The 82,296-nt window shown below is 71.5% G+C and carries 66 protein-coding genes and 3 pseudogenes (1 of these 69 cut by a window edge); 29 read left to right on the forward strand and 40 right to left on the reverse strand.

Features of this window, described 5'->3' with window-relative positions:
- From AC3EQ1_RS07245 to AC3EQ1_RS07275, 7 genes are all read right to left on the reverse strand, one after another.
- Nucleotides 1-471, reverse strand: the 5' portion of a protein-coding gene (locus AC3EQ1_RS07245) for a citrate lyase holo-[acyl-carrier protein] synthase (RefSeq protein ID WP_432093449.1). Its footprint begins 285 nt before the window's first position; the window shows 471 of its 756 coding nt (coding positions 1-471); its start codon is at nucleotides 469-471; its stop codon lies beyond the left edge, outside the window.
- Nucleotides 446-1,156 (reverse strand): HpcH/HpaI aldolase/citrate lyase family protein, encoded by a 711-nt coding sequence (locus tag AC3EQ1_RS07250; RefSeq protein WP_432093450.1) that lies wholly within the window; start codon nucleotides 1,154-1,156, stop codon nucleotides 446-448. The genes AC3EQ1_RS07245 and AC3EQ1_RS07250 overlap by 26 nt, the downstream gene beginning before the upstream one ends.
- Nucleotides 1,153-1,491 (reverse strand): hypothetical protein, encoded by a 339-nt coding sequence (locus AC3EQ1_RS07255; RefSeq protein ID WP_432093451.1) that lies wholly within the window; start codon nucleotides 1,489-1,491, stop codon nucleotides 1,153-1,155. The genes AC3EQ1_RS07250 and AC3EQ1_RS07255 overlap by 4 nt, the downstream gene beginning before the upstream one ends.
- Nucleotides 1,492-1,501: 10 nt before the next feature.
- A complete protein-coding gene (locus tag AC3EQ1_RS07260) occupies nucleotides 1,502-2,692 on the reverse strand; it encodes a class-II aminoacyl-tRNA synthetase family protein (RefSeq protein ID WP_432093452.1) in 1,191 nt (396 codons plus the stop codon).
- 755 nt (nucleotides 2,693-3,447) lie between these two features.
- Nucleotides 3,448-4,065, reverse strand: a complete 618-nt coding sequence (locus AC3EQ1_RS07265) for a hypothetical protein (RefSeq protein WP_432093453.1) — start codon at nucleotides 4,063-4,065, stop codon at nucleotides 3,448-3,450.
- Between the two features lie 197 nt (nucleotides 4,066-4,262).
- A complete protein-coding gene (locus AC3EQ1_RS07270) occupies nucleotides 4,263-5,387 on the reverse strand; it encodes a hypothetical protein (protein WP_432093454.1) in 1,125 nt (374 codons plus the stop codon).
- A 229-nt stretch (nucleotides 5,388-5,616) separates the two neighbouring features.
- Nucleotides 5,617-6,564: a LysR family transcriptional regulator gene (locus AC3EQ1_RS07275; protein ID WP_488187147.1), complete on the reverse strand. Its 948-nt coding sequence runs from the start codon at nucleotides 6,562-6,564 to the stop codon at nucleotides 5,617-5,619.
- Nucleotides 6,565-6,707: 143 nt separating this feature from the next.
- Between AC3EQ1_RS07275 and AC3EQ1_RS07280 the strand changes: the two genes are divergently transcribed.
- Nucleotides 6,708-7,394 carry a LysE family transporter gene (locus AC3EQ1_RS07280; protein ID WP_432093456.1) on the forward strand — a complete coding sequence of 229 codons (687 nt, stop codon included), beginning with the start codon at nucleotides 6,708-6,710 and terminating at the stop codon, nucleotides 7,392-7,394.
- Between the two features lie 238 nt (nucleotides 7,395-7,632).
- On the opposite strand, the gene AC3EQ1_RS07285 is transcribed toward AC3EQ1_RS07280, so the two are convergent.
- Complete coding sequence (locus AC3EQ1_RS07285) at nucleotides 7,633-7,911, reverse strand: antibiotic biosynthesis monooxygenase family protein (RefSeq protein WP_432093457.1); 279 nt, start codon at nucleotides 7,909-7,911, stop codon at nucleotides 7,633-7,635.
- 184 nt (nucleotides 7,912-8,095) lie between these two features.
- Nucleotides 8,096-8,560 (reverse strand): hypothetical protein, encoded by a 465-nt coding sequence (locus AC3EQ1_RS07290; RefSeq protein WP_432093458.1) that lies wholly within the window; start codon nucleotides 8,558-8,560, stop codon nucleotides 8,096-8,098.
- A gap of 379 nt (nucleotides 8,561-8,939) precedes the next feature.
- Here AC3EQ1_RS07290 and AC3EQ1_RS07295 point away from each other — a divergent pair, with 379 nt between their 5' ends.
- The gene (locus AC3EQ1_RS07295) at nucleotides 8,940-11,039 is read left to right on the forward strand and encodes an FUSC family protein (RefSeq protein ID WP_432093459.1); all 2,100 of its coding nucleotides are present in this window, start codon (nucleotides 8,940-8,942) and stop codon (nucleotides 11,037-11,039) included.
- A gap of 52 nt (nucleotides 11,040-11,091) precedes the next feature.
- Here AC3EQ1_RS07295 and murJ read toward each other — a convergent pair whose 3' ends face one another.
- From murJ to AC3EQ1_RS07310, 3 genes are all read right to left on the reverse strand, one after another.
- Nucleotides 11,092-12,774, reverse strand: a complete 1,683-nt coding sequence (murJ, locus tag AC3EQ1_RS07300; RefSeq protein ID WP_432093460.1) for a murein biosynthesis integral membrane protein MurJ — start codon at nucleotides 12,772-12,774, stop codon at nucleotides 11,092-11,094.
- 167 nt (nucleotides 12,775-12,941) lie between these two features.
- A complete protein-coding gene (locus AC3EQ1_RS07305; RefSeq protein WP_432093461.1) occupies nucleotides 12,942-13,439 on the reverse strand; it encodes a hypothetical protein in 498 nt (165 codons plus the stop codon).
- Nucleotides 13,440-13,864: 425 nt separating this feature from the next.
- A complete protein-coding gene (locus tag AC3EQ1_RS07310; protein WP_432093462.1) occupies nucleotides 13,865-15,052 on the reverse strand; it encodes a DUF418 domain-containing protein in 1,188 nt (395 codons plus the stop codon).
- A gap of 287 nt (nucleotides 15,053-15,339) precedes the next feature.
- Between AC3EQ1_RS07310 and AC3EQ1_RS07315 the strand changes: the two genes are divergently transcribed.
- Nucleotides 15,340-16,455 carry a UDP-N-acetylmuramate dehydrogenase gene (locus AC3EQ1_RS07315; protein WP_432093463.1) on the forward strand — a complete coding sequence of 372 codons (1,116 nt, stop codon included), beginning with the start codon at nucleotides 15,340-15,342 and terminating at the stop codon, nucleotides 16,453-16,455.
- A 278-nt stretch (nucleotides 16,456-16,733) separates the two neighbouring features.
- Here the strand turns inward: AC3EQ1_RS07315 and AC3EQ1_RS07320 are convergent, their stop codons facing one another.
- The 3 genes from AC3EQ1_RS07320 to AC3EQ1_RS07330 form a co-directional block, all read right to left on the reverse strand.
- Nucleotides 16,734-17,450, reverse strand: coding sequence for a GAP family protein (locus AC3EQ1_RS07320; protein ID WP_432093464.1), 717 nt, complete (start codon nucleotides 17,448-17,450; stop codon nucleotides 16,734-16,736).
- Nucleotides 17,447-18,052, reverse strand: coding sequence for a TetR/AcrR family transcriptional regulator (locus tag AC3EQ1_RS07325; RefSeq protein ID WP_432093465.1), 606 nt, complete (start codon nucleotides 18,050-18,052; stop codon nucleotides 17,447-17,449). The genes AC3EQ1_RS07320 and AC3EQ1_RS07325 overlap by 4 nt, the downstream gene beginning before the upstream one ends.
- Nucleotides 18,053-18,222: 170 nt before the next feature.
- A complete protein-coding gene (locus tag AC3EQ1_RS07330) occupies nucleotides 18,223-18,831 on the reverse strand; it encodes a hypothetical protein (RefSeq protein WP_432093466.1) in 609 nt (202 codons plus the stop codon).
- Between the two features lie 189 nt (nucleotides 18,832-19,020).
- Between AC3EQ1_RS07330 and AC3EQ1_RS07335 the strand changes: the two genes are divergently transcribed.
- Nucleotides 19,021-19,677 (forward strand): maleylpyruvate isomerase N-terminal domain-containing protein, encoded by a 657-nt coding sequence (locus tag AC3EQ1_RS07335; protein WP_432093467.1) that lies wholly within the window; start codon nucleotides 19,021-19,023, stop codon nucleotides 19,675-19,677.
- A 72-nt stretch (nucleotides 19,678-19,749) separates the two neighbouring features.
- On the opposite strand, the gene AC3EQ1_RS07340 is transcribed toward AC3EQ1_RS07335, so the two are convergent.
- A complete protein-coding gene (locus tag AC3EQ1_RS07340) occupies nucleotides 19,750-20,682 on the reverse strand; it encodes a LysR family transcriptional regulator (RefSeq protein ID WP_432093468.1) in 933 nt (310 codons plus the stop codon).
- Between the two features lie 76 nt (nucleotides 20,683-20,758).
- On the opposite strand from AC3EQ1_RS07340, the gene AC3EQ1_RS07345 reads away from it, so the two are divergent.
- Nucleotides 20,759-21,475 (forward strand): CTP synthase C-terminal region-related (seleno)protein, encoded by a 717-nt coding sequence (locus AC3EQ1_RS07345; RefSeq protein WP_432093469.1) that lies wholly within the window; start codon nucleotides 20,759-20,761, stop codon nucleotides 21,473-21,475.
- A gap of 123 nt (nucleotides 21,476-21,598) precedes the next feature.
- Nucleotides 21,599-22,363, forward strand: a complete 765-nt coding sequence (locus tag AC3EQ1_RS07350; protein ID WP_432093470.1) for a YqjF family protein — start codon at nucleotides 21,599-21,601, stop codon at nucleotides 22,361-22,363.
- Nucleotides 22,364-22,679: 316 nt separating this feature from the next.
- Here the strand turns inward: AC3EQ1_RS07350 and AC3EQ1_RS07355 are convergent, their stop codons facing one another.
- Nucleotides 22,680-23,294: a hypothetical protein gene (locus AC3EQ1_RS07355; RefSeq protein WP_432093471.1), complete on the reverse strand. Its 615-nt coding sequence runs from the start codon at nucleotides 23,292-23,294 to the stop codon at nucleotides 22,680-22,682.
- A gap of 273 nt (nucleotides 23,295-23,567) precedes the next feature.
- On the opposite strand from AC3EQ1_RS07355, the gene AC3EQ1_RS07360 reads away from it, so the two are divergent.
- The gene (locus AC3EQ1_RS07360) at nucleotides 23,568-24,812 is read left to right on the forward strand and encodes an MFS transporter (RefSeq protein WP_432093472.1); all 1,245 of its coding nucleotides are present in this window, start codon (nucleotides 23,568-23,570) and stop codon (nucleotides 24,810-24,812) included.
- A gap of 93 nt (nucleotides 24,813-24,905) precedes the next feature.
- Here AC3EQ1_RS07360 and AC3EQ1_RS07365 read toward each other — a convergent pair whose 3' ends face one another.
- Nucleotides 24,906-25,643, reverse strand: coding sequence for an SDR family oxidoreductase (locus AC3EQ1_RS07365; RefSeq protein ID WP_432093473.1), 738 nt, complete (start codon nucleotides 25,641-25,643; stop codon nucleotides 24,906-24,908).
- A 93-nt stretch (nucleotides 25,644-25,736) separates the two neighbouring features.
- Between AC3EQ1_RS07365 and AC3EQ1_RS07370 the strand changes: the two genes are divergently transcribed.
- Nucleotides 25,737-26,585: a LysR family transcriptional regulator gene (locus AC3EQ1_RS07370; protein ID WP_432093474.1), complete on the forward strand. Its 849-nt coding sequence runs from the start codon at nucleotides 25,737-25,739 to the stop codon at nucleotides 26,583-26,585.
- Nucleotides 26,586-26,820: 235 nt separating this feature from the next.
- Here AC3EQ1_RS07370 and AC3EQ1_RS07375 read toward each other — a convergent pair whose 3' ends face one another.
- The 6 genes from AC3EQ1_RS07375 to AC3EQ1_RS07400 form a co-directional block, all read right to left on the reverse strand.
- Entirely contained in the window at nucleotides 26,821-27,141 is a 321-nt protein-coding gene (locus tag AC3EQ1_RS07375) for a hypothetical protein (RefSeq protein WP_432093475.1), read from the reverse strand.
- 423 nt (nucleotides 27,142-27,564) lie between these two features.
- On the reverse strand, nucleotides 27,565-28,137 hold the full coding sequence (locus tag AC3EQ1_RS07380) for a GNAT family N-acetyltransferase (RefSeq protein ID WP_432093476.1): 573 nt from the start codon (nucleotides 28,135-28,137) through the stop codon (nucleotides 27,565-27,567).
- Nucleotides 28,138-28,249: 112 nt separating this feature from the next.
- The gene (gene tpg, locus AC3EQ1_RS07385) at nucleotides 28,250-28,804 is read right to left on the reverse strand and encodes a telomere-protecting terminal protein Tpg (RefSeq protein WP_432093477.1); all 555 of its coding nucleotides are present in this window, start codon (nucleotides 28,802-28,804) and stop codon (nucleotides 28,250-28,252) included.
- A 9-nt stretch (nucleotides 28,805-28,813) separates the two neighbouring features.
- Nucleotides 28,814-31,219 (reverse strand): telomere-associated protein Tap, encoded by a 2,406-nt coding sequence (gene tap, locus AC3EQ1_RS07390; RefSeq protein WP_432093478.1) that lies wholly within the window; start codon nucleotides 31,217-31,219, stop codon nucleotides 28,814-28,816.
- Nucleotides 31,220-31,412: 193 nt separating this feature from the next.
- Nucleotides 31,413-31,667: a hypothetical protein gene (locus AC3EQ1_RS07395; RefSeq protein ID WP_432093479.1), complete on the reverse strand. Its 255-nt coding sequence runs from the start codon at nucleotides 31,665-31,667 to the stop codon at nucleotides 31,413-31,415.
- A gap of 371 nt (nucleotides 31,668-32,038) precedes the next feature.
- Nucleotides 32,039-32,386 carry a winged helix-turn-helix transcriptional regulator gene (locus AC3EQ1_RS07400; RefSeq protein WP_432093480.1) on the reverse strand — a complete coding sequence of 116 codons (348 nt, stop codon included), beginning with the start codon at nucleotides 32,384-32,386 and terminating at the stop codon, nucleotides 32,039-32,041.
- 76 nt (nucleotides 32,387-32,462) lie between these two features.
- On the opposite strand from AC3EQ1_RS07400, the gene AC3EQ1_RS07405 reads away from it, so the two are divergent.
- The gene (locus AC3EQ1_RS07405; RefSeq protein WP_432093481.1) at nucleotides 32,463-33,353 is read left to right on the forward strand and encodes an NAD(P)-dependent oxidoreductase; all 891 of its coding nucleotides are present in this window, start codon (nucleotides 32,463-32,465) and stop codon (nucleotides 33,351-33,353) included.
- A gap of 200 nt (nucleotides 33,354-33,553) precedes the next feature.
- Here AC3EQ1_RS07405 and AC3EQ1_RS07410 read toward each other — a convergent pair.
- Nucleotides 33,554-33,694 (reverse strand): annotated as a pseudogene (locus AC3EQ1_RS07410) (Tn3 family transposase); the annotation flags it as partial.
- A gap of 167 nt (nucleotides 33,695-33,861) precedes the next feature.
- On the opposite strand from AC3EQ1_RS07410, the gene AC3EQ1_RS07415 reads away from it, so the two are divergent.
- Entirely contained in the window at nucleotides 33,862-34,722 is an 861-nt protein-coding gene (locus tag AC3EQ1_RS07415) for an LLM class flavin-dependent oxidoreductase (RefSeq protein ID WP_432093482.1), read from the forward strand.
- Nucleotides 34,723-34,986: 264 nt separating this feature from the next.
- Here AC3EQ1_RS07415 and AC3EQ1_RS07420 read toward each other — a convergent pair whose 3' ends face one another.
- On the reverse strand, nucleotides 34,987-36,222 hold the full coding sequence (locus AC3EQ1_RS07420; RefSeq protein WP_432093483.1) for a dienelactone hydrolase family protein: 1,236 nt from the start codon (nucleotides 36,220-36,222) through the stop codon (nucleotides 34,987-34,989).
- 472 nt (nucleotides 36,223-36,694) lie between these two features.
- Here AC3EQ1_RS07420 and AC3EQ1_RS07425 point away from each other — a divergent pair, with 472 nt between their 5' ends.
- Complete coding sequence (locus AC3EQ1_RS07425) at nucleotides 36,695-37,051, forward strand: peptidase inhibitor family I36 protein (protein ID WP_432093484.1); 357 nt, start codon at nucleotides 36,695-36,697, stop codon at nucleotides 37,049-37,051.
- A 91-nt stretch (nucleotides 37,052-37,142) separates the two neighbouring features.
- Here the strand turns inward: AC3EQ1_RS07425 and AC3EQ1_RS07430 are convergent, their stop codons facing one another.
- On the reverse strand, nucleotides 37,143-38,762 hold the full coding sequence (locus tag AC3EQ1_RS07430; RefSeq protein WP_432093515.1) for an alkaline phosphatase family protein: 1,620 nt from the start codon (nucleotides 38,760-38,762) through the stop codon (nucleotides 37,143-37,145).
- A gap of 1,511 nt (nucleotides 38,763-40,273) precedes the next feature.
- On the opposite strand from AC3EQ1_RS07430, the gene AC3EQ1_RS07435 reads away from it, so the two are divergent.
- Both AC3EQ1_RS07435 and AC3EQ1_RS07440 read left to right on the forward strand, forming a co-directional pair.
- Nucleotides 40,274-41,395 (forward strand): amidase domain-containing protein, encoded by a 1,122-nt coding sequence (locus AC3EQ1_RS07435; RefSeq protein WP_432093485.1) that lies wholly within the window; start codon nucleotides 40,274-40,276, stop codon nucleotides 41,393-41,395.
- Between the two features lie 190 nt (nucleotides 41,396-41,585).
- Nucleotides 41,586-41,999, forward strand: coding sequence for a VOC family protein (locus AC3EQ1_RS07440; RefSeq protein WP_432093486.1), 414 nt, complete (start codon nucleotides 41,586-41,588; stop codon nucleotides 41,997-41,999).
- A gap of 1,062 nt (nucleotides 42,000-43,061) precedes the next feature.
- Here the strand turns inward: AC3EQ1_RS07440 and AC3EQ1_RS07445 are convergent.
- Entirely contained in the window at nucleotides 43,062-44,030 is a 969-nt protein-coding gene (locus AC3EQ1_RS07445; RefSeq protein WP_432093516.1) for an ArsR/SmtB family transcription factor, read from the reverse strand.
- Between the two features lie 158 nt (nucleotides 44,031-44,188).
- Here AC3EQ1_RS07445 and AC3EQ1_RS07450 point away from each other — a divergent pair, with 158 nt between their 5' ends.
- Complete coding sequence (locus AC3EQ1_RS07450) at nucleotides 44,189-45,514, forward strand: alpha/beta hydrolase family protein (protein ID WP_432093487.1); 1,326 nt, start codon at nucleotides 44,189-44,191, stop codon at nucleotides 45,512-45,514.
- A 176-nt stretch (nucleotides 45,515-45,690) separates the two neighbouring features.
- On the opposite strand, the gene AC3EQ1_RS07455 is transcribed toward AC3EQ1_RS07450, so the two are convergent.
- From AC3EQ1_RS07455 to AC3EQ1_RS07465, 3 genes are all read right to left on the reverse strand, one after another.
- Nucleotides 45,691-46,200, reverse strand: a complete 510-nt coding sequence (locus AC3EQ1_RS07455) for a DUF6624 domain-containing protein (protein ID WP_432093488.1) — start codon at nucleotides 46,198-46,200, stop codon at nucleotides 45,691-45,693.
- Nucleotides 46,201-46,452: 252 nt separating this feature from the next.
- A complete protein-coding gene (locus AC3EQ1_RS07460) occupies nucleotides 46,453-48,867 on the reverse strand; it encodes a SpoIIE family protein phosphatase (protein ID WP_432093489.1) in 2,415 nt (804 codons plus the stop codon).
- Complete coding sequence (locus tag AC3EQ1_RS07465; RefSeq protein ID WP_432093490.1) at nucleotides 48,864-49,652, reverse strand: winged helix-turn-helix transcriptional regulator; 789 nt, start codon at nucleotides 49,650-49,652, stop codon at nucleotides 48,864-48,866. Before AC3EQ1_RS07465 ends, AC3EQ1_RS07460 begins: the two co-directional genes overlap by 4 nt.
- Nucleotides 49,653-49,837: 185 nt before the next feature.
- Here AC3EQ1_RS07465 and AC3EQ1_RS07470 point away from each other — a divergent pair.
- Together AC3EQ1_RS07470 and AC3EQ1_RS07475 are read left to right on the forward strand one after the other, a co-directional pair.
- Nucleotides 49,838-50,044 (forward strand): annotated as a pseudogene (locus tag AC3EQ1_RS07470) (NADP-dependent oxidoreductase); the annotation flags it as partial.
- 148 nt (nucleotides 50,045-50,192) lie between these two features.
- On the forward strand, nucleotides 50,193-51,323 hold the full coding sequence (locus AC3EQ1_RS07475) for an alpha/beta fold hydrolase (protein WP_432093491.1): 1,131 nt from the start codon (nucleotides 50,193-50,195) through the stop codon (nucleotides 51,321-51,323).
- A gap of 302 nt (nucleotides 51,324-51,625) precedes the next feature.
- Here AC3EQ1_RS07475 and AC3EQ1_RS07480 read toward each other — a convergent pair whose 3' ends face one another.
- Together AC3EQ1_RS07480 and AC3EQ1_RS07485 are read right to left on the reverse strand one after the other, a co-directional pair.
- Entirely contained in the window at nucleotides 51,626-53,029 is a 1,404-nt protein-coding gene (locus AC3EQ1_RS07480) for a hypothetical protein (RefSeq protein ID WP_432093492.1), read from the reverse strand.
- 331 nt (nucleotides 53,030-53,360) lie between these two features.
- On the reverse strand, nucleotides 53,361-56,096 hold the full coding sequence (locus tag AC3EQ1_RS07485; RefSeq protein ID WP_432093493.1) for a hypothetical protein: 2,736 nt from the start codon (nucleotides 56,094-56,096) through the stop codon (nucleotides 53,361-53,363).
- Between the two features lie 190 nt (nucleotides 56,097-56,286).
- Here AC3EQ1_RS07485 and AC3EQ1_RS07490 point away from each other — a divergent pair, with 190 nt between their 5' ends.
- The 7 genes and pseudogenes from AC3EQ1_RS07490 (at nucleotide 56,287) to AC3EQ1_RS07520 (ending at nucleotide 61,876) form a co-directional block, all read left to right on the forward strand.
- The gene (locus AC3EQ1_RS07490) at nucleotides 56,287-56,481 is read left to right on the forward strand and encodes a hypothetical protein (RefSeq protein ID WP_388858111.1); all 195 of its coding nucleotides are present in this window, start codon (nucleotides 56,287-56,289) and stop codon (nucleotides 56,479-56,481) included.
- Nucleotides 56,482-56,916: 435 nt separating this feature from the next.
- A pseudogene (locus AC3EQ1_RS07495) lies at nucleotides 56,917-57,138 on the forward strand (NADP-dependent oxidoreductase); the annotation flags it as partial.
- A 162-nt stretch (nucleotides 57,139-57,300) separates the two neighbouring features.
- The gene (locus AC3EQ1_RS07500) at nucleotides 57,301-57,786 is read left to right on the forward strand and encodes a peroxiredoxin (protein ID WP_432093517.1); all 486 of its coding nucleotides are present in this window, start codon (nucleotides 57,301-57,303) and stop codon (nucleotides 57,784-57,786) included.
- A gap of 177 nt (nucleotides 57,787-57,963) precedes the next feature.
- The gene (locus AC3EQ1_RS07505) at nucleotides 57,964-59,235 is read left to right on the forward strand and encodes a VWA domain-containing protein (protein WP_432093494.1); all 1,272 of its coding nucleotides are present in this window, start codon (nucleotides 57,964-57,966) and stop codon (nucleotides 59,233-59,235) included.
- Nucleotides 59,235-60,050, forward strand: coding sequence for a hypothetical protein (locus tag AC3EQ1_RS07510; protein WP_432093495.1), 816 nt, complete (start codon nucleotides 59,235-59,237; stop codon nucleotides 60,048-60,050). Before AC3EQ1_RS07505 ends, AC3EQ1_RS07510 begins: the two co-directional genes overlap by 1 nt.
- A gap of 380 nt (nucleotides 60,051-60,430) precedes the next feature.
- Nucleotides 60,431-61,324: a D-alanyl-D-alanine carboxypeptidase family protein gene (locus AC3EQ1_RS07515; protein WP_432093496.1), complete on the forward strand. Its 894-nt coding sequence runs from the start codon at nucleotides 60,431-60,433 to the stop codon at nucleotides 61,322-61,324.
- Nucleotides 61,325-61,444: 120 nt separating this feature from the next.
- Nucleotides 61,445-61,876, forward strand: coding sequence for a phosphatase domain-containing protein (locus AC3EQ1_RS07520; protein WP_432093497.1), 432 nt, complete (start codon nucleotides 61,445-61,447; stop codon nucleotides 61,874-61,876).
- Between the two features lie 353 nt (nucleotides 61,877-62,229).
- Here AC3EQ1_RS07520 and AC3EQ1_RS07525 read toward each other — a convergent pair whose 3' ends face one another.
- The gene (locus AC3EQ1_RS07525; protein WP_370443954.1) at nucleotides 62,230-62,307 is read right to left on the reverse strand and encodes a 50S ribosomal protein bL37; all 78 of its coding nucleotides are present in this window, start codon (nucleotides 62,305-62,307) and stop codon (nucleotides 62,230-62,232) included.
- Nucleotides 62,308-62,738: 431 nt separating this feature from the next.
- Between AC3EQ1_RS07525 and AC3EQ1_RS07530 the strand changes: the two genes are divergently transcribed.
- Nucleotides 62,739-64,334: a GMC family oxidoreductase gene (locus tag AC3EQ1_RS07530; RefSeq protein WP_432093498.1), complete on the forward strand. Its 1,596-nt coding sequence runs from the start codon at nucleotides 62,739-62,741 to the stop codon at nucleotides 64,332-64,334.
- Between the two features lie 222 nt (nucleotides 64,335-64,556).
- On the opposite strand, the gene AC3EQ1_RS07535 is transcribed toward AC3EQ1_RS07530, so the two are convergent.
- Nucleotides 64,557-65,000: an NUDIX hydrolase gene (locus AC3EQ1_RS07535; protein ID WP_432093499.1), complete on the reverse strand. Its 444-nt coding sequence runs from the start codon at nucleotides 64,998-65,000 to the stop codon at nucleotides 64,557-64,559.
- Between the two features lie 444 nt (nucleotides 65,001-65,444).
- Between AC3EQ1_RS07535 and AC3EQ1_RS07540 the strand changes: the two genes are divergently transcribed.
- Complete coding sequence (locus AC3EQ1_RS07540; protein WP_432093500.1) at nucleotides 65,445-66,323, forward strand: LysR family transcriptional regulator; 879 nt, start codon at nucleotides 65,445-65,447, stop codon at nucleotides 66,321-66,323.
- 244 nt (nucleotides 66,324-66,567) lie between these two features.
- On the opposite strand, the gene AC3EQ1_RS07545 is transcribed toward AC3EQ1_RS07540, so the two are convergent.
- Complete coding sequence (locus AC3EQ1_RS07545) at nucleotides 66,568-66,930, reverse strand: PRC-barrel domain containing protein (protein ID WP_432093501.1); 363 nt, start codon at nucleotides 66,928-66,930, stop codon at nucleotides 66,568-66,570.
- Between the two features lie 136 nt (nucleotides 66,931-67,066).
- Nucleotides 67,067-67,843, reverse strand: a complete 777-nt coding sequence (locus tag AC3EQ1_RS07550) for a restriction endonuclease (protein ID WP_432093502.1) — start codon at nucleotides 67,841-67,843, stop codon at nucleotides 67,067-67,069.
- A gap of 235 nt (nucleotides 67,844-68,078) precedes the next feature.
- Between AC3EQ1_RS07550 and AC3EQ1_RS07555 the strand changes: the two genes are divergently transcribed.
- The gene (locus AC3EQ1_RS07555) at nucleotides 68,079-69,296 is read left to right on the forward strand and encodes a phospholipase D-like domain-containing protein (RefSeq protein ID WP_432093503.1); all 1,218 of its coding nucleotides are present in this window, start codon (nucleotides 68,079-68,081) and stop codon (nucleotides 69,294-69,296) included.
- Nucleotides 69,297-69,464: 168 nt separating this feature from the next.
- On the opposite strand, the gene AC3EQ1_RS07560 is transcribed toward AC3EQ1_RS07555, so the two are convergent.
- Nucleotides 69,465-69,701, reverse strand: a complete 237-nt coding sequence (locus tag AC3EQ1_RS07560; protein WP_432093504.1) for a chaplin — start codon at nucleotides 69,699-69,701, stop codon at nucleotides 69,465-69,467.
- 263 nt (nucleotides 69,702-69,964) lie between these two features.
- Nucleotides 69,965-71,071, reverse strand: a complete 1,107-nt coding sequence (locus AC3EQ1_RS07565) for a response regulator (protein ID WP_432093505.1) — start codon at nucleotides 71,069-71,071, stop codon at nucleotides 69,965-69,967.
- A 647-nt stretch (nucleotides 71,072-71,718) separates the two neighbouring features.
- Between AC3EQ1_RS07565 and AC3EQ1_RS07570 the strand changes: the two genes are divergently transcribed.
- Complete coding sequence (locus AC3EQ1_RS07570) at nucleotides 71,719-72,372, forward strand: hypothetical protein (RefSeq protein WP_432093506.1); 654 nt, start codon at nucleotides 71,719-71,721, stop codon at nucleotides 72,370-72,372.
- A gap of 242 nt (nucleotides 72,373-72,614) precedes the next feature.
- Here the strand turns inward: AC3EQ1_RS07570 and AC3EQ1_RS07575 are convergent, their stop codons facing one another.
- Complete coding sequence (locus AC3EQ1_RS07575) at nucleotides 72,615-73,145, reverse strand: transglycosylase SLT domain-containing protein (protein WP_432093507.1); 531 nt, start codon at nucleotides 73,143-73,145, stop codon at nucleotides 72,615-72,617.
- An 854-nt stretch (nucleotides 73,146-73,999) separates the two neighbouring features.
- Between AC3EQ1_RS07575 and AC3EQ1_RS07580 the strand changes: the two genes are divergently transcribed.
- The gene (locus AC3EQ1_RS07580) at nucleotides 74,000-76,057 is read left to right on the forward strand and encodes an ATP-binding cassette domain-containing protein (protein ID WP_432093508.1); all 2,058 of its coding nucleotides are present in this window, start codon (nucleotides 74,000-74,002) and stop codon (nucleotides 76,055-76,057) included.
- Between the two features lie 550 nt (nucleotides 76,058-76,607).
- Nucleotides 76,608-82,296: Ig-like domain repeat protein (locus tag AC3EQ1_RS07585; protein WP_432093509.1), on the forward strand; the 5,689-nt coding region annotated here is incomplete at its 3' end.

Here is an 82,296-nt window from a genome sequence, read left to right on the forward strand (position 1 = left end):
GCCCAGCACGATGCAGCGCTTGGCCGGTTCGTCGCACACCAGGCAGGCGCGGGGCGGCAGACCGAGGTCGGCGCGGCCGAGGGGGCGGGGCAGCACCACATCGGCGTCGGTGAGTTCGCCGACCGTGTCGTGCTGCTCCATGCGCAGGCAGCCGAGCTTGGCCCGGTGGGCGCCGCCCACCACCACCAGGAGGGTGACCGGGCCGGCCGGTGCCGGGTACGTCCGCTGTACCGGGACCGGTGGCAGGAGGGGGCGAAGCCGGTCCAGTGCCGCCCGGTGCAGCCGTTCGGCCTCGGCCGGGGTGAAGCTCCCGGCCGGGGCGCGCTGCGACACCGCGACGGTGGTGTGCCCGGGCCGGTGCGCGGCCCGGGCTTCCGCGTCGAGCCGGTCGCGCCAGGCGAGCACGGTGCCGGCGAGGTCCGCCGGCACCGTGCCCGGCCACGGGTCACCGGCCCGCGTCGGCGAAGGCATTCCTGGTCACCGGTGACTGCGCGGGATGGATGATGCTCTTGCCGGCGAAGCCCAGCCGCGCGGCCCGGTGGGCGTCCTGCCAGACCGCGTCGCGGTCGTGCAGGTTCCCGTAGACGGTGTCGTAGGCGGGCAGGCCGGCTGCCGCGGCCTTCCGCACCAGCTCGCGTTTGGCCTCCCACAGGTCCTGCGGCGCGCCGGTGGCCCGGCTGTCCCGGAGGTAGTCCTCGCCGCCGAAGGTGAGCGCGGTGACCTCGGGACGGCCGGTGACGATCTCCTCCAGGTCGCGCAGGGCGCCGACGGTTTCGATCATGAGCTCCACCCGGGGCGGTCCGGCGGTGCTCCCGTCCCGGCCTGCGAGGGTGCCGATGCGGGCGAGGACGTCCTCCAGGTCCTGCCGGGTCCGGACTCGGGGCAGGCGCAGCCTGTCGAGCCCCAGCGGGACGAGTTCGGCGAGGTCGGCGTCGAGGTGGGCGCTGCCCGGGGCGTTCACCCGCACCAGCATCCGGTCGGGCAGGCCGCCGCAGGAGCGCAGCAGTTCGGCGGCGACGTCGCGGGCGGCGTCCTTGTCGCGGTCGTCCACCGAGTCCTCCAGGTCCAGCACGACGGCGTCGACCCCGGAGACGGTGAGCGCGTGGTCGACGTATCCGGGGCGGCCTGCGGAGACGTAGAGGGAGAGGACGGTCACGGCCGCTCCTCCGTTCCGGTGGTGGACAGGTCGTGGGCCGCGGTGGCCGGCGCGCCGTCCGCGGGCGCGGCCGTGACGGCCTGCCAGCGGCGGACGGCGGTCCGCAGCCGGGCCAGGACGACCCACTCGGAGGCGGCGTTGTCGTGGATCTCGACGCTCGCCGCGGTGATCCCGGCGGCGTGCAGCGTCTCCAGGCCGAGGGCGCGCAGCCGGTCCCCGACCAGGTCGGCGACCGGGCTCTGCACCCGCACCACCAGCCGGGGGAAGGCACGCAGGGCCACGAGCACGTCCCCGGACTGGCGGGTGCCGGCGACGACGGTGTCAGTGGTGTTCATGCCGGTCACCTCACGCCGCCTGCTTGTGCCGACGCCGCAGGTCCGCGGGCCAGGCGTCCGGGTCCAGGCCGTGCTGGGCGATGACCGCCCAGGCCCACCGCTCCAGCCCGAAGGCCGTGCAGCCGGTCCATGCGGTCTCCCCGGACGCGGTGACGATGTCGCCGGTGCTGCCGAAGAACGTGCCGTGCACATTGAACGAGGCGCAGGCGAAGTCCGCGTCCTTGTAGGGCAGATCGAGCCGGAGCTCGAACTTGGGCTCCGGGTCGACCACCGCGTCGGGCCGGTCGCCGCGGAGGAAGAACGGGTCGTGGCCCGGGACGAGGCTGCCTCCCAGCTGCCATTTCTCGGCCAGTTCCAGCACGCGCCGACGGCTCTCGTCCCGGCAGGAGCGCACATAGTCCGGCGACCCGACGAAGACCACCTCGCGCATCGAGAAGTCCCACAGCCGCTCGATCAGTACGGCGTTGCGGCTCTCGTACCGGTAGCACCGGCCGAGGGTGGTGATGGCGGTGTCCGTGGGCAGCCGCCTGCCCTCCAGGCCCTGGTAGACGTGGAAGCAGGCCGCGGGGGCGAGCACCCGGTCGCGCGGGGCGAAGCCGGCGAAGTCGTCCCGGGGCGGCCTGCCCTGGTCCTCCAGGGTCCGGCTGACGTACTGCTGGGCGGCGTCGATGTCGGTGCTGAGGTGCACCGGGAACAGGACGTTCTGCGGGAAGGCGTCGAAGTACCGCAGCCGCTCCAGGTAGTCCACGGACAGCAGCGTCGAATAGGCCGCCTCGCCCGCGTCGAAACCGGTGGCGAGCTCGCGGAAGGCGTCGTCGAGGGCGCGGATGAGGGTCACCAGCGGTTCACCGATGACCACATCGGCCATCCCGAGCGGGGTGAGCGCCCCGGCGGTGACGGCGTCGTCCGGAGTGAGGGTCGACGGGCTGCGGGGCGGGCCGACCCGGACGGGGCGCGGCTCGTCGTGCCCGTCCGCGTCACCCTGCTGTCCGGCGACGAACCAGTCGACGGTGGTCCGCACCTTGCGGCCGATCTCGTCGGAGTCGGCCTCGTCCGGCACCCAGACGCGGATGCTCGCCCGGCCGACCGGGTCGATGTGGAACTTCACCACCTGGGAGCTGGCGAAGTTGATCCAGTAGGCGAGTTCCGGGACCAGTGAGGCGGCTATGGCCCGGTTCAAAGGCACGTCGAATTGACGCATGATCGAATTCCCCCGTCGGAATTGCGCGAACCGGCCCCGGGCGGCGGAGAACACGTCGTGTTCAACAGATTCGGCGCACCCCGGGATACCGGTGAGAAGATCGAAATCGGTCAGTCCGTGACCGCAACGCACCGCAGCGACACAGCAGATCGCTGCGGCATGATGAATACCCCCGTACTGTCACACCGCTTGACCGTGCGGAAGACCAGGAGGCGAGAAGGGCACGCGCGTCGAGGACGGCGGGACTTCGCATTCCCGGTGACCGACGGATCAGGCAAGCACTGCAGCGTTCCTGATGAGCTGGACAACCATGTCCTTCGCGGTCCGGCGGCGCAAGCAATGGGGTCCGTTATCGGCCATCGGACTTTCGCGTTCTGCACATGATTTCCGGCCCTTCCCTGAAGGAAGGGAACGGCAGTACGGAATCTCCCTGTTCCCCGAACACAGAGCGATCGAGCGATGAAGAAGCCCGACCTTTTCCGTTCCCTCTGAGGTGGCGGGCGGCGTGCGTACCCACCGGGGCGCCGGCCGCGGCGCCGGAAGTCGGCCCCGTTCGGCCGGCGGTGGCGGCAGCGCGTGTCCCGGCAGTCGAAAAGCCGCGCGACGGGGCCCGTCGGCCCTCACGTGGCGGACCGCGGCAGCATGTCCACAATCCGCACCCCGGGCGCTCCGACCGCCTCCGCTCACGCCCCCGACCGCGCCGTCAATGCACTCGGGACGCGCCGGACTGCGCCGGGGCAGGAGGCGGGGCCGCCCTACTCGCTCAGCCCCACGACACCCCAGTCCCACCGAGCCGCTTCAGCGAGGACGCGGCCCCAGTCCTCCAGCAGACGGGCGAAAGCGTCGAAGTCGCCCACCCAGCCGTCGGGAACGGCGGCATGCTCCTCGAACGCCGCGCGCAGTCCGCTGAGAAGGGGCCTCACCCACTGCCACACCGCGGCCAGTTCCCGGACACCACTCGGCGACCGCGCGACCAGCAGACCGCGAGAGACACCGGCGTCGTCGCCGAAGAAGCCCTGATCCCGGTACCGCACGTCGCCGTCCGGCCCGTCCAGGATCAGCCCGAGCAGCAGAGCGTCCAGTCCGGTCCGCATCTGCGGCCCGACCTGGTGACGAATGGACTCCCACCGCTGCCCGGCCCAGAAGTGCGCCTTGTACGAGCCGCAGGTCCGGCGGAACTCGTAGCAAGCGAAGCGGTGGGCGGCCGGTCCGCGCGGTCTCTGCCACTCCCCCTCGGTCTCCGGCGCGTCATGGCCCCAGAGCCCGGTCGCATCGTCGTACCAGGCTTCGCGCAACCGTGACAGGCGCTCCCGTTGGGGCGACTCCCCCAGCCACGTCCAGTCGACGATCAGCACATGGATATCCAGCCCCATGACAGGTGACACTACTGACCCGGCCGGGCCACACCGGTGAGTTCCGCCGCGCCTGGAGGCGGCCGGACGCCGCACCCCGGAAAAGGACGCACCTTGCCGCACCGACCGACGCTCGCGGCCGGTCGGTGCGGCAAGGTGTCATGGGGTGCGGTCTCCCCCGGCGCACCTCGCTTCGCCGGCCGCCGGGGCGGACGGGCTCAGGGCTGGTACGCCTGCGCGAGAGCACACGTCCAGATCACGGGCCGGGATGTTCCGTAGGCGTCGGCCGCCCAGCCGCCGACACGGCCGTCGTCGCTGACGGCGTACGCCTCGGAGGCGCCGTCGCGCGCGAGTCTCGGCAGCGCCAGCAGCGGACCGGAGCCCGGCCAGATCTGGGCCTGCACGGGCGGGGCGGACTCGGGCGGGAAGGGCCCGTCGAAGCTGCTGTCCTGGGCCGTTCCCACACTGACGTTCGTGGTGGGGCTGACGGCCTCGAACGTGCCGCTGGTGCGGCCCCCGAGGAGCCCCGGCCGGGTCTCGTTCTCGTAGGGCGGCAGCCAGTGGACGGGGCTCTGGATGTCCAGCCGTGAGTAGTCGTGGGTTCCCACGATCCGTCCGCTGTCGTCGATGTCCTCGGGCGACCAGAAATCGTACGGGACTCCGGCCGGCCAGTAGGGCTTGAGCGGCACGGCCGGGGCGTTGCCGCGGGCGGGCCAGAGAAGACCGGCCGTCCAGGACTCGTCGCCCGCGACGGCTTCGCCGGAGCCGACGATCCGGCCCGCCTCGTTGATGCCGGTCACCTCGGTGAGCGTGTAGCCGGCCGGCAGGGCCAGCCTGCGCAGGACGCGGGTGCCGGTCCATTCGACACCGGTGAGCGCGCCGCCCTTCGGCCCCTCGCCGACGATGAGGCCGCGGTCGTTGACGTCCGTGGCCCGGGAGCCGCCGGGCAGCAGGGCGACCGACCGCGCCCCGGCGCGGTAGCTGAACGCGGCTGACCCGCCGGGCTTCCGGAGGGTGCCGGCCATCAGTCCCCCGCTGTTGACCGCCTCGACCACGCCACCGGTGTACCCGGCGGGAAGCGGCACCCGGTGCACGCGGGTGCCGGTCCAGTACACCGGCAGGCCGCGCGAGGTGCCGACGGCGGTACCACCGGGCCCGAGCCTCTTGACCCGGTCGGCCTCGCTGCTTGCGGTACCGGGCAGCGTGCCCAGGACCTGGATGGCGGGCCGGCATGTCCCGGCGGCCCGTTCCGTCTCCCGCGCCTGCGCCGGAACGGCCGTCAGCAGCGGGGCGAGAAGTGCCGTCACGGCTGCCGCGCCCCAGGCTCGGACAGGTCTTCGCATGGTGGTCCCCTTCCTGCGGAGCACCGAAGAGGTGCTCCGTCCGCTGGCATACTCCTCGCGAACACACCGGAAGGACACAGGAACCACACATTCCCCGGCCGCCTCGTCGGCCGATGAGCCACATTCGGCCACATCGGCCGGCCCTCGGACGGAGCTGGGGGGGAACTGCCGATCGTCATCGATGAGTTCCCCGTCCGGGACGGAGCGGCCGCCGTGACCGACCGCGGGGTCAGCCGTCGTGACCGGCGGACCAGGCTCCGGCCGCCGAGCGCAGTGCGGTGAGGCAGCGGTTCACCGTCCGGCGCTCATGGCTGCCGCGCCGGATGAAGGCGACGACCCGGCGGGTGGGCCGGACGTCTCCGGTCAGCGGCACACGGACGACGTCATGGCCGGCCGGCACCGGCACCAGACGGGGAATCAGGCAGATCCCGAGGCCGTGGGAGACGAGGGCCGACACCGCGAACCAGTCGACCGCGTTGTGCGTGATCCGGGGCACGAACCCGGCAGCGGAACACGCCGAGAGCAGCAACGGGTGCTGGTCCCGGGGGTCGCCCGCCCGCAGCCAGCTTTCTTCGGCGAACGCGCCCAGCTCGACGGCTTCCTCTCCGGCGGCGGGGTGCTTGGCCGGGACCAGCAGGTCCTGCGGTTCCTCGAGCAAGGCGTGCTGTTCGACCGCTTCGTCGTCGGGGGAGGGCGCGTCGGCGGCCGGAATGGTGACGACGATGTCCGCGCGCCCGGTGAGCAGCAGCCGGATCCGGTCCTCGTCCGGATCCTCGCCGATCTCCACGGTGAAGGCCGGGTACTGCTGGCCCAGCAGCGCGGCGGCCGGCGCCACGAGCCTGGACAACGCACTGGCCACAGCCGAGATCCTGATGCTTCCGGCCCGCTCCTCACGGTGCGCCTCCAGGTCGGCTTCCGCTTGTTCCCAGTGGGCGAAGAGGACATCGCTGTGGCGGAGCAGGGTGTGTGCGGCGGCGGTGAGTCGCACCCTGCGCCCGTCGGGCTCCAGCAGCGTCACTCCGAGGTCGGCCTGCAACTGGCGGAGTTGCTGCGAGACCGTGGACGGAGTGAGGTGCAGCGTCTCTGCCGCGGCAGTGACGGTGCCCGTCGCGCTGAGGGCGCGCAAGGTCTTCAACCGGCCGTCGATCATGTGGGACCCCCGAACAATGTCGTGCAAAAAGCTTCGATGGACTGAAAGAATGTGGCTGCTGACACTGGCAGCATGACGATCTCTCGCCGCGTCGACCAGACGTATACCGTCCCTCGCTTGCCCGGCGCCGTCGGCACGGAGGCCGTCGCCCGCGGTGTGGCCCCACGCGGGTGTACGGCTCACTGCCGGAGGACCATGTGCACGTCCTGGGCATCGATGTGACCGGTTCGCTGCTCGCGGGCCTCTGGGCGGGCTTCGGACTCGCCGTTCCGGTGGGCGCTGTGGCGGTGCTGATGGTCTCCATGACGGCCCGGACCTCCTTCCGTCACGGCGCCGCCGCGGCGATGGGCACGGCCGCCGCCGACGCCTGCTACGCCCTGGCCGCGGTGATCGGCGGCCGAGCGCTCGCGTCGGCGGTGGCCCCGGTCGCCGCTCCGTTGCGCCTGCTCGCCTCGGCCGTCCTCATCGCTCTCGCGGCGCGCATCGTGATGCGCGCCCTGGCAGCGCGACGGCAGGGTGCGGCAGCGAACCACCGGACGCCGGCGCGCGCTGGAGCCCTGACGCCCTGGCGTGCTGGCCTCCTCTTTCTCGGCCTGACCGCGCTCAATCCTTGGCCGGCCGTCTACTTCGTCGCCCTGGTGCTCGGCCGGCAGACCCCGGGCATCGGGGACCCCGGGCAGACCGTCGTCTATCTGACCGGCGTGGTCCTCGCCTCCGCCGGCTGGCAGTTGCTCCTCGCAGGAAGTGGCAGGCTGCTGGGCGGGTTCCTGACGGACGACCGTGGCCGCTTCGTGACGGCCATGGTGTCCGGGCTGCTGATCGCCGGGCTGTCCGTGAGTGTCGCGTTCAGCGGATGAGGCCTCGGCGGATGAGGCGCCGGCGCCTCTCGAGCCGGGGTGCCCGCGCCCCGGTGCGGTGCATCCCACGGCTCCCGGTGCGGTGAGAGTTGCCCCGCCTGGCCGACGGGAGCGCGGACGCCGGAGCCCGTTCGTCCGAAGTCGCCATGGTGTCATGGCCCTTCGGGCGAGCGGGCTCCGGCCAGGGGCCACGGGGGTGGGAACGGACGCACCCGCGGCCGGTACGGGGAGTGCCCGGTCAGGCCGCGGCGAGCCGCACGATCTCCCGGGGGCGGGCCTCGCGCTCGTCGAAGCCGATGTCGAGCCCTGCCGCCACCACAGCGGCGAACGACGCGGCGTAGTCCTCCTCGGACTCCCACTGCACGATCGAGATCACCGCTTCGTCGGACACCCAGCAGTCCGCCGACAGGCATCCCGGTGTCCGGCGGAATTCCTCGGCGACCCGGTGGACGCGGGCGAGGAACTCCTCGCGGTGAGCGGCGTGCGGGTAGTGGCTCGCCACCATGCCGACCTTCATCTGTTTCTCCTGGTGTTTCCCAAGGGTGATTCCCCATGGTGTGTTTCTCGCCGAGCCGGTGCGCCGCCGTTGTACGGACCGGCGGTCGGCCCGGTCGGCCGTTGCGGCAACTCGTTGCGCTGCCGCACGCTCCTGCCGTGGAGCACGGAGCCCGGCCCCCCGTGGGTCGGGCTCCGGCATCCGGTCACATGTCGGTGCAGATGGTCTTCAGGCGATCGCCCTTGTACGTGGCGACCTGGACTCCCGCCTCGAAGATGCCGCGATCGGACTTGGCACTCGTCCACCACGTCTTGTAGACCCCGTCCCCGACGGCCTTGCGCCAGCGGCCGTAGGTGCGTCGCCCGTTGACGTCCTCGATCACGAACCGGACCCTCGCGTGACGTCCGTCCGCCTGGATGTCCGCCACGTCCAGACGGACGGAAAGGGTCTGGCCGGGATCGCTCCAGTTGTGGATGACCGCGCCGCCCGACGCGCCCGACGGACTCTCCGGTGTCGCGCAGCCCCGGTACTCGGGTTCCGGATCGACCACGGCCCGCGCCGCGGTCCTTCCGTCGTGCGGTGTCGCGGCCTGCGCGGGAACTCCCGCCAGGACAGCTGTTCCCGTCGCGGCGACGGCCACCAGCCGGGCGGCCCTCGTGGTGATCTGCATTGCCGGTTCCTCCCGTTCATCCTCCGGAGGACGGCCGTGTGGCGGCGGCCCGGTGGAACCGGCCGCTTGCCCGCACCGTCTCCCGGAGGAAGGTGTGCATCCCCTCCCGAACAATGATGGCGCCCGGCCCCGGGCAGGGAATCCGCCCTCCGGCGGAGCCCGGGCCCTCCTCCTCCACCAAATGGGCGAGGTGCTTTTGCGGAGTCCGGGAGCAGCCGTCCGGGTCGACGCCCCGGACGGCGTTCCCCGGTCCGGCGCCCCGGGCGCCGCGCGTCCGGCAGGCCCCGCCTCGGCATCCGCCGCCGTCGGTGACCTCGGGCTCCGGGTCCGCGGTGCGGCTGCCGCCGGCCGGTGCGGTCCTCCGCCTAGTCTCTGCTCCGTGACGTGGTTGCGAGCGCTGCGGGAGGTCGTGCGTTCCGGGCTGACGGTCGAGCGGACGCGGCTGGAGCCGCTGATCGCCCTGCGTGCGGCGGCGGGCGTGGCGATCGTGATCGGGCTCGCGCTGTGGCTCGACTCCCCGGCGTACGCCGCGTCCGCCGCGTTCGGCGCGTTCTCCGCGGGCTCCTCGACATTCCAGCGCAGCTGGCGCCCGCGCAAAGTGATCGCGCTGGCCGCGGGCGCCGGTCTGGGGATCAGCACGTTCGTCGGCTACGTCGCGTCGGGGCATACGGCGACGTTTCTGCTGCTGCTCGCCGCATGGGCGTTTCTCGCCGGGATGGCCTGGGCGGTCGGCTCGACCGCCGGGATCGTCGCCACCACGACGGTCGGCATCATGATGGTGACCGTCACCCTGCCCACCAGCGTTCAGGGGGCACTGGAGCACGCCGGGGTCATCGCCTTCGGCGGCCTGGTGCAGGCGACACTGATTCTGCTGTTCCCCATCCGGCGGTGGGGCGCGCACCGTGACGCGCTCGCCGACGCGCTCGCCGCGATGGCGGACTACGCCCGGCGGCTGCGCCACGACCCCACGGCAGCGTTCGGTCCCGAACCGATGATGACGGCGCGCAGCGCGGCCGCCGTCACGCCGTCCCAGGCACGCACCCGGCCGTCCGTTCTGCACGGGCCCCGCGGCCTGGCGGAACACATCCGTCCGGCGGTCGCCGCCGTCGCCGACCCACGCGTCGGGGCCGCGGCGGAGGGCCCGGAACGGGACCGGGCGCGGGAACTGCTGAACGCCGCCGCGGACGTCCTGGACGCCGCAGCCCGTTCCATCCGGCACGGCACCCCGGTCGAGGCACCGGCCGAGGCCATGGAAGCGCTGCTGATCGACGAGGGCGACGAAGTGCTGACGGGGCCGGCGCGGCAGGCCGCGATCACGCTGGCGGACCTGCTCATCGAGGTCCTGGACACCGCCGACAGCGGCATGTCGCACCACGAATCCGCTTTCGCCGGGGAAGCACAGCTGATCCGTCCGACCATGTTCCGTCTGGTGCCGGTCGTGCTCGGCGCGATGCGCCGGGAACTGCACCGTGACTCGCGGGTACTGCGGCACGCGGTGCGTCTCGCGGCGGTGGCCGCGCTCGGCTATCTGCTCGGCACGGCGCTGCCGCTCGGCCACGGCTACTGGGTACCGGTCACCTCGGTGATGGTCATGCGGCCGGACTTCCACCAGACGTACGCCCGTGCCGTGGCCCGGTTCACCGGGACCCTGGTGGGTGTCGGGCTCGCCACGGCTGTGGTGCAGGTGGCCCACCCGGGCGCCTATGTGTCCGGCGGACTGGCCGTGGTGTCGGCCGCGTTGATGTACCTGCTGATGCGCACCGGATACGTGGCCTCGCAGTCCTTCGCCGCGGCGTATGTGGTCCTGCTGCTCGGCATGGCGGGCGAGGCGTTGCAGCAGACGGTGCGGGACCGGCTGCTGCTGACCCTGCTCGGCGGGGTGCTGGCGATGCTGGCGTATGTGTTGCTGCCGGCCTGGGAGACACCGCAGTTGCTGGACCGGCTGGCGGACTATCTCACCGCGAACGGCCGCTATGCGGCGGCGGTCGTCCGCAGCTTCGCCGAGCCCGACGACCGGCGCCTCGCGGACGTGCGCCACACGCTGCTGGCGAGCCGCGACGCCAACGCCACCTGGGACGAGTCGCTGCGCCGGGCCAAGCAGGAGCCGGTCCGGCACCGGGGCCTTAACCGCAGGGAGGCGGAGGAGGCACAGGCGGCACTCGAATCGCTGGGGCGGGCCGCGATGCTGCTGGAGACCCATCTGCCGGAACACGGGGCGCGCCCGGTCCGCGAGGCCGCGCGCTTCGCCGATGCCCTGGAGGCGGACACCGCCCAGGCGGCGCGGGCCGTTCGGGAGCGCCGCAACCCCGACTGGCGCCGGGTCGAGGACGCACTCGACGCCTGGGAAGGCGCCGGCGACGGCGGCGATCCGGTGGTGCGGCGCGGGGCGGAACTCCTGCTGGGCGCCCTGGAGGAACTGGCGGCCGCGGTCGCCAGAACGCCGCTGGAACGGGATGTCGAGTCGTCCCGGGAGCAGTGAGCGGTGAGACGGAAGTGACACCCGGGTCGGGTCCGGCGGGGGCGCCCGGTGGTCAACGCATCCCGGGCAGGTGACGCAGTTCGCCGACCTTCATCAGCCGAGCGAGAAGCAGATACGCCACCGTCGTGGTGAGCAGTCCGGCGGCCAGCGCGGCCACGGTCGGGCCCGTGCCGGTTCCCAGCCCGGTGCACCCACGCGCCGCGGCCCAGCCCAGCGCCGCGGCCGGTCCGGCGGCGCACAGGAGCTTGCCGTAGGTGCGCCGCAGCGCTCCGTCGTCGATGCGACCGTCGAGTCTCCTGCGCAGCAGGCGGGCGGTGAGGACGAGTCCGGCGAGCTGGGAGAGCGTGTAGGCGCCGGCCATCCCGACCACGGCCCAGCGTGCCGGCAGCAGGAGGTGGCATGCCGTGGCCAGCGCGATGTCGACCACGGCGATCCAGGCGGCCATCAGGAACGGCGTGCGCGTGTCCTCGAAGGCGTAGAAGCCGCGCAGCATCAGGTACTGGGCGGAGAACGGGATGAGTCCGAGCCCGAACGCCTGGAGCATCTGGCCCAGCGGACGGGCCGATGCGGTATCCGCCGCCCCATGGGCGAACAGCAGCGCCGATATCAGTGGTCCCAGGGTGAGGAAGAGGAAGGCGGCCGGCACGATGACGACGCCGCTGATCCGCAGCGCCCGGGAGAGGTCGGCGCGCAGGTCCGCGATGCGTCCTTCGGCGGCGGCCCGGCTCATACGGGGCAGCAGCGCCGTCACCAGGGAAACGGTCACGATCGACTGCGGCAGCATCCAGATGGTCTGCGCGTAGGTGTAGGCCGTGTAGCCCGCGCCGGCCCGGGGCAGCTCCTGGTCGGCGGTGTTGGCATAGTTCGTGACCACGGTCAGCGCGACCTGACTGGCCAGGACGAACAGCAAGGTCCACTTGGCCGCGTGGACGCTCTTCCCCAGGCCGGTGCCCCGCCAGTCGAACCGTGGCCGGAACCGGAAACCCGCCGCCCGCGCGAAGGGGATGAGCGCGAGGGCCTGCACGGCGATGCCCGCGGTCGTCCCGATCCCGAGCAGCCGTACGTGGGTGCCGGTGATGTCCTCCACCCGGTCGGGGACCGTCATCAGCCCCAGATAGGCGGCGAACATGCCGACCAGCACGACATTGTTCAGCACCGGCGTCCACATCATCGCGCCGAACTTTTCGCGGGCGTTCAGAATCTGTCCGTAGATACTGAACAGGCCGTAGAAGAAGATCTGCGGCAGCAGGAACCGGGCGAAGGTCACCGTCAGTTCGAAGGCCTCGTGCCGTTCCGGGCTGTCCCGCATGTACAGGCCCACGATCTGCGGCGCCGCCCAGACGGCAAGTGCCGTCCCCACCGCCAGGACACACACCACGAGCGTCACCAGACGCTGTTCGTAGGCCCGCCCGCCATCGGGCTGAGTCGTCCGGGCACGCACCAGCTGCGGCACCAGCACGGCGTTGAGCGCGCCACCGATCAGCAGCGTGTACAGGCTCGTGGGCACCGTGTTCGCCGTGTTGTACGTGCTGGCGAGCAGTCCTGTGCCCAGCGCCGCAGCCTGCAGTACTTGGCGGATCATCCCCGTCGCCCGTGACACCACCGTGCCCAGGGCCATCAGGAGGGACGAGCGCGCCGGCCCTCCGTTGCCCTTGTTCCCCAGGGCGGCGTCCCGCCCCTTTGTCCGGTGCTCCAACGGAGCGGTCTGCGCTGCGGTGTTCGCCCCCTCGACCATGCCGCCAACCTACGTCCCCGCGGTTCCCCGGCAGTCATGCACCCTGTGGTTCTCCGCGGTCGTGCGGCAGACGCCTCGGCCGGGGCCCTTTCCAGGGCCCCGGCCGAGGCGTCGGACACGTCTGCCCCGTGCCTTGCTGCGGGACGAGCGGTTCAGGAAGTCGGACCTCAGCCGGCCATGCCCTCGTCGACCTTCAGGGCCGCCGCCAGTCCCGCGAGGTTGGTCCGGACGTCCTCGGCCGACTGGGAGCACTCGGTGCTCGGCTCGCGGGTCTTGGCGCACTTGGCGACCCGGTAGGTGACGCGTGCGCCGTCCATGGCCTCGGCCTTCGCCGTGGCGGTCGGGTAGACCTCGGCCCCGCCGAGCGTCTGGAGCTGGCCGGAGAGCTTTCCGACGACGGCCATGGTGGTGTCGATCGTCCGGGCACAGCCCTGTGTGGTGGGGGTGCTGCAGGTCTTCCAGTCCAGCGTGCCGCTCAGGCTGCGGATCTTCTTGCCCCAGGCGTCGGCCATGTGGCCGGCCTTCGGCGTGGGTACGGCCGCCTCCTTGCCGACGGCGGGCTTGGCGTGCGAGCCGCCGTCCCCGTTGTCGCCGGATCCGCCGCTGCATGCGGTGACGGATCCGGCGGCGAGCAGGAGCAGCAGGGCTGCTGCGGTAGAACGCATGGGTGTCCCCCAGAGTGCTGTGGATGCGGTGAGCGTACGCCACTCGGGGGCTCCGGTATCCCGGTACCCACCGGACACACCGAACCGCCCGGGCCTCCCCCGCCCCGGCCTCGCACACGCCCCACGGGTGGGGAACAACGGTTCGCGGGTGGGGCGGAGGGAGTTGGAGGGGGCGCGCTCGTCGCAGGCCTTCGGGCGCGGTGGGTTCCGTCGCCGCATCCCGTGACCGCCGAACCCGTTACCGTCGGGCCGCCCCATGACCTTCCCGCCCATGACTGCATCGCCCCGCGACCGTCCCGCCCCGAGGCTGTCGCGCCCCGTGCCCCGTCACCGCGGTATGTCGTCACCGCCGACCGCCCCGTCCCGGAGAGCTCCCGGGACGGAGGCTCCCGGGCGGAGGGGATCCGGTTCGGGCGCGGGGCGGCTCAGCGCCGCAGTGCCCACTTCTGCACGGACTCCAGCGGACCGGTGGAGAACCGGCGCAGCCACAGTGTGGAGCCGATCATGAGGAAGGCGCACACCCCGGCCCACAGCCCCATCACCCACCAGGGGCGGCCGGCGTCTCCCCAGCGGGCGGCGAGGCCGAGTCCGATGCCGTAGCAGAGGAGCATGCACAGCAGGTTCTGGAGCACGTAAGAGGAGAGGGCCGCCCGGCCGACGGAGGTCAGACCCGTGGTGAGCAGGCCCGGGCGCCGCACCCGGCCCACCACCGCACCGATCAGACCGATGTAACCGACGGCCATCAGCGGAGCGGCGCAGTACCGACCCAGCAGGAAGAAGTCCTGGCCGCCCAGGGCGGTTGCCACGGTGAGCGGTGCCCCGAGGCCCAGACCCCAGCCGAGCATCCGGGCGCGGATCCGCCGGCCCGTTTCGTCCATCCCGAACGCGCCCGCCCGGAACAGCCGCACGCCGAGCAGGAACAGAAGGACCAGGAGCCCGAAGGAGACCACCGGCTCCAGGCGCAGCGCGAGGGCGTTCTCCAGCCGGAAGGCGATCTGGTCGGGGTAGCTCCCGTGCGCGTACAGGTCGACGACCCGCTGGGACACGCCGCCTCCGCTGCCGCCTTCCTCCTGACCGGCCCCGACCAGCAGCGCGGTGAACGCTCCCATCAAGGCCAGGTGCAGCCCTCCCGCCCACCACATGACGCGGCGTCGGGTCCGTTCCGACCGGGCCAGCAGCCGGGCGACGAGGAGCGCGGTGACCGCGTAACCCATCAGAACGTCCCAGGCGAAGACGAGCACGAAGTGCACGGTGCCCTCGGCGAACAGGAACAGCGCCCGCCACCGGTAGCGGCCCGGCCAGGGTTGTCCGCGCCGGGCGGCGGAGTCGAACTGGATCGCGAGGCCGACGCCGAACAGAATCGTCAGCATCGAGAGGAACTTCCCGTTCGCCACGAGCTGGAACAGGCTCTCGGCCGCCGCCGGTACGGACCCGTAGCCGGCGTTCCCGGCGCCGTTCTGCAGGATCCCCCACTCGGCGCCGGGACCGGCGAAGATCCATACATTGGTCATCAGCGTGCCGAGAATCGCGGTCCCGCGCAGCACGTCGAGCAGAGGAAGCCGGCCACCACCGGTGCCGGGAGAACGGGTCGGTGAGCGCAGGGTCTGGGTCATGCCCTCATCGTCGGTGCGCCCCGGCCGGCATTCCTCGTGAGCACAGACGAACTGCACTACATCGAAAGATGCATCCGGCGGGAGAGGAGGTTCCTTCTGCGGTCGGAGGGGGTGGGCTTCGCATGAGTTCGCATTGCATGACCCGCCAGGCCCCGTTAGCGTGACCACACCCTTAATGCGCTTGGCGGGGCGTTAACGAAGGAACCCGCCACCCGCACGGCACGAACACCCCCTCTTCCCGAGAAGGCCCGCCTCTTCCGACCCGAGACACAGGAGCCGCCGTTTCCATGCGCATCGTTCACGGAGCGGAACTCGCTCCCCTGACGACCCTGGGGATCGGCGGCCCGGCCGCCAGCCTCGTCGAACTGCGGGACCTCGCGGACCTGCCCGACGTCGTGACGTACGCGCGGCAGGAGATGGACCGCCACGGCCCGCCGGTCGCCCTCGGGCACGGCAGCAACGTCCTGGTGCACGACGCCGGATGCTCCGCTCCCGTCCTGCGGATGACCAACCGGGGCATCCGCTGGTCCGGGGCGCGGGACGAGGACCGGGTGCAGGTCGAGGTCCAGGCAGGGCATCCGCTGGCGGACCTGGTCGCCGCCACGGTCGCCGAGGGCCTCACCGGCATGGAGATGCTCACCGGCATCCCCGGTACGGTCGGCGCCGCTCCGGTCCAGAACGTCGGCGCCTATGGCCAGGAGGTGTCCGACACCCTCGTCGAGGTGCGGGCGTGGGACTGGCGGCTGAACCGGCACGTCACCCTGCCGGCGGCACAGTGCGAACTGGGCCACCGCACCAGCGTGTTCAAACGCTCCCGGCGCCGGCTCCTGTTGAGCCTGGTGTTCTCGCTGCGGCGCTCCGCGCGGAGCGCGCCCGTCCGGTACCGGCAGGTGACCGACGCGCTCGGCGTTCCGCCGGGCAGCCGCGTCCCCCTGGCCGAGGCGGCTCGCGCGGTGCTCGCGGTGCGTCGCGCCAAGGGCATGGTGCTGGGCTCGTCGTTACACGACGAACGTTCGGTCGGCAGCGTGTTCCTCAGTCCGGCGATCCCGCCGTCCCGCGTCGGCGAACTGCGCGCGGCCGGCGCCCCGGTGAACCGCTTCCCCGACGGCTCGACCCGGGTGAGTGCGAGCCGGCTCATCCGGGACGCGGGCTTCGGGCTCGGCAGTCCGGTCGTCCGCGGCGTGCAGATCTCCGCACTGCACCCCACGCTGGTCGCCGGGGACGGCGCCACGGCCGCCGACTTCGCCAGGGCCGTCGACATCGTGCGGCGCCGCGTCCTGGACCGCACCGGAGTGCTCCTCTCCCCCGAGATCGACTATCTCGGGGACTGGGAGTCCCCTTCCCGGATCCGACGACTCCCCCGGCGGGGCCGGGGTCCGGCTCCCGCCGTTGGTGAGAGCTGACGGCCCAGCCCCAGGAGGCACCGAGCACACGGCGGGGGACCGGGCACGGCCGGCATGCGGTGATTTCCGTCGGGGGGGGGCCGACCGCCACGGCCGCACTGCGCTCCCGGATCCGGGCGGGTGTCGGCGCCCTCGGCGGCGAGCGAGCGGGACAGGGGACGGCTCCAACCGCCCAGGGGCGGTTGGAGCCTGCCGGGCATGTCGCCGGACGGATCAGCCGTCCGGCGCGTCGTGCGGGCGGAACGGACTCCGGCGCCCGCCGGGCGGAACGAACCGCGTCACGGCTGGTCGAACAGCAACGAGACGACGGCGTTGAGCGTGACCCCGATGCCGATGCCGCCGACGGTCCAGCCCAGGGCGCGGGCACTGTTCCTCGTCAGCCAGTCATTGACCCGGCGCAGCACCGGATCGGCCCGGTGGTGGGCGGCGAACCGTGCCACGGCCAGCACGATCGCCGGGAGTGTCATCACGACGCAGTAGCCGGCGAGGACGGCGCCGGTGAGGGGTACGGTGATGTCCGCTTCGGCGATCAGCCCCACCGCCGCGAGGTAGGGCAGCATCGTGGCGGCCTCCAGCCCAACGGCCGTCATGGCCAGGCCCATCAGCCCACCGACACCCCCGTCTCCAGACATGGCCCGGGCCCGCCAGCGGCGCACTCGGCCCGGGTTGTCGTCCTGGCGCCGGGCCCTGGCCTCCAGCCAGTAGCTCCAGGCGATGATGAGGACGCCGCAGACGAGCTGGCCGAGCCGCAGGTGGGTCGCCGGTATCCCGTCGAGAACGCGCCGTACGGCCTCGAGAGCGGCGTCGGCACCGAGCGTCAGCAGCACCCCGATGCAGAAGTACGCCCCGGCCACGGTGGCCAGATAGGCCACGATGCGGCCCGGGCGCAGCCTGCCGGGCGTCAGCAATAACCAGACGGGTATGAGAAGCGTCCCGAAACTGGCGCTGTCCAGCAGGGCGAGGCCCACCAGCGCCGCGGTCAGTGCCCCGCTCATCGGGCCGCACCCCCGTCGAAGAGCCGGTCGACGTACTGCGTCAGCGCTGCCCGCAGGGCCGTCGGTTCGAACCTCGTGCCGGTGGCCGCATGATGCAGACACAGTCCGTCCACGAACGCGACCAGCGCGGCCGCTTCGGTCGCGGTATCGGCGGCGTCCGTGAGCTCTCCGGCTCGTTGCGCGCCCGCCAGCGCTTCGGCGACGCCGTCCACCATCGCCAGTGTCGCGTTCTGATGGACGGCGGCCATCCGCGGATCGGTGAGCGAGGCCTGAATGAGGCTCAGCCAGACCCGCAGCTCATCGCGGCGTTCCGGGTCCAGCGGGAGGAAGGTCTCCATCAGCCGCACGACGGTCCCCCGCACCGGGAGGCTGACGGCAACCTGCCGCACCCGCTCCTCGGCACGCCGGTAGACGTACTCGACGCCGAACCTCAACAACTCGTCCTTGGTGCGGAAGTAGCGCTGCACCAGCCCCACCGACACCCCCGCCTCCTCCGCCACATCCGCCAACGTGGCCCTCGCCAGCCCACGCTCGGCCACGACGCGCACCAGCGCGGCGGCGACCTGATTCCGGCGGACGTCGGCATCTGCATGTCTCGTCATGAAAAAATAGTGCCACATTATTTCTCTGGGAGTCCATTTGGCCACGGGTGGAGGGACACACCATCGGGACGAAGCGCCGTCAGCGTTCGCGAAGCGGCAGCCCTGATGGAGCGGCGAGTGCTGACACAGACCGGTCAGCGGCGATGGACCGTGGAGTGTTGATGGACCGATCAACGTTGATGGAGCTGCCACATCGCCAGTGCGTCGTCGTGTCCGCTCAGGCGGCGCACGGCATCGGCGAGAGAGCGCCGCTCGGTGAGCTCGTAGAAGAGGAACAGCGGGGCGAACACGCCCGCATAGCCCTCCGGGTACCCGCTGGGTGCAATGAAGGCACGTGCGCCGACGTCGAGGAAGGCATCGGCCAGGTCCCGACGGCCGGTCCCGCATCCGGTGGTGAGTACGACGCTGCCGGACAGTCGGAGGTGTCGGCGTACCTCGCCGGGGCCGATGGAGCCGTGGAACGGCTGGGCTCCGGCGAGGGCGTCGGGGACCTCAGCCATGAGGATCCGCCCGTTGTCCCCATGGCAGGCGATGACGACATACGGCGCGACCGGCCGGCCTCCGCCGAGCGCGGCCACCACATGGCGGGGCTGGCAGACCGGCACATAGTTCACCCGGACGCCGAAGACTTCCAGCCCGTCGCGTAACGGGCGCGCCGTGTCGTCCCCGATGTCGATCAGATCGATCTCCGTCCAGGCCAGGTGTCCCGCCTGGATGTCCCGCAACCGCGAGGCGGTCTGCTCCGCGAGCCATCGGCCCTCTTCATCATCGGTCGTCACCCGGCCAGCGTGCCACCGACTTCGCCGCACCGTCGAGGTGAGGCCCTGATCCGGCCATGCCACCATCGGCACACCCGTGGCCCACAGGCAGGACTCAGGGGTCCACACCTCTCCTGGCGGTGGCTGCTGCGCCCGCAGGAGTCCGGAATCCGCTTGTCCGCCCTTCCCGCGCCGCACTACCGTGCCGGCGTGGATCTCTTCTCGCGCTCGTGGGCGGCGTTGCGCACTGCGGTCGCCGAACTCCCGGACCAGGCCTTCGAGCAGCCGTCCGGCTGCGCCGGCTGGCTCGTGCGGGACCTCGTGTGCCACTTGATCATCGACGCCCAGGACGTCCTCATCACCCTCGCCACCCCCGCCGAAGCGGAACCGACCGTCGACGCGGTGACGTACTGGCGCGTGGCCGACCGTCCGCCGACCGGCGAGGATCCGCTCGACGCGCTGACCGTCCGGCTCGCCGCCGCCTACGAGGACCCGGGCCTGCTCACGTTCCACCTCGACGACGTCGGCTCCGCGGCAGGGCGCGCCGCCGGACTCGCCGACCCCGGCCTCCGGGTGAGCACTCGCGACGACGTCCTCACCGTGGACGACTACCTCACCGCGTACGTCCTGGAATGGACCCTGCACCACCTCGACCTGATCGCGCGCCTCCCGGACGCGGCCGAACCGCCCGCGGAGGCTCTGGCCCGGTCACGGGCGCTGCTGGAGGAGATCGCCGGCGCCGCGTTCCCCACGTCGTTCACCGACAAGGACGCCCTCTTGGCCGGCACCGGCCGCCGCGCTCCGACCGAAGCGGAACGGGCGCAACTCGGCGAGCTCAGCTTGAAGTTGCCGCTCGTCCTCGGCTGATACGTCTGCAGGACCGTCCGGGTGGGTGACGCGGCACTTGTTCAGAGGGACACACACCACCGCCGTGATCGCTCAGCCACGCTCGACCTGGATCCGGGCCGCGGTGCCGACGGCTGTGCGGGCCGAGGGCCGCAGCATGTCCGCGAGTTCGGCGGCCGGGCCGGTGGTGCCGCGGGGATGGAGGACCTCCACGCGATGCACGATCCGGGGCGCGGAGATCGGCACAGCGGTGATGCCCGGCAGGCCGGCGGCCACGGGCGAGGGCAGTACGGCGAGCCCGCCTCCGGCGGCCACCAGAGCACCCAGGCCGCTGATGTCGACCCCGGTGTAGAGGAGTTGATGCCCGAAGCCGTCGGTCCGGGCTGCGGCCCGTAGGTGGCTCAGCGGCACGGCGGCGTCCGGGGCGTCGATCCAGCGGGCGTCCACGAGGTCGCTGAGCCTCAGTGCGGAACGGTCCGCGAGTGGGTGGGCCGTGGGCAGCAGAACCGCCAGGGGCTCCTGGGCGACGGCGCAAGCCGTCAGGGGCCCGGCGCCGGGGAGCGGCAGGGGATCGCTGGGGGCCGCCGCGCCGTCGACCAGGGCGAGATCGGCCGCTCCGGTCAGCACCTCCCGCAGTGCCTCGTCGCGCCCGCACACCCGTACCGAGGCGGTGAGTCGCGGGGCGGCCGTGCGGATGCGGACCACCGCGTCCGCGGCAGCGGGCGTCAGGGCACCGGGGGTGCAGGCCACGGCGAGCCGTCCGGGGCGCAGTTGTCGCAGTCGTGCGATGTCGGTGCGGGCCGCGTCCAGCCGGAGCAGCAGTGAGCGGGCGTGCTCCAGCAGACGTGCGCCCGCCTCGGTCGGCACCACCGGACGACGGGTGACCAGGGCGGTCTCCAGGTCGGTTTCGAGGGCGGCGATGTGCTGCGAGACGGCGGACTGGGTGTAGCCCAGCGCCCCGGCCGCGGCGGAGAACGAACGGTGGTCGACCACGGCGACGAAGGTGCGGAGCTGCTGTGGATCCATGAGTATCAGTGTTGCTGATGGTCGATGCGCAGATCATCGTTGGACGCGATGCCGCGGACCGGCTCAGGATGCCCGCATGGCCCACACCGCTCGCGTCGCCCTCGTCGGCGACCGCTCCCCGCACGTCCGTTCCCACACGCGCATTCCGGGACTGCTCGACGCCCTGCGCGAGCACGACGGCCTGGATCTGGACGCCTACTGGATTCCCACCGAGGATGCGGCCGATACCACGGCAATGGCCTCCTTCGACGCGGTCTGGGTGCTGCCCGGCAGCCCCTACCGCAGTGAGGCCGGGGCGCTCGCGGCCATCCGAACCGCCCGTGAGCGGCGCATTCCGTTGCTCGGCACCTGCGGCGGTTTCCAGCACGTGCTGCTCGAGTACGCCCGCACCGTGTGCGGGCTGGAAACGGCGGGGCACGCCGAGACCGCGCCGGGCACGGAAGCGGGGGACGCAGTGGTGGTGCCGCTGGCCTGCTCCCTGGTCGGCCACGAGGGCACGGTCGCGCTGACCGCGGGCTCCCGGGCCGAACAACTCCTCGGCACCGAGTCCGTGGAGCGCTACCACTGCGCCTACGGTGCCAACCCGGACCACGTGGACCTGCTCGGCGCGCACGGGCTGTGCTTCACCGGGACCGACGCGGACGGCGACGTTCGCATCGCGGAGCTGCCGGACCACCCGTTCTTCCTCGCCACCCTGTTCCAGCCGGAACTCGCCGGCGACGGCGGCCGCGCACATCCCCTGATCCGCGGCCTCGCGGCCGCGGCCGTCAGGCACGCGGGGGTGACGGCATGACCGCTGTCCGTACCCACTGATCACCTGCGGCCGCCCCCGCGCGGTCCACGGCGCCCGCCGACCGGCCGGTACTCCCTCCCCGGCCCCGCGGCACGTGACCGGTCCTCCTGAGACACTGTCCGGGTGACGCTCACTCCTCGCGCGCCGGAAGCCATCACCCCGGGCCCGCCCGGCGACACCCCCTGGCCCCTGCTCACCCAGTCCTGGCTGGATCTCGCGTTCCTCCACTGGGCGGCCGATCGGGACGAGGTGGCGAGGCTCCTGCCGGCCGGGACGGTGCCCGACACGCTGAACGGCGTCACCTATGTCGGGCTCGTGGCCTTCCGGATGCACCGGGTGGGCTGGTTCCGTCTCCCCGGCGTCCCCTATCTGGGCACCTTTCCCGAGACCAACGTCCGGCTGTACTCGGTCGACGGGCACGGCCGCCGCGGTGTGGTCTTCCGCTCGCTCGACGCCTCCCGGCTGATCCCGGTGGCGGTGGCCCGCGCGGCCTTCCGGCTGCCCTACCTGTGGTCCCGGATGAGCGTCGAGCGGGACGGTGACACCCTCACGTACACCAGTACGCGGCGCTGGCCGGGTCCCCGCGGGGCACACAGCCGGATCGCGGTACGCGTGGGCGAGCCGGTGGCCGAACCGACTGAGCTGGAGCACTTCCTGACGGCGCGCTGGGGCATGCACAACGCCTTCTTCGGGCGCTCGGTGTACTTGCCGAACACCCACCCGCGCTGGCCCCTGCACCGCGCCGAACTCCTCACGTGCGACGAGGACTTGATAGCGGCGGCGGGACTTCCGGCCCCCACCGGGGCGCCGGTGAGCGTGCTGTACTCGCCGGGGGTGCCCGTGCGCTTCGGCCGCCCCGCACGGCCGGGCGGGGTCCCCACACCCTGACACCGGGTGGCCACCCGAAGTGTTCGGCAACCCGTGGGGGGACCGAACACTTCGGGCGTTCGAGCGGCCCGGGCCGACCTGGCCGGGCCCGTACTCGTCCAGGCAGATGAGCGACTGCGATGCCGGATCGGCGTCTTCCAGCAGCAGCCACCCGCCCGGCCGCAGGGCTCCGGTCGGCCCTCGGTGACGGCAGGCCCCAGTACGTTCGGGACTGGGCCGGATCGCCGCCGACGTGCCAGTACGCCCAGGCGGCGAGCTCCACGTCCGCTCCGCCGACAAAGGGTTTCCACTCCGCGAGCGGCCCGGAACCACCTGCTCAGCCCTGGTGAGGAGGTTTCCCGCCAACAGCGGCCGCCTCGTTCGGCACCCGGACTCGTTCCATGGACCACGCCCCCAGGCCCACCAGTACGGCCGCTCCGGCCGCGTAGACCGGCAACCACAGGGTCGTCGTGGCGGACAGGCAGTCGGCAACGGCCTCATGGGCCTGGACGTCCTGTGTATGCGAGAGGGCGGCACCGTCGCGGCCGGCGAGGTTCGCGAGGGCTGCCTCCGTCCGGATGCTCTCGTAGGTGCCCAGCGCAACACACCTGTCACGGGTGCCCGGCATCGGGAACAGCCACGCCCAGCGCTGCAGCATGGGCGCCAGTGCGATCGCTGCACACAGGCCGACGACCAGCGAATACGCCACCAGATTCCGCCCGTACGCGGACCGGAGGCCCGGCGTCCAAGTCGGCAGCCGGTAGAAGGAGAAGATCACCGCGAGGAGCGTCACCCCGATGTACGTGGCGAACCACTGCCAGGATCCCTGCGCGAGGGTGGCCGTCAGCACGGCGGCGAGTGCGATGCCGATGACCCCCGGCTGCCCTGGAGCGTCGGGGCCCGCCCCGGTGGTTGCCGCATTCCGGGCCGCTCGAGTGCTGTGATCGTCCACGGTCCTCCCGCCTGGTTCGGCATCAGCATCCAGGTCCGTCGTGCCCTCGGCCCGAAGCCATGCCGGACCGAAGCGAAAGCCTGGCCCGGTTGGCGGGATTTCCGCCGTCCCGGCAGACTCGTGCCGAGCTCGCCCGGGCTCGGGCCGTCAGCGTCGGGTGTGTTCGGTGATTCCGTCGCTGCGGCGTGACGTCACAGCCCAGCTGTTTGCCCCCGGGACAGTGCGGCCGGTGTGATGCGGGGACTCGAACATCGGTTGTCGCGAGGGAGTCGCATGCGCGGGCAGTTGGGGCGCAGTTTCGGTTGGCTGTGGTCGGCCTATGCCGTCAGTACCTACGGAACGTGGATTGCCTTCGGTGCGTTCCCGCTGATCGCGGTTAAGGTGCTGAACTCGCCGGCCTTCGCCGTGTCGCTCCTGGAGGCGGCCGGTCCTGCCGTCGCGGCGATGGTCGCGTTCTCGCTCGGGCCGTGGGTCGAGCACCGGGCCAAGCGTCCGGTGATGATCGCGACGGACCTGATCCGGTTCGTCGCGATGGCCAGCGTTCCGGTCGCGTACGTCCTCGGCCTGCTGTCCTACGGCCAACTGCTGGTCGTCTCGGTCGTCTCCGGGACCGCGAGCATCGCCTTCACTGCCGCATCCGGCGCGTATCTGAAGCATCTCGTCCGGGGCGATCACCTCCTTGTGGCGAACGGGAGATTCGAGGGGACGAGCTGGGTGGCGACGGCGGCGGGTCCGCCCCTCGGTGGTGCGCTCACAGGGTTGCTCGGCCCGGTCGTCACGGTCCTGGCCGACGCCCTCAGCTACCTGCTGTCCGCGCTCGGGGTCCTCCGCATCCGCGGAAGCGACGTCGCCGCGCCTCGCAACCGGGCCACCGGGTTACGCGGAGCCGACCTGCTCGTCGGCTGGCGGTTCATCCTCCGCGACCGCGTAATGAGGCGCCTGTTCCTCAACTCGGTGCTGGTCAGCGGCCTCATCATGGCCACCGTCCCGCTGCTGGCCGTTCTCCTGCTGGGCCAGTACCACTTCCCGGCCTGGCACTACGGCCTTGCCTTCGGCATCCCGGCACTCGGCGGCTTCGTCGGTGCCCGCCTGTCCGTGCGCCTCGTGAACCGCTACGGCCGGCACCGGGTCATGACCGTCTCCGGCTGGCTGCGCTCGCTCTTCCCCCTCGGTCTCGCGTTCGTCCGTCCCGGCCTCCCAGGACTCCTCACCGTGATCATCGTCGAGGGCCTGCTGATCACCTGCATGGGCATCTTCAATCCGGTCTGCGCAACAGAACGCCTGCAACGGACGCCCGCGGATCACACCGCCCGCATCCTCAGCACATGGAGTGCCGTCAGCAGACTCATGCAAGCCGCCCTGATGGTGCTCTGGGGCATTCTCGCCACCCTCACCGGCCCGCTCGCCGCGATCACCATGTCCGGGGTTCTCCTGCTCGCCACCCCGCTTCTGCTGCCGAGACGGATACATGTGTCCGCACCTGAGCCCGTCGCGTCCATCGAGGACACCCGGGCATGAATCACCGCCTCACCCCGCTCACCCCGTAGGGCGCCACTGGGCTCATGGAGCGCGGACCCACCCACCGCTGTCTTCCGCCTTCTTCCGTGGGGGCTACCAGGGGATGGCGCCGTCGTCCTCGAAGAACCCGCCGGTCGGGCCGCCGTCGGGCAGCGTGGCGAGGCGGATTGCTGTGGCCGCGCCCTGCTCGGGCGTGCGGGGTCCTCGGAAGCCGTTGAAGTCCGTGGCGACGAAGCCCGGGCAGGCAGCGTTGACCAGGATGTTCGTGTCGGCCAACTGCCGTGCGTACTGCACGGTGACGGCGTTGAGGAACGACTTCGACGGCGCGTAGACCGCCATGACCGGGCCGGCCTCGATGTCGGGGTCGGCCTGCCGGGTCAGCGAGGCGACGCTGCTGGAGACGTTGACGATGCGCGGCGACGCCGAGCGCCGCAGCAGCGGCAGCATCGCGTTGGTCACCCGCATGACACCGATGACGTTGGTCTCCACGACGGTCCGGAGGTCGCCGAAGTCGACCGCGGTCGGGTCCTGTGCCCACTCCGGCCCCAGCTCTCCCGAGATACCGGCGTTGTTGACCAGGGTGTCCAGGTGCCCGGTGAGTCCTTCGACCAGGTCGGCGGCCCGGGTGACGCTCTGGTGGTCGGTCACGTCCAACGGCACCTCGAACGCGTCCGCCCCGGCGGCGCGCAGCTTCTCGACCGCGGCCTCGCGCCGCGTCCGGTCGCGGGCTCCCACACCCACCCGGTAGCCGAGAGCCCCCAGCCCGGCCGCGATCTCGTATCCGATTCCTTTGTTCGCGCCGGTCACCAGCGCAAGCTTCTTCTCGCTCATGCCGTCGATGCTGTCCCGTCGGCCGGTCGCCGATCCAACACCGATCCGGTCTCCTGTGATACCTGCCGGGTATGACACCAGTACGCTGGGGTCGTGGACGGTCTGGAGATGCGTGAGCTGAGGTACTTCACAGCGGTCGCCGAGGAGTTGCACTTCGGCCGCGCCGCCGAGCGCCTCGGCATGGCTCAGCCGCCGCTGTCCCGGGCGATTCAGCGTCTGGAACGGCGGCTCGGCGTCCTGCTGCTGGAGCGCAATCGCCGCGGCGTCGCCCTCACCGGCGCCGGTGAGGTGCTGCTGAACGAGGCCCGCGTCACCCTCGACGCGGCCGCCGCCGCGGCTCGCCGCACCCGGCGCGCCGCGTCCCCCCGCGGTCCGTTGGTGCTGGTGACGAAGGCCACCGGGTCCCACGAAATCCTGCGGAAGCTGCTCGACGCCCACGCCGCCGAACCCGACGCGGCCGAGGTCGAGGTGGTGCTGTGCGGAATCGGTGAGGAGGAACGGCTCCTGCGCGACGGCCGGGCCGACGCGGCGCTGCTGCACCCTCTCTTCAGCTCCCTCGCCGGGTTCGACAGCGAGGAGTTGCTGGCCGAGGGGCAGGTTGCCGTCCTGCCTGCCGGACATCCCCTGGCCGCGCGCCCGTTCCTGTCCATGGCCGACGTCGACGATGTCCCCGGCCTGCCGCCCGCCCGCTGGCCCCGCCGCGACGGGACCTATCCGCCCGGAGCGGGTCCGGAGATCCGCGACCTGTCGCAGCTGGCCCAACTGATCGCCCTCGGACGCACCCTGGCCGTCGTCCCCGCCTCCGCCCGCGCCTGGTTGTGGAGCGCGCACGCCGCCGTCCCCCTCACCGACGCACCCGCCGTGACCACCCACATCGCCTGGCCCTCGCACAGCCGCTCCCGCGCCCTCGCCGGGCTGATCCGCACAGCCAGCCGGCTGTGACGAGGCAACTCGCCGCGCTTCGGTCTTCGTGGCCGTCCCGTCGGGAGCCGGCGGCCGGCGAACGGTGCGGCGACCACAGGCGTATCCATCGGTGTCACCGGCTCCGGCGCTCCGCCCATCGCCTGGGCCTCCCAGCAGCCCCGTATCCCCGCATACCCGCAGCCCCGCAGCCCCGGCGGATGGAAGCCGTGTCAGGAACAGTGCGGCGGGCCATGACGGAAGTCGCTTCAACCGGTCACAGACCGGCGATGTCCCCGGCCCTCTTGAACACGGAGTCGAGTGTGTCCACCACGGCGTTGCTCCGCCTCGCCCGCGCCGCCCGGTCCGCCGGCACCAGCCGCGCGGCGGCCTGCACGGCGTAGGCGTCCGGGTCGCCGAAGGCAGTCCGCGGGTGCTCCCCAGTCTCCGCGCAGTGCGCCGTGACATCCTTGACCGCCTGGAGCACGACTGCCCGGTCCACGCCCGGCTGCATGGCCAGCCGTACCTGGAAACGCGCCATCCACCGTTCGCGGTCCTTCTCCCTGGCCGCGTCCGCCTTCCGCTCCCTCTTCGCCATCTGCTCTCCCGGGTGATCCGCAGTCGTCCGTCACCGAGTGGGACGCCGGGGCATCGAAGTGGGTTGCGGCAGCGGGAATCCGATGAGTTTCAGCCGGCTACCGGGGAGCCGCATTGACTCTGCCGACCGGTCCCCTGGTACAGAACGTCACCGATCACGGACTCCGGCACGGCTTCCAGCCCCGCGTGCCCTGTCCGGAAGTCCTGGTGACAACAGCCTGCCTTGGTGACGGCTTCGCACTTCGGCTCACTGTGCCGAAGCACGATAGTTGGCACCAGGGAGGTCGACTGAGCTGCGGCCCTCCCAGCGCTGAGGCACTGCAGTCGTCACCGAAAGGACACGCTGCTTGTCACCAACGCCAGAACCGGCAGGGTTGTTGTCACCGGCCTCGCTTCTCCTTCGACACGCTGGGATGAGTCCGGGTCAGGCCGTTCGCTCTCCTCCGGCGCTGGGCCGATCTGAGGCAGGGCTCCTGGCTGAGGCGATGTCGTCGCGGAGCAGGCTGTAGCGCACGACGTCCCGCCACTGCCCGTCCCGGAACACGGTGCTGCGCAGCACGCCCTCGCGGGTGAAGCCGGACTTCTCCAGTGCGCGCTGCTCAGCGACGTTCCCCATCTCGGTGTCCGCCTCGAGTCTGACCACCGGTGTGTGCGCGAACAGGTACCGCGTCAGCAGCCGCTGGGCCTGCGTGCCGACACCCCGGCCCCGGGCTTCTGACAGCAGCTGGGCTCCGATGTTCCAGCAGTAGGAGCTCCTCGAGGTCACGACCTTCCGCCATGCCACGAAGCCGAGCCGGTCGGCGCCGGATACCACCATCAGCTGACCGCCCTCATCGCTCAGCAGGCCGTCCTGCACCCAGCGCCGCCGCCAGCGCCCCGGATCTGACCAGCCCAGCCACTGGAAGGGCCCGGTCGCCTCCGGATCTGTCAGGAACCGCTCAAGCACCGGAAGATCATCCTCGGCCACTGGACGCAATATCACGGCATCGTCGCTCATCGAGTCACTCTAGGACGTGCTGACGATCTTGGTGACAACAATCCTGCTGATGTGCCAACTATCGTGCTTCGGCACACTCACAACACCTCAGCCACGGCTTCTCGTTGTCCGGTCAGAAGTCCAGCTCCACGTAGTCGATGTCGGTGAACTCGACCTGCAGTCCCTCGGCGCGCCGGCCACCGTCCTTGAAGTAGACCTCCTGGAGCCCCTCGGCGGCGATGCCCCGTAGCTGCTGGTCGGTGGCTCCGGCGGCCTGGGCGTCGAAGAGCCGGGCCGCGTACTCCGGCGGCAGGTGCTGGGTGACGCGACGGAGCCGCGCGTCGTCGGTGGAGCCGGGGGCCGCGGTGAAGCCGAACCGCGCGCGGGTCTCGATGACGATGCCGGTGGCGGTGGCGGCCTGCTTCCTGGCCCGGTCCCGCACCCGCGGCTGCCAGCGTTTGCGCACCTCGTCCGCCAGCCGGGCCGCGAGCTCCGGACGCGGGCGCTTCAGCTCGCCCTTGACGTAGCGCTCCACGGTCCGCTGCGAAACGCCCAGCAGTTCGGCCACGGCCCTGGTGCCCTTGAGCTGCTTGACCAGGAACCGCATCCGGGCCTGCGCCGACTTCGGCATCGGCCGGGTGAAGTTCGCCGCCGTGGCCCGGTCGAGACTGTCCTCGAAGATGCCCATGGTCCTCTTCTACTCTCCGTCGTCGGCGGCGTCGGTGCCCTTGATGTGCCGGGCGGGGTTGTTCCCCTCGTCCAGTAGCTGTACCGCCCACAACAGGTCCCGGGTGCCCTCGTGCTTGACCATGCCGGGGCTGACGCCCAGCCGGAAGCAGCCGGGGGCGGGCTTCCCGTCCGGGGTGCGGGGCAGGACGTCCAGCGGGCTCGGGCCGTCGGAGAGGTAGACCGCGCAGTCGGACAGCAGGGCGACGGGGAGGAGCGCGTCGTCGTCGAACCGGAGGTGGCCGGTGGGTGGCGCGGACCGCTGGGTGGCCAGTGCGGTCCTGACCAGCTTACGGTGCATGTTGACCCGGGCGGTGGAGATGACGGCGGCACGGATGTCCGGGCGCCAGGTGGGCCGTTCCAGGGCCGGCCAGCGTTCGCCGAACCGGTATCCCATGCCCTGGGGGCGCTCCCGCAGCTTGCCGATGCCGCCCTTGACGGTGGACTTGATGGCGGTCAGCACCGCGGCCAGGCCCGGGTCCCGCTGCCGGTGGTGTTCCATCGCGGCCAGGAACTCCCGCTCCGGCATGCCGCTGGTGACGCCCAGGTCGGCCATGGTCGCCTTGTACGCCTCCGCGAGGTGCTTGTACCAGGGGTCCAGGTAGGGGCCCGATTCGCGGCGGATCCATGCTTCCAGCGGCTGGACGGTGACGGGGAGCCGGTAGGTGTCGATCAGCTCCTGGGCGTAGGCGACGGTCGGTGTCGCGTACCAGGCCGGGCCCTCCGGGCGGCTGCCGTCCGGAGTGAACGGGCTGGGCAGGCGCGGGTCGAGTTCGATGCCGGACAGGTCCACCAGCCAGGAGCCCGGGGTCTTCTTGTCGAAGACCGGCGACGTCACGTGGACCGGTGCGCCGAGGCCTACCGGGAGCCGGTTGGCGGCGGCGAGGAAGGCGGTGTTCACATCGATGCCGACCGCGAACCGGCGCTCGCACTCGGCGTCGGTGAGCAGTTGCGGGTCACGGATCCACTCGTACGCCTCCTCGTCCAGGACTTCGGCCGGGGTGCGCTGGTGGCTGCGGGGGTGGAGGGCCGCGGCGACGGGGTGTTCGGCGGGAGCCTCGGGGGGTGCGGGGTCGACGGCTTCGGTGAGCGAACCGGGGACCGGTCCGGAGGCCCACCCTCCGGTGGCCTCGTCGCGTACGGCGCGGGTGGGCGGGCGCAGCGCGGTCATGGCTTCCAGGCCGGAGACGGCGGCGGAGCCGCGGGGTGTGATGACCCGGGTCGCGTAGGTGCCGAGCAGCTGTGCCAGGTCGGCCGCCGGCAGTCGGTCGGCGGTTCCCCAGGAGCGGGAGTCCAGGGCGTCCCAGGGCAGGACGGCCAGTTGGACGCAGTGGCGGCGGCCGCCCTGCGCGGGGCGGTAGACGCGGGCCCAGGGGCCGAATCCGCGGCGGGTCAGCTGCCACTTCGCGCGCTTGATGTCCTTGACGACCCGGTGGTCGTCGGGCAGCCGGAGCCCGCGCCGGTCGGCCAGCCGCACCGGGAGGCCGAGGCGCTCGGCGGCCGCAGCGGTGAGGACGATCAGCGGGTCGGAGTCCTTGCCCGCGGCGTGCAGCCGGGGCGCCCCCAGCCGCGCTTCGCGGAGGGTCCATTCGACCAGGGAGACGATGCTGTCGGCCGGGCAGTCGATGACCAGGCCGCCGAGGCAGTACAGCGCACCGTCGCCGTCCAGTACGCCGAGCGGTCCATGGACGAACCGCTCGTCGGCTGCGGGAGCGGCCGAGGCCGGGGTCGGAGTGCTCGCGGCCTCGCGCCGCGGGCCGGGGTTCCGCGCGTCGGCGTTCCGCGGGCCGGGGTTCCGCTCACCGCGCGGCGGGCCGGACTTCCGCGCCCCCGGCTCCTGCGGACCCGGCCGTCGTGAACCGGACTGTCGCGAACCGGACCGCTGGGAACCGGCCCCCTGGGGGCCGGGCCTCCGGGAGCCGGGCCCGGCGTCCACCTCCTCCGCCTCGTTCATCTCGTCGGTCGGAGCAGGCCGGGTCACCGAAGGGCCGGTTTCACTGCCGGGCCGCGGCACCACGTCGGGTGCTGACAGCGCCGTCGGGGCGGCGGTGCGCTGCATGGGCGCCGCAGACACAGGGGCGGGCGGTACGGGCGCTGATGGGGCCTGGACCGGGGCCTGGGTCACCACGGTGCCGTCCGGCGGATAGAGCTTCGCCAGCTCCCGCAGAAGGTGCGCATAGTCGTCCCGCTGCGGCGGCCGCGGATCGGTCCTGCCGTTCTCCCAGTTCACCAGCGTGGCACGGCGCACCCCGAGCGCGTCGGCCACCTGGTCCTGGGTCAGGCCGTGCGCCTTGCGCAACCGCTCGCGTTCCGCGGGCGGAGGGAGGACGGGCTGACTGGCGATCAGAGCGTTGATCGCGGCAAGTCGATCGGACATGGAACACCTCCGGGGCCCATACTAGCGCCTGGATTCGACATTCTGCGTACTATCCGCGCTCATTTGCACGTGACATGGGTGCGGCAGCCTCACCGGAGGAAGAACCTCCGCTTACCCTGGGCTCGCCACGGGCAGACCGGGCGAGCCCGCCCCGGCCCAGTTCTCGTATAGCTACGACGAAGGGACAAGTAGCTCAGCGTGATGTCAGGGCTCCTGCTTCGATGCGGGCGTCGGGAAGGGCTCCGCTGTTCAGGTCGGCGAAGTCTGCGTGGGCCTGGTCGACGGCTTCGGGGTACGCCTCGTGCTTGGCGCGCTCGGCGAGTGCTCGGTAGATACTCGCGAGAGAGGGGCTATGTCCCTTGCGCTTGCCGGTGGGGATGATCAGGTCGGGCTGGATCTGCTCGACGGACTCGCCGCCCGCGCGGCGCCGGAGCACGGTGTGGAGCATGTCGTCGGTGATGACCGGCGGCCGGCCGGGGGGAGTGCTATTGAGGGACCGTCATGGGCCCGGATTTTCGCACAATGCAGGTCTCAGAAGGGGCTCGTCCCGCCTTTGAGTGAGAATGGGTTCTGCGAACGAATCCGGGACCGGGGAGGGTCCGGCAACCCAGGATTGATCTTGCTCGCGCAAAGGACCGTTTCTGGGAGTCAGGCGATGCCGAGTGGTCGACAAGGGCCGTGAAGCCAGGCGTAAACGAGTACCCCACTCGCACAGATCCCCTATCCGGCGGTCTGTGCGGATTATGCCGTCGCGCGACGCCATCTCGCTGCTCCGGGGCATGTGCGGGGGCGTCCCTCTCGGCCACTCAACGCGAGCGGTCAAGGCGCTTCGTGGTGCGCGCTCCGCTCACCGAGGAGGTGCTCCCTGCCCCAGGCGCCCAGGGGGCCCAAGGCCTCATTCAGGGAGACACCAAGCGGGGTTAGGGCATAAGTGACGCGGCGTACCGCCCCATCGAAAGCCTCCTCCCGGAAGATAATGCGATCGCCCTCCAACTCCCGCAGATGCGAGGCGAGAACCTTCTCGGTAACGCCGGGGATGCCACGCCTCAGCTCACCGAACCGGCAGGGCCCTCCCTCTAGCGCCCACAGGATGAGCACCTTCCACTTGCCACCGACCACGTCGATCGCTGCGTCGATGCCGCACACGTAAGCGTCCCGCCTGGTCATCCACTCACCTTAAGGTAACCACCCACAAAAGAGTGCGTACTTGATCAAGGTCTGGGTGTAAACGAGCCTGATCGGCATGGACACCCACAGCACTTCCAAGACTCCCATCACGCTCCTTGGCCTCGGCGACATGGGCACCGCGCTCGCTCGCGCCTGGCTGACCGCGGGACACCCGCTGACCGTCTGGAACCGCACCCCGGAAAGGGCCGAACCACTGGCAGGAGAGGGTGCCCGGGCGGTGGCCACCCCGGCCGAGGCGGTAGCTTCGGCAACCGGTCCCGTCGTCCTCTGCCTGCTGGACGACGCCTCCGTAGGCGAGGCTTTGGACGGCACCGACCTGAACGGCAAGGACGTGGTCAACTTGACCACCAACACCCCCGCCCAGGCCCAGCAGCGCGCCCGCTGGGCCGAGGAGCGCGGGGCTCGTTTCCTGGACGGCGGGATCATGGCCGTCCCTCCGATGATCGGCCGACCGGAGACCGGCGGCTACATCTTCTACAGCGGCGACCACGCGCTGTTCGAACGCCACCGCAAGGCACTGGCAGCTCCCGCCGGCGTGAAGTTCGTCGGCAAGGACCCCGGCCACGCCGCGCTGCACGACATCGCCTTGCTCAGCGCGATGACCGGCATGTTCGCAGGTATCACCCACGCCTTTGCCTTGGTGGGCCCCGAGAAGGACCTCGACCGGCCCCGGTTCGCCACGCTGCTCGCGGAATGGCTCGGCGCCATGTCCGGAGCCGCCCACGGCATTGCCGCCCAACTGGAAAGCGGCAACTACACCGAGGGAGTCACTTCCAACCTCGCCATGATGACGGCGGCCAACGACACACTCCTGGCCACGGCGCAGGACCAGTCCGTCGATCCTCAGCTTCTCACCCCCTATATGGAGCTGATGCGCCACAGGGTTGCCCAGGGCCACGGCGACGAGGGCCTGGCGGGCACCGTCGGCCTGCTCAGCAGCGAGTGATGGTTCACGCGTTCGCAGCATTGCGTGACGGCTCCCGCCCGGCACCCTTACGTCATGCCGAGGCGGAGGACGGCTCGCCCCGCGGGCTGCGTGCGCGTGGGCCGGGCACCGTCGTCCGGATGGACAGGCCCAGATCGAGGCGGCTGTTCATGTCCAGCTCGAACTCTCCCCGGCCGCCGGCCGGTACAGCTCGCCGATCCGATGTTCTTCAGCCTCGGCATCAGCTTGAAGTCGAGCATGTGAGCGAAGGCGAACCCGACGATGGAGGCGCCGTGGGTGTCGGTGTACTGCCGGCCCACCTCCATGTCGGTGCAGTGCCGCAGTACGCCCTCGATCATCGAGAACAGGACCGCCCCCGGTGCGCCGGGGGCCACTCCGGGAACGGATCTGCACACCAACCGGCACGGCCCGGCACCGGCACCGGCACCGGCACCGGCACCGGCAAGGGAACCCGTTTGGCTGGAAATATCCGCTTGCCGCCGCTCCCCCCACCCCGGAGCATGCCGTTATGCGCTTCTCGATCAACATTCCGAATTTCGGTGACTTCGCGGACGCACGGACCGTTGCGGAAGTGGCCCACGCAGCGGAACAGGCCGGATGGGACGGCCTGTTCGTCTGGGACCATGTGGTGCACGACAAGCGACAACGGCGGGCCTTCGGGGATCCCTGGATGCTGCTCACCGCCGCGGCGCTCGCCACCAGCCGTATCCGGCTCGGCACGCTCGTCACCCCCGTCGCCCGGCGCCGTCCCCACCAGCTCGCCCGGCAGGTGGCCACGCTGGACCACGTCAGCGGGGGCCGGGTCGTCTTCGGAGCCGGGCTGGGCGGCCCCATCGAGGACGAGTACGGCAGCTTCGGTGAGCCCACCGACCCGACGGTGCTGGCCGAGCACCTGGACGAGGGCCTGGGCCTGCTCGAACGCTACTGGTCCGGTGAACCGGTGACCCACCACGGCGACCACTACGAGGTGCGGGATGTCACCCTGCTGCCCCCGACGGTGCAGCGCCCCCGGGTGCCCGTCTGGATCGCCGGGTTCTGGCCGCGCCGCCGCCCGATGCGCCGGGCCGCGCGGTGGGACGGCGCGGTGCCGCTCTTCGAGTCCGCGAAGCACGGTCACGCACCGCCCGTCGACGAAGTCCGGGAGCTGGCGCGCTACGTGGACACTCAGCGGGGCGGGCGGAACGGAGAACCGTTCGACCTCGTCGTCGGTGGCACCAGCCCCACGGACACCGCGGCGGCGCACGACCTGATCGGGCCGCTGATCGACGCCGGCGCCACCTGGTGGGACGAGCGCCATGTCATCGACGAGGGCATCGACAGACTCGCCCCGCTGATGCGGCGCATCGAGCACGGCCCGCCCCGCTTCTGACCGTTCGCGGTCCACCTGTGCCACCGAGCCCTCGGCCGGAAACACAATGGAGCGGCCGAAACAGCAGAGACAGGAAGTCAGCTGGACCGACCGGGCCGCGTGGTGGTGCGGAGCGAGCCGCGTGGTGGTCGGTTCGCCCTTCCGCGAGGAACCGGCGCGTGAGCGGCACCGCCGGGGTCTCGTCGCCGGGCACCGGGCCCCGCCCGGCCGGGCGCGATCCTCCGGGCGCGGGCGGCCGACGGCTGCCACACGCCCCTTGCCCGGTCAGAAGCCCTCCCCCTTCGGCACCTGCAGGTCCTTCGGGATCGCGGGGAGCACCCGCTGCTTCGAAGCGGTTTCGCGCATGCTGCCGGGACGGGTGAAGGCATCGCGGCCGGCCTGCTGGAAGGTGACCGTGGGGCCGCCTTTCCGCAGGTTGCCGCCCTTGGGGCGCAGGCCGTCGAGTGCGGGGAGTTCGTAGGAGGTGGCACCGCGGGCGGCCTGGGCGAGGAAGGCCGCGGTCATCTGAGCCACTTGGGCGCGTGCCGCGGCCGGGGAAGCGACCTCGGACGCCGGGCAGTCACCGTTGCCGCCGTCCTGGCCGGTGGGCGCGAGGTTGGTGTTGAGCATGCGGTGGCCGGTGCCCGCCAGGAGCGCGTCCGCGGCGACCTGCGTCGAACCGGATTCGGCGAGCTTCTTCATGGTGTCCAGGCCCGCGTCCGGCCCGAGGTCCTCGTCGCAGGCACCCCGGATGTTGAGGACAGGCACCTTGTGCGGCGCCCGCTCGGCGTTCTCCGCCGGCTCGACGGCCACGGCCCCGAAGAGCCCGGCGCGTTCGGCGGCCTTCGGCGACAGCACGTAGCCGCCACCACGGCTGTGTCCCACCAGGCCCACGCGGGAGGTGTCGATCCGCCCCTTGACGCCCGGCAGGTCGAGGCCGTGCGTGATGCCCCGGTTGACGTCGGAGAGCAGCTTCAGGTGGGTGCCGACCAGTTGGGTGTAGCCCTTCTCGGCCACCGTCTCGCCTCCCCACCAGTACTCGGCGGCCGTCACATCGATGGACACCGCGACGAAGCCTTTACGGGTCAGCGCCTGCACCATGTGGGACAGCCCCGCGTCCTGCCGCAGATAGTCGGGCCCCACTCCCTGCGCTTCCCCCGTCTCGGCCTTGCCGGATGACGCGCAGACCAGGGGCCAGCGGGTCTTCACCGCATCGCGGGCGATCCCGGGTGCTCCGTCCCGGACACAGTTGTGGTGCAGACCGTGCAGCACGACCACGACCGGGTGGGGGCCGTTGCCCTGAGGCATGCCCAGGACGCCGTGTACCTGGGTGGGATTGCCCCTGCCCCCGGGGACGTTCTTGATCATGCCGGGGGCGAGCCGGTAGCGCGTGAGCCCGTCCGCACTGCCCCGCTGGGTATGAGTGGTGCCCCCGGAGGCCTCGAAGGCACCGGTGGTGAGGGACAGGCCCACAGCGGAAGCGGCGAGGAGAACCGCGGGCCAGAGGAGCGCTTTCTTCATGCCCCTGAGGATGCAGAACGGAAAGACCGGGTTCCGCATTCACCGGGCGCGATCACCGCCGCTCGCCGTGCCGGGCCGGTGGCGCGTGCGGCGCCGCTTCGGAGTACTCGCGTCAGGACCCGACAAAAGAGCTCGCTGTCACTTCTGTTCCGGGGGACAAGGAATCTCGGCGAATCCGCCCTTCGGTGGACCGTCGAGAGAGGTGGGCGCACAGTGCGGTCCGACTCCGGTTGTTCGTTCAAGTACGCTGTGGCGACTGCATGTTCGGGTGAACCGGGGTCCACTCCGGTCCACCAACGGGGGGGTATACGAGCACAGGAGCGACCGATGGCTGTGTCGTGCGTCTTCGACGTGATCGACCCGCCCTTCATGCAGGCCGCGATTCGACCAGGACCTCATCGGGCGGGTTCCCCGCAACGGGTCCGGTGATCGAAGTCGGCACGGTTCAACGGTTCCGAGAGAAGGAAGTTCTGTGCTCTCCTACAAGCGCATGGCACGATCGGCGAGTGTGCTGCTCGCAGCGGGTTGCGTCGCTCTGACCATTCCCGCGTCCCCCGCCTACGCCGCGAGCGGCAGCTGCCAGAGGGACAGTGTGTGCCTCTGGTCCAAGGAGCACTTCACGGGCCAGTACGGCCGCATCGACGCGATGAAGAACCAGTGCTACAGCACCCGCTCCGTCGGGGCGAAGTCGATGACCAACCACACCCGTTTCCTGCTCAACGTGTATTCGAAGCCCGGCTGCAAGGGCAAGGTGTTCTCCATGAACTGGAACGTGAAGCTGGGGGACGGGTTCCCGTTCCCGGCCAAGAGCTTCAAGACCGGCGGCTGACGTAAGACCCGGTGCATCACAGGAGGGCCCCGGAGCCGACGCGCCGGGGCCCTCCCGCTCCCCCCCTGGGGTTACCGCTCCCTCCCTGGGGCTACCGCTTCTTCCCGCTCGTGGAGACGGCCGGCTCGGAGCCCTGCTTCGCTCCGTTCCCGCCGTGCCCGGAGCCGTGGTGCGGGCCGTACGCGGTCAGGAACCGGTCGCGGAAGGAGTCCATCGGCCACACCGGCGCCTTCGGGCTGGGCTTCAGCCCTTCCTCCCACCCCCAGCCGGATATGCGGTCCAGCACCGCGGGGTCGCGGGCGACGATGGAGATCGGCACGTCCCGGTTGGCGTGGTCACCGGTGACCATGGGGACCGGCTGGTGGTCACCGAGGAAGACGAGCACGGTGTTGTCCTTGCCGTACTTCTCCAGGTACTCGGTGAGGCTGGTCACCGAGTACTGGATGGAGCGCCGGTACTCGTCGGCCACGTGGTCCGGGTCCTTCCACACCTCTTCGGGGTCCTTGCCGGCCTTGTTGATGGCCTTGTAGACCGAGCCGTCGCCCACCTCGTCCCAGCCGATCATCTTGGGTATGGGCGCCCAGGGCTGATGGCTGGAGACGAGGATGGCCTCGGTCATCAGCGGCTTGGATCGCTTCTTGCCGTGCTCCAGGCGTTCGAAAGCCTTGAGACTGTACTGGTCCGGCACGGGCGACCAGCTGAACTTCGGACCCCGGTAGCCGATGTCACGCGAGTCGTAGACATGGTCGAGGCCATAGAACTTGCCCTCCGGCCAGGCCCGGGTGACGCCGGGCATCAGGCCGACCGTCCGCCAGGCGTTCGTCCGCTGGAAGGCACCGGTCAACGTGAAGCGGTCGCTCGACGTGACGCTCCGGTAGCGCTGCTGGTTCTTGATCCAGAGGCCCGAGTTGAAAGTCGAGTGGGCCAGCCAGCTGCCGCCGCCGAACGTCGGCGAGTGGAGGAACGCGCTGCGGGAGTGGAAGCCGGCGGCACGCAGGGCGGTGTTCCGCTTCTTGAGCACGTCGCCGACCTGCCGCGCCATCCTCGGGTCCTCGATGGCGCTGCGGCCGTAGCTCTCGATGAACGCGAAGATGACGTCCTTGCCCCGCAAGCCGGTCAGCAACTGGTCGGGCGGAGTCCTACGAAACCGGTCGGCAGCGGCTTCCTTGGCGAACTGCCGCTCGTCCCGGATGCCGGCCCGCACCCGGTCCACCCGGTCGTCGACGCGCGCCACCGTGGTCTTGGCCGCGACGGGAACGCCGGCGATCTGCAGGCCCAGGGCGGTGCAGATGACCCATACGGTTCCCAGCACCAGGGTGGTGCGGGTCGCCACCGCGCTGTGGCGGGCCATCAGACGGGTCAGCCGGAGGACCGACAGCGTCATGAGGACCAGCAGGGCGAGCACGAGGAGCACGACGCCGATGACGGCACCGATCGCGCCCGCCTGCCCGACCGAGTCCCTCAGGTACGCCTCGGCGTCGTCGAACAGAATCCAGTCGAGGATCAGGTCGAACGGCCGGTCCAGCACCGAGTGGAAGCCCATGTCCAGCAGGTTCAGGACGGTGAGCAGGCCGAGCCCCACTCCGCCGAGCACCGCCGTCACCCGCCTCGCCTTCGGCGGCAGGACGAGCAGCAGAGCGGCGCCGAAGACGGCCTCCACCGGGATGCGGAGGAACGCGCCGGGGGTGAGGCGGGGAAGCTGGTTCGGCATCAGGAGGGCGCACAGCACGAGGGCCCCGGCCAGTCCGGTGGTCACCCACCGCAGGGTCCGCGCCGCAACCGGATGCCCGCCCAGCCGGCCACCGCCCGAGGCCGCGTCACCGGGGGCGCCGCCATCGGAGCCGCCGTCGCCACCGCTGTTCCCGGTGGCGCCCTCCTCCGCATTCTTGGTGACGGCCTTCTCCGCGTTCTTGGTGACGGCCTTGGGCTCGACAACCTCGGGGTCAGCGGACGGCGCCTCGCCGGTCCCAGCGGTGACAGCGGCATCCGCGGTGCCACGCCGACGAGCAGCGGCCGCACCCGACGCCACCCCACCCCGCTCGTCCGGGCCGCGCTCCCCCGCGCCGCCGGACTCCTGCCCGCTGCCGTCCCCCGAGCCGCCCGAGCCCGCCCGAGTGCCGCGCCCCTCGGCGCCGCCCCCCGCACCGCCGGACTCCTCGGCGCCGTCCCCCGCGGCGCCGTCCCCCGCGGCGCCGTCCCCCGCGGCGCCGTCCCCCGCGGCACCGGACACCTCGACACCGGCACTTCCGTCCGGGCCGTTCTCGGTCCCGGCGTCCTTCACCCCCGAAGGCTGTTCGGGGCGGTCCCCCGCCGACCCCGCTTCGCCCGAGTCCTTCGCTTCCGCGCTGCCCTTCCCGTTGCCCGCGGTAGCGAGTACGGCCCCGTCCGGGCCGTCGGTGTCGCCGCTCCTCTCCGGATGCGCGTCCTCCGGATGCACGTCCTCCGGATGTGTGGCCTCCGGTTGTTCGGTCTCCGGTTGTTCGGTTTCCGGGGCTGCAGAGCTGTCGGAGGGCACCGGCCGGCCGGTCTCCTCGGTTCCGGTGCCGTCGGAGCCCGCGGCTCCGGCTCCCCCCGGGCCGGCATTCCCATGAGCCGCTGATCCGCCGGTACTGCCGGCAGCGTCGTGATCCGAGACGTCGTCGGACGCATCCTCCGGAGGACCGTCCTGCCGTTGAACCTCTTCTGTGGTCGCCTTGTCCGTATTCGGAAGCTGACGAGAGCTTGTGAAGCGCGACAACCCGAAGGTCCTTCCTTGCGAAAGCCGGTGGTGGCACGGCGGGCCAGGCTCGGGAGTTCTGGGCCGCCGATATCTGTACGGCCCACCGGCTGCTTCAGTTCAATCGGCGGAGCTCCGGTCCGCCAGGCCCGCGAGCGGCGCGCAGGCGCCGCTCGGCGAAGCCGCCGCAAAGCGCACCAACTCCCCCATGACCTGCGCTTCCGGGGTTTCACAGCAGGGGTCGCGCGCGGGATGCCCGGGCCATGACGACCGGACGCTTGGGACCGCGCACACTTCCCGGCATTCCGGGACGTTGCCCTCCGCATCGGCGCCGCCATCGCAGGGCGACCGTCGGTGGCGGCCCCTCTCGCGCCCGGTCGGCGGGCCACCGGAAGGCGACGACTGGACAGTTTTCCACAGTTCGATCACACGTCCGCCATACATGCGTACTTCATGCGAAGATTCCGGTCCCCGGTTCGAGCGGACCGGGGGAAGAGGGGAACAGCGTGAAACCACCGACGACAAGATCCACCATCGGCGCGGTCCTGACAGGGTGTCTGTCGGCCGCCCTCCTGCCCGCCTCGGCCGCGCACGCGGCGGAGGTCCGCACGGCCGACAGCACAACGGTCAAGTCCTTCGCCCGTATCGCCGATGCCGTCCTGACCGAGCGCACCGAGACCCTGGTGAACGCCCGGCCGGCGAAGCACATGGCGCCGCGGCACTCCGGGACCGTGCGCCTCTCGAAGCGCCTGGCCCGGGCCGAGGACACCGCCCTGTCCTCACTCGAAACCCGCAAGGACCGGCTGGCCTCCCTGGGCGAGGCGTACACCGACGCCGACACCCGGGTGCGGGTGGGAAGCACCCGGGTCCGGGGCGGGAAGGCCACCGTCCGGGTCACCGAGACCACCACGCTCACCTATCAGAAGATCCGCGGCGACGAGCCCGCGACCACCGGTTTCCAGGCGCACCACGAGCTGAGCCTCACCGCCGGCCCGGACGGCACCTGGCAGCTCACCGGCATCCGGCCGACGGACGAGGGGCCCCGGCCGGTCAACGCCCCCGCCGGGAAGGCGGCGGCGGCGAGCGCGGCTTCCGGTCCCAACGCGACTCCGGCAGCCACGTCGTGGCCGGCGCCGTCCAGGCCGAAGACGGGCGGGGCCTACAACTACGCGGCCATGGCGACGTACGCGGAGAAGTACTGGAGCAACTACAACCCCGCGTACCGCAAGTTCAACGATGTGGGCGGGGACTGCACCAACTTCATCAGCCAGGCCCTCAAGGCAGGCGGCTGGAAGAACGACTCGGGGCTGTACTCGGACTACCGCAACTGGTGGTACGACTCCTCGAACCAGACGATGTCCTGGGTGGGTGCCGACGACTGGTCCTGGTTCACGCTGTCCTCCAGGCGCGCCACCAATCTCTCGAACGTCTACCAGTTGGGTGTCGGGGACATTCTGCAGATGGACTTCGACCGGGACGGGTCCAAGGATCACTCCATGATCACGACCTACCGGAGCAGGTCCGGGGTTCCGTACCTGACCTACCACTCCACCAACACGTACCGGAAGTCGGTGGCGAGCATCGTGGCGTCCTACCCGCGGTCGCTCTACTACGCGTACCGGACCTGACACCCCGGCGGCCCCAGCCCGGCCGGGCCCGGCGCTCGCGGAGCTCCCGGGCACGGCCAGGTGGGGCCCGGGAGCGGCAGGCACATCCGTCGGGACGGAGCGGAGACACCTCGGCGTGCTGCCCGGCCTGAGCAGCAGGGAAGGCGCTAACCTGCGAAAATCATGCGTTTTCCCCTGAAAGGAGTGCTTGATGAGCAGTCGTCTCAACCCGTACATCAGCTTCGACGGCAAGGCCCGGGAAGCGATGGAGTTCTACCGGGCCGTCTTCGGGGGCACCCTGGCGCTGCACACCTTCGGGGAATTCGGCATGAAGGAGCCCGGGCAGGCCGACAAGATCATGCACGCCATGCTGGAGACCACCAGCGGGTTCACGCTGATGGGTGCCGACACCCCACCGGGCATGGAGCACAACCCCGGCAACAACATCGCCGTGAGCGTGAGCGGGGACGACCCCGACGAGCTGCGCGCTTACTGGACCAAGCTGTCCGGTGACGGCACCGTGTCGGTCCCGCTGGAGAAGCAGATGTGGGGTGATGTCTTCGGGATGTGTGTGGACCGGTTCGGCATCACGTGGATGGTCAACATCGTCCAGCCGGAGAGCTGAGCGGGGCGCTCCGCGACTTCGGGGACGGACGGTCCGGTCGGCCATCGCTCCATGCCGGACCCGGGCGGACCGCGCAAAAAGGCGTGGCCGCCCGGCACCGCGGTTTTCGGCGACCCGCAGCCGCCCCGTCCGGTCTCCCCGGAGTCGCAGGCTCGTGGTCACCGTGACCTCCGCCGACACGATGGGGCGATGGAGCGACGGGACGCGGGGCGGTGGAGCGGTCGGGGATGGCCCTCCCCGCCCCGGCGAGCAGCGAGCCCCGTGTCGACGGCCTGACCGAAAATGCCGCCCCTCGATGCCGGTGGCAATTTCTCGCCCTCGACACGCCCCCGCTGCGGCTGTTGACTTCGGCATGCGTCGGCGCATTCGACGTCTCCCCCACGGAACGTCCTACGCCATGCATCGCCGAGCCGATCGAGGGTCCCATGGACGGGAGAACGACAGGGTCGAGCCGACCGGCTTCGGCGGGGGCCGACGGCCCACGTCACCCGCCGCGAAGACACGGGCGTATCGCGGCGCTCGCCGAGGCGCCGGCGCCGGCCGTCGGGGACACTCCGGGTCCGCATGAGCGGACCGTCCGGCGAAGCACGCCGACCGGGAACCGGCTCCGGCCTGACGCGGCCCGGTAGCCGTCCGCGCCAGGACACTCCGACGAACGCGCCGGGAGGCTGCCTCCCCGCCCTTCCGGCGGCGTTCAGGGACCTTGCACCGCGGTCCCGCACCGGCCGGGTCCGCTACGGACAGCGGAATCTCCGCTCCGGCAGGCCCGGCATGACGGACCGTGGACCGCGATGGGCCGATCTTCGGCCGTCGCGGCCCACGGTCCCTGTCCGCGTCCCTGCGTTCGCCGCTGTGCAACGCCGGCCACCGTGGCCCGGGTCCCGGGCCGCCCTCAGCCGCTGTCCGGCGGGCGGCCGCGCTCCCTGCGGCAGCGGCGCGTCCTGCCGGCCACCGGTGCCCGGCACCGTCCGTCACCGACGCAGCCGGGGCATCTCCTCCTCCGGGCCCCGCCCCCTGACCGCCTCCCGGCACGGCCGGCGCCCCGGCCGCCGCTCCGGACCGTCACCGGCACCGCTGGAGCAGCAGACTTCCCACAGCCGTACGCCGGTGCAGGACCGCTTTCCCCGCGCGGACCGTGGTGATCAGGCCGGCACCCCGCAGTGCGGCCGAGTGTGCCGAGGCGGTGGCGTTGCTGACGCCCAGACGCCGGGCGAGGCCGCTGGTGGTGTGCTCCTCGGCGAGCAGCATCAGGATGTCGAGCCGGGTCCGGCCCAGTACCGCGGCCAGTGCCGCTTCGCCGCCGTCCGTGCCGGTGGCCTGGAGCGGCAGGCCCGGTCCGGCCGGGTAGGTGACACCCACGGGTCCGCCGGGCAGTTCGGCCAGGACTGGATGGCCGGTCCAGTGGAAGGCCGGCAGGAGCAGCACTCCGCGGCCGTCCAGGTCGATGCCGCGGTCCAGGGGCGCGTCGAACTCCCACACTCCGTCGTGGAGCCGGGACCCGGGGACGAGCCGGGTGAGTGCGGTGCCGATGCCATGTTCCGCGACGGTCAGGGCGTGGCGGGTGAACTCCGTCCGGTGCAGGTCCTGCACCTCGGGCCAGACGGGACGGACGATCGCCTCGAAGGCCGCGTGCTGGGCGCGGCGCAGGAGGTGCCAGGCTGCGCGGTCGCCGCGGTGCAGGTCCCGGATCCATGGTGGGGGCGGTGTGGGGTGCCCGGCGTAGACGCGCTCCAGTTCGGAACGGATCTCCGTCGGCCGGGAAGCGGAGCGGACGGTGTCCAGCCCGTCCTGAAGGGTGTCGTCGAAGACGTCGAGGAATCCGGGTGCCGTCCCTGCGGGGACCAAGTCCGCCAGCGGCTCGACGGCGGCCGGGAGGGATCGCAGCAGGCGCCGGCGCCACCGGCCGAAGAGCAGTGGGTCGTCGCGGCGGCACATCATGGCGAGCGCCCCGTTCAGTTCCTGCAGCGGGGCCGGCCGGGAGGCGAACCGGACCTCGGCGAAGTCGGCTGCCGTGAAGCGGATCCGGATCACTGTGCTCCTGCCGGTGCGCGCCATCGTTTCGGGCACAGCCTGAACCATCGCGGGAGGTCGTCGCGTTCGCCAGCATTCGGGACATGCCTTCGTCATTGCACTCGAACGGCCGGGGACGGCGCAAGGGCCGGTCCCGGGAAGACAGCACGGGAGGAATCGTGTCGCACGGCGGACTCGACGGCGGGGAGCGTCCGGGCTGGGCCCGGAGCGCCCGGGAGACCCCCGGGCCGGCGCCCTCCGGGGTGACCCGACGGGCCGTCACCGGAGCGCTGGCGGCCACCGGACTGACGGCAGCCGGGCTCACGGCCTGGAGCAGCGGCGTCGCACGGGCCCGGGCCGCGGAGCGCCGGGCGCCCTCGGAGGGCCTGAGGCTGCGGCTGTCCGCCCCGACCGGCCCGCACCGGATCGGAGTCACCGCACTGCACCTGGCCGACCGCTCCCGGCGCGACCCGTGGCAGGCGGGGATCCCGGTCCGGGAGGTGATGGTCACCGTGTTCCACCCGGCCCGGACCGTCCACGGCCGTTCCGTCGCACCACAGATGACCCGGGAGGCCGCGAAGGTCTTCCGGGAGTTCGACACCGCGGTTCTCCACCCGGAGCTGCCGAAGTCGGGGGTGGACTGGTCGGCCACCCGCACTCACGCGTACCGCGGCGCTCCCGCACAGGCGGTGCGGCGGCCGGTGCTGCTGTACAGCCCGGGTGGCGGCGATCCGCGCACCATGGGCACCGGCCTCGCCGAGGAGCTGGCGAGCCACGGCTGGGTGGTGGTGACCGTCGACCACCCGGGGGACGCCGGTGAGGTCGCGTTCCCTGCCGCGACGCCCCACCGGGGGCGCGTACGGAGGACCGATCTCCGGGGGAATCCGCGGTCCGACCCGGGTGTCTTCAGGACCGCGATCAGCACGCGGGTCGCGGATCTCCGTTTCGTCCTGGACCAGTTGGAGCACGTGGCGGCCGGCCGGAATCCGGATGTGCCGGGCCGTGCCCTGCCCGAGGGGCTCGGCGGGGCACTGGACCTCGGGCGCGTGGGAGTTTACGGGCACTCGGCCGGTGGCACCTGCGCGGCCCAGGCGTTGTACGAGGACCGCCGGATCGCGGCCGCGGTGAACCTGGAGGGCTTTCTGGACCACCCGCCGGAGCGCCCCGGGGAGGAAGGCGCCCTTTTCCCGGTGGCCGGGTACGGGGTGGACCGGCCGTTGCTCCTGGTGGGCACCGACGGCTTCCCGCACCGGGGCGAACTGGAGCGCTCCTGGTCGGCGATGCTCGCCCACGGGGGACCGGGCACCCGGCGGCGGCAGCTGGCCGGTGCCACGCACGGGGTGTTCACCGATTACGCCGCCCTGGCACCGCAGTTGGAGGCGGCCGGGCTGATGTCGGCCGCGGACCGGAGGACGCTGGTCGGGGCGCTGAGCCCGCGGCAGTCGGTTCCGTGGGTGCGCCACCAGGTGCTCTCGTTCTTCGCCCGGCACCTGCCTGCCCCCTGATGCCCGCTCCTCCGATGCCCGCCCGCTGACCCGCGGCGGAGGCGGCGGCGCCGGCCGATGCCAGTGCGTCGCCCCGGCCGGCCCGCCGAGGGACCGGGAGTTGGCCGAGGCCGCAGGACGGGCGCGGCGCCGGAGTGTGCTGCCCTCCGCGGCGCGGCCCGGACGGTGACGGGGCGTCAGTTCGGCGAGAACTGGGCGACGTACTCGGCGAAGGGCTCGATCCCGGCCTCCGCACGCAGGTCGTCCATGCGGTCGGGCTCCTCGCACGGCCACGGGACGGGGGCGCCGTCGCGCACCCCGGCGATCTGGGTGCCGTAGATCTGCTCGCGGCCCTCGTTCACCCGGGTCCGGTCGCGCAGGAAAGCCAGTTCGCGCGGGCCGGCCGTGCCGTCGGCCACCGCCTGCTCCAGCAGTCGGAGCGCCCGCCGCTGCACGTCGAGCTGCCGGTCCGCGTGCTGTGCGATCAGCCAGGCGCCGCGCGCGGCATCGGCGCCGACCAGCTCCGCCGTCGGCCAGCCGTACTCGTCCATGATCTGGTTCAGCCGGTCGCCGTGCTCGGCCGTCAGGCGGCGCCAGGCCAGTTGCTCCGCCGGGTCGTCACTGTTGGCTCCGGGGGCGGTCCGCTGGTCCGCGGCGGCCATGTCGACGAGTTCCGAGGCCAGGGCGGAGACACTGCTGTCGGTCACGCTCACTCCATGGGTATGGGGGGGGTGGTCGGTTCCCCACCACCGTAGGGGCGCGATCCACGACGAAGATCGTTCCGCAGAACGGTGACAGCGGGCGCCGCGGCGGCGATACTGGATACATCCCTCGGACCATCGCAACGACCGTTCTCCCGGGCTCACTTGGCGGATCCACTTGGCAGCGGGCCCTCGTCGCTCGACGAGAGCCGCCGAGGTCATCGCGGCGGCTGTGGCCCCGCTCCGATCCTCGTCGTCTCACTCCTCGGCCACCATCTGTTCACACCAGATGGTCTTGCCCTCACGTGAGTGGCGGGTCCCCCAGCGCTGGGTGAGCTGGGCGACGAGCAGCAGTCCGCGGCCCCCTTCGTCGGAGAGCCGGGCGCGCCGCATGTGCGGAGCCGTGCTGCTGGTGTCGGACACCTCGCAGATGAGGGTCCGGTCGCGGAGCAGCCGCAGCTGGATGGGCTCCCGCGCGTAGCGGATCGCGTTGGTGACCAGCTCGCTGACGACCAGTTCGGTGATGTAGGCGCTGTCCTCCAGTCCCCATGCGGCCAGCCGTTGCTGCGCCCAGGACCGGGCCCGGCTGACGAATTCGGGGTCGGCGGGGACGTCGAGCACGGCGATCTGGTCGTCGCTGAGGGTGCGGGTGCGGGCGATGAGCAGGGCGACGTCGTCGGCAGGGGCACCGGCGGGCAGCAGGTCCTCGAGCACGTGGTCGCACAGCGCGCTCAGGGACGGCTGGGGCCGGGCGAGCGCGCGGCACAGCAGGTCGAGCCCGTGGTCGACGTCCCCTTCACGGGAGTTGAGCAGCCCGTCGGTGTAGAGGGTGACGAGGCTGCTCTCGGGGAGCTGTATCTCGGTGGCTTCGAAGGGCAGGTTGCCGAGGCCGAGCGGTGGTCCGGCGGGGATGTCGAGGATGTCCACGGTGCCGTCGGTGGAGACCACGGCCGGCGGCGGGTGCCCCGCGCGGGCGATGCAGCAGCTCCGGGAGACCGGGTCGTAGACGGCGTAGGTGCAGGTGGCGCCGAGGTCGGCGGCCTGGGTGTCGGTGAGCCGTTCCTCGGCGGCGAGGCGGGTGACGAGGTCGTCGAGATGGGTGAGGAGTTCGTCCGGCGGGAGGTCGACATCGGCGAGGGTGCGCACGGCGGTGCGGAGCCGGCCCATGGTGGCGGCCGCGTGGATGCCGTGGCCGACGACGTCCCCGACGACGAGGGCCACCCGCTTCCCCGACAGCGGGATGACGTCGAACCAGTCGCCGCCGACGCCGGTCCGCCCGCCGGCCGGCAGGTAGCGGGAGGCGACCTCGACGGCTGCCTGGGGCGGGAGGGTCTGCGGGAGCAGCGTCTGCTGGAGGGTGAGGGCCGTGGTGTGTTCGCGCAGGTAGCGGCGGGCGTTGTCCAGGCAGACGGCGGCACGGGCGACGAGTTCCTCGGCGAGCAGCCGGTCGTCGTCGGTGAAGGGGGCGTTGGTCCGGCGGAGGAAGAGGGTGACGCCGAGCGTGGTGCCGCGGGCCCGGATGGGGACGCCCATGATCGCCTGGAACTGGTGCAGGCGGAATCCCTTGGCCCGGATCGGGTCCTGGGCCAGCCACTCCTGGGTGGCCCGGTCGGTGACCCGCTGCCGGATCGAGCGGCCGGTCGCCATGCAGCGCACCGGTGGCGACTGGGCAGGGTAGATGTCCACGTCACCGGGCTGGCGGCCGGCCTCCGGTGTCCCGCGCCGAATGGACTGGTGGGCCACCCGGCGCAGGGCGACGCTGCCGGTGAACGGGCCGGGTTCGTCGCCGTGGAGCAGGGTTTCCAGCAGGTCGACGTGGACCCAGTCGGCGAGCCGGGGGATGGCGGTGTCGGCGAGTTCCTGGGCGGTGCGGGTCAGGTCCAGGGTGCTGCCGATCCGGTCGCTGGCCTCGTTGAGCAGGGCCAGCCGCTCCCGGCTGCGGCTCTGTTCGGTGATGTCGGTGACGGTGGTGCAGACGCCGAGCATGCGGCCGTACCGGTCCTCCAGCGGGGAGGCGGTGGCGGAGAAGGTGTGGTCGTGGTCGGGGTCGGCGGTCACCCGGCCGTGGATCTCCCCGGCGTGCGCGGCCTCGCCGGTCTGGAGCACCTGACGCATGCGCCGTTCCCAGACCTCGGCATCGGAGCCGGACAGGATCTCCGAGAGGCGCTTTCCCCGGCGCTCCTCCTCGGGTATGCCGATCAGCCGGGTCATCGCGGCGTTCTGCCGTACGCAGCGGAGGTCGGTGTCGTAGACGGTGAGCGCCACCGGTGAGCGGGTGAAGAGCCAGTCCAGGAGGGAGCGTTCCTCGCCCAGCAGGGGGGATCCCCCGGGGAAGCCGGTGATCAGCAGCCACTGGGCGCGGGTGCCGCTCTCCCGGAGCCGGTGGGCGAAGGCGGCGAGGTGGAGCGGCCGGCCGTCGCGGTGCCGCACGGTGATCCCGCCCGCCCACTCGTCCGTCCCGTCGGGCAGCGTCCAGACGGGCGGACCGGTGCCGGGGAGGAACAGCTCGGCCGCCGGTCCTCCGACGGCCTCCGCCGCCGGGCGTCCGAGCAGCCGCTCGGCCTGGGGGCTCCAGCCGGTGACCACGCCGCTGTCGTCGATGAGGATCGTGGCCCAGGGCGGGGGGCTTCCGCTGTCCGGTATCGCCCCGCCGGGACGGGCGTCGTCGGTCATACCGCCCCTGCCTCACGCCGAGGAACCGGATGGCTGCGTGCCCCGGGCTGATCACCGGGCCGGGCTCGTCCCGGGGCCGACCCGGCCGGGCCCGACGACAACGCTGCGCGGTGCGGTGCCGGGCCCCGTGAGCCCGGTCTCGTCCGAACGAGAGGCCCTAGCCTCAGCATGCTCTCCCGTCCGGTACCGGACAACCGGGGCAGTGGGGCCTCCGCGTCGCCCGTTCGGTGAGGTCCGCGCCGCGGCACCGGCCACGGGGCAGGGCGCGGGCCGGGCATGGGGCCGGGTGCAGGGAGAGGAACCCGCGATGCGTCCGGCCCCGCAGCGACCGCAGGCCGACCAGGCCCGGCCTCGTCCGGCCGGGCCCCACGGCCGGGCGGCGGGCCGGGGCCGGGCCCGTCGCCGATCCGAGTCCGGCGCCGGTCAGGCGGCTCCGGACGGGCGGCTCCGGACGGGGTGCCGATCGCGTCCAGGTGTGCCTCCACCCAGTGCCGGACGGTCGCGAGCGGACGGGCGACGCTGCGGCCGAGGTCGGTCAGCGCGTACTCGACGTGGAGCGGGACGGCGGGGATGACGGTCCGGTCGACGAAGCCCCAGGCCTCCAGCCGCCGGAGGGTCGCGGTCAGTACCTTCGGGCTGACGCCCTGGAGCCGGCGCTGGAGGACGCCGAAACGCTGCGGCCCCTCTTCCATGGCGCCGATCGCGAGCGCGGTCCACTTGTTGGCCGGCAGGTCGAAACACCTCGCGCCCGGGACACAGCGCGGTCTGGACATCGTGCTGGTCATGGCTGCCCGTGGTGCAGCTCGCGGTCATGCGGATACCTCCTGGCCTGGTCACTTCCCCATGGATAGTGGATGCCCTTGCCGCCTCGGGAATAGCTTCCGGCATGCCGCGCGGGCGACGATCCGGGCCCGCGCAGTGCGCATCCCCAGGGGTGCGCGACGGCACTCCGCGTTCGAGGAGAGACCCGATGACCGGCTCCGTCCCCGCCCCCACCATGCGCGCCATCGTGCAGGACACCTTCGGCGGACCCGAGACCCTGCGCCCCGCCGACGTCCGGCGGCCGGTGCCGCGGCCGGCCGAGGTCCTGGTGCGGGTCCACTCCGCGGGGGTGAATCCGGTCGACTGGAAGACCCGCTCCGGGGGCGGCATGGCGGGTGTGCTGGGCGAGCCGCCGCGCTGCTCGGGCAGGAGCTCGACGGAGGCGCCTGACGAGGGATGGGGCAACACACGGTCGGCGGGCCTGCTGTGGCGCGGGCTTCACGCCTGACCGACTCTGGCTTGCAAGGAGACCGACGAGGGGGCCGACAGAAGGAGACCCTTTCATGGCCATCACCACGACCGACCACTCGGTCCCTCACACGTCGACTGTCCCGGCGAACGCGGGCCAGAAGGTGCAGCTGTTCGTACGAGAACACGACGGCACGCCCTCCGGCCCCCCTGCGAACCGCACGGCCGTCCTCATGCTGCATGGCAGGAGTGTGCCGGTGCTGGCGGGCTACGATCTCCAGCACACCTCGTACGGGTGGGCCAAGGCCGTCGCACAGGCCGGTTACGACGTCTTCATGATGGACCTGCAGGGCTCTGGCCGGTCGCCGCGTCCCCGGATGGAGGATCCCTGCAATGTCAATCCCAGCCAGCAGGCTGCCGTCACTCCTCCGCTGTCGGGCCCACGAACGGCGAGCTATCCGTTCGTACTGACCAACTCCCAGAGCGACCAGGACGAGCTCAGCACCGTCGTCGAGTACATCCGCAACAAGCGCAACGTTTCAAAGATCGCCTTCATCGGCTGGTCGGCGGCCGCATTCGCCATGGGGCCGTACGCAATCAAGAATCCGGGGAAGGTGGAAAGTCTGTTCCTCCTCGGCCCGATCTTCCCTCCGCTGGGCCCCTCGAACCCGCCGACCCTGCCGGTACCCGGCTTCCCCACCCACGTGCTCACCCGCATGAGCATCGAACAAGCCTTGGCCATGAAGTGCGCGAACCAGCACGAGCCCGGCATGGTCGACGTTGCGTGGAAGGCCCTCTTGGAAAATGATCCGATCGGCCGTGACTGGGGAAAGCTCCTTCCCTCCGGACAGCCGGCGGGCGTCAGCCGATTTCGCAACTTCGTGACATGGGGCTGGAACAACACCACCGCCGGGCAAGGAGGCATCCTCGGCGGACGCGTGCCCGTGCTGATCGTGCACGGCGAGCACGATCAGACGGCCAACACCACACCGCCCAGCTCCAACCCAGCGCTCGACTTCCACGTCCCCGCGCTCTACGACGCCATCACAGGACCTCACAAACTCCTCGTCACGGTGAAGTGCGCCGGCCACTCGATGCCCTGGGAAAGTCAGCACAAGAACCTTCACAACCTGTCGAAGCACTGGCTCAAGCACACCAAGGTCGACGGCAAGACCCAGGGCAGTTTCGAGATGGACAAGAACGGCAACATCAGCCCGGCACCGTAAACCCGGCTACGCCCCCCCCGCTCGCCAAGGAGAGTCGCCGAGGCGTTCATTGAGTGGTGTCGACGCGAGTGATGGTGGTTCCTGCTCTTCTGCGGACTTCGACCTGACGGGGGGGGGAGAGAGAAGCCCGGGGTCCCGTCGGGCATGCGGGTCGAGATGAGTCCGATCGTCTTGACATCTATGAACCCGGCGAGGCGCAGGACGAGGGTGCCGGCGTACTCACCGCGGGCCGACGAGGGCCGCTGGAGCTGCCCGGCAGCTCTCTCGAGGAGATGCTCGCTCCTCAGAGCCGCGACAGGACTTCAGCCGTCCGGGAGCACCGGTCGTTCCGGCTTTGACTTCTCGATTGGAGTGGCCGCCTTGAAGCCGCGCTGTGCGCCGAACCATGACGGTGCGGCATGGGACAGGGCATGTGACATGAGCGTGCGGAGGATCCAGCCGTGTCCGTGGCCGCTGTCGGCCCGAAAGTCATGGTCCCAGCCGGACGGGTTGTCGAGTTCAGTCTCCAGCCAGTGCCGGAAGAATGCGATCGGAATGTGGACCAGACCCACGGTGCGGTCGTGGTCATAGGCTTCGACGCCACTGCCCCGTGGTCGTCCACTCCCCTTGGCCGGGGGCGCCGGGGGCGGAGCACCGCTCCGGTCGAACCCCCATTTGACGGTGTCGAGGTTCACCACGGTTGGCGACTCGAGCTTCAGGCCGCTGCCGAGCATTGCCTGTTGGTGATCTCCATAAGAGGTGTAGACGAAAATCCGGGCATCGCGATTGATCTTCTTCTTCCATAGGGCTGCCTTCTCAAGAAGCGCCTTAAATCGCGCCAGACGGATTCCCGCATCCTTTTCGTCGAGGTTTGGGTCGAAAAGGTTGATCTGCGAGAGATGCCTACGGAAGAACGGCGTGTCGCTAACAGTGAGAAGCAGTTTCTCCACGCGATCGCCGCTGTGGCTGTAGCCGGACAGCATCACCTCACCGAAGTCAACGAAGCCGTCCACAACGGTACTTCCCGCGAGTTTCTTGGACGCAAAGATGATCACGTCCTGAACTGCGCGAGCCAGGGTCTCGGCCGTGAGAAGGTCGTCGAAATTGCCACCTCGCATGGACGCCACCGGCACCACGTAGATTACATTCGGCTCGAACCGGTCCGACGCCAGCAAATGCTGGGCCACCGCCCGGAAGCCCGTCTCGCCCGTGCAGAGATAGCGTTCACCGAGCTGGACGTAAGGCTGCTGCCCTTTGAATCCCTGATCGACACAGTATCTTTCTTTTCCGTCGATGCCACAGGTACCGGTCCAGTACGTGGTTTCAGTATAACAATCCCGGTATGTGGGCGGATGAAACAGGAAATGCACATTGACCTTTTCCGTTGTCCGGCCCTTCAGGTGCAGCGCGGCGGTCCGCGAAACCCACATGAGGAAGAGCTGGGTTCCCTTCTCCCGTTCCGCGACGAGCACGGTCCCGTGCTCGTCCGCCAGGCCGCCCGTGATGTCGGTGTACTGGACCGTTCGGACGTTGAGACCGTCGGGTTTGCCCGCATCCAGTACGCGCCGCCCCGGCACGTCGATGGCGCGGTCCCGGTGGAACATGAGCGGCAGCAGGAGATCGGTCTCGGTTGTGCCATCAGGCTTGAGGACGTTGTAGCCAGGGCCCTGGAGTGGCTGAAACCGGGCGAATGCGTCAGTCATCATCGGGCTGGCAACCTTACTCACCGCATGTCCTGGGGGCTATCGTCGTTTACGTTGCTGCCTGTTCTTCCACCGGCACCCCGATGATCACGGGATGTGAGGGGCCGTGACCTTTCGTCGGATAACTCGACTAAGCGGAGCGATCGAGGCCGGGGCAATGATGTGCCTCCACGGCCTGCTGGCGCCTTTCGTCGCCAACGGCTTCCTGCGCGAGCTCGAGCGCACGCCCGCGGTGTGCCGTGAGCTCTTTGCCGCGCTGGAGGCGGTGATCCGCCAGTCGTTGGAGAGCACCGTCATACGCTGCCGCGTCCGCATGCCCGAAAACCAGTGCCGTCCTGGCTCGTGTGCGTCGTGTTCACAGCTGCTGGCCCGTCTTGGGGTCGTACTTGACGCTGACGGCGACGACTTGGTCGGTCGGGAGCACCTCGACCCATTGATCGAAGATCCGATAGGGCTCCGCGGGGCGGAAGCCGCCGGCCAGGGGATCGAACCCGTTCTCGAAGACCTTGTCGGCGGCGAGGGTCGTGTCGAACTTCTCCTGGGCCAGGGACCGCAGGTGCGTGGCGAGGAGGTCCAGAACCTGGCCGACCGTCTTACCCTGGTAGTCGTCAGGGTCGTCTGGCTGTCTTGTGTACGTCTTACCAAGGCCGGCTTCTCCTTCAACCTTCTTCAGCCACGCGAGCGCTGCTTGTTCCTGGCCGGGCCGGACGGGCAAGACCACTTTGGCCCAGGCGGCGTTCAGGAATTCATTGCGACGCTCGTCGGCGTCGATTTGGATCAGCCAGCCCAATGAACTTCCGAGGGGCGCCGGCACGGTCTCTTCGGAGATCAGGTAGTTGACCCGCCACTCGTACGGCGGCGATGGCGATGTGCTATTGGGCAGCGCGTAGAAATCCGCACCGGAGTACCATCCTGCGACTGTCTGGCCGGCCAAAGGCAGCAGTGTGTTGCCGGGTGCGGGCTTCGGGATGGGGCGTACGGGATACCTTCCGGTGCTCTGGGCGTCGGGCGTGGGCGCGGTCACCGCGCCGGCGCGCCAGAAGTCGGGGGAGACGAAGTACAGCATCTCGCCGACGTCGAAGAACTTCTGGATCTCTTCCGCCTCCAGGTACGGCGTGTTGTTGTTGGGCGTGGGATAAATGCCCTCCGGCAGCTGTTTGATCAGTTTCCGGAACACGCACCGCCGCTCTTCGTTGCGCAGGTCGTCGGAGGAGCGGACACGCATCGAGCTGATCAGGCGCAGCCGCTCACGGACGGCCTGGCCGTACGCCTCGTGCTGGATCCGGTCCACCTCCTTCTGGTATTCGGCCTGTGCCGCGTCGTTGAGTGCCCTGACCTTGTTCTTGGCCTCTTCCGTCGGCTCGTAGACGAGCGTGACGTCGAATGGCAGGGATTTGCGGCCCTGGAAGTTGGCGTACGTCATTTTCACGTTGAGCATGTGAGGGTTGGTCGACGTATTCACTGTGAACGGTGCGAACTCGACCTGGGCGCCGTGTTTGTCCAGGGAATGCACCTTGCTGAAGGTGTAGCCCTCCGGAACGGGTGGCAGCGGCTTGGGGAAGCAGAACTGGATGATGTCGTCCTTCCCCGGGAGGTAGTCGGGAGTATCGTTCAGTCCCCGGCAATCGTTGCCCGGCTCGGGTAGATAGGTTTCCTCGGCCTCGTCGTCCGGGCCCTGCTCGTGCTGGAAGGAGATTTCGAAGTGGTAGGGCACTTCCTTGCTCGTCGGTTCCGGGATCTTCTCCGGCTTCTGGACCGCGCTGAGGTCGGGCGCGGGAACGACGTGCACCATGTCCCCCAGGCCGAGTTCCCTGCCGGGATCCATGAGGTGGATCTGCCAGCACAGGCGTGTTCCGACGTGTTGCAGCTGGATGCCGACCTTGCGCATCTTGCGCCGCATCTCGTAGTTCACCAGCTCGAGGGTTGTGTTCTGCAGGACGTAGCGCCGGCTCGACGTATCGGTGGTCTCCGTAACCGTCCGGAACGTTGTCTTGAAGTTCCGCTTGATCTCGCTGGTGACCTTGGAGGTCTGCGTACGGGCGCGCTTGTGCGTCGCCTCGGCACCCCGCTTGACGGTGTTCTGGGTACTGAAACTGAGACTGGCGTCGGCATGATAAATCTTGGCATTCACCCCACCGGTGGCACTGACACCGAGTTTCGTGTCGTTGGAGTTCTCCTCCTTGACAGCGTCCGAGACATCTGTCTGATCGGTGAGGCTGTCCTCGCTCTTGCGGGAGACCTCCTCCGACTGCTCCACCACCTTCTCGACCAGGGTGCGCCGTGTACTGCTCTCCACCACCTCGACGGTGCCTCCCGGGCTGACCCAGATGTGTCCCGAGGGGGTGCCCAGGAAGTTGTCGAACTCGAAGAAGTACTCGCGGAAGAGGTTGACCAATCCCACCGGCGACAGTGCTCCCCCCGCGCTAGCGCTGTAGCGGTCGGCCAGGGCTCTCAGACCGGGCTGGACGAGCGTGAGGGCGTCGCTCCCGTGGAAATTCGGACGGGTGAGGTTGCCGATATCGGACGACGGGTGGATCGGAACCGCAGACATTCCGGCCGTCGCCCCCACCCACCCGGACAGCGGCTGGTAGACGCCGAACAGTTCGCTGTCGTACGGCAGCGCCCCTGCGAAGTCGTACAACGGCCGTCCGGTGAACGCGGGCGCGCCGGCAGCGGGCACGACCAGACGCTGGGAATGGCTGGCGTCGCCGCCGTCGGGAACGGCTTGGTACTGGACTTCCACCAACTCGTTGCCGGGAGTGGCCTTGAAGAGCTGGACCTGGCCGCTGGATGTTTGCGCCGCCGCGACGAATGCGATCACCACGCTGCCGGGCGTGCCGGCCCGGGCCGCCACGTACTGGCGTGTCCCTTCCGGGCTTCGCCACACGAGAGTCCCGTTCAGCGCGTCCACGCCGGGATACGCACTCGGATCGACCACCGTGACGCTGCCCGGGAAGGCCATGGTCATCCGGCGCCCGGTGACGATCTCGGTGTTGGAGCCCTCAACCTTGTACGACCAGATCCGATATGCACCGCCGCTGGACGTCACTGGGAGTGATGACGTGCCCAGGAATGTGACTGTGTACGTCATCGAGATGCTCCTCACCTCGTCGTGTTCCTATCGTCATATTCGCGTGGCATCCGGAGCGAGGCGCGCTGAGACGCGGCCGGCCACCTGAATGGCCCGCCGATCGGGTGACGGCGTCCCCCCGTCGGGTCGGTGCGCAGCGCGTGAGATGTACCGATGAGACGATGCCTCATCAGCTACGGGAGGTGCACGCGTGAACGTCTATCTCGTCGAGTACACGACACCCAGGACCCCTCCCCTGAGGGAACGCAAGGTGGAGGCAGACGACTTCGCGGTGAGGGACGCGTTCGTGGAGTTCACCACCGCCGATGGCAAAAAGGTCTTCAGTGTCCGCGCTGAGACCGTTGTGACCATCGCCAAGGCGCCCCCGGAACCACCGAGCACGTAAGGATGCCGAACCGGGATGTGCAGCTCTTCTGGAGTGAAGGGCGTGGGTCAGGCGGTCAGCCGGTAAGTGGCCCGGGTAGAGCCGGTGGTGTTCGAGTTCGGTGGGGAAGGTCCAGAAGGCGTCGAGGGTGCCGCCGGCGCGGAGGCGGAGGACGGCCTTGGCTCCTTCGAGTCCCCAGCTGCTCCGGTTGATGTCGAGGACGGCCGACACCGGGCTTCGGTCTGAGCACGGACTGCGTAGGGCGTGATCCTCTCCGATACCCGCTTCTCGCCGCGGACCGCTCACCAGGGTTCGCTCCGCGGCGCGTATCAGCCGCGGCCGGAGCCTTACCAGGACGTCGCACCAGTAGGACGTTTTGGAGGGCGCGACGACGGGCCGCCTTGTCCTGTTGCTGTCGTGGGCCAAGCGGCAACACACGAAAACCGTCCGCAGAACGTGACCGCGCCGGCCCGGAAGTTCGCCCGCAAGCCCGCCGCGCTCGGCCACGACCGGGCGGCCGCGGTGCCGCCGGCCGCGCTCGCACCCCCCGCCTGACGGATTCTCGTCGACACCGCCGGGGTGCGGCAGGGGCAGCGCGTTCTCGTCCATGCCGCCGCGGGCGGAGTGGGGCACTTCGCGGTGCAGATCGCCCGTCACCTGGGGGCCCATGTCACGGGTCCCCCTGTTCCGCTGCGGCGCACGCCCCCGGGAGTGCGCCCTCCGGGGGCCCGCTCCGGGAGCAGTATCGTCCCTCTCGCGGACGGGCCGTCCGCGCGCCGGGGGCGTGCGGCGCACGAACCGTGCCGCAGGCCGCCCGTTCCCGACCGATTGGACCGACTGATGGCTTCCGCACCGCGCACCGGCGCCGCCGTGCCCGACTTCGTCCTGCCCGGCGGCGTGCTGACCGGTGACACCTTCGAACGGCGGGACTACGCCCTCTCCCGGCACCGCGGCAGGCCGCTCGTGCTGGCCTTCTACCCCGGAGACGACACGGCCGTCTGCACCAAGCAGCTGTGCTCCTACTCCTCCGGTCTGGAGCAGTTCCGGGAGCAGGACGCGGAGGTGTGGGCGATCAGCCCGCAGGACGTCGACAGCCATGAGCGGTTCGCCCGCAGGCACGACCTGAGGATGCCACTGCTCGCCGACACCGACCGCGCCGTCGCCCGCTCGCTGGGCATCGCGGCGCCCGGCATCGGGCTGCGTCGCGCGGTGTTCCTCATCGGTCCGGACGGCACGCTGCACTGGAAACACGTCGCGCTGCTGGGTGCCACCTTCCAGGGGCTCGACACCCTCACCCGGCGGCTCGCCGACATGGCCCACAGCTGACACACCCGTCGTCGGCGGTACTCCCCGGCCTCCAATGGTGCGGCCCGGTCCCGGAGTTCACCCGGGGCCGGGCCGGATCCGGCAGCCAAGAGGCACGAGGCCCACGGGACCACCGGCGAAGCGGCCGTCGGAGCAGCCGGTTTGGAGACCGGGCCCGCCGCTCCATAGGATCCGGCGATGATCAAGAGAATACGGCGGGCGGCCGGGGTGGGCGGCCTGCTCGTCGCCCTGGCCGCCGGGCCCTTCCCGGCCCACGCCGCCGCCGACGAACCGGCGGCGAAGGAAGCCCCCAAGGTCGAGCTGGTGCTCGACGTCAGTGGCTCGATGCGCGCTCGCGACATCGACGGACGGTCCCGGATGCTGGCGGCCAAGCGCGCCTTCAACGAGGTGCTGGACGCGACACCGGAAGAGGTCCGGCTCGGCATCCGCACCCTCGGCGCCAACTACCGCGGCGAGAACCGGAAACGCGGCTGCGAGGACACCGAGCGGCTCTACCCGGTCGGCCCGCTCGACCGCACCGAGGCGAAGACGGCGGTGGCCACCCTGGCGCCCACCGGCTGGACACCGATCGGCCCCGCGCTGCTGGGCGCGGCCGACGACCTCGAAGGCGGCGACGCCACCCGGCGGATCGTGCTCATCACCGACGGCGAGGACACCTGCGCCCCGCTCGACCCGTGCGAGGTCGCCCGCGAGATCGCCGCGAAGGGCACCCATCTCGTCGTCGACACCCTGGGGCTCATCCCGGACGCCAAGACCCGCGAACAGCTCGTCTGCATCGCCGAGGCCACCGGCGGAACCTACACCTCCGTGCAGCACACGAACGAACTCTCGGGCCGCGTCAAGCAGTTGGTCGATCGCGCCGCGGACCCGGTCGCCACTCCGGTCGCGACCGAGGGCGCCGACCGGTGCGCCGACGCGCCCGGCCTGAAGGCGGGTCTCTACACCGACCGGGAGAAGTTCGGCGAGCACCGCTGGTACCGGGTGGACGTCAAGCCGGGGCAGGAGCTGCGCGCCTCGGTGAGCGTCGGCGCCGACCGCGCCGTCAACAACGACTACGGTGTTCTGCTGCGCGCCGTGACCACGCACGGCAGAGAGATCGTCCGCGGCTCGGAGGCGGGCGACGGCCGCACCGACACGATCTCCACCGGCCTGCGTTACCCCAAGGCACCGCAGGACGCGCAGGATTCGCAGGAGCCGCCGGCGGAGACCGTCTGCCTGCAGGTGAGCAACTCCTTCTCGGCGCCCGCCTCGGTGAAGACCACCCCGGGCATGCCGCTGGAGCTGACCGTCGACCTGGTGGACTCCCCCGACGAGCCCTCGGACGTGGCGGCCTTCGGCCTCGGCCGCGGCTGGTGGCTGCTCGGCGTGCTGGTGCTCACCGGTCTGCTGGCCGGTCTGCTCTGGGGCTGGATCACGCGCTGGCGCATCACCGTCTGGAGGACCAACTGATGCGGATCGCAACGGTACTGACCGGCGCGGTGCTCGCCGGTGCCGCGCTGCTGGGAGCGGCCGCTTCCGCCGTGGCGGACGATCCGGCCGACGGCGGCGGGGACGCACGGACCGGGGCGGGCACCGGATTCCGGACCGCGACGCCGGTCCGGATGGGAGAGCGTGCCACCGCGGACGCGTCCGCCGGCGACTACCTGTACTGGGTGTTCCCGGCCGATGTGGGCCAGCGCGCGACCGTGAAGGCCACGGTGACACTGCCGGAGTCGGCCACCCGGCAGGGGGCGTCCACCTGGCAGATCGACGTCCACGACGGGCTGCGCCGCCGCCAGGACTGCCAGTACGGCAGCCGGACCCGGACGGCGGAGGCCGGCGACCGGTCGGTCACGCTCTCCTGCACCCTGCGGACGGTGCGCGGCTGGGCGGAGCCCTGGTCGAACGACCCGCTGCCGGGTGCGTACTACATCCGGCTGACCGTGCTCGATCTGAAGGAGCGGGACCTCGGGCTGCCGGTCCGGGCGGCCGTCCGCGTGACGTCGTCGGACGAGGGCGGCGCGCAAGCGGTGGACGGTGCGCTCGCCTCCCCGCTCGTGCCGCACGCCGGTGCGGCCGCCGCCGCGGAGGACGAGGACTCCTCCGCGGCGAAGGCCCCGCCGGCCGCCGTCGAACCGGAGGGCGGCTGGTCCTCCGGTTGGTGGTCGGACCGCTGGCTGTGGACGGTGGCCGGCGGTGTGCTCGGCGCTCTGGCCGCCATCGGCGGATACTCCGTCACCCGGGGCTCCGGCCGGCCGGCCCACCTCCCCCCGCCGAGCGGCTGACGTCCCGCCGCCCGGCCGGCCGTCCTCCGGGGCGGCCGGCCGGGCGCCGCGGTGCGGGCCGGCCGCGGGTCACCTCCGGGACGTCCGCGGCGCGCCCGCGGCAGCCGCACCGTTCCCTGCCACTGACCACGGCGGCACGCCCCGGGCGCCTCGGATGGCGAACGGGCCTCTCGCGGCAGCCCCGTTCACCATGGTGTGATCCGGGTGGGAGAGGAGCCGGATCGGCGGGTCGGAGTACGCATTCCGCCACCGCCGGTCCGGCACCACGGAATTCCCGAAGAATTCCGCGTCGAGAGCACATCCTTCGGGGTGTCTCAAGCGTCTCCTGTGCAAGCGGCATTCCATGGTGCCGCTCCAAAGGGTCATTTGGAGTATTTATCTTGAAAACCGGCATTAAGGGCACAAGAGGCGTGTCCGTGGCCGCCGTCACGGCGGGAGCAGTCCTGTCGGCCGGGGCATTCGCCGCCCCGGCGCAGGCCGCCGCCACGCTGGCGACACCCACCATCGCCGCCAAGGGCGGCTACGTGATGAACAACGGCACCGGCAAGACCCTCTTCACCAAGAGCGCCGACACCCGTCGTTCCACCGGCTCCACCACCAAGATCATGACCGCCCGGGTGGTGCTCGCGCAGTCCAATCTCAACCTGGACTCCAAGGTCACGATCCAGAAGGCGTACAGCGACTACATCGTCGCGAACACCGCCTCGTCGGCCCACCTGATCGTCGGCGACAAGGTCACGGTCCGCCAGCTGCTGTACGGGCTGATGCTCCCGTCCGGCTGCGACGCGGCCTACGCCCTGGCGGACAAGTTCGGCAGCGGTTCCACCCGGTCCGCCCGGGTGAAGTCGTTCATCGGCAAGATGAACTCCACCGCCCGGAGCCTCGGTCTGACGAATACGCACTTCGATTCGTTCGACGGCATCGGCAACGGCTCGAACTACTCGACGCCGCGCGACATCACCAAGCTCGCGAGCAACGCGATGAAGTACTCCACCTTCCGCACGGTCGTGAAGACGAAGTCGACCAAGCAGAAGGTCACCACGCGCAATGGCGGCTACCGCTACATGTCGTGGTCGAACACCAACAACCTGCTCGGCGGCTACTCGGGCACCATCGGCGTGAAGACGGGCTCCGGCCCGGAGGCCAAGTACTGCCTGGTCTTCGCCGCGACCCGGGGCGGCAAGACGGTCATCGGCACCGTCCTCGCCTCCTCCTCGGTGGCCAACCGCACGTCGGACGCCAAGAAGCTGATGGACTACGGCTTCCGGCGGTAGCCGTCCCGGTACGGTGTGGGGCCTGCCCGTGACCCGAGGGTCGGGGGGCAGGCCCCTTCGTCTGCGCCGTCCCGGCCGAACGGCCCGCCCCGGGTGGCCGGTGCGACTACGGTGAGGTGGATGACCGAGACCTGGAACGCCTCCGACGCCGGTGTCCTGCGGCTGCCCTCGGGCCGCCTGGTGCGGGGGCGCGGCCTGCGCCGCCCGCTGCCGGACGGTGCGGTCCCCGGCCATGCCGTCCACCTGCTCGGCCGCCGGCCCCCGGAGGTCCCCTGGGACGCGGTCTGGCTGCGCTGGCCGGACTTCTGGCTGCCCAGCGACCCGGAGCGGGCCCGCGCCGTGCTGCACGAGGCATGGTCCCGCGCGGCGTCGGAGCGCGTGGAGATCGCCTGCGGCGGCGGCCGCGGACGAACGGGCACCGCGCTGGCCTGCCTGGCCGTCCTCGACGGGGTGCCGGCCCGGGAGGCGGTGGACTTCGTCCGCCGGAACTACGAGCGGCACGCGGTGGAAACCCCGTGGCAGCGACGCTTCGTCAGCCGTTTCACCGCCTGAGCAACACCGGCCTGAGCAGCACCCGCCTGAGCAACACTCGCCGGCCGGACCCGTCCGGCTCCCGGATCCGGACCACCGGTGCGGCACGGCCGGCGGCAGGACGACGCGGCCAGGCCACGCGCGGCCCGCCCCACCGGGGTCCGCTTCCGCCCGCACGGGCAGCGGACGGGCGCGACAGCACGGAGCGGCCGCGCCGACGAGAATTCGTCGGCACGGCCGCTCCGTCACACCACGCACGCGGGGCTCCCGCCGGGCGGCTCTCCACCGTGGTGGGGACATCACTGCCCGGTCCGGTCCCGGCCCCTGCGCCGGAGGGCGTCTGCAGGAGACCCGGGGCCCGTCGAACCCGTCACTCAGGACTGGGGGCGACTACCGTGGTTGGCTCCGTTCTTACGACGTGCCTTCTTCTTACGACGTCGCTTCGACGACATGTCGCCTCCTTTCTCAACCATGCACTTCTGCTGGGTTTGCACCCATTGCTCTTGGTATCACACCCGGCAGTGGACGGTCTCGTACCCCGTCCGCCGCCACCCCTACCCTCCGCGCGGCACCGCACGCCTGCGATCTTCCGGACCGGCGGCCGGAGGCACGCGCCGGGGAGGGACGAGGGGAGGCACCGGCGCTCGGCGGGGCCGGTCGCCCCGTGGGAACCGGACGGCTTCCGGTGTCCGAAGATCGACGGTCCGTCTGCCGTACCGAGGCGGCTCCCTCCATGATGGGCGGTCGTGCCACCGGGCCGTACCGGACACGGCTCGTGCCCGGCCGTGCACCGGGAGGGAACGGCGGAAGGGGCGCCGGGCCCGTACCGCTGACACCGTCGGCACACCGCGCGGTACATCACCGATCAGGGAGGGGAAGCCCGATGCACGACACGAGCCATGACTACATCGTGGTCGGAGCGGGATCGGCCGGCTGCGTGCTGGCCGCACGGCTGAGTGCGGACCCGGGCGTTCGCGTCCTGCTGCTGGAGGCCGGACCGCCCGACGACGCCCCGGAGATCCGCATCCCGGCGGCCTTCGGCCGGCTGTTCCGCACCAAGTACGACTGGGACTACACCTCGGAGCCCGAGCCGGAGCTGGACGACCGGCGGCGGTACCTCCCGCGCGGCCGGATGCTCGGGGGCTCGTCGTCCATGAACGCCATGATCTACATCCGCGGCAATCACCGGGACTACGACGCCTGGTCCGACGCCGGAGCCAAGGGGTGGAGCTGGGACGAGGTCTTCCCGTACTTCCTGCGGGCCGAGGACCACCACGCCGGGCCGTCCGACTGGCACGGCACCGGCGGGCCGCTCACCGTCAGCGAGGGCCGCTCCCGCAGCCCCCTGATGGCCGCGTATCTGGAGGCGGCCCAGGAAGCGGGGCATCCGTTCAACCCCGACTTCAACGGGCCCGAGCAGGACGGCGTCGGCCCCTACGAACTCACCCAGCGGAACGGGCTGCGGTGCAGCACCGCCGAGGCGTATCTGCGCCCCGCCCTGGAGCGGCCGAACCTGACCGTGCTGACCGGGGCGCACTGCACCCGGCTGCTGTTCTCCGGGGACCGGGCCGTCGGGGTCGAGGCGGAACGGCACGGCGCACTGGAGGAGTGGCACGCCGACCGGGAGGTCGTGCTGGCGGCCGGCGCCTACAACTCCCCGCAGCTGCTGATGCTGTCCGGGATCGGCGACGCCGACGAGCTCCGGGCCCTCGGCATCACCCCGCGCGCCGACCTCCCCGTCGGCGAGAACCTCCAGGACCATCCGCATCTGCCGCTCGTCCACTTCACCGACACCCCGTCGCTGTGGACCGCGGAGACACCGGAGAACATCGCCCTGCTGGAGTCCGAGGGCCGTGGGCCGCTCACCTCGAACGGGGGCGAGGTCGGCGGCTTCCTCCGGACCCGCGACGGCCTGGGCGCCCCGGACATCCAACTCCACGCGCTGCCAGCGCAGTTCCACGAGGAAGGCCTCGGCCGGCCGACGGGGCACGCCTTCCACCACGGCGCGGTCCTGCTGGACACCACCAGCCGCGGCAAGGTCTCCCTGCGGTCCGCGATGCCGAGCGCCAAGCCGCGCATCCTGCACCGCTACCTCGCCACCGAGGAGGACCGGGCGGCGGCGGTGCGGGCGCTGCGGGTGCTGCTCGACATCGCCGGCCGGCCCGCGCTGCGCGCACACCGCCGGTCGGACGACCGCGTGCCGGCCTCGGACAGCGACCGCGACCTGCTCGCCTACGCCCGGCGTGAACTGCACACGCTCTACCACCCCGCCGGAACCTGCGCCATGGGCCCGGTGGTCGACTCCGCACTGCGGGTGCACGGGGTGAGCGGACTGCGGGTGGCCGACGCCTCGGTGATGCCGACGCTGGTGCGGGGCAACACCAACGCGCCCACGATCATGATCGCGGAGAAGGCGGCCGATCTGATCCTCGACGACTCCGGCTCCACCGCACAGATCAAGCCAGGGAACCGGGGGTAGGCCGACCGGGCCGGACCCGCCGCCGCACGCGAGAAAAGCAACGCCCTGAGAGGACGGACGTTCCGCCGCGACGCCGGCCCTCGGTGCGGTCCGGCGGGGGCCACGGTCGCAGCACGGTTTCTCCACGGCTCCGGCCGGCCCCCGGCCCTGCCGGAGCCGCCTCTCCCCCGCCGTGCAGGGCGGCGGCGCCGGACGGGCGGGGTGCCGACTGCCGGACGCGGGTCAGGCGATGAGGGCGCCGACGCCGTACAGCAGCGGCAGGACGTGGTCGCGGAGGGCGGGCGCGAGTGTCAGGCCACTGTCGTGGCCGGAGATCCATCGCAGGTCCGCCAGTTCGGCCGCAGGTACGGGCGGTCGGCTGAGGCCGGCCCGAAAGACCGTCAGCCGCATGGGCACTTCCTCAAGAGCGGCCATCGCGTCGATCTCGGCGAAGAGAGACGGCTCCACGGGTTCCGCTCCGAGCTCCTCACCCAGCTCCCGGACCAACGCCTCCAGCGCGGTCTCCCCCGGTTCGGGCTTCCCGCCCGGCAGATAGAAGACGTGGGGCGCCGCCTTCTTGCTCACCACAAGGAGACGGCCGTCCTGGACGATCGCGGCAGCGGCTACGGTCAGCGGCGCGACGTCCCCGCCGGTCCGCGGCGCCGTCCGCACAGGTTCATGTGTCATACATCCAACCCTTGCAGATGCGGGGCGTGTTGGGCATCCGGTTTGATGCGGGCCCAGCAGCACCCGGTGCCGGTCCGCAGGCGCCCGGACCCGCCCGGACCGGCTCCGACGCACCCGGGCGAGACCGGCCGGCCGGGCCCGCGGGACCGGTAAGGCCTCCGGGTCCGGCTCCGGGAGGTCCGGTGCGGAATCCGGCGGGACGGGCACCGCGGGGGTGTCCCACGGCCCCGGCCGCTCGACCGGGATCCGGAGTCCTGGCCCTGACCGGAACGGACCGGTGTCCGTCACCGCCCCTCGGCGCTGCGGCGCGAACACCTGCCGCGGCCTGGGGCGAAGCTGTTGTCGGTAGACCCTCCCTCCCCCGTGGGGAGGGCCTACCGGAGCGATCCCATCGTTCCCAAGCGGTCCGTCCTCATCAAGGCCCATCTTCTGTACGATCGGTAAGTGACGTTTACCGAACTGGGAGAGATACAAGCGTTTCTGACGCTCGCCGAGGAGCTGCACTTCGGCCGGGCAGCGGACCGGCTCGGCCTGTCCCGGCCACGGGTGAGCCAGCTCATCCAGTCACTGGAGCGGCGCGTCGACGGCAAGCTCTTCGACCGCACGAGCCGCCGGGTGACCCTCACGCCGACCGGCCAGTTTCTGCTGGAGCGGGCGAAGCCGAGCTTCGAGGGACTGCAGCAGTCCATCGAGGAGACCCGGGCCTTCGCGCGCGAGCTGCGCATCGGGTTCATGGGGCCGTTCGCGGGCGCCGTGAACGCCTCGGTGGCCGACTTCCGCCGGACCCATCCGGAGTGGGCGATCAGCATGACCGAGACGCGCTGGGGCGACTATTTCGGGCCGCTGCGCCGGGCGGAGGTTGACATGCAGGTCACCATCTGGCCCGTCGAGGAGCCCGACCTGACGAGCGGCCCGGTGATCGCCGAGTACCCCCGGGTGCTCGCCGTGGCGGTCGACCATCCACTGGCGACGCGGGAGTCGGTCGACGCCGAGGAACTGAGCCGGCTCACCATGGTCGAGATGCCGCAGGCGGCCCCGAAGGCGATCCGCGACGGATTCCTGCCGCAGCGGACTCCGGCCGGGCGGCCCATCCGCCGGGGACGGCTGGTCAAGACCCAGCACGAGATGCTCAGCCGGGTGGCGTCGAGCACCGACGTCTGTGCCACCTCGACGGCGCTGACCCAGTACTACCGCCACCCCGACGTGGCGTTCGTCCCCTTGACCGGGCTGCCTCCGGCGCGGGCGGTGGTCAGTTGGCGCACCGCCCATGAGAGCACCAAGATCAGGGACTTCGTCAACACCCTGCGGACCTCTGCGAGCTGACCGGATCACCGGACCGGACGGCTGGAAGGCCTGCTCGACGGAACCGGTGCGGGCCGGGACACAGAGCCCTGGCGACGGGTGAACGGACCGTGCGGACCGCACCCGTCGTCGGGCGCGGTCCGCGTGTGAGGTGTCCGTGCCGCCTCTCCACCCGGGCGGCCACATCCTCGTGCACCACTCGTGCGCCGCGGCCGCGGTGCGGGCACCGCGGCCGGGCCGACCGCTCCGAAGTGGCCGGAGCCGCTCAGAGCGCGGAGGTGGAGGTCAGCGAGAGATAGTAGTGGCCGACGTCGGAGAGATACGAGAGATCGGTGGTCTCGCGGTCCACCGTGAACCGGGGCGCGGCCTTGATCTCCTGGCGGGTGTTCCCGATGGTCATGGTGCGGGCGTGGCTGTCGATGCGCACCACGGCCCCGGCGGGGATCAGTACGCTCTTGCCGAACACCCACATTCCGGTGTCCACGATCACATGCTGGATTCCGGGCCGGGTGTCCTGACGGTCCACCTGCCCGATCACGCCGTCGGCCGCGTGCACGGTGAATCCCACCAGTGACTGCTCCAGTGCGGTGCCGCACTCCGGCCGGTACTCCCACATCGTGTGGTCCACGGTCTCCTCCCCTGCGCATCGATCGCCCGCGTACCGGGCGCTCCCCCTCTCCTGCCTCGGACGGCCCGACTCATGCCCCGCATACCGTGCCGATCCGGGACGCGGGGCGCGGAGCCTCGGCCCCGGTTGCCGGGCCTCAGTTCCAGGGGGCCGTTCCGGTGCCGTCGCTCCAGGCGGCGAGGAGGGCCGCGTCGACGCAGAGGATGCCGCAGGTCCCGGCGTACTCGGCCGCCGGCTCGGTGAAGGTGCTGGTGGTGACGACGGCCGCGACCTCCGCTTCGTGCACGGTGTAACAGGTGCCGCCGAACCGCTGCAGATCCTGCGAACCGACCTTGTTCGTCTCGCAGTACCGCTTGCACTGGATCACCAGGCGCCGTCCGTCGGGGGTGGTCGCGACGACGTCCGCGCCGAGGTCACCGGCGCCGCCCACCACCGTCACGTCGCGGCAGCCGTCGCGCTCGCAGAGCCCGGCTATGGCCTCCTCGAAGGCGTCGGCGTCCAGGCCCGCGAAGTCCACGGCAGCGACGCCTTCGGCGGTAGCCGCACTGTCATGGGGGAGCTCGGCGGTCGCTCCGCGCAGCACTCCGTCCCCGTCCTCGGCGGGCGCGGCCGCCGGCGGGGCGGCGGGAGCGCACTCGGCCGCCGCGGCGTGGGCCATGCCGGCGCGGGCCGCTCTGCGCAGGGCTCCGGGGCGCGGCATGGCGCGGACGAAGACGGCCAGGACGGGCAGGGCCACCAGGAGCAGCACCCCGGCCAGGACCGGATGCGCCACCGCCCACTGCATCCCGCGCCTGACCGCGAGCCAGGCACCGCAGGCGAGGCATCCGAAGAGGGCGAGCAGAACCAGGGTCTGTCGCGTCGAACGGCCCGGAGGGACCTCGGCGGCGGGTTCGGGGGTGACGGGAACGGTCACGGCGGGGCCTCTCGTCCGGCTGATGGTCGACACAGTGATCAACTACTGCCCCGGTCGCCCCCCTCCATGATCAATCCCGCTGTCACCCCTGGTCGGGGCCGTGGTCGCGGCCGTGTGGCGAGGGCCGCAGCGATGATTCGTCCGGCCGGGGGTATCCCCTTCAGGGCCAGCGCGCCGTCACAGCGGCCCCACCGGCCGCGCGGCGCCGCCCACTCCGGACCGAACGGTGACGAGAATGACCGCGACCCATGAAGCACCGCAGACCGCCCCTGTCGACACCCGGAACGGGAGACCGGGGGCCGAGCGGATCCAGCGCATACGTCGGCGCCTGGAACGACTGATCGGGATAGCCGCGACCGAGGGGAATCTGCTGACCCCGCTCCGGAACGGCGACGAGATCTTCGCGGCCATGCTGGACGGCATCCGCTCGGCCCGGCACACGGTGGACATGATGACCTTCGTGTACTGGCGCGGGGACATCGCCTGCCGGTTCGCCGAGGCCCTCTCCGAGCGGGCCCGCGCCGGTCTGCGGGTGCGGCTGCTGCTCGACGGCTTCGGCAGCCGGCTGATCGAGGAGGAGCAGCTGGCGGCGATGCAGCGGTCCGGCGTGCAGGTGTCGTGGTTCCGCAAGCCTCTCCATCTCTCGCCGTTCAAGCAGAATCACCGCTGCCACCGCAAGGTGCTGGTGCTCGACGAGGAGACGGCGTTCACCGGCGGGGTGGGGATCGCCGAGGAGTGGTGCGGGGACGCCCGTGACGAGAACGAGTGGCGCGACACCCATGTGCAGGTCCGCGGCCCCGCGGTGGACGGGCTCGCCGCCGCGTTCGCCCAGAACTGGGCCGAGTGCCACGAGGAGCTCTTCGACGAGCGGGACCGGTTCGTCGAGCACCGCCCGCAGGGGGATGCGATCGTCCAGGTGGTGCGCGGTTCGGCGAGCGTGGGCTGGCAGGACATGGAGACGCTGATCCGCGTCATGCTGGAGTCCGCGGAGGAACGGGTGCGGATCGCCACCGCCTACTTCGCGCCGGACGTCTACTTCATCGAGCTGCTGTGCGCGACCGCCCGGCGTGGTGTGCGGGTGGAGATCCTGCTGCCGGGCCCGCACACCGACAAGCGCGTCTGCCGGCTCGCCGGGCAGAACCACTACGAGAAGCTGGTGGCCAGTGGCGTCAGGATCCACGAGTACCGGCCGACGATGATGCACGCCAAGGTCATCACCATCGACGGGGTCGCTTCGCTGATCGGCTCGACCAACTTCAACCGCCGGTCGCTCGACCACGACGAGGAGGTCATGCTCACCGCTCTGGACGAAGGGTTCACCGGCACTCTGGACCGTCATTTCGACGAGGACCTGGCGGTCAGTGATCCGATCGACGCGGGCCGGTGGCGGCGGCGCCCGGCGCTGCAACGGGTGCGGGAGGCGGCCGTGGCGCCGATCCGCCGGTTCCTCTGACACGCCGCGAGCGAAGCTCGGCAGCGGCGCCCGGGGCTGCGGGCCCATGGAGTGGTGAGCCCGCGGAGGCCTCTGTGTCCGCACGCCCCCGACCGCACGACGACACCGCTGTGGCGGGCCCGGTGCGGGGGCCCGCCACAGCGGTGTCGTGGTGCGGGGGACGGCAGGTCAGTCGCTGCCGCAGGTGTTGTCCGCAGCCTCGTTCCAGCCGGCGAGGACATCGACGGTATTGCCGCAGAGGTTGACGGGCACCGAGGCGGGGGCCTGCACGACATTGCCCGAGAGGAGGCCGGGTGACCCGGCCGCGGCCCCCTGGGCACCGGAGTCGGCGATGGCGGCGGCGCCACTGCCGAGAATGGCCGCGGCGGCCAGAACACCGGCACTGAGGAAAGTACGAGCGTGCATGACGTTCTCCTGACGCTGGGAGTGGATCACTTGAGCAATCGGGACTTTCACCCGGTGACGACGGGGGAAACTCCCTGGCCACGATCTGGGGACACGGCACCACACCTTCGGGTGGCCGTCCCGCGAAAGGCACCCCTGCCCAGTGGATGACGGGTAGTCGCGGGCGCGGTGGACACGGCGGAGACGGGTCGTGCGCCGACACCTCGTGGGGCCGGCCCCTCGTGGACCGGGCCCCTCGTGGATCCGGGCGCCGGTGAGCCGGGTCAGCGAGTGTGCAGCCGGCGTTCGAGGAAGATGCCGGTGAACACCGCCACCTTGGCGCGCAGCACCCAGGGGTCGAAGGGCTTGCCGATGTAGTCGACCGCGCCGGCCGCATAGCCCCGGGCCGAGTGCTCGGCATCGGTGCCCATGGCGGTGAGAAAAATGATCGGGACGTCCCGGTTTCGGCTGCGGCGTTTGATGTGCGCCGCTGTCTCGTAGCCGTCCATCCCGGGCATCTGCACATCCATGATGATCACGGCGAAGTCGTCGTGGTCCAGCAGGGCCTTGAGTGCCTCACGGCCGGAGGAGACCGCCACCAGCTCCTGGTCCAGTGTGGACAGCACGGCGGTCATCGCCAGCAGGTTGTCCGGCTGATCGTCCACGATCAGCACCCGGGGCATGGTCTGCGGCGTGGACTCGGGCGGAGGGACGAGGGCATGGTGGCCCGCTGCCTGCTGGGTGGCTTCTATGGTCTCCAGTTGCCGTTCGAGCAGTTCGCAGCGCTCCTCCGCCTCGTCACGCCGCCGCCGGGCCTCGCCCAGCTCCTGCGAGAGCCGCCCCACCTCCGCCTCCAGGGTGTCGCGTTCCCGCAGCAGACCGTCCAGGTCCGGTGCGGCCGCGGACAGGGCGTCCGCGCGTGCCCGCTCCGCGCCCCACTCCGCCTCCAGTTGGCTCAGCCGCACCTCCAGGTCCGCGATGCGGTGCCGGCGGTCCAGGAGCGCCTCGCCCAGGACGTCGCCGTGGGCCGTGGACCTCCGGGCCACCCGGTCGGCGTCGGCGAGCTGCTGTTCCAGCAGTTCCACGGCGTGCCGGGGCGATCCGCTGTTCTGCACGGCCGACCGGTGCAGGCCCCGGACCAGTTCGATCGCCTCCGGGGTCGCCGCCGTCCCGCGGTGCTCGGCCAGGTCGGTGAAGAGGTCCATGACCACGTCCCAGGGCGGGATGCGGGTGCCGCTCAGGTACCGCGAGAAGGTGCCCGCGTCCCGGAGTCGTCGTGCCGCATAGCGGCGCACCGACACCTGCAGACCGACGAACAACTCGCGCAGCGCCTGTGCCAGAGCCCTCGCCTCGTGGTCCAGATCGTCGGCCAGCGGACGCAGTTCACCCATGACGGCCTCCGGTCCGTAACGTCCCTGACGGCACCCGTGCCGCTCTCGGCGACAACAGTGATCGCTCCACCAGTTCCCTCTCCGGGCTCGCGGCCGGCCCACCGGCCGCTCTCGTCGTCGGACGGCCGTCCGGCGATGGGGCACAGCATGGGGCGTCCGGGGAGTGTTGCGCTCGGCAACGGCGATACTGGCAACTCCCTCTCCCGTACCGTGTTGTTGCGCCCCGCTGCGGCAACAGTCCTCACCGGTCCCACGGGGCGGCGCTGTTGCCGGTGGCAACACCGCCACGCAACACCCACGCGCAGCAGCGCCGTCGACACCTCCACGGGAAACCCTGCAGGCAGGTCCGGTGGGAACCGCCTGTCGCCACCACGGGAACCACAGCGGTGGATGGGCACATACATCCCCGGGTCGTCCTGTTCGGGGGAACATGTACGGACCGGTGCGGCCACCCGACCGGTGCCGGCGCACGCCCCGGAGGAAGACATCGGTGCTGTTCAGACGCAGTTGAGACAGGCATCGACGGGGTAGGAGGACAGCCACCGCACTACGCCGTCACGGCGTAGATATGTGATCTGTGCCTTCACGGAGCACAAAAGGTGAGTAGCATCCGGGCACCAACGGCAGTACGAGGAGAGTGGTCACCCATGCCGGAGCAGCCGGAACACAGCAACCTCAAGGAAGAGTACGCCTCCCGGGTCGATGCCGACCTGGAGCGCAACGAGGAAGAGCAGGAGCGCATCAACTCCGAGCTGTCCGCGCTGCAGACCCAGCTCGCCGCGCTCAAGGAGGACCACAAGCTGCTGCAGACGATGCGCGGTGCACTGGGGGCCGAGCGGGCCGCACAGGCCTCCGGCACGAAGAAGTCGTCGGGTGCGGCGACGCCGAAGGCCGCAGCGGTGCCCAAGGCGCGGCGGGCCAAGGACACCGCGCCGCGGGCGGTCAAGGCCAAGACGGGCAGCCGGAAGACGGCCAAGGCCCCCACGAAGGCCAAGGCCCCGGCGGGCACCAAGGCACCGGCGAAGGCCGGGAAGCGCACCGGACCCACGCTGCGCGAGCTCGTCCACGGCCACCTGCGCGGGCAGAGCGAGCCCAGTTCGGTCGCCGAGGTGACCTCGGCGCTGGAGAAGCAGCATCCGCAGCGCACCTTCCACCCCACCGCGGTGCGCACCGCCCTGGAGACGCTCGCCGCCCAGGGGTCGTCGGAGCGCATCCGGCAGCAGAAGTCGGTGTACTACGCCCCGATCCGGAACGAGTCCGCCGCGGAGCAGCCCGCCGAGACGGCGGCGCAGTCGAGTTGAGTGACGTGCCCGCGGGGTGCCCGAGCGGCGGTCCCGCCTTGCCGGGGCATCCACCGGTTCCGCCCCATGGGTCAGGAGCGGTGCCCGGTCCGCCGACACCGGGCACGGCCCGGTCCCGCACGGCACCAGCAGACCGCCCCCCCGAGGAGAGAGTCCTCGGGGGGCGGTCTGCTGTTTCAGCACCGGCGGAGTGACAGTTGGTGGCGCTGCTCCTCCTGGTCCGGTTGTCGCGCTGCTGCGGCTCAGTAGGCGGAGTCGACGTTGTCGATGGAGCCGTACTTGTCCGCCGCGTAGTTGGCGGCAGCGGTGATGTTGGCGACCGGGTCGGTCGAGTCGTTCGCGGTACCGGCGACGTGGTAGGCGTCGAAGGTCGGCTGAATGACCTGGAGCAGACCCTTGGACGGGGTGCCGTTCTGCGCGTTGACGTCCCAGTCGTTCTGGGCGTTCGGGTCACCGCCGGACTCCCGCATGATGTTGCGGTGCAGGCCCTCGTACGTACCCGGGATGCCCTTGTCCTTCATGATGTCGAGCGACTGCTTGATCCAGCCGTCGAGGTTGTCGGGGTACGTCTTCTTGGCCTTCTTGGGGGCCGGAGCGTCGGCCGCCTGGACCGTGGCCGCCGGGGCGCTCGCGGACGCCGGCTCAGCGGCGTGGGCGGGCGAGGGGGCCAGCGTGAGAGCCGCGGCCGCGGCACCGGCGGTGGCGATACCGGCGACGGAGAGCTTACGGAAACGGGCGATGCGGCTGTTGCTGGTCCGAATGTTGGCGGTCATGCAGAAGCACCTCTCCAGAGGGGACGTGTGGGGAGGCCGACCGGGGGGTCGGTTCGGCGAGTGCGGAGCGGGACTCCGCGTGTGGGCCGGAGCGGTCGGAAGCGGGTGGGGATCACCCGTCCGGCACTCGGCTCCCCGGAACGTCAGCCATGGTTAGGGCGGCCCGGAGCGGGATGCAATGGTGTGACGTACTACCCCACTACGGAGCAAAGCCGACGCGATCTCGGCCGGGGAAGCCGTGCCCTGGGAAGGGGAGCGGCTCCCGTGCCTACTACCGGCGTTGGAATGTGACGCAGCTCCTGTGCGGGGGCTCACAGCCGGGGCGCGATCCGGGGGCCGCGGAGGGCTCTCGCATCACCGACGGTCCGCCGCTCCTCACGCTCCGCGCGGAAGGTGCCGGCGCTGCCGGGCTGCCGGAGGGCGGCCGGGACAGAGGAGGCGCGCGGCCTCCCGTGGGCGGCGGCGGGGCGGTGCGAGCGCGCCCGCACGGGGCCGGCGGCAATCCCCCGCAGGGGTGAGGCACCCCCTCACGAGTGAATCGAACGTGGCAGGCCGCGTCATCCCGCGACGCCCCTTGGGCCTCCCCGCCTATCCGAACTGTCGTACGGCCTTTCGTCCCGCATTCCCCGTTACGGGTCCTTGATCGCGGGCGTTGTCCGAGCATCTGTACGTCCGGCACGCGCCTCGGGAGGACCCATGGATCCACTGCCCGCCCGCACTCCTCTTCACGTCGTGTTCGAGAACCCGCCCGGTGACCGCCCCGGAACCCGGCGCCGGGTTGACGCCGCGCGTCCCGAAGCACGCGCCCCGCAAGCCCCGTGCGCCTCGGCACGCCCCGCACCGAGGGGGACGGCATGACCGCGACCGACCGGCCGGACGCCCCGCGGCCCGGCACCGCCGAGCTGCCGGGTCCCCGGGTGGAGAGCCCGGCCCTGCCCCTGCCCCCGGCGTCCGTCGCCCCGGAGGGGGACGGTGACGACATCACCGACCGGATGGCCGAGGCGTACTGGTCCGTCTACGACGGGGCGGCGGCCACCGCAAGCGTCGGCCAGGTCCTCGCCCGGCTGCCGCGGATCGTCCGGCAGGTCGGCCGGCTGGCCTGGCGGGCCGGCCCCCGGGCCACCCTCGCCGTCGTCCTGCTGCAACTGGCCTCGGCGGCCATGGCGGCCTTCGGGCTGATGGCGTCCGTGGCCGTGCTCCACGAGCTGTTCGCCCAGGGGCCGACCCCGGCCAAGGTGCGGGCCGCGGTGCCGCAACTCCTGCTCGTGGTGGCCTGCCTGTCGGTACGGGCGCTGCTGGAGGCCGGGGTGTCACTGGCGGAGGCGCGGCTGACGCCGAGAATCCGTACCGCTCTGGAGACGGAGTTCCTCCGGCTGACCGCCCATGTGCGGCTGGAGGTCGTCGACGACGCCGAGTGGCACGACGACGCCTACCGGGCGCACGACCGCGGCCTGTTCTACGCGCGGATGATCGTCGGGCAGGTGGTCACCCTGGCCTCCTCGCTCCTGGGCCTGTGCGCCACCGCCGCCGTCCTGGCCCTGCTGCACCCGCTGCTGCTCCTGCTGCTCCCGCTCTCCGTCGTGCCCGTGGGAGCCGCGGCGGTCCGCGCGGCACGGGCCCGCTTCCACTCGTTCAAACGGTGGAACGCGCTGCAGCGCCGGGTACGGGTCTTCAGCTGGCTGCTCCTCGACCGTGACTCCGCGGCCGAACTGCGCTCCGACACCGCGCAGGGCGCACTCCTGGCCGAACACCACCGGCTGACCGCGCGCATCGCGGAGGAGGACACCCGCCTGGGCACGAACGCCGCACTGCTGACGCTGGCGGGGCGGGGCGCGGGCGGTGTCGGCACCGGCATCACCTACACCGTGCTGGGCGCCATGCTCGTCGCGGGCTGGCTGCCGCTGGCCGCCGGTGCCGGAGCCGTGCTGGCGATCCAGGCCGCCCACACGTCGCTCACCCGGTTCGTCGACGTCTGTCACCTGGTCTACGAGCACGCGATGTGGGTCGACGACCTCCTCGCGTTCCAGAAGCGCTGCCGGGGTCTGCTGCCCCGCCGCCGCGGGCCGGCCGCACCGGAGTCGGTCCGGACGATCAGCCTCAAGGACGTGTCGTACACCTACCCGGGCAAGGACGTCCCCGCCCTGGACGGCATTTCCATGACGCTGCACGCGGGGCAGACGGTGGCGTTCGTCGGGGTGAACGGCTCGGGCAAGAGCACCTGTTCACGCCTGATCGCCGGGCTGTACGACCCGTGCGGGGGAACGATCCGCTGGGACGGGGTGGACGTCACGGAGCTGGACACGGAATCCCTCCAGGCCCGGGTCGCCACCGTGCTGCAGGACCCGGTGCACTTCCCCTTCAGCGCGCTGTCCAACCTCACGGTCTCCCGCGGCACGCTCACCGAGGCCGATCCCGGGCAGGCGCTCGCCGCGGCGGTGGCGTCCGGCGCCGACCGGGTCATCGCCGGGCTGCCGGACTCCTGGACCACGCTGCTCTCCAAGCGGTTCAAGGGCGGCCAGGAACTGTCGGCGGGCCAGTGGGCGAAGATCGCCGTCGGCCGGGGCATCTACAAGAACGCTCCGGTGCTGCTGCTGGACGAACCGACCGCCAGCATGGACCCGAAGGCCGAACACGCCGTCTACCAGGCGGTACTCCGGGGCGGCCACCGAGCCGACCGGATCACGGTCCTGATCTCGCACCGGCTCGCCTCCGTCGTCGAGTGCGACACCATCTACGTCTTCGACAGTGGCCGCATCATCGAACACGGCAGCCACCGGGAGCTGATGGAACAGGGCGGGGAGTACGCCGGCATGTTCCGTCTGCAGGCGGCGGCCTACAGCGCCGCGGACGCGGTCGGTGCCGAGCGGCGGGCCCCGGAGCAGCCGGGGGAGGAGGTGACCGCTCAGGGCTGACAGAGCTGTGGTGAACAGGCCGGTGATGACGGCGCCGGAGTGACAAGCCAGGCCTGATGCCCCGGACTTGACCGTCCGGGGCAGGGAGGCCCAGGGCCGGGCGGGCCGGGCAGGGACGCCCCGGGGCCGGGCGGTCCGGGTATCGGGGCGCCGGTTCGGGCCGGTTCGGGCCGGGGCGGCCCGGGCCCCTCGACCGGCCCGTCCCCCGCGCGACGGGCCGGGCGGGGCGAGGGGCCCCGCCGGACTCGCTCCCGGGCCAACGGTGGTGCGGGGGGCGGGAATCGCCGTCGTCGTGCGACGGTGCCGTACGCGTGCCGAGCGCTGTGCGCGCCGCTTCAGCGCTCCCTCGTCCAGGGGAATGCCGGTCCCGGCCATGGCGTGGCGGCGACCGGGCCGCGCTTACTGGGGATATCGGCCGATGGCCTGCCGTCCCGGTGTGGGCCGGCAGCGCGGCGATGTGCGCCCCGCCATCGGTCGCTTCCGGCTCCCGCAGCCACGCGCAACCGGTCGATGAGCGGGCCGATCAGCCACACACCGGGAGGGCCACAGCATGGCTTCCACGATCACTCTGGTCAGTTCGTCGCCGAACTCGACGGTCCACGGGCAACCCGTGACGTTCACCGCCACCGTCGTTCCGCTCGGCCCCGGGGCACCGACCGGGACGGTCACCTTCGTCATCCGCGGCGGGCCCACGCTGACCGCCCCCGTAATCGGCGGCCGGGCGACCGTCTCCACCAACGGCCTGAGCCCGGGCACCTACAGCGTCACCGCGATCTACAGTGGCGACTCCCGGTTCACGTCGTCGACGGGGGCCAGCTCACACCCCGTTCTGAAGGCGCTGACGACCACCTACGTGTCGTCGTCGCCCGAGCCCTCGACGTTCGGCCAGCCGGTGACCTTCACGGCTTCCGTCGCCCCGGTTCCTCCCGGAGCCGGGACGCCGACCGGCACGGTGACCTTCTTCATCAGCACCGGACTCAGTCTGACGGCACCACTGGTGAACGGCACGGCCCGGATCACGACCGGCGCTCTGGGTCCGGGCCTGCACGTGGTGGTGGCCATCTACAGCGGGGACATCAACTTCCTCCCTTCCACGGGCACCGACACCCATACGGTGCGGATCAGATCCGCCGCCACGCGGACCACGGTCACCTCGGCGCCGGACCCGTCCGCCGTGGGGCAGCCCGTGCAGTTCACCGCCACGGTGGCTCCGCTGTCCCCCGGTTCGGGGACGCCGACGGGCACGGTGACGTTCTCCTTCGGCGACGGCACCCCCTCGGTGACCGCCTCGCTCTCCGGCGGCGTCGCGCGGGTGACGCACCCGTACGCGAGCGCTGCGGGCAGCCCGTACACGGTCACCGCGACCTACGGCGGCGACGGCAGTTTCGGGCCGTCGACCGGTTCGGACACCCAGACCGTCGGGCGGGCCGCCACCACCACCTCCGTGGCCACCTCCCCCGACCCGTCCGTCCCGGGCCAGCCGGTCACCGTCACCGCCTCGGTCGCCCCCGCGGCCGGAGGCGGCGGTACCCCGACGGGCACCGTCACCTTCGCGTTCGGGGACGGCACTCCGCCGGTGACCGCGACGCTCTTCGGTGGCGTCGCGACGGTGACGCATCCGTACGCGAGCGCGGCGGGCAGCCCGTTCACCGTCACCGCGACCTACGGCGGGGACACCGCCTTCGGGCCGTCGACCGGCACGGACACCCATACCGTCGGGCGAGCGACGACGACCACCACGGTCGCCTCCTCCCCGGATCCGTCCGCGGTCGGCCAACCGGTGACGTTCACCGCCACCGTGGCCGGCTCGGGCGGGGGCGGCACGCCTGCCGGCAACGTCACCTTCTCGTTCGGCGACGGGACTCCCACCGTCACCGCCGCTCTCTCCGGTGGCGTGGCCACGGCCACCCACACCTACACCAGCGCGTCGGGCAGCCCCTACACGGTCACCGCCGCCTACGGCGGCTCCGCCGACTCCGGGCCGTCGACCGGTACGGACACCCACACCGTCGGGCGGGCCGCCACCACCACCTCCGTGGCCACCTCCCCCGACCCGTCCGTCCCGGGACAGGCGGTCAACGTCACCGCCTCGGTCGCACCGCTGCCTCCGGGAGCCGGTACGCCGACGGGCACGGTCACCTTCCAGTTCGGTGACGGCACCCCGTCGGTGACCGCGACGCTCTCCGGCGGAGTCGCCACCACCACGCATGTCTACGCGGACGCGGACGGCAGCCCGTACACCGTCACCGCCACTTACGGCGGGGACACCGGCTTCGGGACCTCGAGCAGTACGGACACCCACACCGTCGGCCGGACCACGACGACCACCACGGTCCTCTCCTCCCCCGACCCGTCCGCGGTCGGCCAGCAGGCGACGTTCACCGCCACCGTCGTCCCCGGCCCGTCCGGGACGGGTCTCCCGACCGGCACGGTGACGTTCTCCTTCGGCGACGGCTCACCGGCCGTGGAGGCCCGGCTGTCGGGCGGCGTCGCCACCGTCGGCCACACGTTCACCGGCGCGGCGGGCAGCCCGTACACCGTCACCGCCTCCTACGGCGGGGACACGGTGTTCACGGCGTCGACCGGCACCGACACCCACACGGTGAACCCGGCCGTCACGACGACCACGGTGACCGGTTCCCCCGATCCGTCGTCGACGGGTCAGCCGGTGACGTTCACCGCCGTGGTGGCACCGGTGGCGCCCGGCGCCGGATCGCCGTCGGGCACGGTCACGTTCGACTTCGGCGACGGCTCGCCCACCGTGGGAGCACCGGTCTCCGGCGGCATCGCGACGGCCACCCATACCTACACCGCCGCACCGGCCGGTCCGCTCACGGTCACCGCGGCCTACGGGGGCAATGCCGATTTCGCCGGCTCCACCGGCACCGAGACGCACACCGTGAACCAGGCGGCCACCGCGACGGCCGTGGCCACCTCGCCCGACCCCTCGGTGGCCGGCGCGGCGGTGACCGTCACCGCGACGGTGACCACCACCTCCCCGGGTGCCGGTACGCCGACGGGCACGGTGACGTTCTCCTTCGGCGACGGCACCCCCTCGGTGACCGCCTCGCTCTCCGGCGGTACGGCCACCACCACGCATGTCTACGCGGACGCGGACGGCAGCCCGTTCACCGTCACCGCCTCCTACGGCGGGTCCGCCGACTTCGGTGCCTCCACCGGCACCGACACACACACGGTGGGCCGCGCGGCGACCACGACCACGGTGGTCTCGTCGCCGGACCCGTCGGTCGTCGGTGAGCCCGCGAGCTTCACGGCCACGGTGTCCGGGGGCGCGGGCGAGCCGACCGGGCGGGTCACCTTCGACTTCGGTGACGGGACCGCACCGGTCACGGTGTCCCTGTCCGGGGGCGTCGCCACCGTGAGCCACGCCTACGCCGGAGCGTCGGGGAGCCCGTACACCGTCACCGCGGCCTACGCGGGTGACGCGGCGTCCGCCCCGTCCAGCGGCACGGACGCGCATGCCGTCGCCGCGGCGGCCACGGCCACCACGGTGACGTCGTCCCCCGATCCGTCGCCCGCGGGGCAGCCGGTGACGTTCACCGCCGTGGTCGCCTCCGTGGCGCCCGGCTCCGGGACACCGGCCGGCAGCGTCGCCTTCGACTTCGGCGACGGCTCGCCGGTGGTGAACGCGGTTCTCACGGGTGGTGTCGCGACCGCCACGCATGTCTACGCGGACGCCTCGGGCAGCCCGTACGCCGTCACCGCCTCCTACGGCGGGAACGCCGACTTCGGCGCCTCCACCGGCACCGACACACACACCGTCGACGCCGTGGCGACGACGACGTCGGTCACCTCCTCCCCGGACCCGTCGGCGGTGGGCCAACCGGTGACCTTCACCGCGACGGTGACGCCGCAGTCGCCCGGGGCCGGAGTCCCGAGCGGCACCGTGACGTTCACGTTCGGCGACGGCGGCCCGCCGCAGAGCGTGCCGCTGGCGGGCGGTGTGGCCACGGTGACGCATCCGTACGCCGACGCGTCCGGGAGCCCTTACCAGGTCACCGCGACGTACCACGGTGACGACGGCTTCGCCGGATCCACCGGGACGGACACCCAGTCGGTGGACCGGGTCGCCACCACGACCGCCGTGACGTCCTCGCCGGACCCGTCGGTCGCGGGCCAGCAGGTCGCGTTCACCGCGACGGTGGCACCGGGCAGCGGAACCGGCACTCCGACCGGCCGTGTGACGTTCGACTTCGGGGACGGCTCCACCCCGGTCGCCGCCGTGCTCACCGGGGGCGCGGCAACGGTGAACCACGGCTACGCCGAAGCGACCGGCAGCCCGTACACCGTCACCGTCACCTACGACGGCGATGCCGGCTTCGCCCCGTCCACCGGCACGGACACCCAGACCCTGGTGGAAGCGGCCACGACCACCACGGTGACCTCCTCGCCGGATCCGGCGCCGGCCGGGCAGGCGGTCCTGTTCACCGCGACCGTCGTCGCGGACTCCGTCACCGCCTCCCCGACGGGGAGCGTCGTCTTCGATTTCGGCGACGGCACCGCACCCGTCACGGTGGCCCTGGCGGACGGTCTGGCGACCCACACCCACACCTACACGACGTCGGCCGGCAGCCCGTTCACCGTCACCGCGACGTACGGCGGGGACAGCAACTTCGGCGGGTCGGTGGGCACCGACGAGCACGAGGTGAGTGACGCGCCGACCACCACGTCGGTGCAGTCGCCGGAGCCGTCCGTGGTGGGCGAGCCGGTGACCTTCACCGCGACGGTCGCGCCGGAGGTGCCCGAAGCGGGCGCGCCGTCCGGCACGGTGACGTTCACGTTCGGGGACGGCCTGGCGCCGGTGACGGTTCCGGTGACCGGCGGCACGGCGACGGTGACCCACACCTATGAGAACGCGGCCGGCAGCCCGTTCACGGTCGCGGCCACCTTCGAGGGCGACGAGGGTTTCGCCTCCTCCACCGGCACCGACACCCATGTGGTGGGCGCGGCGACGACCTCGACATCGGTGGTGTCGTCGCCGGATCCGTCGGTGGTGGGCGAGTCGGTGACGTTCACCGCGACCGTCACGCCGGAGGCCCCCGGTTCGGGTACGCCGAGCGGCAGTGTGGTCTTCGAGTTCGGGGACGGTTCGCCGACGGTCACGGCGGCGGTGTCCGGGGGCGTGGCGACGGCGACCCATGTCTACGCCACGGCCGCGGAGGACCCGTTCGCCGTGGTGGCGACCTATGAGGGGGACGTCAACTTCGCCGCCTCGACGGGCGCGGACACCCAGACCGTCAGCCGGGCGACCACGGCGACGACGGTGACGACCTCACCGCATCCGTCCGCGCCCGGCCAGGCGGTCACCGTGATCAGCGTGGTGACGTCGGGCACCGCGGCGGCGGGCGCCCCGGACGGCACCGTCACCGTGAACTTCGGCGACGGGTCGCCGCCGGTCGTGCTGCCGCTGTCCGGTGGTGTGGCGACCGTCGTGCACAACTACCCGGCGGTCGGCGGCCCGTTCACCGTCACGGCGATGTACGGCGGCACCGAGGACTTCACCCCGTCGGTGGGCACGGACACGCACACCCAGCAGGACGACATCGTGACCACGACGACGTCGTTGGTGTCGTCGCCGGATCCCTCGGTGACCGGACAGTCGGTGACGTTCACCGCGACCGTGACGCCGCTGACGTCCGGCGGGACCCCGACCGGTACCGTCACCTTCCTGTTCGGGGACAGCACTCCGCCGGTCACGGCACCGCTCGTCGGCGGGGTGGCGACGGTCGGCCACACCTTCACCTCCGCGGTGGGCAGTCCGCACACGGTCGTGGCGACCTACAGCGGTGACGACGAGTTCAGCGCGTCCACCGGGCTGGACACCCACACGGTGAACCGGGCGGCCACCACGACCACGCTGGTGTCGTCGCCGGATCCGTCGGTGACGGGACAGCCGGTGGCGTTCACGGCCACCATCGCCCCGGTCGCCCCGGGTGCGGGGGTGCCGACCGGGAACGTGACGTTCGACTTCGGGGACGGCTCCCCTGCCGTCTCCGCGGCCCTCTCCGGCGGTGCGGCAACGGTCGAGCACCCCTACACCGCCGCTGCGGGCAGCCTCACCGTCACCGCGACGTACGACGGCGACGCCGGCTTCGCCGCCTCGACCGGCACCGACACCCAGACGGTGAACCGGGCGGCCACCACGACGACGGTCAGCTCCTCGCCCGACCCCTCCGTCGTGGGGCAACCCGTCACCTTCACCATCACCGTCACCACCG

This window comes from Streptomyces sp. bgisy100 (assembly GCF_057709105.1).

What these genes read in the sequence shown, in the direction of transcription:
- AC3EQ1_RS07255 (WP_432093451.1), bottom strand. Translation starts at nt 1,491, where the DNA reads ATGAACACCACTGACACCGTCGTCGCCGGCACCCGCCAGTCCGGGGAC.
- AC3EQ1_RS07535 (WP_432093499.1), bottom strand. Translation starts at nt 65,000, where the DNA reads ATGACACATGAACCTGTGCGGACGGCGCCGCGGACCGGCGGGGACGTC.
- AC3EQ1_RS07315 (WP_432093463.1), top strand. Translation starts at nt 15,340, where the DNA reads ATGCGCATCGTTCACGGAGCGGAACTCGCTCCCCTGACGACCCTGGGG.
- AC3EQ1_RS07580 (WP_432093508.1), top strand. Translation starts at nt 74,000, where the DNA reads ATGACCGCGACCGACCGGCCGGACGCCCCGCGGCCCGGCACCGCCGAG.
- AC3EQ1_RS07560 (WP_432093504.1), bottom strand. Translation starts at nt 69,701, where the DNA reads ATGCACGCTCGTACTTTCCTCAGTGCCGGTGTTCTGGCCGCCGCGGCC.
- AC3EQ1_RS07500 (WP_432093517.1), top strand. Translation starts at nt 57,301, where the DNA reads ATGGCTTCCGCACCGCGCACCGGCGCCGCCGTGCCCGACTTCGTCCTG.
- AC3EQ1_RS07475 (WP_432093491.1), top strand. Translation starts at nt 50,193, where the DNA reads ATGGCCATCACCACGACCGACCACTCGGTCCCTCACACGTCGACTGTC.
- AC3EQ1_RS07270 (WP_432093454.1), bottom strand. Translation starts at nt 5,387, where the DNA reads ATGCGAAGACCTGTCCGAGCCTGGGGCGCGGCAGCCGTGACGGCACTT.
- AC3EQ1_RS07415 (WP_432093482.1), top strand. Translation starts at nt 33,862, where the DNA reads ATGCGCTTCTCGATCAACATTCCGAATTTCGGTGACTTCGCGGACGCA.
- AC3EQ1_RS07430 (WP_432093515.1), bottom strand. Translation starts at nt 38,762, where the DNA reads ATGCCGAACCAGCTTCCCCGCCTCACCCCCGGCGCGTTCCTCCGCATC.
- murJ (WP_432093460.1), bottom strand. Translation starts at nt 12,774, where the DNA reads ATGGTCGAGGGGGCGAACACCGCAGCGCAGACCGCTCCGTTGGAGCAC.
- tap (WP_432093478.1), bottom strand. Translation starts at nt 31,219, where the DNA reads ATGTCCGATCGACTTGCCGCGATCAACGCTCTGATCGCCAGTCAGCCC.
- AC3EQ1_RS07460 (WP_432093489.1), bottom strand. Translation starts at nt 48,867, where the DNA reads ATGACCGACGACGCCCGTCCCGGCGGGGCGATACCGGACAGCGGAAGC.
- AC3EQ1_RS07565 (WP_432093505.1), bottom strand. Translation starts at nt 71,071, where the DNA reads ATGGGTGAACTGCGTCCGCTGGCCGACGATCTGGACCACGAGGCGAGG.
- AC3EQ1_RS07525 (WP_370443954.1), bottom strand. Translation starts at nt 62,307, where the DNA reads ATGTCGTCGAAGCGACGTCGTAAGAAGAAGGCACGTCGTAAGAACGGA.
- AC3EQ1_RS07325 (WP_432093465.1), bottom strand. Translation starts at nt 18,052, where the DNA reads ATGACGAGACATGCAGATGCCGACGTCCGCCGGAATCAGGTCGCCGCC.
- AC3EQ1_RS07380 (WP_432093476.1), bottom strand. Translation starts at nt 28,137, where the DNA reads ATGAGCGACGATGCCGTGATATTGCGTCCAGTGGCCGAGGATGATCTT.
- AC3EQ1_RS07570 (WP_432093506.1), top strand. Translation starts at nt 71,719, where the DNA reads ATGCCGGAGCAGCCGGAACACAGCAACCTCAAGGAAGAGTACGCCTCC.
- AC3EQ1_RS07265 (WP_432093453.1), bottom strand. Translation starts at nt 4,065, where the DNA reads ATGGGGCTGGATATCCATGTGCTGATCGTCGACTGGACGTGGCTGGGG.
- AC3EQ1_RS07340 (WP_432093468.1), bottom strand. Translation starts at nt 20,682, where the DNA reads ATGGATCCACAGCAGCTCCGCACCTTCGTCGCCGTGGTCGACCACCGT.
- AC3EQ1_RS07505 (WP_432093494.1), top strand. Translation starts at nt 57,964, where the DNA reads ATGATCAAGAGAATACGGCGGGCGGCCGGGGTGGGCGGCCTGCTCGTC.
- AC3EQ1_RS07395 (WP_432093479.1), bottom strand. Translation starts at nt 31,667, where the DNA reads ATGCTCCACACCGTGCTCCGGCGCCGCGCGGGCGGCGAGTCCGTCGAG.
- AC3EQ1_RS07310 (WP_432093462.1), bottom strand. Translation starts at nt 15,052, where the DNA reads ATGACCCAGACCCTGCGCTCACCGACCCGTTCTCCCGGCACCGGTGGT.
- AC3EQ1_RS07440 (WP_432093486.1), top strand. Translation starts at nt 41,586, where the DNA reads ATGAGCAGTCGTCTCAACCCGTACATCAGCTTCGACGGCAAGGCCCGG.
- AC3EQ1_RS07420 (WP_432093483.1), bottom strand. Translation starts at nt 36,222, where the DNA reads ATGAAGAAAGCGCTCCTCTGGCCCGCGGTTCTCCTCGCCGCTTCCGCT.
- AC3EQ1_RS07320 (WP_432093464.1), bottom strand. Translation starts at nt 17,450, where the DNA reads ATGAGCGGGGCACTGACCGCGGCGCTGGTGGGCCTCGCCCTGCTGGAC.
- AC3EQ1_RS07360 (WP_432093472.1), top strand. Translation starts at nt 23,568, where the DNA reads ATGCGCGGGCAGTTGGGGCGCAGTTTCGGTTGGCTGTGGTCGGCCTAT.
- AC3EQ1_RS07520 (WP_432093497.1), top strand. Translation starts at nt 61,445, where the DNA reads ATGACCGAGACCTGGAACGCCTCCGACGCCGGTGTCCTGCGGCTGCCC.
- AC3EQ1_RS07290 (WP_432093458.1), bottom strand. Translation starts at nt 8,560, where the DNA reads ATGCAGATCACCACGAGGGCCGCCCGGCTGGTGGCCGTCGCCGCGACG.
- AC3EQ1_RS07465 (WP_432093490.1), bottom strand. Translation starts at nt 49,652, where the DNA reads ATGACCAGCACGATGTCCAGACCGCGCTGTGTCCCGGGCGCGAGGTGT.
- AC3EQ1_RS07555 (WP_432093503.1), top strand. Translation starts at nt 68,079, where the DNA reads ATGACCGCGACCCATGAAGCACCGCAGACCGCCCCTGTCGACACCCGG.
- tpg (WP_432093477.1), bottom strand. Translation starts at nt 28,804, where the DNA reads ATGGGCATCTTCGAGGACAGTCTCGACCGGGCCACGGCGGCGAACTTC.
- AC3EQ1_RS07400 (WP_432093480.1), bottom strand. Translation starts at nt 32,386, where the DNA reads ATGACCAGGCGGGACGCTTACGTGTGCGGCATCGACGCAGCGATCGAC.
- AC3EQ1_RS07530 (WP_432093498.1), top strand. Translation starts at nt 62,739, where the DNA reads ATGCACGACACGAGCCATGACTACATCGTGGTCGGAGCGGGATCGGCC.
- AC3EQ1_RS07510 (WP_432093495.1), top strand. Translation starts at nt 59,235, where the DNA reads ATGCGGATCGCAACGGTACTGACCGGCGCGGTGCTCGCCGGTGCCGCG.
- AC3EQ1_RS07285 (WP_432093457.1), bottom strand. Translation starts at nt 7,911, where the DNA reads ATGAAGGTCGGCATGGTGGCGAGCCACTACCCGCACGCCGCTCACCGC.
- AC3EQ1_RS07405 (WP_432093481.1), top strand. Translation starts at nt 32,463, where the DNA reads ATGGACACCCACAGCACTTCCAAGACTCCCATCACGCTCCTTGGCCTC.
- AC3EQ1_RS07365 (WP_432093473.1), bottom strand. Translation starts at nt 25,643, where the DNA reads ATGAGCGAGAAGAAGCTTGCGCTGGTGACCGGCGCGAACAAAGGAATC.
- AC3EQ1_RS07375 (WP_432093475.1), bottom strand. Translation starts at nt 27,141, where the DNA reads ATGGCGAAGAGGGAGCGGAAGGCGGACGCGGCCAGGGAGAAGGACCGC.
- AC3EQ1_RS07575 (WP_432093507.1), bottom strand. Translation starts at nt 73,145, where the DNA reads ATGACCGCCAACATTCGGACCAGCAACAGCCGCATCGCCCGTTTCCGT.
- AC3EQ1_RS07345 (WP_432093469.1), top strand. Translation starts at nt 20,759, where the DNA reads ATGGCCCACACCGCTCGCGTCGCCCTCGTCGGCGACCGCTCCCCGCAC.
- AC3EQ1_RS07260 (WP_432093452.1), bottom strand. Translation starts at nt 2,692, where the DNA reads ATGCGTCAATTCGACGTGCCTTTGAACCGGGCCATAGCCGCCTCACTG.
- AC3EQ1_RS07485 (WP_432093493.1), bottom strand. Translation starts at nt 56,096, where the DNA reads ATGACGTACACAGTCACATTCCTGGGCACGTCATCACTCCCAGTGACG.
- AC3EQ1_RS07305 (WP_432093461.1), bottom strand. Translation starts at nt 13,439, where the DNA reads ATGCGTTCTACCGCAGCAGCCCTGCTGCTCCTGCTCGCCGCCGGATCC.